Source organism: Achromobacter sp. HZ01 (genome assembly GCF_003267925.1).
Lineage (GTDB): Bacteria > Pseudomonadota > Gammaproteobacteria > Burkholderiales > Burkholderiaceae_B > Achromobacter > Achromobacter pulmonis_A.
Genome location: NZ_LWKV01000002.1, coordinates 976,854 through 1,087,693, shown reverse-complemented (window position 1 = coordinate 1,087,693; position 110,840 = coordinate 976,854). Strand labels below are relative to the sequence as shown.

Here is a 110,840-nt window from a genome sequence, read left to right as displayed (position 1 = left end):
ATAGGTCCAGCCGTCGACGTGGCGCGGATTGCCGCCGGCCGAGAACACGCGGCCGTTGTTGTAGCTTTCCACGCCGGGCCAGATCTCGTTGGAGAAGGTCGGCGCCACGATCAGCAGCTTGTGCTTGTCGGCGGCGGGTACCCAGAAGTCGCGGTATTCGTCGCCGTTGCGCAGCACGCCGTGCTGCACGATGACCACCGGCCGGTCCGGCGTGTAGCCGTAGGGGCGGTAGGTCTGCAGCTTGAACGGACGGTCGGCGTTGCGGTCCTCGTCCACGTACTGGATGGCGTTGCGGCCGGCATGGCCCAGTTCGATGGCGATGCGGTCGACGTTGGACATTTCGGAAGGTTTCATCAGGCGTGCGCCTCATTCAGGTGGCAGGCCGACCAGTGGCCCGCCGAGATTTCTTTCAGTTCCGGCGCCTGTTCGCGGCAGCGCGGCATGGCGTGGGGGCAGCGGGGATTGAAGGTGCAGCCCGGCGGCGGATTCAGGGGCGAGGGGATCTCGCCCTTGATCGGGGTGAACTTGCGGCCGCGGCGGCCCACGTCCGGCACTTCGGCCATCAGGGCCTGGGTGTACGGGTGGTTGGCGCGCGCGAAGATCTCGGCCGAGGTGGAGATTTCCACGATCTTGCCCAGGTACATGATGGCCACGCGGTCGGAGATGTGCTTGACCACGCCCAGGTCATGGCTGATGAACAGGTACGTGAAACCGTGCTGTTCGCGCAGATCCATGAACAGGTTGATGACCTGGGCCTGGATGGACACGTCCAGCGCGGCCACCGGTTCGTCGCAGACCAGGAACTTGGGCGCCACCATCAGCGCGCGGGCGATGCCGATGCGCTGGCGCTGGCCGCCGGAGATCTGGTGCGGGAAGCGGTCGCGGTATTCGGCGTCCAGGCCCACTTCGGCGAGCGCGCGGTCGATGCGCGCCGGAATCTCGGCGGCCGGCGCCAGCTTGTGGACCTTGAGCGCTTCGCCCAGGATCTGGCGCAGGCGCTGGCGCGGATTGAGCGAGGCCTGCGGGTCCTGGAAGATCATCTGCACGCCCAGCGTATAGGCGAGCTTGTCCGCGCCGCGCAAGCGGTTGGCGTCGCGGCCCTGGTACAGCAGTTCGCCTTCGGTCTGGCGGTGCAGGCCGGCCACGACGCGGCCCAGCGTGGACTTGCCGCAACCGGATTCGCCGACCAGGCCCAGCACTTCGCCGCGCCTGATCGACAGGTCCACGCCGTTGACCGCGTAGACGGTGCGGCGGTCGATGGGGCGGCCGGCCACGGCCAGGATGCGCTGGGCCAGGTCGGGACGCTGCTCGAATCGCTTATGGACGTTCTTGAGCTCGATGACGGGAGTATCGGCTTGGCTCATACGGACTGGGCCTCGCGGGCAATTGGCGCATAGCAGCGGTAGCTGCGCGGGCCTTCGGTGGTGACGGTGGGCGCTTGCTCGGTGCAGCGCGTGACGGCGCTGGTGCAGCGCGGACGGAACGGACAGCCCGAGGGGCGGCCGGCCAGGCTGGGGGCCATGCCGTCGATCTGGTGCAGGCGCGCGCCGGGCCGGGTGGCGCCGGGCATGGAGTCGAGCAGGCCCTTGGTATAGGGGTGGCGCGGGGCGTCCAGCACCTGCTCGACCGGGCCGCTTTCGACGATGCGGCCGGCATACATCACGGCCACGCGGTCGGCCAGCTCGGCCACCACGCCCAGGTCGTGGGTGATCCAGATCAGCGCCGTGTCGTGCTCGCGGCAGATCTCCTGCATGCGGTAGAGGATCTGGCCCTGGATGGTGACGTCCAGCGCCGTGGTCGGCTCGTCGCAGATGATCAGGTCGGGCTTGTTCAGCATCGCGATGGCGATCGCCACGCGCTGGCGCATGCCGCCCGAGAATTCGTGCGGATAGCTCTTCAGGCGCTTTTCCGGCGAGGGGATGCCCACCATCGCCAGCGCCTCGCGGCAGCGCTCCTCGGCCTCGGCGCGCGAGACGTTCTCGTGCGTGAGGATGGCCTCCATCATCTGCTCGCCGATGCGCAGCACCGGGTTGAGCGTCATCAGCGGGTCCTGGAAGATCATGGCGATGCGGTTGCCGCGCAACTGGCGCATCTGTTCTTCGGAGAGCTTGCGCAGGTCGGTGCCCTTGAACTTCACTTCGCCGTCCACCACTTCGCCGGGCGGGTCGATCAGGCCCAGCAGCGAAAAGCCGGTGACGGATTTGCCGGAGCCGGACTCGCCGACCAGGCCGACGATCTCGCCGCGGCGCACGGTCAGGTCGACGCCGTCGACCGCCAGCCAGGCGCCGGCCTCGGTATGGAATGCGGTGCGCAGGCCGCGCACCTCCAGTAGGGTTTCGCTCATTTCAGATTTCCATTGCGCGGGCATTGCCCAGCGGGGCCGCGCGGAGCCGGCTTTGCCGGTCCGCAGCGGCGCCCCCTTGAGGGGGAAGCGCGCAGCGCTTCGGGGGTGGGCTGTTCATGCTCGTCGCGGGTCCAGGGCTTCGCGCAGGCGGTCGCCCACGATGTTGATGGAAAGAATCAGCAGCAGCAGGGCGATGCCCGGGAACAGGCTGATCCAGTAGTCGCCCGACAGCAGGTACTGGAAGCCGTTGGAGATCAACAGGCCCAGCGAGGGTTCGGTGATCGGCACGCCCACGCCCAGGAACGACAGCGTCGCTTCCAGCGCGATGGCGGTGGCGATCTGGATGGTGGCGAACACCATCACGGGGCCCAGGCAGTTGGGCAGCAAATGGAACAGCATGATGCGCCAGGCCGGAAAGCCCAGGTTGGCGGCCGCTTCCACGTATTCCTTGCGGCGTTCCTGCAGCGCGCGGCCGCGCATGATGCGCGCGTAGTGGCCCCACTGCACCAGCACCAGGGCGAGGATCACCTTGTCCACCCCGCGCCCCAGCACCACCAGCAGCACCAGCGCCACCAGGATGGTGGGAAAGCCCAGGATGAAGTCCACGATGCGCATCAGCACGGTGTCGACCAGGCCGCCGATGTAGGCGGCCACCAGGCCGACCGCGCCGCCGACCGCGGTGGCCAGCACCACGGCGGACAGGCCCACCATCAGGCTGATGCGCAGGCCATACAGGATGGCGCTGAGCATGTCGCGGCCCTGGTCGTCGGTGCCGAGCCAGGCGATGCTGCCGTCCATCAGCGCCTGGCGCGGCGCCAGGCGGCCGTCCATGAGCGACAGGTTGGCCAGGTCGTAAGGGTTCTGCGGCGCGAAGTAGGGCGCGAAGACCACCAGGACGATCAGGATGGCCAGCGCGATGACGGAGCCGCGCACCGTCGGGCGCGCGTGCAGTTTCTTGAGGATGGCGGCGCGCCGGGGCGTCTCGGCCAGGGGCTGGACGGTGCGGGTGCGGCCGGGATTGGGAATTTGAGCCATGGCGGATTATTGAGCGGGAGTCACGAGCTGCACGCGCGGGTCGAGCGTGGCGTACAGGATGTCCACAACCAGGTTGATGATCACGAAGATCAGGGTGACCAGCATCACGTAGGCCACCACGACCGGGCGGTCGAGCTGGTAGACGCTGTCGATGAGCAGCTTGCCCATGCCCGGCCATGCGAACACGGTCTCGGTGATGGTGGAGTAGGCGATGAGGGTGCCAAACTCCATGCCGATCACGGTGACCACGGGGATCAGGATGTTGCGCAGGATGTGGCGGCGCACGATGCGGCCGGGCTTGACGCCCTTGGCGCGGGCGAACTTCACGTAGTCCTGGCTGCGCGCCTCGACCACGCCGGAGGCCGTCAGGCGCAGCACCAGCGCGATGTTGGCCAGCGCCAGGTTGATGGCCGGCATGATCAGGTGCGACCAGCCGTCGGCGGTCAGGATCGACAGCGGCACGCCCAGCACGCTGACCGTGTCGCCGCGGCCCGTGGCCGGCAGCCAGCCCAGCCACACCGCGAACAGCAGGATCAGCATCATGCCCTGCCAGAAGTTGGGCAGCGAAAAGCCCAGCACCGACGAGGCCATGATGCCGCGGCCCAGCGGCTGGTCGCGGTACAGGCCCGCGACCAGGCCCAGCGGAATGCCGAACACGCAGGTCAGCAGGATGGCCACGACCACCAGTTCGAAGGTGGCAGGGATGCGCTGCACGATCAGCTCGATGGCGGGGATGCCGTGCACGAAGGACGTGCCCAGGTCGCCGTGCAGCGCGCGCCATAGAAAGCCCGTGTATTGCTGCCACACCGGCAGGTCCAGGCCGAGGCGGGCGATCATCGCCTCGCGCGCGGCCTGGCTGGCTTCGGGGCTGACCAGCAGCTCGATCGGATCGCCCACCGCGTAGACCGCGAAGAAGACCACGACCGACACGGCCAGCAGCACGAACAGACTCTGGATCAGTCTGCGTAGGATGAAGAGGGCCACTTGATGATTTCCTTGGTGGGCTCGGGGTTGGGGGTGTAGACCTTATTTGTTGGCGGGCCTGGCCGACATGGCCAGCGTGTATTGGTCGGCCCGGCCTTCGTAGGTCAGGCCCTTGCGGAACGCCCAGATGCTGCTTTCGAAATGCAGGGGGATGCTGGGCAGGTCGGCCAGCGCCAGGGTCAGCGACTGCTGCAGCAGTTTTTCGCGCGCGGCCGGGTCCACGGTGACCAGGGCGCGCTTGAACACGCCGTCGAACTCGGGGTTGTCATAGCCGCCGTAGTTGCTGGTGCCCAGGCCGTGTTCCTTGTCGTACTTGCTGACCCAGTACTGCAGGAAGGACGAGGCTTCGCCGGTTTCGGACGACCAGCCGCCCATGGCGAAGCTGAACTCGCGCTTGGCGCGCTTGGGGAAGTAGACCGAGCGCGTCATGGTGTCCACGGTGGTCTTGATGCCCACGCGCGACAGGTATTGCGCCACCGCCTGCGTGACCTGCGCGTCGTTGATGTAGCGGTCGTTGGTGGACGAGACGGTCAGCTCGAAGCCGTCCGGGTAGCCGGCCTCGGCCAGCAGCTTCCTGGCGGCGGCCGGGTCGTACTTGAGCTCGGGCGGATTGGGCAGCGTGCCGAACATGCCGTCGGGCAGGAACTGGTTGGCCGGCGTGGCGGCGCCGTCCATGATGCGGGCGGCGATGGTCTTGCGGTCGATGGCCAGCGAAATCGCGCGGCGCACGCGCACGTCCTGCAGGGGATTCTTGCCGTTGGCGGCCTTGACCAGCGGACTGGGATCGCGGCCCACGTCGGGCTGGAAGTACACCACGCGCACCGAGGGGGTGATGACGTGGCCGAAGCCCGGGGTCTCGGAGATGCGCTTCACGTCGCGCGCGGCGGGGTTTTCGATCAGGTCGAAGTCGCCCGCCAGCAGGCCGGTCAGGCGCGGGCCGGCGGCCGGCACCGGCACCAGCTTCACGTCCTTCCATGCCGGCTTGTCGCCCCAGTAGGCGTCGTTGCGCGTCAGCTCGATGCCGGTGCCCTTGACGTAGCTTTTCAGGGTGTACGGCCCGGTGCCGATCACCGAGCGGCCGGTATTGAAGTCGGCCACGGTGGGCCAGGCGCCGGTGACGCCGCACTTGTTCTTCAGGTCGAAGGTGATGGGGCCGTGTTCGGCGATGCCGTTCCACAGCATGCCCATGCGGGTCAGGTCGTTGGGCAGCAGCGGATAGGGCTGGCGCGTCCTGATCACCAGGGTATTGCCGTCGCGCACCTGCACGTCGGCGAACTTCTGCACGATGGACGGATACGAGCTGCTGATGGACTGCTCGTTGTTGACCACGCGGCAGAAGGTGAAGAGCACGTCCTGCGCCGTGAACGGCTGGCCGTTGGAGAACTTGACGCCCTCGCGCAGCGTGAATTCCCAGGTCGTGTCGTCCACCGGCTTCCAGGCCGTGGCCAGGCGCGGGATCAGGTTCATCTTGGCGTCCTGCCCCACCAGCGTCTCGAACATGTGCGAGGTCATCGCGTCGTTCGGCGTGGCCTGGTGATAGTGCGGGTCCATCGAGGTCGGCTCGGACGAAAGGCCGATCCTGAGGACGCCGGCGTCCTGGGCCAGCGCCGGCGCACAGGCGGCCAGCGTACAGGCGGCGATGAGGCTGCGGTAGTAGGTCTGGGCGGGCATGGTTTTTTTCCCCTTTGCTGTCTCGGATGTTATGTGGCGGCGCGGCGCGCCGGACGCGTCAGGCGATGGGCTGCGCCAGCCGCACCACGGTCACGCCGGGCCGCAGGTTGGCGGTCGAGGGCATGATCAGCACGCAATCGTCATAGGGCGTGACCACCGGCTCGCCTTCGGACCAGCCGATCAGCGTGCCGGCCTTGGCCAGCGTCTCCAGGCCCTTCCAGGGCTGGGCGAAGCGGAAATCCGCGCTCTTGGCGGCGATGGCGTGGGTGACGCGCAGCGCGCGCTGCGCCGGCGCGTCAGGGGCGAACCAGGAGGCGGGCAGGTCGCCGCGGTCCACGGCGCCGGCCGCCGCCAGGAAGCGCGCCATCTGGTCGACGGCCACGTCGCGCGCCTCGGGCGCGCCGTGAAAGCCGCATTCGATCAGCAGCGAGCGGGTGCCGTTCTCACCGGCCGCACCGAAGCGGCCGTAGTCGCGCATGCGCACGCCGGCGGCGTGGCCGGCGTCGGCGATGATGGTGCCGGGATTGCCCAGTTCCAGCGCCAGGTCGATATTGCGCTGCTGCATGCCGGTCAGCTGCAGCGGCACGTCGGAATTGCTCATCGAGTGGAAGTCCAGCAGCCAGTCGGCCCGCTCCACCCAGGGCCGCAGTTCGGCGGCGCGGCGCCGTTCCTGGCTGCTGGGCGTGTCGAGCTTGTCGCCGCTCCAGACCCGGTTCATGTCTTCGTCGACGAAGCGGGCCGGGGCATAGTTGGCGGGATCGAAGCGGTCGAAGGCCGCCAGGTTGCAGAACGCCAGCGTCAGCGAGCCGCGGCGCGGCCGCAGGCCGGCGGCCAGCGCCTCTTTCAGCGCCCAGGCGCCGCACAGTTCGTTGCCGTGGATCAGCGCGCTGAGCATCACATGCCGGCCCGGCGCGCCCGAATCGAAATGCCAGACGCCCGGCGTGTCCGTGTTGCCCGACCGCTCTGCGGACAGGTCCGGACAGGCAAGTAGAAATGGGCGCGGAACAGACGCGGCGGCGGGCGTAGGCATGGGGACTCCGATGAAGCGACGGGATTGTATAGGCGATGGCGCGGACGTTGACGGCTAGGCGCCGGAAATGGCCGCGCGGCGCACGGTCAGGTGCGCTGGAATGGCTGCAAACACGGGTTTTCCCTTATATATGGGGCGCGTCATGGACGCGCCGCCTTCGAGTATTGGCCGAATTCTAGGAGCTTGGCTGCTTTCTCTACAATTAGAAAATTTATCGTGAGCTTTGCGGAAAAGGCAAAGCTCGCTCAACCATTTCCCATGGGCCTGGAGGGCGGACGTGCACGGCATCGCCTTGAAGTACTTTCTGGAGGTCGCCCAGGCGGGCAGCCTGAGCGGCGCTTCCGAGCGCCTGCACGTGGCGGTGTCGGCCATCAGCCGGCAGATCGCCAAGCTGGAGGAGGAGGCGGGGGCGCCGCTATTCGAGCGCGCGGCCCGCGGCATGGTGCTGAGCGAGGCGGGGCGACTGATGCTGGCGCACGCGCGGCGCACCATGCTGGAAGCCGATTCGGTGCTGCAGGAGATCGCCGCGCTCAAGGGCGTGGCGCGCAACGAGATTCGCGTGGCCTCGGTCGAGGGCGTGGCGCGCATTTTCCTGCCCTCGGTGATGGCGCGGTTTCGCCGCGACTGGCCGGACATCCGCTTCGACCTGCACGTGGGCTCGCCCGCCGAGGTCAGCCGCCGGGTGGTCGAAGGCAGCGCCGAGCTGGGCATGGCCTTCATCGCCGAGCGCATCGGCGGGGTCAGCGCGCGCTACTCGCGGCGCGCGCCGGTGCACGCGGTCATGGCGGCCGACCATCCCCTGGCCGGCCGCGCCAGCGTCAGCCTGCAGGACCTGAGCAAATACCCGCTGGCGCTGACCGGGCCGGGCACCACCACTCGCCAGCTGTTCGAAATGGGCTGCGCGCTGGAGTCGGTGCAGCTGGAGCCGGCGCTGACCTGCAATGATTCTTCGCCGCTGCACGGCTTCGTGTTCGGCTCCGACGCCATCATGCTCAGCGGCTATATCTCGGTGGCCTGGAGCCTGCGGCGCGACGAATTGATCGCCGTGCCGATCTCCAACGCCGAACTGCAGTCGCGCACCCTGCAGATCCAGGTCATGCCGGGCCGGGTGCTGCCGCCGGCGGCCGAGGCCTTCGTGGCGCTGCTGTCGCAGGAACTGGACCGCGCGCTGCAAGGCAGCGCGGCCTAGCCAATAAAAAACGGCTGCCCGCGTGCAGCCGTTTTCAGGTTCGGACGGACCCGATTACTTCTTGTCGGGCGTGACCGAGGTGGCCAGCGTGTACTGGTCGCGGCGGCCTTCGTAGGTGATGCCCTTGCGGAAGGCCCAGATGCTGCTTTCGAAGTGCAGCGGGATCAGCGGCACGTTGTCCAGCGCGATCTGGGTGGACTGCTGCAGCAGCTGCTCGCGCTTGGGCGCGTCCACCGTCACGATGGCCTGCTTGTAGACCTTGTCGAACTCGGCGTTGCTGAAGCCGCCGTAGTTGCTGGTGCCCAGGCTCTTGGGCGAATCCAGCGAGGCCACCCACAGCTGGAACAGCGCCGAGGCCTCACCCGTTTCCGCCGGCCAGCCGCCCATCGAGAAGCTGAACTCGCGCTTGGCGCGCTTGGGGAAATAGATGGAAGCCGTCATGGCGTCCACGTTGGTCTTGATGCCGACGCGGGCCAGGTACTGGGCCACGGCCTGCGCCACCTGGCCGTCGTTGACGTAGCGGTCGTTGGTCGAGGACAGGGTCAGCTCGAAGCCGTTGGGGTAGCCGGCCTCGGCCAGCAGCTTCTTCGCGCCCTCGGGGTCGTACTTGATTTCCGGGGCCTTGGGCAGGGCGCCGAACATGCCGTCGGGCATGTACTGGTAGGCCGGGGTGGCCATGCCGTCCATGATGCGGGCGGTGATGGCCTTGCGGTCGATGGCCATCGAAATCGCCTTGCGTACGCGCAGGTCCTGCAGCGGGTTCTTGCCGTCGGCGCTCTTGACGAAGGGGCTGGGGTTGCGGGCGACGTCCGGCTGGAAGAACACCAGGCGGGTCGACGGCGTGGCCACGAAGCCGAACTTCGGATTGTCCTTCAGGCGCGGCAGGTCGCGCGCGGCCGGGTTTTCGATCATGTCGAAGTCGCCCGACAGCAGGCCGGTCAGGCGCGGGCCGGCCGAGGGCACCGGCACGAACTTCACTTCCTTCCAGTAGGGCTTGGGACCCCAGTAGTTCTCGTTGCGCACCAGCTCGATGCCGGTGCCCTTGACGTAGGACTTCAGGGTATACGGGCCGGTGCCGATGGCGTCCTTGCCGTTGTTGAAGTCGGCCACCGTGGGCCAGGCGCCGGTGACGCCGCAACCCTTCTTGGGATCGAACGTCAGCTTGCCGTGCTCGACGATGCCGTTCCAGATGATGGGCAGCGAGCGGGCCAGTTCGGCCGGCATCAGCGGGAACGGCTCGCCGGTCTTGATGATCACGGTGTGCGCGTCCGGCGTCTGCACGTCGGTGATGCGCTTGGTCATGTCCATGTAGGACTGCGACACGTTGGTTTCGTTGTTCAGCGTGCGGCAGATGGTGAACAGCACGTCCTCGGACGTGAACGGCTTGCCGTTGGAGAACTTGACGTCGTCGCGCAGCTTGAATTCCCAGGTATTGTCGTCCAGGGTCTTCCACGAGGTGGCCAGCGCCGGCACCAGCTTCATGTCGGCGCTGCGGCCCACCAGCGAACTGTAGACGTGCGCCGAGAACGCATCGTTCTGCGTCATCTTGTGATAGTGGGGGTCCGCCGAGGTGGGTTCGGCCGACAGGCCGATCTTCAGCGTCTGGGCCTGGGCGGCGGCCAAGGGAATGGCGGCGGCCGCAAGGGCCAGCGTGGTGCGCAACTTCATGGTGACAACTCCGGATGGGGAACGAACCGGATCGTGCTTGCGCGTAACCGCCTGCGCCGGCCGCGCAGGCGGGCCGCCCGCTGGGGAGCTCAGGGAGTTTTGGCGCCAGGCACGACGGCAAGGGGCCGATTATCGGTAGGCGCTTCGCGCGCTGTCAATCTGCAACGGCGATTGCGGCGCTAGGGAAAACGCCGAGAGGAAGGGGAGAGAGGGCGTCGCGGGGGCCCCGGAATACAGGGCCGGCGCGGCGCGAAGGCGCTGCGGTGAGGGTCGCGGCGCCGAAGGCCGCCTGCCGATGTCCCGGCAGGCGGGGCGCGCCAGACTGATCGCGGGAGATCGATCGCGATTCAGGCCGGCGCGGCAGGGCTTACCACTGCGAGCCGGAGAAACGCGAGCTGGCGGCGCGGGCCTTGTTCATCGAATCGTTCACTTCGTCGATGAAGGACAGCACGGCGGCAACGGCTCCGATCACGGCTTTGCCGGCCTTCTTCAGGCTGGTCAGCGGATGGGCATTCGGTTGGTTTTCGAGAGCGCCGCGGAGCAGGTCACGCTCCAGCGCGTCGGTCAGGCGGGCAGTGTGGTTCAGGGTCAGTTCGCTCATGGCTTTCTCCAGTCCGTTTCGTCATGGGGTAAACCATTATAGGGATAACCCTAGGATAAAAGCAACGAGTCTTTTAGGGTAAACCCCTAGTATGTTGTAAAAATGTTTATGCGGCAGGCACTTACGGGACATTTCCCCTGGGAAAGCGCCTTATCGGCCGCCGTTGCGCAGGCGGCGGGCGGCGTCGGCCAGCTCCCCCGCCGTCAGGCCGATGGGCCCGATGCCCGCGGCCACCAGGGCGTCGGCCGCCGCGCCGTGCAGCCAGACGGCGCCGGCCACGGCCTGCTCCAGCGGCAACTGCTGCGCGAGCAGCGCGCCCAGCATCCCGGCCAGCACGTCGCCGGTGCCGGCGGTGGCCAGCCCCGGATTGCCGCTGGGGTTGGTCCGCAGCGCGCCTTGCGGCGAGCACACCACGGTGCCCGCGCCCTTGAGCACGATCCACGCGCCGTAGCGCCGGGCCAGCTCGCGGGCCGCGCCCGGCCGGTCCGCCTGGACGTCGGCGGTGCCGGCGCCCAGCAGGCGCGCCGCCTCGGCCGGATGGGGGGTGAGCACCACCGGGCCGGCGCCCCAGCCGGGCTGGATCTCGCCGCGCGCCAGCAGGTTCAGGGCGTCGGCGTCCAGCACCAGCGGCGCCTCGCGCCGCAATACGAACAGTTCGGACAGGATATTGGCGGCCTGCAGGCCGGTGCCGATGCCGCAGCCGGCCACCCAGGCGGTGACGCCCAGGTCCGCTTCCAGCAGCGAGCGGGCGTCGCGCAGCATCAGCTCGGGCTGCAGCGGGTCGCAGGCCAGCGGTGCGGCCTCCTGGGCGAAGCCGACCAGCACCTTGCCGGCGCCGGTTTTCAGCGCGGCGCGCGCGGCCAGCAGCGCCGCGCCGGTCATGCCCGGCCCGCCGCCCACCACGCCGACGGTGCCGAAACTGCCTTTGTGCGTGTCCGGGCCGCGTGGGGCGAACAGGGCGGGCAGGGCGGCCGGGTCGATCATGCCGCCGGGCGGCGGGGCGGAAGTGTTCATGGGCTGGGGCTCCGGACGGATTCGGCTTAAGGTAGATGCCGGTATCCACTATAGTGCGCCGCAACGGCCCGGCGCCCGGGAATAACGACATGGAGCAGACAATGACCGACATCACCCTCGAACACTATGCGGCCTACGAGGCCCTGAAGCTGCGCCGCCACCCGGGCGGCGTGCTGGAACTCATCATGGGCTCGCGCGGCGGCGTGCCGGGCAAGCTGTCCACGGCCGACGACCGCATGCACCGCGAACTGGCCGACATCTGGCGCGACATCGACACCGATCCGGACACCCGCGTGGTGGTGATCCGCGGCGAAGGCAAGGGCTTCTCGGGCGGCGGCGACCTGGACCTGGTGCAGCAGATGGCCGATGACTTCGACGTGCGGGCCCGCGTCTGGCGCGAGGCGCGCGACCTGGTCTACAACATCATCAACTGCAACAAGCCCATCGTGTCCGCCATGCACGGCGCAGCGGTGGGCGCGGGCCTGGTGGCGGGGCTGCTGGCCGATATTTCCATCGCCGCGCGCGACGCGCGCATCATCGACGGGCATACCCGCCTGGGCGTGACGGCCGGCGACCACGCCGCCATCGTCTGGCCGCTGCTGTGCGGCATGGCGCGCGCCAAGTACTACCTGATGCTGTGCGAAACCGTCACCGGCGAAGAGGCCGAGCGCATCGGCCTGGTGTCGCTGTGCGTGGACGAGGCCGAACTCATCGGCCGCGCCTTCGAGATCGCCAACCGGCTGGCGGCCGGCTCCCAGACCGCCATCCGCTGGACCAAGTACTCGCTGAACAACTGGCTGCGCATGGCCGGCCCCAGCTTCGATACCTCGCTGGCCCTGGAATTCATGGGCTTCGGCGGCCCGGACGTGCGCGAAGGCATCCAGTCCCTGCGCGAACGCCGGGCGCCGAACTTCCGGCCGGATTCGCCGTTCTGAGGGGGGATGCCGGCTGGCGCCGGCCGATGGGTTTCGCGCGTTCGGCGCTTGGTTGTTTGCGTAGACGGTCTCGCGCTGCACCCATCCTACGTCGCGATCCGCCCGTAGGATGGGTATAGCGCGCCGCCCTCATCACAAGAACACGACTGCCGAGCGCGCGAAACCCATCGGCCACCCCCAACCCCTATTTCTTGAAAAACCGCGCGAACGCGGCCTGCGCTTCTTCGGATTGCAGGCGCACGCGGAACTGCTGGGCTTCGTAATCCAGCGTTTCCTCGATGGCCTGGCGGTCCGGGCGGCGCAGCATGGCCTTGGTCAGGCGCAGGGCGGCCGGGGGCTGGCGCGCCAGGTCGGCGGCGGCGGCCTGGGCGGCCGCCAGCGCCTGTCCGGACGGGGTGACCGCGGTGGCCAGGCCGGCCTGGGCGGCGTCCTGCGCCGAGAACGCCTTGCCCTGCAGTAGCCATTCGGCGGCGCGGCGCGCGCCCGCCAGCCGCGGCAGCAGCAGGCTGGAGGCGCCTTCCGGGCACAGGCCCAGCGCCACGAACGGCATGCGCAGGCTGGCGCCTTCGCCGACGTAGACGAAATCGCAATGCTGCAGCAGCGTCACGCCGATGCCGACGGCATGGCCCTCGACCGCGGCGATGACCGGCACGTCGGTCCCGATCAGGGCCCGCAGGAAGGTCATGCCGGCGCTGTCGCCGGCGCCGCGTTCGACCTGGAAGTCGCGCAGGTCGTTGCCGGCCGTGAAGTTGCCCCCCGCGCCGGTCAGGATCACGGCGGCCAGCGTCTGGTCGCCGCCCGCCAGCGTCAGCTGCTCGCTGAGCGCCGCGTAGGTGGCGACGTCGAGCGCGTTGCGGCGGTCGGGACGGTCTATGGTCAGCGTAAGGACGGCGCCGTCGCGCGCCACGTTGAGTCCCGCGCTCATGCGAAATCCCCGCCCGCCAGGCGCGTCTTGGCCTCGGCGTACTCGCGGCGCAGGGTGTCCACGATCTCGCGCGTGGGCAGCACGCTGGCGATGCCGCCCACGCCCTGGCCCGCGCCCCAGATGTCCTTCCAGGGCTTGACCCGGGTGCTGCCGAAGTTGGAGGCGCCGCTTTCCGGCGCCGGCAGGTTGGCCGGGTCCAGGCCGGCGGCGGCGATGCTGGCCTTCAGGTAGTTGCCCGGGATGCCGGTGAAGAACGGCGTGTAGAGGATGTCCGAGGCGCTGGCCTCGACGATGGCGGATTTGTAGCCGTCGCTGGCGTTGGCCTCTGCGCTGGCGATGAAGCGCGTGCCCATGTAGGCGAAGTCCGCGCCCATGGCCTGCGCGGCCAGCACGTGCGCGCCCGAGGTGATGGCGCCCGACAGGATCAGCGGGCCGTCGTAGAAGCGGCGCACTTCCGACACCAGCGCGAAGGGGCTGAGCGTGCCGGCATGGCCGCCCGCGCCCGCGCACACCAGGATGAGGCCGTCCACGCCGGCCTCCAGCGCTTTTTCGGCATGGCGCAGCGTGGTCACGTCGTGGAACACCTTGCCGCCCCAGTCGTGTATGCCCTTGACCAGGTCGCCGGGGGCGCGCAGGCTGGTGATCACGAGCGGCACCCGGTGGCTGGCGCACACCGCCAGGTCCTGGTCCAGCCGGTCGTTGGACTGGTGGATGATCTGGTTGACCGCGAACGGCGCCACCTTGGCGCCCGGATTGGCTTCGCGGTACGAGGCCAGCCCGGCCTGGACTTCGTCCAGCCAGTCGGTCAGCAGGCTTTGCGGGCGCGCGTTGAGCGCCGGAAACGCGCCCACGATGCCGCTGGTGCACTGCGCCACCACCAGCTTCGGATTGGACACGATGAACATGGGGGCGCAGATCACCGGCAGGGACATCTGGCCATACAAATCAGTCACGAGAGAGTGGGGCATAAGCGTCGTCGCGAAAAGAAGTCCGAGGGCTTGAGCATTGCAGGCGGGTGTGCCTATAATTATCTACCGACCGTCCGGTAATTAATTAATCTTTATTAAACGGCATGCGCCGAAGCGCTGTCAATGGAGCCCGGTCCGGGCTTCCGCCAGCGCCGGCGCGGCCCTGAAAAGGCTGCCATGGCGACCTCCGCCCCTCCCGCCCAGAAACGCGCCCGCGCCGGCCGTCCGCCGTCCCTGGCGGCGCCGCGCGAACGCATCCTGGAAGAAGCCGCCAAGCTCTTCGCCCGCAGCGGCTATGACGGCAGCTCCGTGTCCGACCTGGCCGCCGCGCTGGGCGTGTCCAAGGCGGCGATCTATCACTACTACACCACCAAGCAGGACATCTACGACGCCATCATCCTGGCCGCACTGAGCGGGCTGACGCAGGCCGTCGGCCAGGCGCTGGCCCGCGCCGACGGCGCCGGCGAGCGGCTGCGCGCCTTCATGCTGGCCCATGCGCGCTATTTCGAACAGCACCAGCCCGAATTCGTCACCATGCTGATCGGCTATTCCGGCATGGCGCTGGCCGAGCGCGAGGACGCCGCGCGCCTGCGCGACGGCTACGAGCAGCGCCTGCGCGAGGTCATCGCCCAGGGCGTGGCCGAAGGCGCGTTCCGGCCGCTGGACGTGCCCGCCGCCGGCCGCGCGGTGCTGTCGATGCTGAACTGGATGGTGCGCTGGTACAAGCCCGGCCAGGGCGAAACGGCGGAAGGCATCGCCGCCGGCTATTTCGATTTACTGATCGGCGGCATGCGCGCCTGAGCCCCGCCACACCTTTGAGACTTCCATCATGGCCCTCGACACCGAAACCCTGAACCTGCTGCTCGACGCGGTGCGCCGCTTCGTGCACGAACGCCTGATCCCCGCCGAAGAAGAACTGGCCGCCAGCGGCCAGGTGCCGCCCGACATCGTCGCGGAAATGCGCGACCTGGGCCTGTTCGGCCTGTCCATCTCGCCGGATTACGGCGGCCTGGGCCTGACCATGGAAGAGGAAGTGCGCGTGGTTTTCGAACTGGGCGAGACCTCGCCCGCGTTCCGCTCGCTGGCCGGCACCAATATCGGCATCGGCTCGCAGGCCATTGTGCTGGCCGGCACGGATGAACAGCGCCAGCGCTACCTGCCGCGGCTGGCCAGCGGCGAACTGATCGGCTCGTTCGCGCTGACCGAGCCGGACGCGGGCTCCGACGCGATGGCGCTGCGCCTGTCGGCGGTGCGCGACGGCGACGAGTACGTGCTCAACGGCACCAAGCGCTTCATCACCAACGCGCCCATCGCCGGCCTGTTCTCGGTCATGGCGCGCACCGCGCCCGAGCGCCGCGCCGGCTCGATCTCGTGCTTCCTGGTCGAGGCCGGGGCGCCGGGCCTGTCGATCGGCAAGCCCGACAAGAAAATGGGCCAGGCCGGCGCGCTGACCAGCGACGTGGTGTTCGACAACTGCCGCGTGCCGGCCAGCGCGCTGCTGGGCGGCGAGGAAGGCAACGGCTTTCGCACCTCGATGCGGGTGCTGGACAAGGGCCGCCTGCACATCTCGGCGCTGTGCGTGGGCATCGCCGAGCGGCTGCTGCGCGACGCCGTCAAGTACGCGCTGGAACGCAAGCAGTTCGGCCAGCCCATCGCCGAATTCCAGCTGATCCAGGCCATGATCGCCGACAGCCAGGCCGAGCTGTATGCCGCCCGCTGCATGGTGCTGGACGCCGCGCGCATGCGCGACCGCGGCGAGAACACCACCATGCAGGCCGCCTGCTGCAAGCTGTACGCCACCGAGATGGTGGGGCGCGTGGCCGACCGCGCGGTGCAGATCCACGGCGGCTCCGGCTACATGTCCGAATACGCGGTGGAGCGCTTCTACCGCGACGTGCGGCTGTTCCGCATCTTCGAGGGCACCTCGCAGATCCAGCAGCTGGTCATCGCCCGGGAAACGATCAAGGCGCATTCCTGAGCCTGCGTCCGGGCTAATATCCAGCTTGACCTACGTCGATCCGGCCCGGCTCGCGCGCCGCCGCGAGCCGGGCGTCCTCATTCTCTTCTAGCGAAAAGATTACCGATGTCGCAACGTCCCGCTCCCCTTACCGGCATACGTGTGCTCGACCTGACGCGCGTCCTGGCCGGCCCCTGGTGCACCCAGAATCTCGCCGACCTCGGCGCCGAGGTGATCAAGATCGAACGGCCCGGCTCGGGCGACGATACGCGCGCCTGGGGGCCTCCCTACCTGAAGGACGAGGCCGGCAACGACACCAGCGAGGCGGCCTACTACCTGTCGGCCAACCGCAACAAGCTGTCGGTGGCGCTGGACATCGCCTCGCCGCGCGGCGCCGAACTGGTGCGCGAACTGGCGCAGCAGTGCGACATCCTGGTGGAAAACTTCAAGGTCGGCGGCCTTTCCAAGTACGGCCTGGACTACGCCAGCCTCAAGGAAATCAATCCTCGCCTGATCTACTGCTCCATCACCGGCTTCGGCCAGAACGGCCCGTACGCCAGCCGTCCCGGCTACGACTTCATGATCCAGGGCATGGGCGGCCTGATGAGCATCACCGGCGAGCGCGACGACCTGCCCGGGGGCGGTCCGCAGAAGGCCGGCGTGGCCGTGGCCGACCTGATGACCGGCATGTATTCCACCGTGGGCATCCTGGCCGCGCTGCACGAACGCGCGCGCAGCGGCCTGGGCCAGCACATCGACATGGCGCTGCTGGACTGCCAGGTGGCGATGCTGGCCAACCAGAACCTCAACTACATGACCTCGGGCGTCGCGCCCCGGCGCGCCGGCAACGCGCACCAGAACCTGGTGCCGTACCAGGTGTTCGCGGCCAGCGACGGCCACCTCATCGTGGCGGTGGGCAACGACAGCCAGTTCCGCAACTACTGCGGCGTGATCGGCCTGCCCGAACTGTCGGCCGACCCGCGCTTCTCCACCAATCCGCAGCGCGTGAAGAACCGCGAGGAGCTGGTGCCGCTTCTGGCCGAGCGCATGGCCACCGGCGAACGCGACCACTGGCTCGCGGCCCTGGAAAGCGTGGGCGTGCCGGCCGGCCCGATCAACACGCTGGACCAGGTCTACGAAGACCCCCACGTGCTGGCGCGCGGCATGAAGCGCGAACTGCCCCATCCGGCCGCCGGCAAGGTGCCGATGGCGGCCAGCCCGCTGAAGTTCTCCGGCAGCCCGGTCGAATACCGCCGCCCGCCGCCCATGCTGGGCGAGCACACCGCGCAGGTGCTGTCCGAGCGGCTGGGGCTGTCGGCCGAAGAAATCGAGGCGCTGGCGCAGAGCCGGCCCTGAACCCAATTCCATATAGACCACAGGCAGGAGAGAGTTGATGACGGAGATTCAAACCATCGGCGTCGTGGGCGCCGGGGCCATGGGGCGCGGCATCGCGCAGATCGCGGCGCAGGCCGGCCTGCGCGTGCGCCTGTACGACACCAGCGCCGAGGCCGTGGCCAACGCGCGCGAGTCGCTGCGCCAGACCTGGGAAAAACTGGCCCAGAAGGGCAAGCTGAGCGCCGCCGACGCGCAGGCCGCGCTGGCGCGCGTGGAATCGGCCACCGCCCTGACCGACATGTCCAGCTGCCAGGTGGTGGTGGAAGCCATCGTCGAGCGCCTGGACGTCAAGCGCGACCTGTTCGCCGCGCTCGAAGGCGTGGTTTCCGAAGACTGCATCCTGGCCTCGAACACCTCGTCGCTGTCCATCACCGCCATCGCGGCCGCCTGCAAGCATCCGCGGCGCGTGGCCGGCTACCACTTCTTCAACCCGGTGGCGCTGATGAAGGTGGTCGAAGTCATCGACGGCCTGCGCAGCGCGCCCGAAGTCGGCGACACGCTGGCCGAGCTGGCGCGCCGCATGGGCCACACGCCGGTGCGCGCCAAGGACATGCCCGGCTTCATCGTCAACCACGCCGGGCGCGGCATGAACACCGAAGGCCTGCGCGTGGCGCAGGAGGCGGTGGCGTCCTTCGCCCAGGTCGACGCCGTGATGCGCGAACAGGCCGGTTTCCGCATGGGCCCGTTCGAGCTGCTGGACCTGACGGCGCTGGACGTGTCGCATCCCGTCATGGAGTCGATCTACCGCCAGTTCTTCGACGAGCCGCGCTTCCGCCCGTCGCCCATCACCACCGTGCGCCTGGCCGGCGGCCTGATCGGCCGCAAGGCCGGCGAGGGCTTCTACGTCTACGCCGACGGCCAGAAGCAGGTGCCGGCCGAGCCGCCGGTGCCGGCGCTGCCCGCCGACCTCAAGGTCTGGGTCAGCCCCAAGCATCCCGAAGGCTACGCGCGCGCCATCGCGCTGCTGGAAAAACTGGACGCCCGCCTGCTGAGCGGCTCCACGCCCGACGCCGACGCGCTGATCGTCGTCACGCCGTTCGGCGAGGACGTCTCCACCACGGTCTCGGCCCAGGGCCTGGACCCCGCGCGCACCGTCGGCCTGGACACGCTATATGCCTTCGACAGCGCCAAGCGCCGCACCATCATGGTCTCGCCGGCCACCGAAGAAAAATGGCGCGACGCCGCGCACGCGCTGCTGGCCGCCGACGGCGTGCCGGTCACGGTGATCGAGGATTCGCCCGGCTTCATCGCGCAGCGCATCGTGGCCATGATCGTCAACATCGCCAGCGACATCGCGCAGCAGAAAATCGCCACGCCGCAGGACATCGACCTGGCGGTGACGCTGGGCCTGGGCTATCCGACGGGCCCGCTGGCGCTGGGCGACAAGCTGGGCGCCGACCGCATCCTGGAAATCCTCAAGAGCATGCAACGCGTCACCGGCGACCCGCGCTACCGCCCCAGCCTGTGGCTGCAGCGCCGCGTGCAGCTGAACATGCCGCTGACGCAGGCGTAGGATGGGTGCAGCGCGAGAAACCTTAAGAAAGAACTCAAGTATCAAGCGCGCGTAACCCATCAGGCGGCGCAAGCCGCCGGGTTTCGCGGCCAGAGGCCAAACAGCGGCATGCGACGAAAGGCGGCGGCTGGCGCCGCCTGATGGGTTTCGCGCGCTCGATATCGGGGTGCTTGGTCAAGAAATCTCGCGCTGCACCCATCCTACCCCGTCGCGGCACACACAAAAAAGCCCCTCGCGAGAGGGGCTTTTTCGTATCGGCCGCCGCTTACTTGGCGGCGTCGACCATGTACTGCACGGCCGCGCGGATGTCCTCTTCGGAGGCATCGGCCGCGCCGCCCTTGGGCGGCATGGGCGGCTTGCCCTGCATGGCGACCTTCACCATGGCGTCCATGCCGGTCTTGATGTAGGGCTCCCAGGCGGCCTTGTCGCCGAACTTGGGGGCATTGGCCACGCCGGTGGCGTGGCAGGCGAAGCAGACGCTCTTGTACAGTTTTTCGCCGGCCGGGTTGACGGTGGCGGCGGCCTGCGGGGCGGCCGGGGCCGGCGCCTGCGCGGCCGGAGCCGGCGCCGCGGCGGGCGCGGGGGCCGCAGGCGCGGCGGCGGGGGCGGGAGCAGCGGCCGGTGCGGCGGCGGCTTCCTTCTTGTCGCCGCCCTCGGCCGGCGCTTCGGGTTCGGGCAGGGAGCCGCCCGACTTGTTGGCCATGTAGACCACGGCGCGCGCGACTTCGTAGTCGGACAGGGCCGGGTTGCCGCCCTTGGCGGGCATGCCGCCCTTGCCGTGCAGGGCCACGTTCAGCATGGCGTCGTAGCCGGCCTTGATGAACGGCGCCCAGGCGCCGTTGTCGCCGACCTTGGGCGCGCCGGCGACGCCGGCGGTATGGCAGGCCGTACAGACGGCGGCGAAGACCTGTTCGCCGGTCTTGAAGACCTTGGGCGCGTTGGCGTCGACCAGTTCGAAGCCCGCGACCGGGGCGATGCGCCTGGCGACGGCTTCGTTGGACAGCGTGTCCGAGCCGGCGCCGACTTTATTGCCTGTGGCCACCATGTTCACCAGGAGGATGATGATGGCGATGGGAACCACGAAAGCCAGTACGACCGTGACGATCAGTTGCTTCGGGGTCTTGATGGGGGAGGAGTGCTCTTCTATGTGTTCCTGCTCGTTGCTCATGACCAAATCCTGCTAACGGGTACCGGGGGCGCCTGGCGGCGGCAACAGAAAATCAGTACTGCACAAAAGTCGGCGGCAATGACGGCCCGCCGTGCAAGCAAACGCTGGATTATATAACGGTGTCATAGACGCGGGGCCAGCGCAACCGCCGGGTTTTCGCTGAGTTTGCCGGCCGCTTTGATCCATTTCATGCAGGCTGGCGAAAACTGGGTACAATACCGCCTCCCTTGCGCTGCGCCCGTAGTTCAATGGATAGAATGAGAGTTTCCGAAGCTCTTGATACAGGTTCGATTCCTGTCGGGCGCGCCACAGCATCTGCGGCCAGCTTATTTCAGGCCCGCGCCGGGGCCTCATCCAGGGCCCGTTCTCAGGCGCGCACATCCCCACCTTTGGCAAGAACTGCCGTCATGTCCTGCTCGTACCGATAACCGTCGCGCAGGCTCATATCCTCGATCGTATTGAGCGTGTGCTTGGCGAGCCTGGTCGCCGCCGGGCGCTTGGACGCGATGGTGGCGGCCATGGCCAGGGCCGCCGGCAGCAGTTCGCCGGGCGCCGTGCAGGCCTCGACGATGCCCAGCCGGTACAGCTCGGGCCCCGGGACGCGTTCGCCGGTCAGCATCATGCGGCGCGTGCGCGAATGGCCGAACAGCCGCATGGCATGGCGTCCGCCGCCCATCGCGCCGACGTCGATCTCTGGCAGGCCCAGCACGGTGTTGTCGCAGGCCAGCAGGATGTCGCACGAAGCCGCGATGGCCAGGCCGGCGCCCAGCGCCGGTCCGTTGATCGCCGCGATGACGGGTTTGGCGCATTCGCGGATCGCATGAAAGCACTCGCGGGTGCGTCGGGAGTGGGCGATCAGGCCGCCCAGGCCGGCCGTGTTCTCGGCGCGGCGCTTCAGGTCGGCGCCGGCGCAGAATACCTTGCCCGCGCCGGTGAGCACCACGACGCGCACGTCGTCGACATCCGAAAGCATGTCCAGCGCCCGGGTCAGCTCATCGTTGAGGTCGCGGCTCAGCGCATTGACCGGCGGATTGTCCAGGGTCAGGGTGGCGATGTGATCCTGCACGTGCAACTGCAGTTGGGAAAAGCCGTCCATCGAAAGGCCTCATCGGTTGCGCATTATGATATGTGGCGCCCTGCTTCCAAACGGGCCGCCTTTGGGAATTTCGACATGCCTACACTGATTCCAGCCGCTGCTCGCACGCTGGCCGCCTTTGAGATCTTCGCGCGTGAGAAACGCGAACTGTCCAACTCGGAGATGGCGCGCATGCTGTCGCTGGCCGAAAGCAGTTGCTCGGACCTGATGAACACGCTGCACACGCTGGGCTATCTGATGCGCGCGCCCCGCAGCCGCCGCTTCTACCCGACCGCGCGCCTGTACGAAATTGCCCGCCAGATCGCCGAGAACGACCCGCTGACGCGTTCGGCCAAGGAAGCCGTCCAGCAACTGGTCGAGACCACCAACGAGAGCGCGTTCTTCGGCGTGATGGACCGCTCCGCCGTCAAGGTGGTGGCGGCGCAGCCCAGCCGCCGGCCGCTGCGCTATATCGTCAACGTGGGCGACCGGATCGCGCTGCATGCATCGGCCATCGGCAAGGCCTTGCTGGCCGAATTGCCGGACGACGAGATGCAGGCGCAGATCCAGCAGATCAAATTCAAGCCCTTCACGCCCGACACGATCACCAGCGCCAAGAAACTGCAGGCCGACCTGGCCCAGGGGCGCAAGCAGGGCTGGTATGAGTCCCGCGGGGAAGGCGCCGAAGGCGTGACCGCGCTGGCCGTGACCGGCACGCTGGGCGACCAGCCGGTGGCCTTGTCGCTGGCCGGCCCTGCCGAACGCGTCGAGAAGCATCGCAAGGCCTATCTGCAGGCCTTGTTCGAGGTGCGCGACTCGCTGCAGGCCTGACGCGGCTTTCATGGTCGCTGCGCCGGCCACTGGAACGGCGGGCCCTTCTTGTCGAAGAAGCGCTGCAGCGCCATGGTGTGGTAGTCGGTGCTCATCGCCACGCCCTGGCCGTCGCTTTCCAGCATCAGCATGGTTTGCAGGTCGCTGCGCAGCGAGACGTTGAGCGCGCGCTTGGTGATGCTCAGCGCCACCGGCGAGGCCTCGGCCAGGCAGCGCGCGATGGCCCGGGCCCGCTCCTGCACCTGCGAGGCCGGATGCGTTTCCAGCACCAGCCCCATGGCGCGCGCCTCGGCCGCGCCGAACTCGCGCGCCGAGAACAGCAGTTCCTTGGCCCGCTGCACGCCCACCAGGCGCGGCAGCGTGTAGAACGTCCCGAAGTCCGCCACCGCGCCCAGGCGTCCGAAGGCCATGCAGAAGCGGGCGTCGTCGGCGGCCAGCACCAGGTCGGCGGTCATGGCCAGGCCGAGGCCGGCGCCATAGGCCACGCCCTCCACCGCCGCGATCACCGGCCGGTCGAACTCCACCAGGCTGGCCACCACGTCGTGCAGGTCGACCAGCCGCTGGCGGCGGCCGGGCGCAGTCGCCTCGCCGGCCGCCGCGCTGTTGCGCAAGGCGTTCAGGTCGCCGCCGGAACAGAAGTTGCCGCCGGCGCCCGTCAGGACCAGCACCTTCAGTTCGCGTTCCTGGCGCAGCGCGCGCAGCAGCTCGCGCAGGGAACTGCGCATGGGGATATCGATGGCGTTCTTGTATTGCGGCCGATCCAGGGTGATGGTGCCCACACCATCCGACATCTCGTACTGCAGGCCTTCGTACATGGCGTTCGTCCTCGTGGTTAACGACGTTCAACGTCGGGGGAAGTCAGTATCAGGGCGTCGAGCACCCAGGCGCCTTCGCCGGGCGGGCCGACCCAGACGGGGTTGAACTCGGCTTCGCGCAGCTCGGGACGCCCCGACACGAATTCCGAGATGCGCAGCACCAGCTGCACGAAGGCTTCGGCGTCGATGGGCGGCAGATTGCGGAACGCGCCCAGATAGGCGCGGTGCTTCAGCCCGGCCAGCATGTCGCGCACGTCGGCGGCCTGGATCGGCAGCACCCGGTGCGCCACGTCCTTGAGCAGTTCGACGAATATGCCGCCCAGGCCGACGGTGACGACATGCCCGTACATGGGATCGGCGCGGACGGTGACCAGCATTTCGCGCCCGCCGTCATGGAACATTTTTTCCACCAGCACCCCGTCTATCGTGGCGTCCGGGCGGCGCGCGCCGACCTGCCGCACCAGCGCCTCGTAGGCTTCGGCAGCGTCGCCGGCCGAACCGACGCCCAAGCGCACGCCGCCCACTTCCGTCTTGTGCGGGATCTGCGCGCTGGCGATCTTGAGGACGACGGGAAAGCCGATGGCCTGCGCCGCCTCGGCCGCTTCGGCGGCCGAGCGGCTCAGCCTGCCCTGAGGCACTGGGATGCCGGCCTCGCGCAGCATCGCCTTGGCGGCGCTCTCGGTGCAGGCCACGGCTTGCGCCGCCGCGGGTTCCGCGCAAGCCGGCCCGCCCGGGGCGGCGTCCAGGCCGGACAGCAGGCCGCGCGGCATGACCTTGCGCAAGGCCGCCAGGGCCGTGGTCAAGGACAGGAAGGGAGCCAGCCCCTGGCTTTCCAGGCGCTCGAAGCCGGTGCCCAGGCGCCGGCTCATCCAGACCGGCAAGATGGGCTTGGCGGCGTCGGCGGCCGCATCGACGATGGCCCGCGCGATTCCATCGGTCAGCTCGGCATAGTCCGCCGGGATCGGGACGACCACGGCGCCCACCGCCGGGTCGTCGGCCACCGCGCGCAGGCAGGAAGCCAGGCCGTCGATGCTCTTGAGGGCTTCGGCGGTGACGTCCACCGGGTTGGAGATGGCCGCATAGTCGGGCAGGCTGGTCCGCAGATGCTCGGTGGTGGCCGGCGAGAACTGCGCCAGGCGCAGGCCCTGCAGCCCGATCTGGTCCGCGGCCATCGCGGCCGCGCCGCCCGAGAAGGTCACCACCGCCAGGTCTGCCGAGGCCGGGAGGCGGCCGCCGTCGGCCAGGCGCGCCAGGGCCACCAGCTCGTCCATGTCATGGGCTTCGATCGCGCCGAACTGCGCGAACATGGCGCTGTTGACGTCGGCCGCGCCGGTGATCGAGCCCGTATGCGACTGGGCCGCGCGCATGCCGTACTCCGACCGGCCGATCTTCAGGATCACCACCGGCTTGCCGCGCGAGCGCGCCAGTTCCAGCGCGGCGACCAGGCGGCGGCCGTCCTTTATTCCTTCGAGCAGAACGGCGATCACGCGCACGCCGGGGTCGTTGGCCATGTGGGCGATGAAGTCCGGCGCGCCCAGGTCGACCTCGTTGCCCGCCGACAGCCACATTGCCGCGCCGGCTCCGTACGACAGCCCCTGGACCACGTTGCGGCCCGCGCCGCCGCCCTGGGTGACGATGCCTATCGTGCCGACGTTCCTGTCGGACTTGAAGGCCGGCGAGATCGTCATGCCCATCCGATCGCGGAAGTTCGACAGGCCGGGACAGTTCGGGCCGTAGACCCGCAGCCCCGTCTGCCTGCACAGGTCCGCGATCTCCTGTTGCAGCGCCTGGCCCTCGGGCCCGGCTTCGGCGAAACCCGACGACATGACCACGGCGAATGGGATCCCGCGCGCGGCGCAGTCGCGCAAGGCGTCCATCACGTGGGCCGCTCTCAGAATGATCAAGGCCACGTCGATGTCCGCGTCCGGCAGGGCGGCGATCGACGGCCAGCAGCGGAAGGGGCCGTCGCCGCGCATGGGCGGATTGACCACGAAAAGTTCGCCCTCCAGGCGCGAATGCGCGGACAGGTTCTCCAGCAGGCGGGCGCCTTCGCTGTTCGGGCGCTGGGAGCCCAGTACCACAACCACATTGCGAGGCCGCACCAGTCTCGCCAGATCGGGAAATTCGCAGGTCGTTGAAGTCATTTGATTTCCGTGGTGTCGTAGGTATTTACGAAATTCTGAAAATCATTCTACACTAGGTCGTAGTGATGTACGAAATATCGTACGAATATCGTGCGCATAACCAAAGGAGACGCATCATGAGGCTATTGATGGCCGCCGTACTGGCATGGTCCTGCGCGGGCGGCATTGCCCCTGCGCAAGCGCAGCAGTCTCAAACCTATCCCGCCAAGCCGGTCACCCTGCTGGTCGGCTTCGCCGCCGGAGGAGGGACCGACCTGCTGGCGCGGCACTACGCCAAGCGCCTTGCGGAGAAGCTGGGCCAGTCTTTCGTGGTGGAGAACAAGACCGGCGCGGGCGGCGCCATCGCGGTACAGGCCACGGCCAACGCCCGGCCCGACGGCTACACGCTGATGTTAGGCACCACCGGCATAGCCGTCGACACCGCGCTGGGCAAGACGACTTATCAATGGGAACGCGATCTCGCGCCGATCGCCATGCTGGGATACGCCAGCAACGTGCTGGTGGTGGCGCAGCGCTCGCCGGTCCGTTCGGTGGCGGACCTGATCGCCGAGGCCAAGCGCAGGCACGTCACTTTCGGTTCGCCCGGCGTGACCTCGTCCATGCACATGACCGGCGAACTGTTCAAGCAGATGGCCGGCGTGCGGATGACGCACGTTCCCTACCGGGGCGCGCCGCCGGCCGAGCAGGCCTTGCTGGCGGGAGACGTCGACGTGCTGTTCGACAACATGGCGGGCGCAATGGCGTTCATCGAGGCGGGCAAGTTCCGGCCCATCGCGGTCAGCAGCGCCACGCGCAACGCCGACCTGCCCGAGGTGCCCACCATAAGCGAAGCCGGCCTCAAGGGTTTCGAAACCACGGGCACGTTCTTCCTGATGGCGCCGGCCGGCACGCCGCCCGAGGTCATCGCCAGGCTGGCGGCGGAGGTCGACGACATCACCAAGGAAGAAGCGACACAGGCCTTTCTGAAGCGTCTGCATATCGTGCCGCTGACCGGCGGCGCGCAAGCGGTTTCTGCATTCATGCAGGCCGAGGTGGCCAAGTGGAAGAAGGTGGTCACGGCCCCGGAATTCGAACAAGCCAAATAGGAGACCCACGTCATGGATTTCGCTCTGGACCCGACCCAAACGGCGCTGCAGGATTCGCTCAGGCGCTATCTCGAATCCGAGGTCGCGCCGCTGGTGGATGAGTACGAGGCGGCCAAGACGCCGGTGCCGCGCGCCGTCGTGGCCGCCATGCGCGACTATGGCCTGATCGGCGGCCTGCTGCCCGAGGAGGAGGGCGGCTTCGGCCTGTCGATGCTCACGTATGGCACGCTGGTCGCCGAGGTCGCCCGGGTGTGGCCGTCGCTGCGCGGCATGCTCAGCGTGAGCAACCTGGCGGCGTCGGTGCTGGCCGGCGCCGGCAGTCCGGCGCTGCGCGCCAAGTACCTGCCGCGCATCCTGGAAGGCCAGGCGATCTGCTGCTTCGCCTTGAGCGAACCCGGCATCGGGTCCGACGCGGCCAATGTGCAGACGCGCGCCGAACGCACCGCGTCCGGCGGCTGGCGCATCAACGGACGCAAGATCTACATCACCAACGGACCCATCTGCGACCTGGGCATCGTGTTCGTGCGCACGGTCTCGGACGACGGCGTGGCCGGCGTGTCGTGCCTGGCGTTCGAAAGTGCCATGCCGGGTTTCTCGTGCACGCCGCTGGGAAAGATGGGCATGCACTGCTGCCCGCTGGGCGAGCTGCTGTTCGAGGACGTCGAGGTCCCGGCCGAAAACCTGATCGGCGAACCCGGGCAGGCGTTCTCGATCGCGAAGAAGTACCTGAACATCGGCCGCTCGGTGGTGGCGTTCTCGGCGCTGGGCATCGCCGAATCCTCGCTCGAAGCGGCGGTGCGCTTCGCCCGCGACCGCGTGCAGTTCGGGCGGCCCATCGGTTCGTTCCAGCTGGTGCAGCAGATGGTGGCCGACATGATGACCATGGTCGAGACCTCGCGGCTGCTGGCGCACCGCTCGGCCGACGCGCTGGACCGCAACGCGCCCGACAACACCACCCTGTGCGCCATGGCCAAGCGCCATGCCAGCGACGCGGCGCTGCGCGTGGCCGAGACGGCGCTGCAGGTGCATGGCGGCGCCGGCTACACCTCGCTGTTTCCGGTCGAGCGCCACTACCGCGATGCGCGCCACCTGAGCATCGGGGAAGGCACCAACCAGATCATCGGCATGCTGATCGCGCAGAGCGCGCTCGGCCTTTCCGCACTTCGCTAGGCATTCCTGTCCGTCCGAGAAGATCATGCTCAAGAAACCCAGCCGACGCCATACTCTTCGCGCCGCGATGCGCGCCCTGCTTGCCGCGGGGCTGATCGCGGCCGCCCCAGCCCTGGCCGCGCAGGGCGCGTCCGACTATCCGGCCAGGACGGTGCGCCTGATCGTGCCGTTCGCGGCGGGCGGATTCTCGGATTCCTTGTCCCGCCTGATCGGCAATGCGCTGTCCGAGCAATGGGGCCAACCCGTCGTGGTGGAAAACCGCGCCGGCGCCAACGGCGTGATCGGCACCACGGCGGCGGCGCGCGCCCCGGCCGACGGCTATACCCTGCTGGTCACGCTGGACTCGCACGTCAGCAACAACTTCCTGGTGAAGTCGCTGCCCTACGACACGGTGCGGGACTTCGCGCCCGTCGTCTTCCTGGGCGCCGCGCCCATGGTGCTGCTGGCCAATCCCGGCTTCGAGGCCGACAGCGTGGCCGACGTGGTGCGCATCGCCAAAGCGCGGCCCAACTCGATCAACTACGGTTCGCTCGGCTCGGGCAGCCAGATCCACATGGCCGCGCGCATGCTGGAGACCGCCGCCGACATCCATATGACGCCGGTGCCGTACAAGGGCGGCGGCCCCGCCGTCACCGACCTGATGGCAGGGCATATCCAGCTGCTGTTCGCGTCCATCACCTCGTCGCTGCCCATCGTGCAGCAAAAGCGCGCCAAGGCGCTGGCGGTGGTCTTTCCCAAGCGGCTGGCGGCGCTGCCCGACGTGCCCACCATGGCCGAGCAGGGCTATCCCTCGGTGGAGAAGGTGGGCTTCTGGTTCGGCATCATGGCCCCGGCCGGGACGCCCGCGCCCATCATCGAAAAGCTGCGGACCAGCGTGCTGGACGCGGCGGCGCGTCCCGACGTGGCCGCGCGGCTGGCCGAAATGGGACTGCAAATCCAGCCGATGGGGCCTGCCGAATTCGGCGATTTCGTCAAATCCGAGCTGGCCCGCTGGGCCGAACTGGTGCGGCGCGAAAACATACAGCCGCAGTAGCCCGGCGGCGCGCAAGCAAAGGCCGCGGCGTCCGCAGGGGCGCCGCGGCCTTTGGCGTGGACGTCAATCGCGCGGTCCTGCGGCGTCGCGCCAGACGGCGCCCGACCCATGCTCGTCCAGGACCGCAAGGATTTCGCGCGTGTGCTGGCCGGCGCGCGGCACCGGCCCCGGTTCGGCGCGCGCCCCGTCGAAGCGCGGCGCGGGCGCGGCCTGCAGGAAGCCGTCGCGCTCGAAGTAGATGTCGCGCGCGCGGTTGTGCGGGTCGAGCGCGGCCTCGCCGGGTTCCAGCACCGGCACGACGCAGGCGTCGCTGCCCTCGAACACGGCCCACCATTCGGCGCGGCTGCGGCGCTCGAAAAGCGCCTGCAGGCGTTCCTTGCGGCGGGGCCATCGAGACCTGTCCCATTGATCGGCGAACTCCGGGTCGCCGGCCAGTTCCAGGCGTTCGAGCAGTAGCGCATAGAACTGGGGCTCGATGGCGCCGACCGTGATGAAGCCGCCGTCCGCGCAGCGATAGCTGGCGTAGAACGGCGCCGCGTTCGGCAGGCTCCGGCTGCGTTCGGCGGCGATGATGCCCTTGGCCCGGGCGGCCAGCAGCAATTGCTGGGAGTGGGCCGATCCGTCGACGATGGCCGCGTCCACCTCGCAGCCCTGGCCGCTGCGGCGGGCCTTGAGCACGCCGGCAAGTATGCCTATGGACAGGTACAGCGCGCCGCCGGCGATATCGCCCACCACCGAGAACGGCGTGACCGGCACGGCGTCGGCCGGCCCGGCGTTCCAGAGCGCGCCGGACAAGGCGATGTAGTTGGCGTCATGTCCGGCCATCTGCGCCATCGGCCCGCTCTGGCCCCAGCCCGTCATGCGGCCGTACACCAGGCGCGGGTTGCGCGCGCGGCACGCTTGCGGTCCCAGCCCGAGGCGTTCGGCCACGCCGGGGCGCATGGCCTCGATCAGCACGTCGGCGTGTTCGACCAGGCGCAGCAGCGTGTCGCGGCCCTCGTCGGTCTTGAGATCCAGCGCGATGGCGCGCTTGCCGCGCTGGATGCTGGTTTCGTATCCCAGGCTGCCGGCGCGGCCGTCGGGCCGCTGCACGGTGATCACGTCCGCGCCCAGGTCGGCCAGGTGCATGGCGCAGAACGGGCCGGGCCCGATTCCCGCGATCTCGATCACCCGCACGCCCTCCAGCACATTGCCGCGGACGGGTTCCTGCTTGTCTCGGTTCATATGCATACGGCCTCGTCAGTCCAGTGCGATGACGGCTTCGCCGACGATTTTCTCGGCGCCGTGCTGGTCTGCGCAACGCAGCGCCAGGCGCACGCGCCGTTCTCCGCCTTCCTCCATCTTCTCGACGACTTCGCCGGTGCAGGTCGGCTCGGCATATAGCTGCATGATGCCGGTAAAGCGCAAGGCCAGGCTGCGGATGCGCTGCTGCGGCACCCAGTCGGTCAGCATGCGGCCCACATAGGCCGCCGACAGCATGCCGTGCGCGAAGACATCGTCCACGCCGGCGCTGCGCGCATAGTCCAGGTCGATATGCATGGGGTGATGGTCGGCCGACGCGCCGGCGTACAGGGCCAGCGTCTTGCGCGAGATCGGCGGCAGTTTCAGGGTAGGCAGCCGGTCGCCGGCCGCCAGCTTGTCGAAGCTGGGAAGAGTCATGGTCGTTCCTTCAGGCGTTGCGTTGCACGACGATGGAGCGCAGGTCGGCGATGTGCCGGCCGTGCTGGTTGGTCACGCGCGTGTCCTTGACCAGGAAATCGAGCGCGCCGCCTTTCTTCTGGTAGACGTCGGCAATCGTCAGGTCGAACGTCAGGGTGTCGCCCGCGTAAGCCATGGCGTGGTAGGTGAAACGCTGCTCGCCGTGCAGGATGCGGCTTTCCTCCAACCGCGTCAGGCGGGCGGTGCCGATGGAGTCGAACGCGTCGATCTCCAGGCAGAACAGAAAGGTGGGCGGCACCGGCAGGGCGGGGTGTCCCGCCGCCCGCGCGGCGGCTTCGTCCAGATAGACGGGATCGGTCTCGCCGATCACTTTGGCGAAAAAGCGCAGGCGGCCGGGCTCGACGGCGATGCTGCGCGTGCCGAGGGATTGGCCGATCAGGTTCTTATCAAGCAAGGGAGTCTCCTTGGGTGGCGGACATGCCGGATGCTGCGGGAATCAACTGGCCCGGGCGCCAGTGCGTTCGATGATGGATTTCCACTTGACGCGTTCGGTCCGGATCATTTCCTCGAACTTTTCGCCGCCGACCGGCAGCGGCGCGCCGCCCATCTGGGTCAGCGCGTCGATCACCGCCGGGTCCTGGAGCGCGCGCGCCACTTCGGCCTGCCAGCGCTCGACGATGGGCTTGGGGGTGTTGGCGGGGAAAAACAGGCCTATCCATGACATCGACTGGGCCTTGGGGTAGCCGGCTTCGGCGATGGTCGGAACGTCGGGCAGCAGCGCCAGCCGGGCGGCGCCGGTGGTGGCCAGGGCGCGCAGCTTGCCGCTGCGGATATGCCCCAGCGTGGTCGCGGGATAGTCGAACGAGGCGTCGACCTGGCCGCCCAGCAGATCGTTGATCGCCGGCGGGCTGCCGCGATAGGGCACGTGCGTGAACTGCACGCCCGCCACCGTCTGGAACAGTTCCGCCGCCAGATGGGAGCCCGTGCCGTTGCCCGCATTGGCCACGGTAATGCGTCCCGGGTTGCGCGCCGCGTACTCCGCCATTTCCTTGACCGTGCGGTACGGACGATCGGCGTTGACCACCAGCACGTTGGGCAGCGCGATCACGGCGTGCACGGCCGTGAAGTCCTTCGCCGGATCGAAGCTGAGGGACTTGTAGAGGTACTGGTTGGTGGCCTGGGTTCCCTGCGTTCCCATCAGCAGGGTGTAGCCGTCGGGCTTGGCCTTGGCGACGTGCTCGGCGGCCGGATTGCCGCCCGCGCCCGGCCGGTTCTCGATCACCACAGGCTGGCCCAGGCGCTGCGCGACCTTGCTGCCGATCAGGCGGCTGACCTGGTCGGTGATGCCTCCCGCGGGGCCGGCCGAAACAATGGTCATCGCGCGAGCCGGATAGGTGTCGGCATGCGCGGGCGCGACGGCCGCCGTACACCCCAGCGCCAGCAGCAGCGCAACCCGTCCCAGACCCGTAGCCGACCGGCGGCCGCCATTCTGAATGTTCATGGGTGTCTCCTCCCAGGTCAAAAAATCTGTTGGAATTAACTACGGCATTTCGTATAGTACTACGACACAGCGTAATTTCCAGGATTTTTCCATGCCCAATCTGATACCTGCCACGGGCCGCACGCTTGCGGTTTTCGAGGTGTTCGCCAGGGAAAAGCGCGAACTGTCGAATTCGGACATGGCGCGGCTGCTGTCGCTCGCCGACAGCAGTTGCTCCGACCTGCTGTACACGCTGCATTCGCTGGGATACCTGATGCGCACGCCCAAGACGCGGCAGTTCTATCCCACCGGGCGCCTGTTCGAGATGGCGTGCCAGTTCAGGCAGAACGATCCGATGTCCGCGGTGGCGCAGGAAGCGGTGGAGCAGCTGGTGGAGCGCACCAACGAAACCGCGTTCTTCGGCGTCCATGAACGCCTGGCGGTGAAGGTCGCGGCGGCGCTGCCCAGCCGGCGTCCGCTGCGCTACATCCTGGATGTCGGCGACCGCGTCGCGGTGCATGCCTCGGCATTCGGCAAGGCCCTGCTGGGGCTGCTGCCGCCGCAGGAATTGCGCGCCGAGGTCGCGAGGCTGAACCTGAAGGCGGTGACGCCGCACACGATCACAGACCCAGGGAAGCTCATCGCCAATATCGAGGCCGGCCGCAGGCGCGGCTGGTACGACACGCGCAGCGAGGGCGCCGAAGGCGTGACCGCGCTGGCCGTCTCGGGCTGGCTGGGCGGACATGCCGTCTCGCTGTCGCTGGCCGGGCCGACCGAGCGTGTCGACAAACACCATGCCGAATATCTGCAGGCGCTGCGCGACGTACGCGGCGCAATACTGGACGGCCAGCCGGCTGCTCCGTTTTTCCCATCCAAGTAGGAGCAAACATGGACTTGAAACTGCAAGACCGCGTGGCGATCGTCACCGGATCGGCGCGCGGAATCGGCGCCGAAACCGCCCGCTTCCTGGCCCGCGAGGGCATGGCCGTGGTGATCAGCGACCTGGACGAAGGCGCCGCGGCGGCGATGGCGCGCTCCATCGAGGCCGAGGGCGGGCGCGCCATCGGCCTGCGCTGCGATGTGCGCGACCAGGCCCAGGTGCAGGCGATGGTGGCGGCCGGACGCGAAGCCTTCGGCCGCATCGACGTGCTGGTCAACAACGCCGGCCTGGTGAAAGACCGCACGCTGCTGAAGATGGACGAGGCCGACTGGGACCTGGTGATCGACGTCACGCTCAAGGGCGCCTTTCACTGCTGCCGGGCGGCGCTGCCGCATATGCACGAGAACGGCTGGGGCCGCATCATCAACATCGCCTCGCGCGCCTTGTTCGGCAACCCCGGGCAGACGAACTACTCCAGCGCCAAGGCCGGCATCGTCGGCTTCACGCGCGCCCTGTCGTTCGAGCAGGCCCGCAAGGGCGTCACGGTGAACGCCATCGCGCCCGGCTTCATCGAAACCGATTACATCAAGAGCCTGCCCAATTACGACACGATCCTCGAAAACGCCCAGGCCAAGAACCAGGTGCCGTTTCCGGGGCAGCCCGGCGACATCGCCGGCGCCGTCGCGTTCATGGCCTCGGAGCACGCGCGCTACATCACCGGCACCACGCTCTTCGTCACGGGAGGCCGCTATGGCTGACCTGGACGCCGACGGCCTGGGCGCCGAGCATGCCTTGTTGCGCGACAACATCCGCCGTTTCCTGAAAGACCGCGTCAATCCGCTCATCCTCCAGCACGAGACCGACAAGACCTTTCCCTTCGAGGTGCTGGGCGAGCTGCGCGACTTCGGCTATCTGGGCGGCTATCTGCCCGAGTCGTCCGGCGGGCTGGGGATCGACTACCTGACCTGGGCCGTGATGATGGAGGAGGCCGGCTACTGCTGGCTGTCGCTGCGCGCGCTGATCAACGGCCTGAACATCGTCGGCGGCATCATCGACGCCTACGGCACCGACGAGCAGAAAGACCGCTTCCTGCATCCCCTGATGCGCAACGAACGCCGCACGTTCGTCTCGATTTCCGAGCCGGACGTGGGATCGAACGTGGCGGAAGTCAAGACGCGCGCCGACAAGCGGGGCGACCGCTACGTGCTCAATGGCGGCAAGCTGTGGGTGACCAACGGCATGTTCGCCGATTTCGGCATCGTGGTGGCGCGCTGCTTCAGCGACACCTGCCAGGGCGGGCTGTCGCTATTCCTGGTGGAAAAGGCGCATACGCAGTTCGACGTGCGGCCGGTCGACACGATGTTCGTGCGCAGCACCGGAACCGCCGCCTTCACGTTCGAGGACGCCGAAGTGCCCGCGGCCAACCTTCTCGGCCAGGAAGGCCAGGGCCTGCGGCAGATCCTCATCGGCCTGAACTTCGGCCGACTGAACGTGGCCATGGGCGCGGTCGGGGCGGCGCAGTGCGCGCTCGACCTGTCCATCGACTATGCGCGCACCCGCAAGCAGTTCGGGCAGCCCATCGGCGCCTACCAGCTGGTGCAACGCCACATCGTCGAGATGACGATGAAGACCCAGGCGGCGCGCGCCCTGGGTTATCGCGCCGCGCGCGCCATGCAGGCCGGAAAGTCGGCGCGCATCGAAGGCTCGGTGGCCAAGCTCTACGCCACCGAGGCCGCCCATCAGGTGGCCAACCATGCTCTCCAGGTGCACGGCGGCATCGGTTATGCGACGGACTACCCGATCGAACGCATCTTTCGCGACACGCGCGGCGGCATGATCCCGGAAGGAACCACCGAAATCCAGACCCTCATCATCGGCCGCGAGATCCTGGGGATCTCGGCGCTTACCAATGGAGAACGCGCATGAATGAATCCGACGTCATCGAGAGGATCGCGCAGTCGGCGATCTACTGGGAGGACCTGCCCGTGGGAACCCGCTACCGCACCTCGTCGCGCACCGTCACCGAGGGCGACGTGGCGGCGTTCGCCGCGCTCACGGGCGATTTCAACCGCGTGCACGTCGACGCCGAATACGCCAAGAGCACCTTGTTCGGGCAGCGTATCGCGCACGGCATGCTGGTGGCCTCCTTCATGGCGGGGCTGACCTCGCGCTCGATTCCCAACCAGCTCATGGAGGGGGCGCTGTTCGGCGTGCTGGAGAACCGCATCAAGTTTCCCAAGCCCACGCTGATCGGCGACACGCTGCACGTCGAGATCGAAGTGGTCGAACAGAAAACCACCAGCCGCCCCGACCGCGGACTGATCGGCTTCCTGCGCAAGGGCATCAACCAGCGCGGCGAAGTGGTCTGCGAACTGGGCGCCACCTGTCTGCTCAAGCGCCGTACGCCGGCCCAGAACCCATGAACGCACCGAACATCCAATTCGCCGACCTCACGCGCCTGGTGCTGCCCGAATCCATCGTGCTGGTCGGCGCATCCGAGAAACCGGGCAGCATCGGCCAGCGCACGCTGGAGAACCTCACCGTGCATTCCGGCTGGCAGGGCCGGCTGGCCCTGGTGAATCCGGCCCGCCAGACCATTGCCGGCCGTGCCTGCGTGCCTTCGGTGGCCGATCTCGATTACGCGCCCGACGTGGCCATCCTGGCCGTGCGCGCCGATCTCGTCGTGGACACCCTGCGCCTATGCGGCGAGCGCGGCATCCGCTATGCCATCGTGTTCAGCTCGGGCTTCGGCGAGACGGGCGAGGCCGGGCGCGCGCTGGAAGTCCGGATGCGCGAGGTCGTGGCCGAGACCGGCTTGCGCATCTACGGACCCAACAGTCCCGGACTGACCAACGTCAACGGGCGGCTGGGCATGAGTTTTTCGCCGGCGTTCAAGACCGACCAGCGGCCCGGGCCCATCGGCGTGGCGTCGCAGGGCGGCGGGCTGGGACGCTCGTTCATCCAGGCCATGGACCGAGGGGTGGGCACGGGCCTGTGGTTCTCCGGCGGCAACGAGGTCGACCTGGAGGTCAGCGACTACATCCACTACATGGCCGACGCGCCCGACATCGAAGTCATCGTCAGCGTGCTCGAAGGCGTGCGCGACGGCCCGCGCTTCATGGCGGCGGCGCTGCACGCCGCGCGCCGCGGCAAGCCGGTGGTGGCGCTCAAGGTCGGCAAGTCCGACTACGGCATCAAGGCGACCCAGTCGCATACCGCGGCCATCTCCGGCTCCGCCGAAATCAACAGCGCCGTATTCAAGGAGGTCGGTGTGATCGAGGTCGACGACGTAGATCAGTTGATCGACACGGCGTCGATGCTGGCGCGCGGCAAGCCGACCGGGCGCGAGCGCATCGCGGTGTATTGCTTCTCCGGCGGAACCGCGGCGCTGGCTTCCGACCAGATCGGCCTGGGCGGGCTGGTGATGTCCGAGTTCGCGCCGCAGACGCGCCACGCCTTGAGCCAGCTGCTGCCGGACTACGCCGCGATCGACAACCCCGTGGACGTGACGGCCGAGGTCCTGGTCGATCCCTCGCTGACCTACACGGCGCTGAAGACCACGGCCGAAGATCCCAACACCGATATCGTGATGGTGCCGATTCCGGTGGAATACGGCCAGACCACCACGCTGCTGGGCGAGAGCATGGTGCGCGTGCAGCGCGACGTGAAGACGCCCATCGTGCCGATCTGGATGAGCGACCGCACCGGCGAGGGCCACCGGCACATGATCGAGGGCGGGCTGATGCCGATGCGTTCGGTGCGCAATGCGGTGCGGGCCATGCGCCGCTACATCGAGTACGGCCGCTGGAAGGCGCAGCGCGACCCGGACTGGGCCCCGCTGGGACGCAACCGGCAGCCCGCCAGCACCGCCACGCTGAGCGAGGTCGACGCCAAATTCCTGCTGCAGCGCGCCGGCGTGGCCGTTCCGGCGAGCCGCATGGCCGCCACGCCGGAAGACGCGGCCCGCGCGTTTCGGGAACTGGGCGGCGAGGCCGTGGCGATGAAGGTCGTCAGCGCGACCATCACGCACAAGTCGGACGTGGGCGGCGTGCAACTGGGCATACGCTCGGCCGAACAGGCGCGCGCCGCCCATGCGCAGATATGCGAGCAGGTCGGCCGGGCCTGCGGCCCCGGCCAGGTCGAAGGCGTGCTGGTCGAGGCCATGCTGACCGGGCCGTTTGTGGAGGTGGTGGTGGGGATACACCGAGATCCCGTATTCGGCCACGTCTGCATGTTCGGCCTGGGCGGCGTCAGCATCGAGCTGTTCAAGGACGTCAGCCGGCGGCTTTTGCCGCTCACGCCGCAGTCGGCCCGCGCCATGATCGCCGAGACGCGCTGCAGCGAACTGCTGGGCGGCTATCGCGGGCGTCCCGCCTGCGACGTCGACGCGCTGGTCGACACCCTGGTGAAGCTGAGCGACTTCGTGGTCGAGCACGCCCACCGGATCGAGGAACTGGAAATCAACCCGCTGGCCGTGCGTCCCCAAGGACAGGGCGTGATGGCGCTGGATGCGGTACTCAGCTTTCAAACAACGGAGAAGAGCACATGGTAAAGACGGACATCGGCTACACCACGATCGACTCGATCGTGGTGCGCGGACTGGATCTTTCGAAGGAAATCATCGGCAAGTTCGATTTCGTCGACATGATCTATCACACCACATTCGAGCGCCTACCCACGGCGCGCGAGAAAATCATGGTCAACGCCATCCTGGTGACCACGGCCGACCATGGCATCACGCCCAGTTCGCTGGCGGCGCGCCTGACCTACGCCGGCGCGCCCGAAGCCATGCAGGCGGCCGTGGCGGCCGGGCTGCTGGGCGCGGGCAGCGTGTTCCTGGGCACCATGCAGAACGCCGCCGAAATGCTTACCGAGGCGGCGCGCGAACTTGGTCCGGACGCCAGCGACGAGGCGGTGCGCGACGCGGCGCGCGAGCTGATACGCCGCTACAAGCAGGAACGACGCGCCCTCTACGGAGTGGGCCACCCCATTCACGTCAACGGCGACCCGCGCGTGGCGACGCTGCGCGAGCTGTCGCGCGCGCATGACTATTACGGCGTGCATTGGCGGCTGATGGACGCCGTCAGCCAGGTGCTGAGCGCGGAATCGAAGAAAAACCTGCCGGTCAATGCCGTAGGCGCGATCGCCTCCATCATCGCCGACATGGAACTGGACCCGATGGTCGCGCGCGGCCTGGCGCTGGTGGGCCGGTCGGCGGGCCTGCTGGCCCACCTGATGGAAGAGCGCAAGCAGCCGATCGGGCGCGCCGCCTGGGAACTGGTGCTGCAGGACGACCCGCGCAACCAGGTTCCCTGAGCGCGGGCCGGCGGGAACGGTAGATGCTGCACAGTGCGCACCGGCCGGCGCAGCGCGCCGGCGGCCATACCGGAGAACGCCATGCAAACAGACAACTCGCGCGCCAGCGAACATTTGATGGATTGGCTGAGAGACGCCCACGCAATGGAAGAGCAGGCCGAAACCATGCTGAACAGCATGGTTTCTCGAATCGAGAACTATCCGGATCTGCGCGAGCGGATACGCCAGCATATCGACGAGACCCGCGAACAGCAGCGCCTGGTGCGCGAGTGCATCGAGCGCCGCGGCGGCGACACCTCGACGGTCAAGGACCTCACCGGCAAGGCGATGGCCACGTTCCAGGGATTTTCAGGTGTTTTCGCCTCGGACGAAGTGGTCAAGGGCGCCCTGTTCGGTTTCGCCTTCGAAAACCTGGAAATCGCCGCCTATTCGCAACTGATCGAGGCGGCGAAATTCGTCGGCGATACCGAAACGGCGCATACCTGCACGCGCATACTGCAGGAAGAGCGGGCGATGGCCGAATGGCTGGAACAGAACAGCGCGCAGCTGGTGCGGCAGTTCCTGGCGCGTACCGACGCTCCTGATATGCAGGCCAAGCGCTGACGGGCTCGGCCGGGAGAATCTGCGATGAAATTCACCAAATCCACCGAAGCCAAGGCGCAAGGCGACGCCGTGGTCTTCGTCATGGAGCTGTCCGGCGTGCGTCGGCAGTTCGAAATATCGGGGGACGTGCTGCGCCGCCGTTTCGGCGCCCGGGACGACACCGCCACCGAGCTTCTGCGCGCCTTCGAACAGGGCGCGCAAGCGATACGCGAGGCAGCGCAGGAAGCGCGGTCGGTGCCGGCTGACGGGCCCATCATGCTGGGTGCCGGGGATTTTCAATAGCTGCGGCTCGAACCGGTAGCCCGCCGGACCCGCGCATGCAGGTCACGCCGGCACACGGGCGCCTGCTCCAGGGGCTACCTCAGTCGTCCAGCGCCGGCACGGTGCCGATCTGCGCCAGGATGCGCGGCGATTCCATGTCGCCGGTTTCCTTGTCCACCAGGACTTCATAGGCGGCCACGCCGGCGAATTTGGAGGCCATGGAGTTGGCGATCCGGATGGCGCCGAATTCGCTGCTGGCGGGGCGGATTTCTCCCGGCGCCACGCCGCCGGCGGCGGCGCGATAGGGAACGACGATGTATTGGACGAGATGAGCGGCTTCTGACACAGGACTCTCCTGGACGGCAGTTTTCGGGCGAGCGAAATGTATCACGAGATACTGGTTTTTTGTACAGTAATTTTTAGGCCGATACGTCCTGTTTTCAAGCGTGCCGTGGGAAAACCCTTAGCTGCAGGCGTTGTACTGTTCCATCGAACTGCCTAATATTTTCGAAAATCCTGTTCTTTTATAAAAGAGGCTAGGGATGGAAGCGAAACGCTACGACGCCTACCGCGAAAACGTGGCCGGGCGCGCCAATGTCGCCGACTCGCCCGAGCGGCTGGCCTATTACGCCGAACTGGCGCGTCTGGAGACGGGCGCGCTGTGGACGGTGGCCAACAAGATCGAACCCTGGGCGCCGCGCTCGGCCTCGGTGCCGGTGGTGTGGCGTTATCGCGATCTGCGCGGCCACGTGCTGCGTTCGGCCGAGCTAGTGTCGCCCGAAGAGGCGGGCCGGCGCGTGATCTACCTCAACAATCCGGGCCGCCGCGACGTGGCGGCGGCGGTGGGCTGGCTGTATTCCGGCCTGCAGGTGATGCAGCCGGGCGAACTGGCCTCGGCGCACGCGCATTCGCATTCGGCGCTGCGCTTCATCATGGAAGGCCGCGGCGCGTACACGGTGGTCGACGGCCACAAGATGACGCTGGGCGCCAACGATTTCGTGCTCACGCCCAACGGCACCTGGCACGAGCACGGCGTGGCCGAGGACGGCACCACCTGCATCTGGCAGGACGGCCTGGACATTCCGCTGGTCAACGCGCTGGAGGCGGGCTTCTACGCGGTGCATCCCGACCTGAACCAGGCCGTCACGCATCCGGTGGACGACACCAGCGGCGCCTGGGGCGGCGTGGCCCTGCGTCCGCAGGTGTCGGGCTGGACCAAGCCGTATTCGCCGCTGTTCAAGTACGAATGGGAGCCCACCTACGAGGCCTTGCGCCGCTACGCGCGCACGGCCGCCGGCAGCCCCTACGACGGCATCCTGCTGGAATACGTGAACCCGGCCACCGGCGGCCCGGTCATGCCCACCATCGGCGCCAGCATGCAGATGCTGCGGCCCGGCGAGCACACCAGGGCGCACCGCCATACCGGCAGCTTCATCTACCAGGTGGCCAAGGGCAGCGGCTTTTCGGTCATCGACGGCAAGCGCTACGACTGGACCGAGCGCGACATCTTCTGCGTGCCGTCCTGGGCCGTCCACGAGCACGCCAATCTTTCGTCCAACGACGACGCCTGCCTGTTCTGTTTCAACGACCTGCCCGTGATGAAGTCGCTGGCGCTGTACCGCGAGGAAGCGCTGAGCGACAACGACGGCAGGCAGAAGCTGGTCTAGGCACTTTCGATTTTCCCTTCCCGACTCTTGGAGCATTTATGCGCTTGGTAACGTTTCGCGCCCATCCCACCGCGGCCGCCCGGCTCGGCGCGCTGGCCGACGGCTATGTGGTGGACCTGGCCCTGCTGGGGCGGCATGCGGGCGTGGAGCTGCCCGCCGACATGCTGGAATTCATCGACCTGGGGCCGGCCGCCGTGGCGCAGGCTTCGAAGCTGCTGGAAGCGCATCGCCGCGCATGGCCGGTGGGCGCCGCGCTGCCGCAGGAAAACGTCAAGCTGCTGGCGCCGATTCCACGCCCGCGCAAGAACATCTTCGGCATCGGCCTGAACTACGTGGAGCACGTGGCCGAGTCCAGCCGCACGCTGGACACCTCGGCCGACCTGCCCAAGCAGCCGGTCATCTTTTCCAAGCCGCCCACCGCCGTCATCGGCCCGGGCGACGCGATCGAGCACAACGCCAGGATCACGCAGCAGCTGGACTGGGAAGTCGAGCTGGCCGTCATCATGGGCCGGCGCGCCTCGCGCGTGGCCGAGGCCGACGCCTTGTCCTACGTGTTCGGCTACAGCGTGATGCTGGACATGAGCGCGCGCGACTGCCGCCGCGCCGGCCAGTGGATCTACTCCAAGGGCCAGGACACCTACGCGCCGTTCGGCCCCTGCATCGTCACCGCCGACGAAATCCCGGACCCGCAGGTGCTGGACCTATGGCTGACGGTCAACGGCGAAAAGAAGCAGGGCTCCAATACCCGCCACATGCTGTTCAAGGTGCCGTTCCTGATTTCCGACATCAGCGCCGGCATCACGCTGGAACCGGGCGACATCATCGCCACCGGCACGCCGGAAGGCGTGGGCGCGGGCCGCAAGCCGCAGGAATGGCTGTGGCCGGGCGACGTGGTCGAGGCCTGCGTGGAAGGCATCGGCACGCTGCGCCATCCGGTGGTGGCGGTGTAGCGCCGCGCCGCCGCCGGGAGCCGATCTTGAAGCCGAGAATCAAAACCTTCCTCGAGGATGAGCCCGGGCCCGACGGAACCTTCGGCGTCGAGGAAATCACGCTGTCCGAGCAGGTCTATCGCCAATTGCGGCGCGACATCATGGCCGGGGCCTACGCGCCCGGCCAGTCGCTGCGGCTGGCCTTGCTCAGGCAGCGCTACGGCAGCAGCTTTTCGCCGATCCGCGAAGCGCTGAACCGGCTGCGCAGCGAGCGCATGGTGGTGGCGACCACCTCGCGCGGCTTTCGCGTCGCGCCGCTGTCGGTCGAGGAACTGTGGGACGCCTGCGAGACCCGCATCCTGATCGACTGCGACGCCTTGCGGCGCTCGCTGGCCCATGCCGGCGACGCCTGGGAGGCGCGCCTGGTGGGGGCATACCATGCGCTGACGCTGGCCGCGCGGCGCGCGGCCGAGCCGGCCATGCCCGATCCGGAGCGCGAGGACGCGCTCGAAGCCCGGCACCAGGAATTCCACCACGCGCTCATCGGCGCCTGCCGCTCGCCCTGGCTGCTGGACCTGTCGGCGCAGCTGTACGCGCAGACCGAGCGCTACCGTCGGCCGGCGCGCGCCGGCGTCACGGCCTACGGCCCGCAGCGCGACGTGGACCAGGAGCACCAGATGCTGCTGCAGGCCGCGCTCTCGCGCGACGCCGACCGGGCGGTCGCGGCGCTGGCCGGGCATTACCGCGAGACCGCGCGCTTCATCGAACAGGTGCTGACGCGGGCCGACAGGCAGGCGGCCAGCGCCTGATGGCGTAAGCTTGCCGTCCATGGCCGATCTCAAACTCCTGGAAGACCTGATCGCGCTGGCGCGCACCGGCAGCTTCGTGCGCGCCGCCGAACTGCGCCACGTGACCCATCCCGCCTTCGGCAGACGCATCCGCGCGCTGGAGGCCTGGGCCGGCGCGCCGCTGGTCGAGCGCCAGCGCCTGCCCGTGGTCCTGACCGCCGAAGGCGAGGCGCTGCTGAAAACGGCGGTCCAGGTGGTCGAGCAGATGGGGCAGGTGCGCCACCGCATCCGCAGCTCGGGCGCGGGCGGCGAGGCGGTGCTGCGCATCGCCACCGGCCGCAGCCTGGCCCGCACCCTGGTGGCCGACTGGATCGCGCGGCTGCGGCTGCGCGCGCCCAAGGTGCTGGCCGAAGGCGTCCAGGTGGAGCTGTCCACCGGCATGATGCAGGACATGGCGGCCCGGCTGGAGCAGGGCAGGGTCGACCTGCTGTGCTGCTACGAGCATCCGGCGCTGTCGGTGCAGCTCAGCCCCGGGCGCTACCGCTACATGACCCTGGGCACCGACAAGCTGGTGCCGGTGAGCCAGGCCGATACGCGCGGCCGCGCCCGCTACGCGCTGCAGGAAGGCGGGCAGGCCGCGCCGCTGATCACTTATGCCGGCGGCCTGGCGATGGAGCGCATCGTCGGCGACCGGCTGGAGACCACGCCTTATTCGCTGACGCCGTTCCTGCGCAGCGACTCGCTGGACGCCGCGCACGGCGCGGTCGCCAAGGGGCTGGGCGTGGCCTGGCTGCCCTGGTCCATGGTGGCGGCCGACTGCCGCCGCGGCGCGCTGGCGGCCCTGGGCGGGCGCAGCGACGAGATCGCTTTCGAGGTGCGGCTGTACCGGCCGCGCGCGCGGCTGACCGAGCTGGCCGAAGCGGTCTGGCAGGCCACCGCGAACCGCAAGGCCTGAGCCGACGCCGGGCGAGGCCATAGGCTGAATCGGCACGCCAATGTGCCGCCTTGGCACGGGCGCCACGCGCCGGGAGCCCGAGAATACCCTTTCATACCTAACGAGACGGCGCCGCCGTCCACGCCAGCACCCAGGGAGAAAACCATGAAATCCGTCCAGCATCCGCTGCGCGGCGCGCTTGCCGCGCTCTGTGCCGCCGCCGCCCTAGCCGTTGCCCCGTCTGCCCACGCCGAATACCCCGACCGCGCCATTTCGCTGGTGGTCGGTTATCCGGCCGGCGGCAGCGTGGACCTGACCGCGCGCCTGTTCGGCGAAGAACTGGCCAAGCGCCTGGGCCAGAGCGTGGTGATCGAGAACGTGGGCGGCGCCGGCGGCACCATCGGCGCGCAGCGCGTGGCGCGCGCCGCGCCCGACGGCTACACGCTGCTGCTGGGCTCGACCAATGAAATGGTGATCGCGCGCATGATCAACAGCGCGGTGAAGTACGACAGCGTGAAGGATTTTTCGGCGCTGGGCGTGATCGCCTCGCAGCCCATGCTGCTGGCCGCCAGCAAGAACGCCGGCGTCAAGACCGCGGCCGAGTACCTGCAAAAGCTGCGCGGCGCCGCGCCCGGCAGCTACAACTACGGCTCGTCGGGCGTGGGCACGACGCTGCACCTGGCCGGCGAGATGATCAACCAGTCCACCGGCACGCGCGCCGAGCACGTGCCTTACCGCGGCGTGGCGCCGCTGGTGACCGACCTGATGAGCGGCCAGCTGGACTACGGCATGCTGGTGCTGTCCTCGGGCCTGCCGCAGGTGCGCGGCGACAAGATCGTGGCGCTGGGCGTGACCGAGAAAAAGCGCTCGCCGGTGGCGCCGGACCTGCCGGCGCTGGCCGAGACGCCGGGCTTCGAATCGGTCGACATCAGCGTCTGGTTCGCGCTCTACGGCCCCGCTGGCCTGCCCGAGCCGGTGGCCGCCAAGCTGCGCGGCGCGCTGGCCGAGACGCTGAAGTCGGAACAGTTCCGCGCCAAGATGCAGGAAGCCGGCGGCCAGCTGGCGCAGCCCGGCCTGGACCCGGTGGCCTACCAGGCCGATGAAACCAGGAAGTACGGCGCGCTGGTCAAGGCCGCCAAGATCGAAGCCCAGTAACCAACCGGGCGCAGCACCGCAGGACATCTCATGGAATTCAAGTTATCCGTTCCCGATCTGGGCGCCGAGCGCGCCGGCAACACCGACACCCCGGGCGTCTGGCATTTCGACTCGGGCGTGCCCGGCAGGTCGCTGATGGTGTCGGCCCTGGTGCACGGCAACGAACTGTGCGGCGCCTGGGCGCTGAAGGACCTGCTGGCCGCGGGCTTTCGGCCGCGCCGCGGCAGCCTGACGCTGGCCTTCTGCAACCTGGACGCGTTCGACCGTTTCGATCCGGCCAGCCACGACGCCTCGCGCTTCGTGCAGGAGGACATGAACCGGGTCTGGAGCGCGCAGCGCCTGGACGATCCGTCCACCGCCGACCGCCGGCGCGCCGCGGCGCTGCGGCCCTGGGTCGAGCGCGCCGACTGGCTGCTGGACCTGCACTCGATGCATGAGCCGGGCGAGCCGCTGCTGCTGACCGGCGTGCTGCCGCGCAATATCGCGCTGGCGAAGCGCCTGCAGGCCCCGCGCCACGTGATCGTGGACGCCGGCCACAAGGACGGCGTGCGGATGCGCGATTTCGCGCAGTTCGGCGACCCCGCGCGCGAGGACGCCTGCGCCTTGCTGATCGAATGCGGATTTCACGGCGATCCGGCCTCGCGCGAGGTGGCGCGCGACATGGTGGCGCGCATGCTGCTCGAATCGGGCGTGGCCGACGCGGCCGACGTGCCGGCGGGCTGGCTGCTGCCGGCTGCGGCGGCGCAACGCGTGCTGGAAGTGACCGACGCGGTGGTCGCGCCGTCCATGGACCTGCGCTTTTCGCAGCCGTGGAGCGGCCTGGAGACGCTGGAGGCGGCCGGTTCGGTGCTGGGCTGGGCCGACGGCCAGCCCATCGTCACCCCTTACGACCGCTGCACGCTGGTCATGCCCTCGCTGCGCCAGCTCAAGCCGGGCGTGACGGTGCTGCGGCTGGCGCGCGACTACGCCGGCTGAACCTTCAGCGCTGGGGCGTGTAGCGCAGTTCGTCGAGCTGGTAGCCCTGGCTCTTGGCCGCCGCCAGCGCCTTGTCCAGCTCTTCCTGGGGCAGCTGGGGCGAGCGCGACAGGATCCACAGGTACTTGCGGTCGGGCGTGCCGATCACGGCCCAGCGGTAGTCCGGGTCCAGCCCGATCACCCAGTAATCGCCCTTGAACGGCTTGAAGAACGAGACTTCGAACTTGGCGTTGCCGCTGCCGTCGACCACCGTGGCGGTGCCCGAGGCGGAGTCGATGTCGCCGTCCTTGGTGCGGCAGCGGTTGTTCACGCCCATGGTGCCGTCGGCGTGCAAGGTGTACTCGGCCGTCGTATCCCCCACGCAATTGCGCTGGTAGAACATGGGGAAATTGGCGATCTCGTACCACATGCCGGCGTAGCGTTTCAGGTCTACCGATTCGACGGTCTGCATGGGCGGCGCGGCATGGACGATCCCCGCCACGCTGGTGGCCAGGGCCAACAGGAATGCTGCGGTGCGGCGCATGAGGGAACCTCCTGAAAATCCTAACGATACGCCTTATTTGCGCGGCGCCTTCAGCGCCTCGTGGTAACGGGCCACATAGGTATCGAAATCTTCTGTGTCCGATTGCTCCAGCCGCAACTGTTCCGTAACGGATTGCGCGGCGGCCTGCTCATAGGCGCGCGCCAGGTCCGCGGGCAGGGCCTGCGCGCGCAGCGCGTCGGCATGCTTGCGGCTGAGTTCCAGCGAGTAGTCGTGGAACGACAGCCCGCTTGCCCGCAGGGACGCCAGCAGGCGGGCCGAGGGCGTGGCGTCGGGCTGGTCCAGCTTGGCGCGCTGCGCGTCGAGCGCTTCGGCGTAGGCGCTGCCGCCCAGGGCGGAATCGTACAGCGCGGCGTAGGGCGCGATCTGGTCCAGCAGCTGGTGGCCCCACTGGGCCAGGCCGATGGCCTGGCCGTCGCGGTCCAGCGTCAGGCCGGGCTTGCGGCCTTCCTTGACCACGGTGGAGAAATTGTCGGCGCTGCGCTGGCAGTAGCCGTTGGCCGGGAAGTAGGGGCTGTCGGAGGCGGCGCAGAACAGCAGGAACGCATCGACGAAGCGGCCGGTGGCGGCTTCGATGCCGACCGGCGACTCGGGATCGATGTCCAGGCAGCGCACCTCCACGTACTGCACGCCGCGCTCGGCCAGCGCCGTGATCGGACGCTCGCAGCGGCCGGTGGCGCGCTTGGGCCGGATGCTGGAGTAGTACTCGTTTTCGATCTGCAGCACGTTGGTGTTGAGCTGGATCCATTCGCCGTCGCGGTGGGTGCCGATCTTCTGGTAATCGGGCCAGGGCTTGGTCACCGCGTCGTACAGGCGGCCCAGGAACGTGTCCAGGTCGTTGTAGCAGAGCTTGAGCTGCGACTGCGCCTTGTTCTGGTAGCCCAGGTCGCTCATGCGCAGGCTGGTGGCGTAGGGCAGGTACAGCGTGTCCGCGTCCAGCTTGTGCAGCGGATGTTCGCGGCCGCGCAGGAAGTCGCTGGCCAGCGCGGGCGCCGCGCCGAACAGGTACATCAGCAGCCAGGAATAGCGCGTGAAATTGCGGATCAGGCCGATGTAGCCGCGCGAGCGGCGGTCCTGGGCGGTGCCGGGCTGCGTGTCCAGCACCGACCAGAGGTCATCGGCCAGCGAATAGTTGTAGTGCACGCCCGCGATGCACTGCATGGTCTTGCCGTAGCGCACGGCCAGGCCGCGGCGGTAGACGTGCTTGAGCATGCCGGTGTTCGAGGTGCCGTACCAGGCGATGGGAATGTCGGCTTCGGGTGGCAGCGTGGCGGGCATGGACTGGTTCCAGATCAGTTCATGGTCCAGCACGCTGTAGACGTGGCGATGGGTATAGTCCAGTTCCGCCAGCAACGCGTCCACGTCCGTATGCGTGCCCGTGATGAGTTCGAGCAGCGATTCGGAATAGTCGGTGGTGACGTGTTCGTTGGTCAGGGCCGAGCCCAGGCCGGCGGGGTGCGGCGTGCGGGCCAGCAGGCCTTGCTCGTCCACGCGCAGGCCTTCTTTCTCGATGCCCCGCAGGGTCTGGGTCAGCAGCGAGCGGTTGGCCTCCAGGCGGGAGAGGCGGTTGGCGGCAGTATCGGTCACGGGTTTTTCTCGTTTGGGTCTGACGTCGGATTTTACGGGGTGCCAGCCTCCTGTGCCGAGGGTGTCAATACTGGGGACAGGGACAATGCCTGCGCCGTGCGCGCCAGCCACTCGTCCAGGTCGGCATAGACCGGGTCGGCGATGGGCGCGGTTTCGTTGAAAATCTCGTGCCAGGCGCTGTCGTACCAGCGCAGCGTGAGCAGTTCGGCCGGCGCGCGCTGGGCGAACTGGCGGCTGCCCTCGGCGGCGACGATGGAGTCGTCCCCGGCCACCATCAGCAGGGTGCGGCAGGGCAACAGCGGGGCCTCGCGCAACGATTCGCGGCCGCCTTCGTCGACGAAACGCGCCAGCCGGCCCGTCATGCGGCGGCGCACCAGAGGATCGGACCGATAGGCGCGCACCACGGCCCGGTCGTGCGAAATCCGGGCCGGGGCCAGCCCGTGGGGCACGCGCAGGTCGGGCGCGTGCAGCGACATCCAGGTCAGCGTGCGCCGTACCCACAGCGGCACGTTGACCACGAAGGGCGGCGAACTGAGCACCAGCGCGTCGATATCGGCCAGGCCGTGCAGCGCGATGCGCACCGCGACCAGGGCGCCCAGGCTGTGGCCCAGCACGATGGGCGCGCGCCCCTGGGCCAGGGTCCAGGCCTGGAGCCGGTCCACGGCGTCGGCCACCAGGTCGTCCTGGCGCCTGAGGGTGGCCGGCGGCCCGCCCGAATGGCCGTGGCCGCGATGGTCGTGCGCGCCCACCTCCCAGCCGCGGGCCGCCAGCCAGCGCGCCAGCCGGTCATAGCGCCCGGCATGCTCGCTCAGCCCGTGCAACAGGTAGATACTGGGGGTGCCCGGCCCGGCGATGGGCGGGGGCAGGTTGGGGGCGGCCGGCCAGACATAGTTGGCCAGCGGCGTGCCATCGGGCGCGGGGGTCAGCGAAATCGGCGACAATTTCCGGCTTCCTCGAAATGAATAGACCGTCGGGGTCTCGGTAATGACGATTTCATCGCTGTTTCGTTTCATGTTCAAGAAAGCCGGCATGGCGCTGGCGCTGGCCCTGCTCGTGGCGGCGTGCTCGCCCAGCTACAACTGGCGCGAAGTCGACGTGGCCGACGGCCACGTGCGGGCGGCGTTCCCGGACCGCGTCACGTCGGACACGCGCGACCTCAAGCTCGACACCCATACCCTGAAATTCACGCTGGCCAGCGCCAACGTGGGCGAGGCGGTCTTCGCCGTGGGCTCGGCCCCGCTGCCGCCGGACATCGCCGCGGACCCGGCGGCGCGGCGCGCGCTGGGGCTGGCGCTGATGCGTTCGCTCTACGTCAACATGCAGGCCGTGCCGCCGCTGGAATGGCCGCCCTACGGCGACGTGATCGAAATCCACGGCAAGGCCATGGGCAAGCCGGGCTGGCTGCAGGCCCGGGTCTGGGTGACCGATACCATGCTGATCGAGGCGGTGGCCGCGGGCACGCAGGAAAGCCTGCCGGCCGAACGCGCGCGCGAATTCCTGCGCTCGGTCGTGGTCAAGCCGTGATGTCGCCGAGCAGGCCGCGGCGCAGGGCCTCGACCGCCGCGCTGCGCCGGCCGCGCACGCCGAGCTTGGCGCAGGCGTTGCGCAAATGGAAATTCACCGTGCTTTCGCTCACGCCCAGGATGCGGGCGGTCTCCCAGCTGGTCTTGCCCAGCGCGGCCCATCGCAGGCAGGCGACCTGGCGCGCCGACAGGGAAGCGTTGCGGGGCATGGCGGACATGGCGGCGGCAGGCGAGGGGCGTTTCGGTTGACGGGTCGCCTCATGCTGCGCCGCGCGCGGGCGCCGGGCAAGCAACGATGCCTTGGCGCATCGATTTCTTTATCTTTGACGGAATAGTCGTATGCCTGCCATCGTGCAGTTCTATTTTTCGGCCATCGTGCTGATGCTGCCCCTGCTTTCCTGCGTCGGCATCGGGGTGTACTGGGCGCGGCGCGAGCTGCCGTTCGGCGGCGCCTTCATCACCACGCTGGTCACCTCGGTGACCACGCCCGCGCTGGTGTTCCACACCTTCGTCACCACCCATCTGGACGACCGCGCGCTGGCCGACGTCGCCGTGGCGACGCTGCTGGCGCTGCTGCTGTGCGCGCTGGTCAGCGCGCTGTTGCTGAAGCTGTGGAAGCTGCCGGTGCGCACCCTGCTGCCGACCGCCTTCCTGCCCAACGCCGGCAACCTGGGCCTGCCGATTTCGCAGATGGCGTTCGGCGACGCCGGCCTGTCGGTGGCGGTGGCGTTTTTCGCGGTCAATTCCTTCGTCATGCACACCGTCGCCGTGCGGCTGCTGCCGGGCGTGAACACCAAGGGCAGCTGGAAAAGCCCCATCCTGCTGGCCTCCGTGGTGGCGGTGGCGATGCGCCTGCTGGACGTGCCGGTGCCCGCCTGGATCGTCGAGACCTCGCGCATGCTGGGCGCGGTGACCGTGCCGCTGATGCTGCTGAGCCTGGGCCACGCGCTGGCGCTGATTCCTTCAGGCGGCCTGCGCGACGGCGCCAAGGTCGCCGTCATCCGCCTGGCCGTGGGCCTGGGCGCGGGCCTGGCGGTGGTGTGGGCGCTGGACCTGGAGCCGCTCCTGGCCGGCGCGCTGAGCCTGCAGATGGCCATGCCCTGCGCCGTCGTCAGCTACATGTACGTCAAGCGCTACACGCCGCTGGGCGACACCGCCGCCGGCGCCGTGCTGGTCTCCACCGTGGCGTTCCTGGCGCTGGCGCCGGTGATGCTGTGGCTGTCGCGGGGCGGGGCGTATTGATTTGGGTACAGGGGCGTATCTATCCATTCCCCATACGCCATTGGTCCATTTCCCTCACACACATCAAACCGCCCCGGCCATTTCCCGCAGCTGCGCCATCAACGCGTCGGGCACGTCCACGCCGTGCTTGAGCGCCGCGTCGCGCAGTTTGTGGCGACGGTCGCCGGGCAGGCGCACGCCTTCGTCTTCCAGCATGGCGTCGACCAGGGTTTCGACGCGTTCCAGATAGGCCTCGTTGCCGGCCAGCGCGCCCGGGTCGATGGCCAGGAAGGCCTGGCCCAGGCGGGCCGGGCCGCCGTCGTCGACGAAGAACGATTCCGTCTCGAAACCGAAATGGGCGCCGGTCAGCGCGCAGGCCAGCAGTTCGACGATGAGCGCCAGCATCGCGCCCTTGACGCCGCCGGCCGGCAGCATACTGCCGGCCAGGCCGGCCCTGGGATCGGTGGTGGGCTGCCCCTGGGCGTCCAGCGCCCAGCCCAGCGGGATGGGCTGGTTGTCGCGCGCGGCGATCATGAGCTTGCCGCGCGCCACCTGCGACAGCGACAGGTCGATCAGCAGGCGGGCGCCGCCGCGCCGCGGGAACACCGCGGCGATGGGGTTGGTGCCGAACAGCGGGCGCTTGCCGCCCCAGGCGGGCATGGCGGCCGGCGAATTGCTCAGCGCCAGCGCCACCAGGCCGGCGTCGGCCAGGGCTTCGAGGTGATAGGCGGCCGCGCCGAAGTGATGGCTGTTGGTCACGCCCACGAAGGCCACGCCGTGCTCGCGGGCGCGCGCGGCGGCCTGCTCGACCGCCAGCGCGCAGGCTGGGAACGCCAGGCCCGAGCCGGCGTCGACCAGCGCCGCGCCGCCGCGTTCGTGCACGAGGCGCGGCACGGCCGAGCCGATGGCGCGGCCGGCGCGCAGGTGGCCGGCGTAGAACGGCACGCGCGACAGGCCGTGCGAGCCCAGCCCCTGGCTTTCGGCGTAGACCAGCGCGCGCGCGGTGCTGTCGGCCATCGCCGGGTTGGCGCCGGCGGCCGCCAGGGCGGCCGCGGCGAGCAGTTGGAGTTCGTCCAGATAGATGTGAGCCATATCCTTTCCGTCAGGAGGCGGCGCGGGCGTGCTGCGCGGCGCCGCCGGTAAGGGCTATTGTCACACCGGCGGCCACCATGTCGGAAACGCGGGTGTTGGCCTCCTGCGTCAGGCCGGCGATATGCGGCGTGAGGATGAGGTTGGGAACGCCGGCCAGCGCGCTGCCGGCGGGCAGCGGCTCTTCGGCGTACACGTCGAGCGCCGCGCCGCGCAGGCGGCCGGCCCGCAGCGCCTCGGCCAGGGCGGCTTCGTCCACGATGCCGCCGCGCGAGGTATTGACCAGCACGGCGCCCGGGCGCATGCGGGCGATGCGTCCGGCGTCCAGCAGCCGGCGCGTGCCGGCGGTGAGCGGCAGGTGCAGCGTGACGGCGTCGGCCCGCGCCAGCAGCGCGTCCAGCGGCACGGCGGCGACGTCCGCTTCTTCCCAGGCGGGATGGTCCGGCGGCAGCGCCGCGTCGCAGCCGATGACCTGCATGTCCAGCCCGCGCGCCAGGCGCGCGGCCAGCCGGCCGATGCCGCCGAAGCCCACCACGCCCAGCGTGCGGCCGTGGACTTCCAGGCCTTGCGAGAGCGCGTTGCGGGGCCACTGTCCGGCCGCGACCGCCGGCGTGGAGAAGTAGGCGCCGCGCAGCAGCGCCAGCACGGCGCCGATCACGTATTCGGCCACGGCGCGCGCGTTGGCGCCGGTGGCCGGCACCACCGCGATGCCGCGCGCGGCGCAGCCGTCCAGGTCGATGTTGTCCAGTCCCACGCCGAGCCGCCCCACGGCCCGCAGCCGGGGGGCGGCGGCCAGCAGTCCGGCGTCGACGCGGCTGCGGTTGCGCACGATCAGGCCGTCGGCCGCCGCCGCGGCCTGCAGCAGGGCCTCGCGGCGTTCGACCAGGTCGGGCTCATAGCGCACGTCGAAGCGCCGGCGCAGCGCCTCGACCGCGGGCGCGTCCATGAACTCGGAGATGAGAATGTGCATGGGGAGTCCCTGGCTCAGGCGACCTGGATATTGGCCTCGTGGATGATCTTGGCCCAGCGCGCCACCTCGGACTTGAGATAGGCGCCGAACTCCGCCGGGCCGCGCGGCTGGGGCACGAAGCCCAGCTGCCGCAGCGCCTGCTGCATGGCGGGTTGCGACACCTGGCGCACGATGGCGTCGCCGATGCGCTGGACCCGCGCCGCCGGCGTGCCCGCGGGCGCGAGCACCCCGGTGAAGTTCTCCACGATCAGGTCGGGCAGCCCGGCCTGCTGCACGGTGGGCACGTCCGGCAGGTCGGGGCTGCGCTCGCGCGTGGTGATGGCCAGCGCCCGCAGCGCGCCGTTCTTCACGTGCGGCAGCGATTCGGGATAGTTGGAGAACACCACGTCCAGGTGGCCGCCGATCAGGTCGGTGAGCGAGGGCGCGCCGCCTTTGTAGGGAATGTGCATCAGCGGCAGGCCGGTGAGCTTCTGGTAGAGCGCCAGCGTCAGGTGCGGCGGCGTGCCGTTGCCGCTGGAGCCGGCCGACAGCGACTTGGCGCGCGCCGCGCGGGCCAGGTCGGCCATGTTCTTGATGTCGCTCTTGGCGTTGACCACCACCATGATGGGCGAGGAAGCCAGCCCCGCCAGCGGCGTCAGGTCGCGCGTCAGGTCGTAGCCGGCCTTGCCGGCGAAGAGCGTGGCGTTGGCCGCGTGCGACAGCGTGATGGCCAGCCAGGTATAGCCGTCGGGCGCGGCGTTGGCCACGTGCGTCGCGCCGATGTTGGCGTTGCCGCCGGGGCGGTTTTCCACCACCACGTTCCAGTGCTCGGCGTCGCCCAGCGCCTTGCCGACCTGGCGCGCGGCCACGTCGGTCAGCCCGCCGGGCGGGAAGGGCACCACGTAGTTGATGGGCCGTTCGGGCCACTTGCCGGCTTGCGCCAGCGCGCCCTGCCACGGCGCCAGGGCGCCCAGGCCGGCGGCGCCGAGCGCGCCGAGCAGGCGCCGGCGCAGCGCGGCGTCCGGGTTGAGATCGTGTTCGCTGCTCATCTGTCTTCCTCCTTGGGGGATGCCCCGGTAGGAATGCAAGGGCGCGCGCTCAGGCGCTTTCGAAGATGCGGGTCAGGACGAATTCGCGATGGCCCAGCGCCTCGGCGGCGGTCCAGCGGCCGTTGGCGGTGGCCAGCATGCATTCGAGCAGCCTGTCGCCGGCCTGGCTCAGGTCGATCTCGCGTTGCAGCAGGCCGCTGGTGTCCACGTCGATGTGTTCCGACATGGTGCGCACCGTGCGCGGGTTGGCGCAGATCTTGATGACCGGCAGGATGGGATTGCCGATCACGTTGCCCTGGCCGGTGGGGAAGAAGTGCACGGCGTAGCCCGAGGCCGCGCACAGGGTCACCATCTCGGCCGCGGCCGAGGACGAGTCCATGAACCAGAGGCCGGGGCCGTCGGGGATTTCGGCCTTGTCCAGCACGCCGTCGACGCGGCACTGCTTGCCGATCTTCTGGATGTTGCCCAGCGCCTTTTCCTCGATGGTGGTGAGGCCGCCGGCGATGTTGCCCTTGGTGGGCTGGGACTCGGACAGGTCGCTGGTCTTCCAGCGGTCGATCATGTCCTGGTAGCGGTTGAACATGAACATGAAGCGTTCGCGCACCGCGTCGTTGGCGCAGCGCTCGGCCACGATGTGCTCGCCGCCGGTCAGTTCCGAGGTTTCGCCGAACACCAGCGTGGACCCCAGCGCGTAGAGCTTGTCGAAGGCGTTGCCGACGGTGGGATTGGCGCCGCAGCCCGAGGTGGTGTCGGACTCGCCGCACTTGGTCGAGACCCACAGGTCGGCGATGGGGCATTCGCTGCGCGCCAGCGCGGTGGCGTAGTGCACGAACTCCTTGGCGCAGCGCGAGGCGCGCATGATGGTGTCGTGGTCGCCGTGCAGTTCGATGCTGAAGCCCATGACCGGCTTGCCGGTGGCGGCGATGCCGTCGACCACGCGCTTGGTCCAGCCTTCTTCGATGCCTATCACCACCACGGCGGCGACGTTGGGATTGCAGCCGGTGCCGATCAGGGTGCGGAAGTGCAGTTCCAGGTCCTCGCCGAACTGCAGGCGGCCGTAGGGGTGGGGCAGGGCCAGCGTGCCCTTGATGTTGTTGGCCACGGCCTCGGCCGCGGCGTTGGAGATGTCGTCCACGGGCAGCACGATGACGTGGTTGCGCACGCCGACGCGGCCGTTGTCGCGGCGGTAGCCCTGGAAGGTGGTCGAAGCGGAGATGACGGACATGGCGGATTCCTTTTCGAGTGGGGGGCTTACCAGCGCTTGGTCTTGATGTTGTGCACGTGGGCGTGCTGCCCGGCCTGTATGGGCTGCACCACCCGGCCGATGTCGACGCCGTACTTGTAGACGGTGTCGCCGACGGCCATGTCCTTCATCGCCACCTTGTGGCCGATGGGTATGTCCTGCGAGGCGCGTACGTGGATGATCTTGTCCTCATCCATGATCCAGGCGTTCAGTTCCGTTCCGGCGGTAACGCCTTCCACCACGGCGACCGCCACCGTGTCCTTCGCATCGTGCAATACGGCGTGAATCATTGTCTTCCTCCTGGCTGGGACGCCGGCCGGACGCGGCAGGCGCTACGGTCAGGAGATCTTATGGCCGCAATTTCTCTAAGTCAACTAAATCATATATATGAATTGTATGACTTGAGCCGGCTTCGTCCGCGCCGCTACACTGTGGCCTCCCGGTTATTGCGATGCACCCATGAATATCAGCCTGTCATCGACCGTGCCCCTCGGCAGTCCCCTGTATGCGCAGGTCAAGCAGGCCGTGCTGGCCGCGCTGGCCCAGGGCGAGTGGAAGCAGGGCGAGGCCATCCCGCCCGAGAAGCAGCTGGCCGAGCGCTTCGGCGTGTCCATCGGCACCTTGCGCAAAGCCATCGACGACCTGGCCGCCGAGAACATCCTGGTGCGCCACCAGGGCCGCGGCACCTATGTGGCCGTGCATACCCGCAACCATCATTTCTTCAAGTTCTTCCGCATCGTGCGCCAGGACGGGAACAAGTCCTATCCCAGCACCGAGCTGCTGCGTTTCCGCCGCCAGCGGGCCTCGGCCATCGCGCGCGAGAAGCTGAACCTGCCGGCGGGCGCGATGGTGTTCGAGTTCACCAACCTGCTGTCGCTCAACGGCGAAGTCGTGATGATGGACGAGCTGTGCCTGCCGGAGTCCTGCTTTCCCGGCATGACCGAAGCGCACCTGCGCGAGCGCTCAAGCACCCTGTACGCGCTGTACCAGGACGTGTTCGGCGTGAACGTGATCGCCACCGACGAGCGCCTGCGCACCTGCCTGGCCGAACGCGCGCAGGCGCGGGCGCTGGGCGTGGCCGAGGGCAGCCCCTTGCTGGAGATCCGCCGCGTCGCGTTTTCGTACAAGCGCCAGCCCGTCGAGTGGCGGATCTCGCGCGTCAATACCGAACGCTACGAGTACCTGGGACAGGAGCCCTGGGGGGAAGGGGTCTGAGGCCTGTTGCTGCCGCGCGCGCCAGCAGTGCTAGAATTCCTGCCGCAGTATTCAATTTTCGGCGCCGATTTGCCTGATCCGCTTGCGGGCGCCTTCCAATAAATCCAGCTAAAGAGGTCCGTATGACCACTCCTGCCCAGAATTTGGCCGGTGATTCGGCCAGCGGGTTCGTCCCCGCCGCCATCACGACCGCCGCCGCCGCTGATCCCGGCTCCGTCGGTCTCGTCGCTCCCACTTTCATACGCTTCGATGAGCCGCTGCCGCTGTCCAGCGGCCAGTCGCTGGCCGCCTACGAGCTGGCGGTGGAGACCTACGGCACGCTCAACGCGCAGCGCAGCAACGCCGTGCTCATCTGCCATGCGCTGAACGCCTCGCATCACGTGGCCGGCCAGGCGGCCGACAATCCCTCCGACGTGGGCTGGTGGGACAACATGGTCGGACCGGGCAAGCCGGTGGACACCGACGTGTTTTTCGTGATCGGCGTCAACAACCTGGGCTCGTGCTTCGGCTCGACCGGCCCGGCCAGCATCAACCCGGAGACCGGCAAGCCCTGGGGCGCGGCCTTTCCCATGCTGACCGTGGAAGACTGGGTGCGGGCGCAGGCGCGGGTGGCGGACCACTTTGGCATCGAACGCTTCGCCGCCGTGATGGGCGGATCGCTGGGCGGCATGCAGGCGCTGAGCTGGGCCATCACGCTACCCGAGCGGGTCGCCAACTGCGTGGTCATCGCCAGCACGCCGCGGCTGTCGGCGCAGAACATCGGCTTCAACGAAGTGGCGCGCCGCGCCATCATCACCGATCCCGACTTCCACGGCGGCGACTATTACGCGCAGCAGACGGTGCCGCGCCGCGGCCTGTCGGTGGCGCGCATGATCGGCCACATCACCTATCTGTCCGACGACGACATGGCCGAGAAGTTCGGCCGCGCCCAGCGCGCCCCGGCCGAGAACGGCGCCTACCGCTACGGCTACGACGTCGAGTTCGAGGTGGAGTCGTACCTGCGCTACCAGGGCGAGAAATTCACCCGCTACTTCGACGCCAACACCTATCTGCTGATCACCCGCGCGCTGGATTATTTCGATCCGGCCCGCAACGCCGGCGGCGACCTGGCGCGCGCGCTGGCGCCGGCGCAGGCCGATTTCCTGCTGGTGTCGTTCTCCACCGACTGGCGCTTTCCGCCGGAGCGCTCGCGCGAAATCGTGCGCGCGCTGCTGAAGAACGGCAGCCCCGTGACCTACGCCGAGATCGACGCGCCGCACGGCCACGACGCCTTCCTGCTGGAAGACGCCCGCTACCATGCCGTGGTCCGCGGCTATTACGAACGCATCGCGCGCGAGCTGGACCTGGGCGCCGCGCGCCCGAACCAAGGACGTTCCGAATGAGCCCCGTGACTCCCCGCCCCGCGCCCGGCGCCCTGCGGCCCGACCTGGCGCGCATCGCGAGCTGGATCGAGCCCGGCAGCCGCGTGCTGGACCTGGGCTGCGGCGACGGCGCGCTGCTGGCGCACCTGCGCGACCACCGCCAGGTGCGCGGCGCGGGCGTGGAGCTGGACGACAACTGCGTCATCGCCTGCGTGCGGCGCGGCGTGGAAGTGATCCAGCAGAACCTGGAAGACGGCCTGGCCCTGTTCGACGACAAGCAGTTCGACACGGTGGTGCTGTCGCAGACCCTGCAGTCCATGCACCGCACCCAGCACATCCTGCGCGAGATGGCGCGGGTGGCGCGCTACGGCGTGGTGTCGTTTCCCAACTTCGGCTACTGGCCGCACGGCTGGTCCATCCTGCGCGGCCGCATGCCGGTCACCGGCCAGATGCCGTACCAGTGGTACAACACGCCCAACATCCACCTGTGCACGCTGCGCGACTTCGAGCAGCTGGCCGGCGAACTGCGCCTGGACATCCTGGAGCGCGCCACCTTCAATGAAGGCCGCGAGATCAAGTTGCTGCCGGGCTGGCGCAGCACGCTGGCGGTGTACCGTTTCGCCTCGCCCTGACGCTGCGGCCCGCAGGCCCTAAAATGCCGCAAGCCGCCGGCCTCCAGCGCCGGGCCGGCGCGTTACCGGAGACCGTCATTACCGCTGCATCCAACGTCTACACCAGTCCCCGCGTGGCCCCTTTGCTGGTCCTGGGCTTCGCCAGCGGATTGCCGCTGGCCCTGACCAGCGGCACCTTGCAGGCCTGGGCCACGGTGGAAGGCGTGCCGCTGCAGCAGATCGGTTTCCTGACCCTGGTGGGCACGGCCTACACCCTCAAGTTCCTGTGGGCCCCGTTCGTGGACCGCTACGTCCCGCCTCTGCTGGGCCGGCGCCGCGGCTGGATGCTGGTGACCCAGCTGCTGCTGGCCGCCGCCATCATGGCGATGGGCGCGCTGTCGCCGTCCTCGGCGCTGCAGCCGCTGGCGCTGCTGGCGGTGCTGGTGGCGTTCCTGTCGGCCACCCAGGACATCGCTTTCGACGCCTATTGCACCGACGTGCTGCGCAAGGAAGAGCGCGGCGCGGGCGCGGCCATCAAGGTCATGGGCTACCGGCTGGCCATGATCGTGTCGGGCGGGCTGGCGCTGATCCTGGCCGACCAGTGGATAGGCTGGGGCTACACCTACATGCTGATGGGCGGGCTGATGCTGCTGTGCGCGCTGGCCACGCTGTGGGCGCCCGAGCCCGAACACGTCGCCACCGCGCCGCGCAGCCTGCGCGAGGCGGTGGGCGAGCCGCTGCGCGAATTCTTCACGCGCCGCGGGGCGCTGGCGGTGCTGCTGCTGATCGTGCTGTACAAGCTGGGCGATGCGTTCGCCGGCGCGCTGTCCACCACCTTCCTGATCCGCGGCGCGGGCTTCAGCCCGACCGAGGTGGGCACCGTGAACAAGGTGCTGGGGCTGGCCGCCACCATCGTCGGCGCGCTGGCCGGCGGTTCGCTCATGTCGCGCTGGGGCCTGTACCGCTCGCTGATGGCCTTCGGGCTGCTGCAGGCGGTGTCGAACCTGGCGTACTGGATGATCGCCGTCAGCCCCAAAAGCATCTGGCTCATGGCCACGGCGGTGGGCATAGAGAACCTGTGCGGCGGCCTGGGCACGGCGTCCTTCGTCGGCCTGCTGATGGCGCTGTGCCGCCAGCGCTTTTCGGCGACCCAGTTCGCCCTGCTGTCGGCGCTGTCGGCGGTGGGCCGCACCTACCTGGCCGGCCCCCTCACGCCGCCCCTGGTCGACAGCCTGGGCTGGCCCGGCTTCTTCCTGCTGACGGTGCTGATCGCCTTGCCCGGCCTGGTGCTGCTGCACATGCTGCGCGGGACGATAGAGACGATGGAGAAGAACGGGGCGTGACCGGGCGATGCGCACGGCGCGGGATTGCCGCGCCGTGCCCGTTTTCCGCTTATTCCGCGCCCGTCAGCCTGACGATCAGCACGTCGCTGGGCAGCGATTCGAGCAGCCGTTCGGCCACGCTGCCGATCGCGGTGCGCAGGATGCCGGTGCGGCCGTGGGTGCCCGTGACCACCAGATCGGAGCGGTGGTTGAACGAGTATTCCGACAGCACGGTCTCCGGCTGGCCGCATTCCAGCACCACCTTGGGCGCGGCGACGCCGGCCAGTTCGGGCGTGGCGGCGGTGAATTCGCGCGCGCTCTGCTCGGCGGCCTTGTAGAAGTTGCGCGTGACGGCCTCGTCAGGCACGTTCTTGCCCTGGAACGGCACGTCGTAGGCATGGAACAGCGTCAGGTCGGCGTTGGGCACCAGCTGCAGCGCGGCGCGCAGGGCCTGGCGCGAGCCGTCGGAGAAGTCGGTGGCCACCAGCACGTCGCGGTAGGGGCGGCGCGGGCGGGTCTTGACCACCAGCACCGGGTGGCGCGCCTGGCGGGCCAGCTTTTCGACGGTGGTTCCCAGCAGCAGCCGGCCCAGGGTTTCGTCGCGCGCGATGCCGGTGACGATCAGCGAACAGCCGTAGCTGTCGGCGGTTTCCATGATGCGCGCCAGCGGATCGCCGTTGGTCACCACCACTTCGGTCGGCACTTCGGCGGCCGCCAGGTCTTCGGCCAGCTCGCGCTCGGCCAGGGCCTTGTGGTCCGACGTGTGGCGGCGCCACACGGGCGTGGTCAGGCGCGCGGACGTCGCATGCGACTCCATGACGTGCAGGACGATGAGCTTGGTGCCGAGTTCCTTGGCCAGCTGCAACGCGCGGTCCAGGGCGCGGTCGCCACGGGCGCTCAGGTCGGTTGCCAGCAGGATGGGGCCGATTTGCTGTGTCATTATCTTCTCTCCCGGGTGTGGCCGGGCCGACGGTACCCGCGTCCGTGCGTCCCTGCCGTTACTGCCCTTGCGGGCACATCCCCATTGTCCCGTTGCTAGGCGGGGCGGGGTTTGACCGATATCAACGCATCTTCCAGCGTAAGGGATGGCGCACATCCAGGCAATGGCGGCCCGCCGCGCGGCGGCTCAATACAATGTGGGCTGTCCTCCTTTCGTCCTCCCCATGTTTTCCGAACTCTCGCCCGTCCTGCTGCATACGCTGTATCTCGTCGCCATCGTGGCCGAAGCCATGACCGCGGCCCTGTCCGCCGGCCGGCGCGACATGGACTGGATGGGCGTGTGCATCATCGCCTGCGTGACCGCGCTGGGCGGCGGCTCGCTGCGCGACGTGCTGCTGGGCCATTACCCCCTGACCTGGGTGATCCACCCCGAATACCTGTGGATGACGGGCGGGGCGGCCATCGTCACGGCATTGATCGCGCCGGTCATGCGGCGCCTGCGCAGCCTGTTCCTGCTGGCCGACGCCCTCGGCCTGGTGGCGTTCACCGTCATCGGCTGCCAGGTGGCGCAGCTCATGCAGCTGCCGATCACGGTGGTGCTCATCAGCGGCATGATCACCGGCTGCGCCGGCGGGGTGCTGCGCGACGTGCTGTGCAACGAGGTGCCGCTGCTGTTTCGCAAGGAGCTCTACGCCAGCGTGTCGGTGGTGACGGGCGGGCTGTACCTGGGCGGGCAGGCGCTGGGCCTGTCGGCCAACGCCGCCGTGCCCATCGCGCTGGCCGCCGGCCTGGCGGTGCGCCTGCTGGCGCTGCGGTTCAACTGGCAGATGCCGAAGTTCGTCTATCGCGACGATTGGGATTGAACGCCGGCCGCGAACGCAACCAAGTTCTTATTTGTGTTTCAAGAAACTTCTAGTATCGTCCCCCCCGTCGCATACCAGGCATCAAGCCGCAAAGGGGAGCCGATTGGACGTCAAAGCGCCCGCCACGATTCCGTATTTCCTGCAGGAACAGATCCGTGAACTGATCGTGGACGGAACCATCCGTCCCGGCCAGCCGCTGCGGGAACAGGAACTCGAGCAACGCTTCGGCACCAGCCGCAGCCCGATCCGCGAGGCGCTGCGCCTGCTGGAGGTCAGCGGCCTGGTCACCCACGTCCAGCGCAAGGGCTTCAGGGTCACGCTGTACACCGAAACCCAGATCCGCCACCTGTACCTGCTGCGCGCCGAGCTGGAGGCCTACAGCCTGCGCCAGGCGGCCGGGGCCGAGGACCTGTCGCCGCTGGTGGCCGAGCTGCGCCGCCACCACGGCGCGATCGCCGAGGCCCAGGCCGGCGGCCAGGTGCGCGCCTGCATCGCCGCGGCCTGCGAGTTCTACCTGGCCGCGGCTCGCAGCACCGGCAACACGCCGCTGGCGGGCATGCTGAGCAAGCTGTATGAACAGGTCGAGCCGCTGCGCTACCTGCTGGCCCGGCGGGAAATGGCCTCCAGCGCCATTGCGTCCTGCACCCGCGCCATCATCGACGCGATGGCCGGGCGCGACGTCGAACGCATGACCGGGCTGGCGCGCGGCTACCTGGCCGACGTGCTGTCGCCCGTGATCGAGGCCTACCGCGAAGTCGCGCGCGCCTGAGGGCGCGGCGGCGGGGTGCGCACCTCGATGCCGGCCGCCTCCAGGGCCTGGCGGATGCCGCTGGCGAACACCAGGGCGTTGGGCTGGTCGCCGTGGATACAGAGGGTGTCGGCCTGCACGGGCACGTCCTTGCCGCCGACCGAGCGCACCTTGCCTTCGCGCACCATGCGCACCACCTGCGCCACCGCCTGGTCCACGTCCTCGATCATGGCGCCGGCGCGCGTGCGCGGCGTGAGCGAGCCGTCGTCCTGGTAGCTGCGGTCGGCGAAGACCTCGCTGGCCGCCGCCAGGCCGATGTCGCGGGCCGCCTCGATCAGCCTGCTGCCGGCCAGCCCGTACAGGATCAGCGTGGCGTCCACGTCCTTGACCGCCTGGCAGATGGCGCGCGCCAGGTGTTCGTCCTTGGCCGCCATGTTGTAGAGGGCGCCGTGCGCCTTGACGTGATGCAGCCGCGCGCCTTGCGAGGCGGCCACGCCGGCCAGCGCGCCGATCTGGTAGACCACGATGTCGTAGGCCTCGTCGGGGCTGATCTGCATGGCGCGGCGCCCGAAGCCCGCCAGGTCCTGCAGGCTGGGATGCGCGCCCAGCGCCACGCCCTGCTTGAGGGCGGCGGCCACGGTTTTGCGCATGGTGGCCGGGTCGCCGCCATGGAAGCCGCAGGCGATATTGGCGGAGCTGACGTATTGCAGCACCGCCGCGTCGTTGCCCATGGTCCAGGCGCCATAGCTTTCGCCCATGTCGCAGTTCATGTCGATGCGGGTGGTCATAGCGGTTTCCTTTCTAGGCGAGGAGTGCGCGCAGCGGCGCCAGCGTGTCCTGCAATTGCGCGAAGGCGCGCTCGCGCTCGCCGTCCAGGCGCTGCGCGGCCTCCAGTTCGATGGGCTGGAAGCGCAGCGTCTGCCCGGGCGCGGCCTGCGCCAGGATGGGCAGGTCCACCGTGGCGATCTGCGCGATCTTGGGATAGCCGCCGGTGGTCTGGCGGTCGGCCATGAGGATGATGGCCTCGCCGCCCGAGGGCACCTGCACGGTGCCGAAGCAGGCGGCCTCCGACAGCATCTGGCGCGGCTCGCTCATGGACAGCGCGGGGCCCAGCAGCCGGTAGCCCATGCGGTCGGATTGCGGGCTGATGCGGAATTCGGCCTCGGCGAAGGCCCGGCGGGACGCTTGCGAGAACTCGTGCCAGTGCATGCCCGGCAAAAAGCGCACGGCGCTGCGGCGCGGCGCGCCCAGCGCGGACGGCAGGTACACGCGCAGCTGCCACAGCGCATCCTGCAACGCGTCCATGTCGCGTCCGCCGTCCAGCGGCTTGCGCAGCGGCAGCTGGTCGCCCCTGGCCAGCGCGCGGCCGTGAAAGCCGCCGAAGCCGCTGCGCAGATAAGTGCTTTCGCTGCCCATGACCGGCTCCAGCGCGAAGCCGCCATGCACCGCCAGATAGCCGCGCACGCCCACGGCCGGGCGGGCGCCGAAGGCCAGCGTGTCGCCGGCCTGCGCGACCAGCGGGCGGTGCACCGGCAGTTCGCGGCCATTGAGCGTGGCGCCCAGGTCGGCGCCAGCCAGCGCGAAGCAGGCCGGCGCGTCGAACCGCAGGGTCGGGCCGGTCAGCGTCATTTCCAGGGTGGCCGGGTCGCCGGCGTTGCCGGCCAGCGCGTTGGCCAGCCGGTGGGCGCGCTCGTCCATGGCGCCGGCGGCCGGAATGCCCTGGTGCTGGTAGCCCTCGCGGCCGCGGTCCTGGAAGCTCGACAGCATGCCGGGCTTGATGACGGTCAGGCTCATCGTCCGGCCTCCCGGATGCGGTCGAACTCGTCGGGGCCGATGGGCACGAAGCGCACGGAATCGCCGGGCTGCAGCAGGGCGGCCGGCTCGCGGGCCGGGTCGAACATGGTCAGCGGCGTGGCGCCGATGATGTTCCAGCCGCCGGGCAGGCGGTTCGGGTAGATCACGGTCTGGCGGTTGGCCACCGCCACCGCGCCCATCGGCACGGCGGTGCGCGGCGAGGGACGGCGGGGAATGTTCAGTTTTTCGTCGTGCACGCCCAGGTAGGCGTGGCCGGGCGCGAACCCCAGCATGAACACCATGCTGCGCGGCTGGCTGTGCAGCGCGATCACGTCTTCGGGCGTGAGGCCGGCGGCGCGCGCCACGTCGTCCAGGTCGGGACCGTGCTCGCCACCGTAGCAGACGGGAATGTCGACTTCGCGCCCGCCCGAGGCGTCGACGCTTATGCCGGCCTCCAGCAACTGGCCGATGCGCTCGGCCAGCTGGGCGTACGAGGGGTTGCCCCGGGCGTCGGGCCGGTAATGCACCGCCACCGCGACGAAGGAGGGCACCACGTCGGTCACGCCGGGCAGCCGCGCCTCGCGCAGCCGGGCGGCCGCGGCCAGACAGGTGCGGCCGATCGACGCATCGATGCGGTCGCCGAAGGAAACGATCAGGCAGCGGTCGCCCTGGGGCAGGATGCGCCAGGCGGTTTCGGCCGAAGAAGGGGGTTCTGATAGTACGTTCAACGACACGAAACCTGTAGGAACGGATTACTTGGCGAACAACGAATCCATGTTCTTGAACGCCTTGAACTCCAGCGCGTTGCCCGACGGGTCCAGGAAGAACATGGTGGCCTGCTCGCCGACCTCGCCCTTGAAGCGGATGTAGGGCTCGATGACGAATTCGGTGCCCGCGTCGGTCAGGCGCTTGGCCATGGCTTCCCATTGTTCCATGGAAAGCACGGCGCCGAAATGGCGCACCGGCACATTATGCGAGTCTACGGCGCTGGTGGCATGGTGGCCGCATTCGCCGGGCGCGAGGTGGGCCACGATCTGGTGGCCGTAGAAGTTGAAATCGACCCATTCGGGCGAGCTGCGGCCTTCGGGACAGCCCAGTTTTTCGCCATAGAAGGCGCGGGCTTCGGCCAGGTCGCGGACCGGGAAGGCCAGATGGAACGGCGGCAGTTGGGTTTGAGCGGTCATGTGGGGCTCCGGAAGCGGTGAGGAAGAATTGCCAGGGCCTATTTTATTGATTGTTTTTTTGATCCAAAAACGATATTTTTTGTGCCTGAGCATCGAAAAAATTGATTGTGATCAAAGAGTTCAAGACCTTTATCGCGGTGGCCCGGGACGGCACTTTCACCGGCGCGGGGGCGCAGCTGGGCCTGACCCAGTCGGCGGTCAGCGCCCAGATCAAGCGCCTCGAGGAATACCTGGGCGTGACGCTGTTCGAGCGCAGCGCGCGGGCGGCGGCGCTCAACGCCCACGGCCGCGAGATGCTGCCGCAGGCCGAGGAGCTCGTGGCCATGGCCGAGCGCATGGTGACCACGGCCGGCGCCGGCCACGTCAGCGGATCGCTGCGCATCGGCGCCATCGCCTCGGTGCAGCAGGACCTGCTGGTGCGCGCGCTGGGACGGTTTCGGGCCGTCTATCCCGACGTGCGCGTGCGGGTGGTGCCGGGCGTGTCGCTGGCGCTGCTGGGCCAGGTGGACGCGGGCGAGGTGGACATGGCCATGCTGATCCGCCCGCCCTTCGCCCTGCCGCCGGAGCTGGGCTGGCAGCCGCTGATGCGCGAGCCGGTCATGCTGGCCGTGCCCGCGGCCCTGCCGGACGCGCCGTGGCGCGAGCTGCTGGCGAGCCAGCCCTTCATCCGCTACGACCGGGCTTCGTTCGGCGGCCGGGCCGTGGACGTGTTCCTGAAGAAGCACCGCATCACGGTGCATGACGCCGTGGAGCTGGACGAAGTCGACGCCATCGCCAACATGGTGCGCCACGGCCTGGGCGTGGCGCTTCTGCCGCGCCTGCGGCGGCTGGACATGACCGGCCTGCGGCTGCTGCCGCTGGGCGAGACGCCGCTATGGCGCGAGATCGGCCTGATCGGCCGCCTGCCGTTCGAAGCCGGCGGGGTGCGCGAGAAGATGGCGGAGTGCCTGGCGAGCGCCGCCAACGAGGCGCCGCCGGCCGACGGATTACGCGCGTTTCACAACCTGTCGCAACGCACCGTGATGGGATGATCGCGCAGCGTCGTCATCACGATGTCGTCGACCTGGCCGTCGACGTCGGTGATGACGTAGCCGATCTGGCCCTTGGTCTGCAGGGTCTGGCTGACGATGTTCAGGCCGTGCTGCGCCATCAGGTTGTCGAGCGTGCCGAGCGCGCCCGGGGCGTTGCGGTGCACGTGCAGGATGCGCGTGCCGCCGGCCGGCTCCAGGTAGGGCAGTTCGGGGAAGTTGACCGCGCCCTTGGTGGTGCCCGCCTGCAGGAAGCGCACCAGTTTTTCGGCGACTTCGCGGCCGATGTTTTCCTGGGATTCCTGCGTGCTGCCGCCGATGTGCGGGGTCAGGATGACGTTGGGCATGCCGATCAGCGGGCTGGCCAGCGGTTCGTCCGGACCCTTGGGCTCGGTGGGGAACACGTCCAGCGCCGCGCCGGCCAGGTGGCCGGACTTGAGGGCCTCGTGCAGGGCCTGGATGTCGACCACCGTGCCGCGCGAGGCGTTGATCAGGATTGCGCCGCGCCGCATGCGCGCGATGGTCTGCGCGTTCATGATTTTTTCGGTCGACTTGCCGCCCGGCACATGCAGCGTGACGACGTCGGACTGCTCCAGCAGCTCGTCGAGCGAGCCGGCGGGGCGGGCGTTGCCCAGCGGCAGCTTGGCCTCGACGTCGTGGTAGACGACGCGCATGCCCAGGCTTTCGGCCAGCGTGCTGATCTGCGAGCCGATGTTGCCGTAGCCCACGATGCCCAGGGTCTTGCCGCGGGTCTCGAAGGCGCCGGCGGCGCTCTTGTCCCAGTGGCCCAGGTGCACGCGCGCGTTTTTCTCGGGGATGCGGCGCAGCAGCAGGATGGCTTCGCCCAGCACCAGCTCGGCGACCGAGCGGGTGTTGGAGAAGGGCGCGTTGAACACCGGCACGCCGCGCTGCATGGCGGCGTCCAGGTCGACCTGGTTGGTGCCGATGCAGAAGCAGCCCACGACGCGCAGGTCGGGGTTGTCGGACAGCAGGCCGGCGTCCAGGTGCGTGCGAGAACGGATCCCCGCCACCTGCGCGCCGCGCAGGGCGTCGCGCAGCTGCGCCGGCGGCAGTGCCGCGGCATGCGTGACGATGTCGGTGTAGCCGGCGGCCTCGAAGACGGCGCGGGCGCTGGGATGGATGTTCTCGAACAGGACGATTTGTGCCATGACTGCCTGGGGGGGTAGGGGTGGAACGAATGCGTTTCACCTATTGTGGCGCATTTTTGCTGCAGTGCAAGGAGTAGCCACAGGCACGTTGTGGCTGCTCCCGTCCCCCCCGGCCAGGACGCTAGCGGTAGGCCTGGAACACCTGGGCGCCGCCGCGCTTGTCGACCAGCAGCACGTCGTGCGGCGTCTTGCGTCCGCCGTACTCGGGGCCGTCCATGCCGGGCGAGCCCAGCGGCATGCCCGGGGCGGCCAGGCCGGCCGCCTCGGGCTTTTCCAGCAGCAGCCGGCGCACGTCGCTGGCGGGCACGTGGCCTTCGATGGCGTAGCCGCCCACGGCGGCCGTGTGGCAGGAGCCGTAGTCGGCCATGCCGGCGTTGCGGCGGATGGGGCCGGTGTCCTGCACGTCGTGCGCGATCACCTCGAAGCCGTTGTCGCGCATGTGCTTGACCCAGTCTTCGCAACAGCCGCAGGTGGGGGTCTTCCACACTTCGACCTTGGTGGGGGCCTCGGCGTAGGCGTAGGCGGGCACGCTCAGGACGGCGGCAAGCGCCAGGCGGCGCGCAAGTCGGGAAACGTTCATGATGCTCCGTACGGAAATGTGAACATGGGGCTCAGAACCAGAACCGCACGCCCGCGATGACGGCGGTCTGCGACCGGCTGGCGCCGGCCTCGGACGCGTAGCTGGCGGTCTGGCCGAACTTACGTTCGAAGGATACGCCAATATAGGGCGCGAACTCGCGCGTGATCTCGTAGCGCAGCCGCAGCGACAGCGCGCCTTCGGCCAGGCCCGAGCCGATGCCGCGGTCCGGGTCGTCCTTGCCGTAGAAGCTGGCTTCCAGCTCCGGCGTGAAGATCAGGCGCTGCGTCAGCAGCAGGTCGTATTCGGCCTTGAGCGCCAAAGCGGTGCGGCCGGACGAGCCCACGTAGCCGGTGGCGTCCAGTTCGATGTTGTAGGGCAGCAGGCCTTCGATGCCGATGGCGGCCCAGTTGCGCTTGGGGCCCGTGCCGATGTCGCGGCGCGCGCCCAGCTGCAGGTCCCAGAAGGGCGAGACGGCATGGCTCCAGAAGGCCTCGACCTTGCCGCTCGATCCGCCGCCGTTCTCGGCCTCGCCCTCGCTCTTGATGAGCAGGCGGTCGGTGGCCGAGCCGAACCAGAAGCGTCCGTCCCATTCCCGGGCGTACTCGCCGTCGCGGTTGCGGGACACGCCGAACTTGTCGAACAGGACCTGCCATGTCGCGGTGCTGTCCATCATGTGCGCATGGATGCCGTAGCTGTCGTAGCCGCGCTCGCCGGCGCCGTCGCTGGAAGGCAGGCTGCCGACCGGCGGCGCGGCCGGGGCGTCGCCCATCGAACCGTGGTCCATGCCGGGCATGGAACCGTGGTCCATCGGCGCGGGCGCGGGCGCGCTGCCGTGGTTCATCGAACCGTGATCCATGCCGGGCATGGAGCCGTGATCCATCGCGGCGGGCTGGGCCCATGCCGCGGGGGCGGAAAGCGCTGCGGCCAGCGCGCAGGCGCGCAGGCCGCGGGTGTGGCGATTCATCGGTTTCATCGTCGTTTACTCCACCACGACCGCTCTGAACATGCCGGCCTCCATGTGATACAGCAGGTGGCAGTGGTAGGCCCAGTTGCCGCGCGCATCGGCGCTGACGCGGTAGCTCAGCCGCTGCGCCGGGTTGAGGGAAATGGTGTGCTTGCGCACCTGGAAAGCGCCGTCGGGCGATTCCAGGTCGCTCCACAGCCCGTGCAGGTGGATGGGGTGCGTCATCATCGTGTCGTTGACCAGCACGAAGCGCACGCGCTCGCCGTAGCGCAGCACGATGGGCTTGGCGTCCGTGTACTTCACGCCGTTGAACGACCACATGTAGCGTTCCATGGTGCCGGTCAGGTGCAGCTCGATCTCGCGCGACGGCGGCCGGTTGTCCGGCGGCTCGCGCATGGAGCGCAGGTCGGCGTAGGTCAGCACGCGCCGGCCGTTGTCGCGCAGGCCCACGCCGGGATCGTCCAGCCGGGTCGAGACCACGTCGGGCAGCATCGAATTGCTCACGCCGCGCTCGGTGGGATAGGGGTGCTTGACCTCGACCATGCCGCCCTGGCCGGCGCCGGAACCGTGGCCGCCATGGTCCATGCCCGGCATCGCGCCGTGGCCGCCCGCGCCGCTGCCGCCGCCCATGTCGTGGCCGCCGCCGCCCATGTCGTGCGCCATGCCCATGTCCATCATGCCCAGCAGCTGCACCCGGTCCAGCTCCGGAATCTCGGCCTGCATGCCGGCGCGCGGCGCCAGCGTGGCGCGCGCGTAGCCCGAACGGTCCATGGCCTGCGAGAAGATGGTGTAGGCGCGTTCGTCCCGCGGCTCGACGATGACGTCGTAGGTTTCGGCCACGCCGATGCGGAACTCGTCCACGTCCACCGGCCGCACATCCTGGCCGTCGGCCGCGACCACCGTCATCTTCAGCCCCGGGATGCGGACGTCGAAGTACGTCATCGCCGAACCGTTGATGAAGCGCAGGCGGATGCGCTCGCCCGGCTTGAACAGGCCGGTCCAGTTGCCGGCCGGCGTCACGCCGTTGGTCAGGAAGGTGTAGGTGGCGCCGGACACGTCGGCCAGGTCCGACGGATTCATGCGCATCTGCTCCCACATCAGCCGCTCCGACAGCGCCGGGCCCCAGCCCTTGTCGCGGGCCTCGGCGCGCAGGCTTTCGACGCTGGGCTGGATGCGGTTGTAGTAGTCCGGCATGATCTTCAGCTTGTTGAACAGCCGCATCGGATCTTCGTCCGTCCAGTCCGACAGCAGCACCGTGTAGTCGCGGTCGGAGGCGATCGGATCGGGCCGGCGCGGATCGATCACGATGGCGCCGTACAGGCCGGTCTGCTCCTGGAAGCCGGAGTGGCTGTGATACCAGTACGTGCCGCTCTGGCGCACCTGGAAGCGGTAGGTGAAGGTCTGGCCGGGGTCGATGCCGGGAAAGCTCAGGCCGGGCACGCCGTCCATTTCGGTGGGCAGCAATATGCCGTGCCAGTGGATCGAGGTCTGTTCGCGCAGGCGGTTGGTGACGTGCAGGGTCACCGTGTCGCCTTCGCGCCAGCGCAGCAGCGGCGCCGGCACCTGGCCGTTGACGGTGGTGCCGACGCGCGCCGCGCCGGTGAAGTTGACCGGGGTTTCGCCGATCTCCAGGTGGAACTCGGTGCCGCGCAGCTCCGCGGCCGCCGCCGGGGCGGGGGTGGCCAGCGCCGCGCGCCAGTTGCCCAGCGCGGCCAGCGCGCCGCCGCCGGCCAGGCCCTGGACGAAACGGCGGCGGGAAAGAGGATGCGAATTCGTCATGGCTTACAGCACCGACACCGCGCCCTTCATGCCGGCGCTGTAGTGGCCGGGCTCCAGGCAGCCGAAAGACACCGTGCCGGCCTTGTCGAAGCGCCACACGATCTGGCCGCTCTTGCCGCCTTCCAGCGACACGGCGTTGGCCTCTTCGTGGCGCATGCCGGGGTCTTTCATCATCATGTCGTAGTGAGCCTTCAGGTCGGCGTCGGAGCCCAGCACCAGCTCATGGCGGATGCGGCCGGAGTTGCGCACGTTCAGGCGCACGGTCTCGCCGGCCTTGACCTCGATGCGGGCCGGCGTGAAGCGCATGGCGTCGGACATGTCCACGTCGATGCTGCGGGTGACCTTGGCCGGATCGCCCGGCTTGCCGATGGGGGCGGAGGCGGCTTGCATGGCATGGCCACCGTGGCCGCCGTGGCCGCCGGCGGCATATGCGGCGCCCGCGCTGAGGGTCAGGGTCAGGGCCAGGACGGCGGCCCGGTGAGTACGGAGCAGAGTGCCTTTCACGCGTATCCTTGGTAGTGGGGACGGTGATGGCACTGTAGGAAAACGGCGGTGACCCGACTCTGTCGCCTTGATTACATTTTTGTAATGTTGGCCGCGGCATGCCCCACGGGGCCGCGCAGCGTGATGCCGATGACGGTGCCGCGCTCGTCCGAGGCGGCGTCCACTTCGCCGCCGTGCATGCGGGCGATGGCGCGCACGATCGCCAGGCCCAGCCCGTGGCCTTCGCTGCGCGGCGCGCGCGACTGCCCGGAGCGGAAGAAGCGGTCGAAGATGCGCGGCAGGTCGGCGGCGGGGATGGCCGGGCCGGGGTTGCGCACCTCGACCCGCGCGCCGGCCGCCGACACCGAGCACGCCAGCACGATTTCGCCGCCGGCCGGGCAGGCCTTGATGGCGTTGGAGATCAGATTGGCCAGAGCCCGCCGCACCAGCCCCGGGTTGGCGGCGACGATGGCGTCGCCGGCGCAGCGCAGGTGCACGCCGTGCGCTTCCAGCATCGCTTCGTAGTATTCCGCCACGCGCCGCGCTTCGGCGGCCAGCGACACCGGCGCCAGGTCGGCCGCGCGCTCGCCGCGGTCGGCGCGCGCCAGGAACAGCATGTCGTTGACCAGGGTCTTCAGGTCTTCCAGTTCTTCCAGGTTGGATTCCAGCGCGTCGCGCAGCTCGCCCGCCTCGCGCGGCGAGGACAGCATGACCTGCGTGCCGTTGATGAGCGTGGCCAGCGGCGTGCGCAGCTCGTGCGCCACGTCGGCGTTGAAACCTTCCATCTGCTGGTAGGCCTCCTGCAGCCGTTCCAGGGTGCGGTTGAAGGAGCGCACCAGCTCGTGCAGTTCGCGGTCGGTGTCTTTCAGCGGCAGGCGGCGCGACAGGTTGTCGGGCTGGATGCGGGCCGCCTGTTCGGACAGCCGGCGCGCCGGCGCCATGCTGCGGCGCACGGCCCAGGCCGCCAGCACCACGGTGGCGCCCACCCACAGCGCGCAGATCAGCACCAGCGCGGTGCCGTAGGCGTACAGGAACTGCGCGCTGGTGCGCGTGCTGACGGCCACGGTCAGCTGCGCGCCGGGCAGGATGCGGTCGTTGATGTCCACGCGCAGGCCGCGCATGCGTCCGCCATCCGGGGCCTGCAGCACCACCTGCCCGTCGGGCCGCGTCTCCAGCGTCTGCGGCGCGGCGCCGCCATAGACCACCTTGCCGCCGGCCTCCATGATCCAGATGCCCAGCTGGCCCTGGCCCGCGCGCATTTCGTCGAAGGCGGCGGCCAGGTCGGACAGGCCGCTGGCGCTGTTCTGCATGTCGATCAGATGGTTGATCAGCTCCAGCTTGCCGCTGACTTCGGTGATCTCCTGGCGTTCGACTTCGCGCTTGAGCGCCCAGAACAGCGTGGCGCCGGCCAGGCTGGAGACCAGCAGCGCGATGGCGCCCAGTAGCAGCGTCAGGCGCGCCTGCATCGAGCGCATGCGCAGCGGCCTCATGCGTGGCGCGATTCCAGCACGTAGCCCATGCCGCGCACCGTGTGCAGCAGTTTGGTGTCGTAGGGATCGTCCAGTTTGCCGCGCAGCCGCCGCACCGCCACGTCGATGACGTTGGTGTCGCTGTCGAAGTTCATGTCCCAGACCTGTTCGGCCAGCGTGGTGCGCGACAGCACCTGGCCCTGGCGGCGCATCAGCAGCGCCAGCAGGCTGAATTCCTTGGCCGTCAGGTCCAGCCGCCGTCCGGCCCGCTGGGCGCGGCGCCGGGCCAGATCCAGTTCCAGGTCGGCCAGGCGCAGCACGGTGGGTTCCTGCGAGCGGCCGCGGCGCAGCAGCGCCTGCACGCGCGCCAGCAGTTCGGAGAAGGCGAAGGGCTTGATCAGGTAGTCGTCGGCGCCGCCTTCGAGGCCGCGGACCCGGTCCTCGACCGCGTCGCGCGCCGTCAGCATCAGGATGGGGGTGTCCTTCTGCGCGCGCACGGCGGCCAGGATGCCGAAGCCGTCCACGCCGGGCAGCATCACGTCCAGCACGATCAGGTCGTAGGCGCCTTCCAGCGCCAGGTGCAGGCCGTTGACGCCGTCGCGGGCCAGGTCCACGACGTGGCTTTGCTCCGACAGCCCCTTCTTGAGGTAGTCGGCCAGTTTGGTTTCGTCTTCGATGACCAGGATGCGCATGGCCCGAAATGTACCACCGGCGAGGCCGGCCAGGCGCAGTCGGCGTAGCGGTCAGGCTTCGACGGCCACGCGGTCCGGCGGGAAGCGCAGCGCGAACACGCTGCCCTTGCCCTGTTCGCTGCTGATCAGCAGTTCGGCGTCGTGGCGCATGGCGATGTGCTTGGTGATCGCCAGGCCCAGGCCGGTGCCGCCGACGGCGCGCGAACGGCCGCGGTCCACGCGGTAGAAGCGCTCGGTCAGGCGCGGCAGATGGCGCGCCGGAATGCCGATGCCGGTGTCCTGCACGCTGTAGCGCGCGCCGCCGTCTTCTTCGCGTTCCCAGCGCACGGTGATGGCGCCGCCGTCCGGCGTGTAGCGCACGGCGTTGGTCAGCAGGTTGGACAGGGCCGAGGCCAGCTCGGTTTCCGCGCCCAGCACGTCCAGCGTTTCGTCCACGTGCCATTGCAGCACGTGGCGTCCGCCGGACAGGGCCTCGATCTGCTGGCGCGCCTTCTGCAGCAGGGTGCCGATGTTGACCGCGCGCGGCTCGGTGCCGGGCGAGGATTCCAGCGTGGACAGGGTCAGCAGGTCTTCGACGATGGCCTGCATGCGCTGGGCCTGCTCGTGCATCATGTCGACGTACTGCTCGCGCTGTTCGGCCGGCAGGGCCTCGGCGGGCAGGTCGCGCAGCGTTTCCAGAAAGCCCGCCAGCACCGTCAGCGGCGTGCGCAGTTCGTGCGAGACGTTGGCCACGAAATCGCGGCGCGTGGTTTCCAGGCGCTCGATCTGGGTGACGTCGCGGGTGATCAGCAGGCGCTGGTTGCTGGCGTAGGCCGTGAGCTGCATCATCATCAGCCGCTCCTGGCCGTTCTGGCCCAGGCGCACCAGGATGGGATCGGGCCACGAGGCGCGGTGCGCGTATTCGACGAATTCGGGCGCGCGCAGCAGGTTCAGCAGATTGTGGCCGCGGTCGGCCGGCAGGCGCAGGCCCAGGTGCTGGCGCGCCATGCGGTTGCACCAGTCGATCTGGAAATCTTCATTGAGCGTGACTGCGCCGTCGGGCAGCGCCTGGGCCGCGGCCAGCATGCCGTGCATGGTGTTGCGGGTTTCGGCCAGCTCGCGGGCGCGGGCCCGGGTGTAGCGGTACAGCGGCGCGAGGATGTCGTCCCACGGGCCGACCGAGGCGGGCGGGGCGGAGTCGGGGTTGTTGGCCCAGCGCGAAACCAGGTGCAGGCGCCAGCTGCGCCAGACCAGCATGGCGCACAGCGCCGCGCTGAACAGAATCCAGCCCGCCGGGTTGCCGATAAGCCATTGGGCGATAAACGCCGCGATCGCCCACAGGGCGATCAGGAAAAGGGTGCGCAGCCAGATCATCGTGCGGGAGTTTTACCGCGTCGGAAGCTGGGCAGTAAACCGGTAGCCGCTGCCGCGCACGGTTTCCACGTGCGCGTCGTGCCCGCTGGGTTCGAGCGCCTTGCGCAGGCGGCGGATGTGCACGTCGACCGTGCGTTCTTCCACGAACACGTGGTCGCCCCAGACCTGGTCCAGCAGTTGCGAGCGCGAGAACACGCGCTCGGGATGGGTCATGAAGAAATGCAGCAGGCGGAATTCGGTGGGGCCGATCTGCAGCGACTGGCTGTTGCCCGAGAGGCGGTGGGTGACCGGGTCGAGCTTGAGGCCGCCCACGTCGATCACGTCGTCGGTGAGCTGGGGCGCGCGGCGGCGCAGCACCGCCTTGATGCGGGCCATCAGCTCCTTGGGCGAGAAGGGCTTGGTGATGTAGTCGTCGGCGCCGGCTTCCAGGCCGTCGACCTTGTCCTGCTCGGAGCCCTTGGCCGTCAGCATGATGACCGGCACCGCGCGGGTGCGCTCGTCGTTGCGCAGCTTGCGCGCCATGGCCAGGCCCGAGGTGCCGGGCAGCATCCAGTCGAGCAGGATCAGGTCGGGGAGTTCGGCGCGGATCAGCGTCTGGGCCTGGTCGGCGTCGAAGGCACGCAGCACTTTGTGACCGGCGAAGGACAGGTTGACGGCGATCAGTTCCTGGATGGCGGGTTCGTCTTCGACGACGAGGATAGTGCTGGACATGGCGGATTGGGCACACTTCTGAGCGCCGGCGCGGCGCGAACATTGCGATAGTATGGCCGCAATATTTCAGGTATGTGACGAGCGCCGGCTGTCGGACCATTCCGAAGCCATTCCGCCTGCCGATCCGGCCGGCCCGGAAGGCGGAATCGGGGGCCAATAGGCTACCATTGGACGATATATCGGGAATTCACCATGCAAAACCCCTCCGAATCGCAACATTCCGCGGATTCCGCCTCGCCCTCCACCCATTTCGGCTTCCAATCGGTGCCGGAAAGCGAAAAAGCCCGCAAGGTGGCCGAAGTCTTCCATTCGGTCGCCCAGCGCTACGACGTCATGAACGATTTCATGTCGGCGGGCCTGCACCGGGTCTGGAAGGCCTTCACCATCGGCCGCGCCGCCATCCGGCCCGGCATGAAGGTGCTGGACATCGCCGGCGGCACCGGCGACCTGGCCAAGGCCTTCGCCAAGCGCGCCGGCCCCACGGGCGAGGTCTGGCTCACCGACATCAACGATTCCATGCTGCGGGTGGGCCGCGACCGCCTGACCGACGCCGGCCTGCTGGTGCCCGCGGCCGTGTGCGACGCCGAGCGCCTGCCGTTTCCCTCGGGCTATTTCGACCGCGTCAGCGTGGCCTTCGGCCTGCGCAACATGACCCACAAGGACCGCGCCCTGGCCGAAATGACCCGGGTGCTCAAGCCGGGCGGCAAGCTGCTGGTGCTGGAATTCTCCCGCATCGCCAAGCCGCTGGCGCCGGCCTACGACTGGTATTCCTTCAATGTGCTGCCCTGGCTGGGCAAGACCATCGCCAAGGACGAGGCCAGCTACCGCTACCTGGCCGAATCGATCCGCATGCATCCCGACCAGGAAACCCTGGCCGACATGCTGCGCACGGCCGGCCTGGAACGGGTGCAGTACTTCAACCTGACGGCCGGCATCGCCGCCTTGCACGAAGGCGTGCGGCTGGGCTGATCTCCCCCTGCCGCCCAGCGATTTCCGCCCGGTTTGCGGAACTTGTAGGGCGGCGTCTTGTCCGTTATTCTTACGGTATTCAGATTGTTGTAAGAAAAGTCGTGACCCAAGCTCCGCAACCTGCGGAGATTCCTGCTGCTCGGGGCGGCGGGGGGCGCGAGTACGAGGAGCAATGTCCATGTCCAAATTCTGTCTTTCGCGGTTTGTCGCGGCGGCGCTCATCGCCGTTTCAGGCGCGGCGCTGGTGACGGCGTCGTTCGACGCCGAAGCCCGCCGTGCCGGCGGCGGCGGGAGCTTCGGCCGTCAGTCCACCAACGTGACCCAGCAGCGCCAGGCCACCACGCCGCCGACGGCCACCAACAACACGGCCGGCGCCACCTCCGCGCCCAGCGCGGCCACCGCCGGCGCGGCCACGGCCGGCGCCGCGGGCGCGGCCGCCAAGAGCGGCGCGTCGCGCTGGCTCGGCCCCATCGCCGGCATCGCCGCCGGCCTGGGCATCGCCGCGCTGCTCTCCAGCATGGGCCTGTCCGGCGCCTTCGCCGAGTTCCTGTCGTCGGCGCTGCTGATCGCCCTGGTGGTCTTCGCCATCATGTTCATCGTCCGCCGCCTGCGCGGCGCCGCGCCCCGCGCCGCCACGCAGGGCGCGTTCGGCGGCTCCCATAACAACAATGCGGCCAACGGCCAGCAGCAACCGATGTGGCGCGAATCGCTGCAGCCGGCCCCCGCTCCGGCGGCGGCTCCTGCCGCGGCCGCCGCGCCGGCCGTCCTGCCCAAGGCGGGCGACGACAACAACTGGTTCGTGCCGGGCGACTTCGACACGCCCAACTTCCTCAAGCAGGCCAAGGAACAGTTCGTGCGCATCCAGGCCGTCTGGGATAGCGGCAGCACCGACCGCCTGCGCGAGTTCCTGACCGACGACCTGATCACCGAGCTCAAGCCGCAGCTGGCCGAGCGCGGCGCGGCGCCCAACAAGACCGAAGTCGTGCTGCTCAACGCCGAGCTGCTGGGCATCGAGACCGTGTCCGACGGCCACCTGGCCAGCGTGCGCTTCTCCGGCATGCTGCGCGAGACCCCGGGCGCCGAGGCCTTCCGCTTCGAGGAAGTCTGGAACCTCTTCAAGCCGCAGACTGGCGGCTGGCTGCTGGCCGGCATCCAGCAGATCCCGGTGGACTACGCCAGCTGAGGCGGCGCGCCCGCCCTCCGTTGGGGATGCCGCAAGGCATCCGCTTGAACCGGCCCCTTCAGGGGCCGGTTTTCCATGTGCCTGCGCAAAACACGCTCCCATCTAACCCGTTACACTCCCGATTTACCCATCAAATCCAGCAACCCGCCCGTCGGGCCGTTGCACACCGTCATGCTGCCTTTTTCGTTTCTGCCCACTCCTACGCGGTTGGCCGTCAGCGCGCTCAATACCTTGTTGCGGCGTGAGGACTGGGCGCGCGACCGCCTGGCGCGGCATGCCGGCAAGACGGTGCGCTTCGCGCTGGGCGGCTTCAGCCTGGGCCTGACGATCGCCAGCGACGGGCTGGCCTCGCAGGCCGATCCGGCGGTGGTGCCCGACGTGACGCTGACGGTGGCGCCCGAGAAACTGCCGCTGCCGCGCCTGGGCGCCGGGCGCGACGCGCCGGATTTCGCCGAGGCCACCCATATCTCGGGCGACGCCGCCCTGGCCCAGGTGGTGGCCGACCTGTCCAAGCAGCTGCGCTGGGACCCCGAGGACGCGCTGGCCCGGGTGGTGGGCGACATCGCGGCGCTGCGCATCGTGGGCGGCGCCCGCGCCGTGGCCGAGGGCGCGCGCACGGCCGGCCAGCGCCTGGCCGGCAACGTGTCCGAATACCTGTCCGAGGAAAGCGGCGTGCTGGCGGGCCGGCCGGCGCTGGAGCAATGGCGCCTGGACCTGGCCGAACTCAACGACCGCGCCGAGTCGCTGGCCCGCTCGGCGGCGGCGCTGCAAACCCGCCTGGCCGCGGCCGGCGCAAAGCGGGGCGCCTGATCCATGTTTCCGCTGCTGCGCCTCATCCGCATCATCCTGGTTTCGCTGCGCTACGGCCTGGACGAACTGGTCCTGTCCAGCCTGAACCATCCGCTGGCCACCTGCCTGCTGCGCGTCATCCGCCTGGGCACCCGCCCGCGCAAGCCGCGCGGCCTGCGGCTGCGGCTGGCGCTGGAATCGCTGGGCCCCATTTTCGTGAAGTTCGGGCAGGTGCTGTCCACCCGCCGCGACCTGATCCCCGCCGACATCGCCAACGAACTGGCCCTGCTGCAGGACCGCGTGCCGCCGTTCCCGTCGGCGCAGGCGGCCGCCTGCATCGAGGCGGCCCTGGGCGCGCCGCCCGACAAGCTGTTCGCGCAGTTCGACGTGGACCCGGTGGCCTCGGCCTCGATCGCCCAGGTGCACTTCGCCGTGCTGCACGACGGCCGCGAGGTCGCCGTGAAGGTGCTGCGCCCGGGCATGCTGGACATCATCGAGAAAGACCTGTCGCTGTTGAAGGTGGTGGCCCGCATCATCGAGCGCCTGGGCGCCGACGGCCGCCGTCTGAAGCCGCGCGAAGTCGTGGCCGAATTCGACAAATACCTGCACGACGAACTGGACCTGGTGCGCGAGGCGTCCAACTGCAGCCAGCTGCGGCGCAATTTCGGCCCGGAGTCCGGGCGCGGCGACATGCTGATCGTGCCCGAGGTGATCTGGGAATACACCGCCTCCACGGTGTTCACCATGCAGCGCATGTACGGCATGCCGGTGGGGCAGGTCGACCGCATGCGCGAGGCCGGCATCGACATCCCGACCCTGGCGCGCACCGGCGTCGAGATCTTCTTCACGCAGGTGTTCACCGACGGCTTCTTCCACGCCGACATGCACCCGGGCAACATCTACGTGTCCGACCGTCCCGAGACGCTGGGCAGCTACATCGCGCTGGACTTCGGCATCGTCGGTTCGCTGTCGGAGTTCGACAAGAACTACCTGGCGCAGAACTTCCTGGCCTTCTTCCACCGCGATTACCGCCGCGTGGCGCAGCTGCACATCGAGTCGGGCTGGGTGCCGCCCGATACGCGCGAGGAAGAACTCGAAGGCGCCGTGCGCGCCGTTTGCGAGCCGTATTTCGACCGTCCTCTGTCCGAGATTTCACTGGGACAGGTGCTGTTGAGGCTCTTTCAAACCTCGCGTCGGTTTAACGTAGAGATCCAGCCGCAGCTGGTCCTGTTGCAAAAGACCCTGCTGAACGTCGAAGGCCTGGGGCGGCAGCTGGACCCCAACCTGGATCTCTGGAAAACCGCCAAACCCTACCTCGAACGCTGGATGCGTCAGCGCGTCGGGATCAAGGGCTTGAGGCAAAGCCTGGAAAAAGAGGCGGCGCAGTGGTCGCAAATGCTGCCCGCCTTGCCCAGGCTGCTCCATGACCAGTTGAGCCGCCCCAATGTTTCGCCGGCGTTGCTGGCCGAAATGGCTCAGTTGCGGCGGGCGCAGGAGCAGAACAACCGGTTGGTTGCAGCGCTGGTTGGCGTCGTCGCGCTGGCAGTCGGAGTCGCGATATGGGCATTGACCCGGTAGGCGCAGCAATGTTTTAGACGCCTACTGTCATGTTTCATTCATGAAGCGGTCATCATAGCTTCGCGGGAAACGGCGAAAAATAGCACTGCGGCGCAAGACCGCAGTGCGTGCCGCGCGGTGCGTGCCATTCATCAATTTTCATAGCCCCATCAGCGGGATCAATACAAGGGCAGAACATGCTTTATCCTGAACTCTTCAAGACCATGGAAGCCGTGCGCTGGAACATGGCGCATGACATCCCCTGGGGCGACTTCGATCGCAGCAAGCTGTCGGACGAGCAGGCGCACACCATCAAGATGAACGCCATCACGGAATGGGCCGCGCTGCCGGCCACCGAGATGTTCCTGCGCGACAACCGCGGCGACAGCGACTTCTGCGCCTTCATGTCGGTCTGGTTCTTCGAAGAGCAGAAGCACTCCCTGGTGCTGATCGAATACCTGCGCCGCTTCCGTCCCGACCTGGTGCCCACCGAGGAAGAATTGCACAACGTGCGCTTCGAATTCGACCGGGCCCCGGAACTCGAAACCCTGATGCTGCATTTCTGCGGCGAGGTCCGCCTGAACCACTGGTATCGCCGCGCCGCCGAATGGCACACCGAGCCGGTCATCAAGGCCATCTACAAGACCGTGGCCCAGGACGAGGCCCGCCACGCGGGCGCCTACCTGCAATACATGCGCCGCGCGCTGCACGACCGCGGCCAGAGCACCAGCGAACAGGCGCGCCTGGCGTTCTCCAAGATCGGCGTGCTGATGGCCTCGGCCGGCCGCACGCAGCAGGCGCTGCACCCGACCAACCTGCACGTGAACAAGGACCTGTTCCCCAACGACACGGTGCAGTCGCGCCTGCCCGAGCCGGGCTGGCTCGAACACTGGCTGGACTCGCAGATCCGCTTCGACGGCGTGTGGGAACAGAAGGTCGCCACCCGCATCCTGCATATCCTCTCCAAGCTGATGGACCGCAGCTTCGAGACGGTCAAGGACCTGAACCGCTACCGCAAGGAAATGGCGGCCCTGGTCGTGCCCAAGGAAAAGCAGATCATCCAGCCCGTCTGAGGCCGGGGGGCGGCTGTACAATCGCCGCATGCCAGCCGCCCGTTTCGAATCCAAGGTCCTGTCCCGCGACGCCTGCGTCGCCGCCATCGCCGCCGGCCGCTATCCGCGGCCGCTGGTGTTCACCAACGGCGTGTTCGACATTCTGCACCGGGGCCATGCAACCTACCTCGACCAGGCCGCCCAGCTGGGCGCGACGCTGGTGGTGGCGGTCAACACCGACGAGTCGGTGCGCCGCCTGGGCAAGGGCGCCGAGCGCCCGCTCAACCGCATGGAAGACCGCGCCGCGCTGCTGGCCGCGCTGGGCTGCGTGACGCTGGTCACCTCCTTCCACGAAGACACGCCCGAAGCCCTGATCGCGCAGCTCAAGCCTGACCTGATCGTCAAGGGCGGCGACTACGACATGGAAACGCTGCCCGAGACCGCCCTGGTCAAGACCTGGGGCGGCCGCGCCGTGGCGATCCCGTTCGAATTCGAGCGCTCGACGACCGCGCTGGTGCGCAAGATCGCGGCCGAGGTTCAGCGGTAAGCGGCGGGCAGCGGCCCCATTCCTTTCATTGAGCGTCGCGCAGTCGTAGGATGGGTGCAGCGCGAGAACCCCGACGCAAAATCCCAGGTATCAAGCGCGCGAAACCCATCAGGCGGCGCCAGCCGCCGCTTTTCGTGGCAAGAGGCCAGTTCTTTTCACCAAAAAAAATGCCGGCTGCCGCCGGCTGATGGGTTCCGCGCGCTCCGCGCTTGGGTTCTTGCGTCAAGCTTCTCGCGCTGCACCCATCCTACGAACCACCATCGAACCACCATCGACAGCCCCGCGGACCCATCACCGCGCATCCCTCAGCAACCGGTTGATCGCTTCCAGGTCGGCCTCGCCCAGGATGCCGCTGACGGCTTTCAGGCGCAGGCTGGACAGCACCGTGCTGTAGCGGGCCAGCGCCAGGTCGCGCTGGGTGGCGTAGAGCTGCTGCTGGGCGTTGAGCACGTCCAGGTTGATGCGCACGCCGACCTCGTAGCCGGTGCGGTTGGCCTCGACGGCGGCGCGGCTGGATTTCTCGCCGGCCTCCAGGGCCTCGATGCGCGCCAGGCCGCTGGTGACGCCGGTGTAGTACTGGCGCGCGGCCTGCACGGCCTGGCGGCGCGCCGCCTCGTAGTCGTGGCGCGCCTTCTGTTCCAGCTGCACTTTCTCGGTCACCTGCGAGGAAACCCCGCCGCCCGAGTAAAGCGGAATCGACAGCACCACGCCGACGGTGTTGTCGATGGGCTTGCCGGGCGCGGCGTTGCGCATGACGGCGTCGCTGGCGCTGCCGCTGGTGGCGCGCAGATTCAGGGTGGGATAGTGGCCGCTCTTGGCGATCTGGATCTCGCGTCCGGCGATGCGGGTCAGCAGCTGGGCGCGCAGGACTTCCAGGCTGGAGGCCTCGGCCTGGTTGCTCCACTCGTTCATGCGGGCCGGCTGCGGGGCCGGCAGCTGCACGCCGTAGGGCAGTTCGGCCAGCGCGCCCGGGGCGGTGCCGATGATCTTGGCCAGTTCCTCGCGCCGCACTTCCAGGTCGTTCTGCAGGCGCAGTTCCTGGGCCACGACCAGATCGTAGCGGGCCTGGGCCTCGTAGGTGTCGGTGATGGTGGCGTTGCCCAGCTCGAAATTGCGCTTGGCCGATTCCAGCTGCCCGGCGACGGCGGCTTTTTCGGCCTCGGTGGCCGTCAGCGTGTCCTGGGCGTAGAGCACGTTGAAGTAGGCGTCGGCCACGCGCAGCAGCAGGTCCTGGTAGGCCTGCTGCAACTGCACCTCGACGTCGGCCACGATGAGCTTGGATTGTTCGTAGTTCTGCCAGCGGCCCCAGTCGAACAGGGGCTGGGTCAGGGACAGGTCCCATACGCCGCGCCCGCCGCTGTAGGCCACGCCCAGGCCGCGGGTGCTGCGGGTTTCCTGGTAGGCGCCGCCGGCCTCGGCGGAAATCAGGGGCAGCAGCAGGGAGCGCGCCTGCGGCTCTTTCTCCAGGCCGGCGCGGTAGTTGGCGCGCGCCGCGGCGTAGATCGGGTCATTGCCCAGCGCCGCCTGCCAGACCTGCATCAGGTTCTGGGCGCGCGCCAGCGACGGGCCGACGCTTGCGGCGCAGGTAAATACCAGTAAAGCCGTAAGCAATCGGACGCGCATGATCTTTCAGTGATGAGCAGGGCCGCGCGGAAAGCCGCCCGTCCCGCCGTCGTGGGGACGCCGGGCGGCGGGGTCGGGATTCAGAACTTGAACTGGGAGACCGTGACGCCGCGCAGCGGCTTGATGACCGTTTCGAACAGGTTCACCGTTTCGAAGCTGGCCGCGGTGGTGCGGGTGATGCGACAGGCGGTCATGATGGGCGCCTGGCCCACCACGACGACCAGGCGGCCGCCGACGCGCAGCTGGTACTTCAGGGCGTCCGGCACGGTCGGCACGGAGCCGGTGACGAGGATGGCGTCGTATTCGGTGGAGCCCCAGCCGTTGCGGGCGTCGCCGGTTTCGACCTTGACGTTGGTGACGTTGTTCATCTGCAGGTTCTGCTGCGCGAAGGTCACCAGGCGGCTGTCGATCTCGACCGAGGTGACCTGCTGCGCCAGGTAGCCCAGCAGGGCGGCCTGGTAGCCGGAGCCGGTGCCGATTTCCAGCACGCAGTCGGACTTGGTCAGCTGCAGCTCCTGGGCCAGGCGCGCTTCCACCTTGGGCGCGAGCATGGTCTGGCGCGTGTTGACCGCGTTGATCTCTAGCGGCAGTTCCAGGTCGGAAAACGCCATCGCGCGCAGGGCCGGCGGAACGAATTGTTCGCGGCGCACGTCGAACAGCGCTTGCAGCACGTTGGCGTCCAGAACGTCCCACGGGCGGATCTGCTGTTCCACCATGTTGAAGCGGGCTTGTTCTACGTCGGGCAGGGTCGAAGCGTTCATGACGGTCAGAAAAAACAGAGGAATCAACAGACCATTGTACCGATTCGTAGCGTACTGTGACGCCCCGGCCCCCCGGGGACGGTTTCAGCCCGCGCCCGCGCCTACCACCAGGCGTGGAAGTGGTGCACCGGCCCGTGGCCGGAACCCACCGACAGGCGCTCCGCGTGGCGGATGGCCTCGGTCAGGTAGGCCTTGGCGCGCCGGGCGGCCTCTGGTACGTCCCCGGTTTGCGGCAGCAGCGCCGCCAGCGCCGCCGACAGCGTGCAGCCGGTGCCGTGGGTGTTGGCCGTGGCGATGCGGTGGCCGGGCAGCTCGATCATGCGGTCGCCGTCATGCAGCAGGTCGATGGTGTCGTCGCCCGGCAGGTGGCCGCCCTTGACCAGCACCCAGCGCTCGCCGGCGTACGCCAGCTTGTTGCGCAGCCTTTCGGCCACGCGGCGCATTTCCTTGACCGTCTCGACCGGGCGCTCTTCGAGCAGCACGCCGGCCTCGGGCAGGTTGGGCGTGAGCAGGGTGGCCTGCGGCAGCAGTGCTTCGCGCATGGCGCCCACGGCGTCGCGCTCGAGCAGCAGGTCGCCGCTCTTGGCCACCATGACCGGGTCCAGCACCACGTGCGCCGGCGTCCATTTGGCGAGCTTCTCGGCCACGACCTGGATCACCGGCTGCTGGCCCAGCATGCCGATCTTGACCGCGTCGATGCGCACGTCCTCGAACAGCGTGTCGATCTGCTGGCCCACGAAGGCCGGCGGCACCGCCGAAATGCCGCTGACGCCGCGGGTGTTCTGGGCGGTCAGGGCCGCGATGACCGAGCAGCCATAGGCGCCCAGCGCGCTCATGGCCTTGACGTCGGCCAGGATGCCGGCGCCGCCGGAGGGATCGACCCCGGCGATGGTCAGCGCGTTGGGGATGGGGCGGGTGCTCATTTGGCGCCGCCGGTGATCAGGCCTTCGGTGGGCGAGCTGGGCGCGCCGCTGTACAGCTTCTTGGGCATGCGGCCGGCCAGGAAGGCTTCGCGGCCGGCTTCCACGCCCTTTTTCATGGCGCTGGCCATCAGGATCGGGTCGCGCGCGCCGGCGATGGCGGTGTTCATGAGCACGGCGTCGCAGCCCAGTTCCATGGCGATGGCGGCGTCCGAGGCGGTGCCCACGCCGGCGTCCACCACGATGGGCACGCGGGCCTGTTCGATGATGAGGCGCAGGTTCCAGGGGTTCAGGATGCCCATGCCCGAGCCGATCAGCGAGGCCAGCGGCATCACCGCCACGGCGCCCAGGTCTTCCAGCATGCGGCACTGGATCGGGTCGTCGGTGCAATACACCATGACCTTGAAGCCTTCGTCGACCAGCGTCTTGGTGGCCTTGAGGGTTTCCGGCATGTTTGGGAACAGGGTGTGCGGGTCGCCCAGCACTTCCAGCTTGACCAGGTCGTGGCCGTCGAGCAGCTCGCGCGCCAGGCGCAGCGTGCGCACGGCGTCGTCGGCGCTATAGCAGCCGGCGGTGTTGGGCAGCAGCGTGAATTTCGAGGGCGGGACGTAGTCCAGCAGGTTCGGTTCGCCGGCGTTCTGGCCGATGTTGGTGCGGCGGATCGCGACCGTGACGATCTCGGTGCCGCTGGCGTCCAGAGCCGCGCGGGTCTGTTCGAAGTCTTTGTATTTGCCGGTGCCGACGAGCAGGCGCGACGAATAGGCGCGGCCGGCGATGGTGAGGGTGTCTTGAGTGGTCATGGCGGAGCTTCAAAGAGCGGGCGCGCACGATGCGGGGCCCGCGGGGACTGGCATATCGTTGCCGAATGATAAAGCACGAAGCGCCCGCCGGCGGCGCGCCGCCGTTCCACTATTTGGCGATCGCGGCGCGGCCCGCTCAGCGGCGCAGCCGGTCCAGGTCGGCGCACAGGGTTTCGGCGGCGTCCAGCAGGCGCGGGCCGGGGCGGTACAGCGCGTCGGCGTCGATGCCGTAGACGTGGCCCTGGCGGGCGGCGGGCAGGCCCAGCGCCTGCCAGGCGGCGAGATTGCGCGCGGTGTCCTGCGGCCCGGCGACGCCGGCCAGCACGGCCTCGGGCCGGGCCGCCAGCACGCTTTCCAGCGTGACCTGCGGGGCCACCACGGGCGCCTGGCCGAAGACGTTGACGCCGCCGCAGGCGCGCAGCGCGTCGCTGACGATGCTGGCGTCGTTCAGGGTGTAGATCGGTTCCAGGCCGGCCTGCACGAACACGCGCACCGGCCGGCGCCCGGCGTAGCGCGCCTTCAGGGCCTCGAGCCGCGCGCGCAGTGCCTCGGCGGCCGGCCGCGCGCGGGCTTCGGTGCCGAACAGCACGCCCATGCGCTCGACCGCGCCGGGGATGGCGTCCAGGCGCTGCGGATCGCTGTAGAAGACCGGCACGCCCAGCTTGTCCATGACCCGCGCCAGCGGCTCGGCGGCGGCCGTCTGCCAGGCGATCAGCAGGTCGGGGCGGGCGGCCACCACCCGTTCGGGATCGGGTTGGGTGCCGTCGCCGATCACCGGCAGCGCGCGGGCGGCTGGCGGATAGTCGCTGCCGCGGATGGTGGCGGCGATGTAGTCGCCCGCGCCCGCCGCGTAGACCAGCTCGGTGGCGTGCGGGGCCAGCGTGACGGCGCGCCGCGCCGGCGCGGACAACGCCACTTCGCGGCCGCGGTCGTCGGTGACCCGGATCGGCGCGCCGCCCCGCGCCAGGACGGGCGCGGCGCCCAGCGCCAGGATCAGCGCCAGGCCTGCGGCGATGCGGACGCGCTTTGCTGTCATGCCAGGGCCTCGGTGGTTGCCGGGAGCCGGCCTCAGTAGCGCAGCGTGAGCGACGCGTAGAAGTTGCGGCCCGGGGCGGGGTACAGGCTGTAGTTGGCGACCGGGCCCAGCATCTCGAACGAGGCGTTGCCGCCGCGGATGCCGTAGGTGGCGTATTCGCGGTCGAAGATGTTGTTCACGCCGATGGCGCCTTCGATGTTGCGGGTGAATTTATACGCCAGCTTGGTATTGAACAGCACGTAGGCGTCGAGCTGCTTGCCGAACTGGTTGGCCTGGTCGTTGTCCATGCGCGACTTGCCCACGTATTGCGCGGTCACGTTCCACAGGAAGGCGTCGGTCGGGCGCCAGGTGACGCCGGCGTTGGCCAGCCACTTCGGGGCCAGCGGCACGGTCTTGCCGGACAGGTCCACGCCGGCGTAGGTGCCGGAGCGGAATTGCGCTTCCATCCAGGTCACGTTGGCGTCCAGCGCCAGGCTGCTGGTCAGCGCCGTATGGCCTTCCAGTTCGACGCCCTGGCGCCGGGTCGGGTCCAGGTTGGTGTTGGCGCCGGTGCCGGGGCCCCAGATGCCGTCGGCCAGCGGGTTGTACTGGATTTCGTTGGTCAGGTCGGAACGGAAGTACGACAGGCGGGCGCTGCTGCGGGCGTCCTGCCAGGTGATGCCGATTTCCTTGTCCGTCGAGGTCTGCGCCGCCAGCGGGCTTTGCACCGACAGCAGTTCGTCGGCGTTGGGCAGGCGGAAGCTGCGGCCGATCTTGCCGTAGACGCCGAAGCCGGCGGCCAGGTCCTGGCGCACGCCCAGCTGCCAGGCGGTGAGGTGGTTGCTGCGGTCGGAGGCCGTGCCGGTGCCGCTGATCACGTCCAGGTCGTCGGACGCGTACTGGCGGCGCACGCCGGCGGTCACGTAGGTGCTGTCGGTGGCGCGGATCTGGCCTTCGGCGAACAGGCCGTACTGGTGCTGGCGGGATCGCCACTTCGACGGTTCGAAGTCGTAGTAGGCGTTCTGGTTGGCCGTGGTCTTGGCTTCCTGCGCGTCGGCGCCGAAGACCAGGCTGTGGCCGCCCGAGATCGGCAGCTGGTAGCGCACGCTGGCGATGTTCTCTTCCAGCTTCTGGTCGCGCAGGATGTCGCCGAAGCCGTCGTAGGTCAGGCCGTCGAGCTTCTTTTCGCGGGTCGACAGGTCGGCGTACAGCGTGCCGGCGCCGATCCGCTGCTCGGCCTGCAGGCCGAAGGTGGTGGTCGTGGTGTCGACGTAGTCGACGTCGTTCTTGGCGCCGCGGCGGTCGTCCTGGTATTCGTTGACGCCGGTGGTCGGGTTGATGGTGCGCGGGCCGGGCAGCTCCAGCTTCTGGCTGGTGGTGCGTCCGTACAGGCGCAGCGAACCGCCGTCGTGGCGCAGCGTGATGCCGCCGCCGCCGCCTTCGCGGCGCTCGCCGCTATGGTCGCGGTAGCCGTCGGTGTGCAGCGACTGCATATAGGCGTCGACGCCGACCTTCTCGTTGTTCAGGGCCACGGCGGCGTCGTACTGGCGCAGGCCGTAGCTGCCGAGGGTGGCGGTGGCGCGGGCCGTCACCGGCTCCGCGGCGAAGTCCTTGCGGGTGATGATGTTGATCACGCCGCCGGTGGTGCCGCCGCCGTACTGGACCGAGCCGCTGCCGCGCACGATCTCGATGCGCTCGACCTGGTCCAGCGGCACCACGCCCAGGCTGGGCGCGGACAGGTCGTTGGTGTTCTGCTTGACCCCGTCGATCAGGATCAGGGTGTTGCTGGCGCCGGTGATGCCGAAGCCGCGCAGGTCCACGATGGCGTTGTCGCTCGATCCCGTGGTGTTGAGCAGATGGATGCCCGCCTGCGTCGACAGCAGGTCCTGCATGGTGCGGGCGCTGCTGGCCTCGATGTCGCGGGCGCTGATGACCGAGATCGACACCGGCAGCGTGCGGCCGTCGGTCGGCACGCGCTGGGCGGTGACGGTGACCGGGTCGAGTTCGGGGGCGGAGGCGTCGGTTTGCTGGGCGGCGGCGATGGCCGGAGCGGAACAGAGCAGGGCGCCGGCGTAACGCCGGATGGAGCGGGCTTTCATCTACGTAACCTCGATACGGCCCGCGACCCCGCAGGCCATGCACGATGGGAGGACGGAAACGTCCTGACTGGCGAACAGGCCGGTATCGGGCTGCCATGGCGCGGCGCGCGCATGGGGACCGTTGCGGGGGCAGCACAGGCTGGAGCCGGGGGCGGGCCTGGGCCTGCCGTCCTGCGGACATCTTCCTGTTTCCCGTTTACCTTTCGCACGCGGCCTGCAAGTGTTGCGTTCCTGCAGGCGCATTGCGCCGAAAGCACCGGTTCGGGGCGGAAACTGTATCACCGGCGGGCGCGGGCCAGCCCATTTTGTTACGATCAAGACTTGTTTTTTCGGCGTTTTTCGCTTTTTAGCCACACCGCGCCGTCGTCGCCACCCACTCCATCCGGACCTGCCCGTGTCGTATCCCCGCCTGCCATACCCGCCCGAAGCCTATACCCAGGGCGGCGATTTCGCCCGCCTGCTGGGCCAGCGCATCCTGATCCTGGATGGCGCCATGGGCACCATGATCCAGCGCTACAAGCTGGGCGAAGCGGATTTCCGCGGCGAGCGCTTCAAGGACCACGGCAAGGACCTCAAGGGCGACAACGAACTGCTGTCGCTGGTGCGCCCCGACGTGATCGCCGAGATCCACCGCCAGTACCTGGAGGCCGGGGCCGACGTCATCGAGACCAACACCTTCGGCGCCACCTCCATCGCCCAGGGCGACTACGACCTGCCGGGCCTGGCCTATGAGCTGAACCTGGAATCGGCAAAACTGGCGCGCGCGGCCTGTGACGCCTACAGCACGCCGGACAAGCCGCGTTTCGTGGCCGGCGCGCTGGGTCCGCAGCCTAAGACCGCCTCGATCTCGCCCGACGTGAACGATCCGGGCGCGCGCAACGTCACCTTCGACGAGCTGCGCACCGCCTATGTCGAACAGCTCAACGGGCTGCTCGACGGCGGCATCGACATTGTCCTGATCGAAACCATTTTCGACACCCTCAACGCCAAGGCGGCCATCTACGCCACCGAGCAGGTGTTCGAGGAGCGCGGCATCCGCCTGCCCGTGATGATCTCCGGCACGGTGACCGACGCCTCCGGGCGCATTCTGTCGGGCCAGACCGTGGAGGCCTTCTGGAACTCGGTGCGCCACGCGCGGCCCATCACCATCGGCCTGAACTGTGCGCTGGGCGCGGCGCTGATGCGGCCCTACGTGGCCGAGCTGTCCAAGATCTGCGACACCTATGTCTGCGTCTATCCCAACGCCGGCCTGCCCAACCCCATGGCCGAGACCGGCTTCGACGAAACCCCGGCCGACACCTCGGCGCTGCTGGAGGAGTTCGCGCGCGCCGGGCTGGTGAACATGTCCGGCGGCTGTTGCGGCACCACGCCTGACCACATCCGCGCCATCGCCGGGAAGGTCGCCGCGCTGACGCCGCGCGCCGTGCCCGACATTCCGGTCAAGACGCGCCTGTCGGGCCTGGAACCCTTGAACATCGACGAAGAGACGCTGTTCGTCAACGTCGGCGAGCGCACCAACGTCACCGGCAGCAAGATGTTCGCCCGCCTGATCCGCGAAGAGAAATACGACGAGGCGCTGGCGGTGGCCCGCCAGCAGGTCGAGAACGGCGCGCAGATCATCGACATCAACATGGATGAGGCCATGCTGGATTCGGTGGCCTGCATGCACCGCTTCCTGAACCTGATCGCCTCCGAGCCGGACATCGCGCGCGTGCCGATCATGATCGACAGCTCCAAGTGGGAAGTCATCGAGGCCGGCCTGAAGTGCGTGCAGGGCAAGCCGGTGGTGAACTCGATTTCCATGAAGGAAGGCCTGGACAGCTTCCGCGAGCACGCGCGCCTGTGCCGGCGCTACGGCGCCGCGGTGGTGGTGATGGCCTTCGACGAGCAGGGCCAGGCCGACACGCTGGAACGGCGCAAGGAAATCTGCGGCCGCGCCTACAAGATCCTGGTCGAGGAAGAGGGCTTCCCGCCCGAGGACATCATTTTCGATCCGAACGTGTTCGCCGTCGCCACCGGCATCGACGAGCACAACCATTACGCGATGGACTTCATCGAAGGCACGCGCTGGATCCGCGAGAACCTGCCGCACGCCCGCATTTCGGGCGGCGTGTCCAACGTGAGCTTCTCGTTCCGCGGCAACGAGCCCATGCGCGAGGCCATCCACACCGTGTTCCTGTACTACGCGGTGCGCGAAGGCATGACCATGGGCATCGTCAACGCCGGCCAGCTCGGCGTGTACGCGGACCTGGAGCCCAAGCTGCGCGACCTGGTCGAGGACGTGATCCTGGACCGGCCCGAGCCCGTGGGCAAGACCGAGGCCGACGACGAGCGCACGCCCACCGAGCGCCTGGTGCAGTTCGCCGACAGCGTCAAGGGCGCCGGGGCCAAGAAGGAAGAGGACCTGAGCTGGCGCAATGCGGAGGTCGAGCAGCGCCTGTCGCACGCGCTGGTGCACGGCATCACGGCCTTCATCGTGGAAGACACGGAAGAGGTGCGCCAGAAGATCGCCGCGCGCGGCGGCCGTCCGATCGAAGTGATCGAAGGCCCGCTAATGGACGGCATGAACGTCGTGGGCGACCTGTTCGGCGCGGGCAAGATGTTCCTGCCGCAGGTGGTCAAGTCGGCCCGCGTCATGAAGCAGGCCGTGGCGCACCTGATTCCCTTCATCGAGGAAGAAAAGCGCCAGATCGCGGCGGCCGGCGGCGACGTGCGCGCCAAGGGCAAGATCGTCATCGCCACCGTCAAGGGCGACGTGCACGACATCGGCAAGAACATCGTGTCGGTGGTCCTGCAATGCAATAACTTCGAGGTCGTGAACATGGGCGTGATGGTGCCCTGCGCGCAGATCCTGGAGAAGGCCAAGGAAGAAAACGCCGACATCGTCGGCCTGTCCGGCCTGATCACGCCCAGCCTCGAGGAAATGGCCTACGTCGCCTCGGAAATGCAGCGCGACGAATACTTCCGCAGCCGCAAGATCCCGCTGATGATAGGCGGGGCCACCACCAGCCGCGTGCATACCGCCGTGAAGATCGCGCCCAACTACGAAGGCCCGGTCATCTACGTGCCGGACGCCAGCCGCTCGGTCGGCGTGGCCACCAGCCTGATGTCCGACCAGTCGGAAGCCTACCTGGCCGAGCTGGCCCAGGAATACGAAGACGTGCGCCGCCGCCACGCCAACCGCAAGGCCACGCCCATCCTGCCGCTGGCCGAGGCGCGCGCCTCGCGCCCGCAGATCGACTGGGACGCCTACACGCCGCCGCGTCCGAAATTCATCGGCCGGCGCAGCTTCAAGAGCTACGACCTGGCCGAGATCGCGAAGTACGTGGACTGGGGCCCGTTCTTCCAGACCTGGAGCCTGTTCGGCCCGTTCCCGGCGATCCTGGACGACAAGGTCGTGGGCGAGCAGGCGCGCAAGGTCTACGCCGACGGCCAGGCCATGATGAAGCGCATCGTCGAAGGCCGCTGGCTGACCGCCAACGGCGTGGTCGGCTTCTACCCGGCCAACAGCGTCAACGACGAGGACATCGAGGTCTACAAGGACGAAACCCGCAGCGAAGTGCTGTTCACCTACCGCAACCTGCGCCAGCAGGGCGCCAAGCGCGAGGGCGTGAGCAACAAGTCGCTGTCGGACTTCATCGCGCCCAGGTCCAGCGGCAAGCTCGACTACATCGGCATGTTCGCCGTGACCGCCGGCCTGGGCATCGAGAAGAAGGAAGCCGAATTCGAGAAGGCGCTGGACGACTACTCCAGCATCATGCTGAAGTCCCTGGCCGACCGCCTGGCCGAAGCCTTCGCCGAATGCCTGCACGCCCGCGTGCGCCAGGACCTGTGGGGCTACGCGCCCGACGAGGCCCTGACCAACGAGGACATGATCGCCGAGAAATACGTGGGCATCCGACCCGCGCCCGGCTACCCCGCCTGCCCGGAGCACGTGGTCAAGACCGACCTGTTCCGCGTGCTCGACGGCGCCGACATCGGCATGACGCTGACCGACAGCTACGCCATGTATCCGGCCTCCAGCGTGTCTGGCTTCTACTTCAGCCACCCGCAGTCGCAGTACTTCAACGTGGGCGTGATCGGCGAGGACCAGTTGCAGGATTACGCGGCGCGCAGCGGGCGCAGCATCGAAGACCTGAAACGGACGCTGGCGCCGAACCTGGGGTGAGGGTTTGGGGGCGGCGCGGTCAGCGCGCAGGCCCCGCCAGCCTCCCCAACACCGCCTCCAGCGTCATCCCGATCGCCAATATCTTGCGATCCTCGCCCGGCAGCCCGTCGATCTCCAGCCCCACCGGCAGGCCCTGCGCCGACAGGCCCGCCGGCACGCTCAACCCGGGCAGGCCGGCGTTGCTGCCGGGGTCCACGTTGCGCGCCAGCCGGCTGAAGTTCTCCAGGCTGCTGGCCTCGGGCGTGGCGGCCATGGGCAGCACGGGCGAAGTCGGAAACAGCAGCGCGTCCAGCGCGTGCTGCCGGAACGCGCGGCGGTAGACCTCGATGAGTTCGCCGCGGTGCACGGCCATGGCGCGTTCGTACAGCGGCTGCAGCGGCAGCATCTCGCCGGCGGGCGTGGGTAGCACGCCGGGCATGACCAGGTCGTCGAAGATGGCCTTGACGTCGGGGCTGGCGATCTGCGCCACCACCTGCTCCATGCTCAGGCCCGTGCCATAGCGCCGCAGGTAGTCCGCCAGGTCCGTTTTCTGTTCGTACAGGCACACCGGCATGCCGACCGCGGCGTTGCTTTCCTGCAGGCCCGGCATGTCCAGCTCCACCAGCTGCGCGCCGGCGGCGCGCAGCCGGGCCAGGGCGGCGTCCATGACCGCCTGCACCGGCGGCTCCAGGTCTTTCCAGAAATACGCGCACAGGCCCAGCCGCAGCCCGGCGGCGGGCGGCGCGGCCAGCGGCCGGTCGTCGCCGGCCAGCACCGCGTCCAGCAGCGCCACGTCTTCCATGCTGTTGGCGATAGGGCCCGGCGTGTCGCGGGTGTGCGAGATCGGCGTGATGCCGGCGCCGTCGTAGCGTCCCACCGTGGGCCGGAACCCGACGGCGCCGTTGAGCGCGGCCGGCAGCCGCACCGAGGCCCCGGTGTCGGTGCCCAGGGCCGCCGGCGCCAGGCGCGCGCCGACCGCCGCGCCGCTGCCCGAGGACGAACCGCCGGCGATGCGGCCGGCGTCGTAGGCGTTGCGCGTGCCTGCGCCGTGCGCGCCGGGAAACGCGGGGTTGTAGCCCGAGACCCCGAACGCCAGCTCGTGCATGTGCGTCTTGCCGACGATCACCGCGCCGGCCTCGCGCAGCCGGCGCACCACCGGCGCGTCCTCGGCCGGGCGGAAATCCTTGAGCGCGGGCGTGCCCGCCGTATTGGGCAGGCCGGCGACGTGGATGTTGTCCTTGATGGCGATGGGCACCCCGTCCAGCGGGCCGGCGCTCCGGCCAGCCCGGGCGCGCGCCGCGTCGCGGGCCGCGGCCTGGGCCAGCGCGCCTTCGCGGTCCACGGTGATGAAAGCGTTCAGGTCCTGGCGGGCGGCGATGCGGTCCAGGCAGGACTGGGTCAGCGCCACGCTGGTCAGGGCGCCCTGGCGGATCAGCGCCGCGGCCTGCGCAACGGTCAGGTCGGGCGAGGGCTGTCTGGAGGAGTCGGTCATGGGGCTTCCTTGCGGCACGGATTGAAAGGTCATCCGTATCTATACAAGGTCGGCGCGGCGGCTGTCGAGTCCGCCGCGCGGCCGGCCCCGCTTCAGCCCGGTTTCTTCACCACGATGGTGGCGGTGTCGCTGGTGAAAGACCCGTCTTCCTGCACCTCGTAGTGCGTGCGCACCACGTCCGGCGCGATGCCGAACATGTGGCGCAGCGCCGCCACCAGCGTGTCCGGCGTGCGCATGCGCGCCACCCAGGACTGGAATTCCAGCGGCAGGCGGCGCGGCGTCAGGCCCTGCAGCGTGAAGCCGGCTTCGGTCAGCATGCGGGTCCACTCGGCCACCGAGTAATCGCGCACGTGCGAGGTGTCGCGCAGCACCTCGATGGTCTGCAGCCAGGTGTCGAGCAGCGGCTCGCCCGGCGAGACCACGTCGGCGAACACGGCGGTGCCGCCGGGCTTGAGCACGCGCAGCGCCTCGCGCAGGCCGCGTCCGGCGTCCTGCCAGTGGTGGGTGGAATAGCGCGACATCACCAGATCGAACTCGCCGTCGCCGAAGGGCAGATGCTCGGCCTTGCCCTGACAGGTGGCGAGATTGGCCAGCCCGCGTTTGGCGGCTTCGCCGGCGACCACGTCCAGCATCTGCTGCGACAGGTCGTAGGCGGTGACGTGGGCGACCCGCGGCGCGACGTGAAAGCTCACGTGGCCGCCGCCGCAGCCCAGGTCCAGCAGCCGGGCGCCGGGGTGGCGGGCGGCGATCTCGGCCATCTGCAGCAGGTCCTCGCCCTGGGCGTGAACGGCGCTGGTGAGGTAGGCGGCGGCGCGGGGGCTGAACTGGCGGTCGACGGCGGCGTCGTGCGTGCTGGCGGTCATGGGCGTCCTTGGTGGGAAATGGGGTGCAGGCGCTAAGATAGGCGCGCTCCCATACACGTACAAGTCCATTGCTGATCCTGGTATGACTACTTCCCCCCAGGCCGGAACCGCCGGCCATGAAGGTTCCCGCGTGCGCCGCCAGGCGCTGGGCGAGTTCGTGCGCAGCGCCCGCTCGCGCATTACGCCGCAGATGGCCGGCCTGCCCGAAGGCATGCGCCGCCGCACGCCCGGCCTGCGGCGCGAAGAGGTCGCCCAGCTGTGCGGCATCAGCGTGACCTGGTACACCTGGATCGAGCAGGGCCGGGAGGTCTCGGTATCGCCCTCGGTCTGGTCGCGCATCGCCGGCGTGCTGCAGCTGGCGCGCGCCGAGCGCGCCTACCTGTTCGACCTGGCCGACTGCGCCGACCCCCAGCACGCGCGCGACGACGGCGGCGTGCCTGGGCCTTTGCAGGAATGCGTCAACGCCATCAACGCGCCGGCCTATGTGCTGGACCGCGCCTGGAACGTGCTGGCCTACAACGAGCCGCTGCGCGACCTGTTCGACGACTGGCCGCGGCGCGACGCCGAACCCAACCTGCTGCGCTACATCTTCCTGGACCCGGCCGCGCGCGAACTGGTGGTGGACTGGGACCAGCGCGCCCGGCGCGTGGTGGCCGAATTCCGCGCCGACGCGGGCGCGCACCTGGACGAGCCGGTGGTGCTGGGGCTGCTGGACGAACTGGGCCGGCAAAGCCCGGTGTTCGCGCACTGGTGGACGCGCCACGCGGTGGTCGAGCGCGAAGGGGGGCTGCGCGAATTCCAGCACCCGCGGCGCGGCAAGCTGGCCTACCAGCAGATCACGTTCCGCCTGGCCACGCACCCGGACCTGAAGCTGGTGATGTTACTGGGGGGAGGGGCGGCTGATGTTGCCTGATGGGTTTCGCGCGCTTGATATTCGGGTTCTTGTCTCGGGAGTCTCGCGCTGCACCCATCCTACTTGCCAGGGTCCCCATGCGTAGGATGGGTGCAGCGCGAGATTTTTTGCACAAGAACCCAGACATCAAGCGCGCGTAACCCATCTGGACCGCGCTACCCATCCCTGAACAACCCCTCCTGCATCCCCGCCTCCACCAGCCCCAGCAACAGCTTCTTCACCGGCGCCGGCAAGGCCACCGTGGCCAGCTGATCCGCGGGCACCCAGCGTTGCGGGGCGGCGTCTTCGCGGATGCCGGCCGCGCGCACCGGTACCAGCCACGGCTTGATATGCAGGCGGTAGTGCGTGAACGTATGGGCGAACGCCGCCAGCTCGAAGCGTTCTTCCGGCTCCAGGCCCAGCGCGCGCGAGGCGCTGTCGGGGTCTTGCGCGGCGTCGAATTCGGGCAGGCTCCACAGCCCGCCCCAGATGCCCGGCTCGGGCCGTTGCTGCAGCAGGAATGCGCCCTGGTGGCGCAGCACCAGCATACAGGTCTCGCGTTCGGGAATGGCCTTGCGCGCCTTGGGCGTGGGCAGCTCGGCCTGGCGGCCTTCGCGCCGGGCCACGCAGCTGTCGGCCACCGGACACTTGTCGCAGGCCGGCTTGCCGCGGGTGCAGAGCGTGGCGCCCAGGTCCATCAGTCCTTGCGTGTAGGCGGCCATGTCCAGGTCGGGCGCGGCCTCGACCTGGGCCTCGGCCAGCGCCCACAGGCGCTGCTCGATTTCGCGCCGCGCCGGATCGCCGGCGATGCCGAAGTGGCGGGTGAATACGCGCTTGACGTTGCCGTCCAGGATGGGCGAGCGCTCGCCGTAGGCGAACGCCGCGATCGCCGCGGCGGTGGAGCGGCCGATGCCCGGCAGCGTGGCGATGCCTTCGGCGGTGGGTGGAAAGCGGCCGTTCCAGTCGCGCACGATTTCCTGCGCGCAGCGATGCAGATTGCGGGCGCGGGCGTAATAGCCCAGCCCGGCCCAGTAAGGCATCACGTCTTCCTGGGCGGCCGCGGCCAGCGCCGCCACGTCCGGAAAGCGCTGCAGGAAGCGCTCGTAATACGGGATCACGGTGGCGACCTGGGTCTGCTGCAGCATGATCTCTGACAGCCAGATGCGATAAGGGTCGCGCGTGTTCTGCCAGGGCAGATCGTGGCGGCCATGCCGGCGTTGCCAGGCGACGATACGTGAGGCGAAGTCCATGGCGGCAATTATCGCATCGCCCTATTGCCCGGGGTGGGGGGAGCGGTTACAACCGGGAAGGGAATGCCGGACTTCACTGCTCACGGAGTGGACATGAATGCCCCTGTTTCGCCTGATCTGCGCGCGGCGCTTGAATCGGTCCAGTTGGACGACAAGTACATCCTGGAGTCCGGGCGTGCCTGGATGAGCGGTATCCATGCCCTGGTGCGCCTGCCCATGATGCAGCGCATGCGCGACCAGCAGGCGGGGCTGAACACGGCGGGCTTCGTGTCCGGCTACCGCGGCTCGCCGCTGGGCGGGGTGGACCAGAACATGTGGAAGGCGGCCGCGCACCTGAAGGCCCGCCACATCGAATTCCAGCCCGGCGTCAACGAAGACCTGGCGGCCACCGCCGTATGGGGCTCGCAGCAGGTCAACCTGTTTCCCGGCGCCAAATACGACGGCGTCTTCGGCATGTGGTACGGCAAGGGCCCCGGCGTGGATCGCTGCGGCGACGTGTTCAAGCACGCCAACGCGGCCGGCACCGCGCGCCACGGCGGCGTGCTGGTGGTGGCGGGCGACGACCACCCGGCCAAGTCCTCGACGTTGCCGCACCAGAGCGACCACATCCTCAAGGCCTGCATGATTCCGGTGCTGTTTCCGGCCAGCGTCCAGGAGGTGCTGGACTACGGCCTGCACGGCTGGGCGATGAGCCGCTACGCCGGCGTGTGGGTGGGCATGAAATGCATCACCGACATCGTCGAGGTCTCGGCCTCGGTGGACGTCGATCCGCAGCGCGTGCGGATCAGGCTGCCCGAGGATTTCCGGCTGCCGGCCGACGGCCTGAACATCCGGCTGGGCGACACGCCGCTGCAGCAGGAGGCGCGCCTGCTGGACTACAAGCTCTATGCCGCGCTGGCCTATGCGCGCGCCAACGGCCTGAACCGCGAACTCTGGGAGGTGCCGCAGCGCGACGCGCGCTTCGGCATCATGACCTCGGGCAAGGCCTACCTGGACACGCGCCAGGCGCTGTCCGACCTGGGCCTGACCGAAGACGCGTGCCGGCGTATCGGCCTGCGGCTCTTCAAGGTGGGCATGGTGTGGCCGCTGGAATCCACCGGCACGCAGCGTTTCGCCGAAGGCCTGGACGAGATCCTGGTGATCGAGGAAAAGCGCCAGGTGCTGGAATACCAGCTGAAGGAAGAGCTGTTCAGCTGGCTCGGCAGCGGCAAGAAGATTCCGCGCGTGGTGGGCAAGTTCGACGACAAGGATGGCGGCGAATGGTCGGTGCCGCAGGGCAACTGGCTGCTGCCGGCGCATTACGAGTTCTCGCCCGCCATGGTCGCGCGCGCCATCGCCTCGCGCCTGCTGCGCTTCGACCTGCCGGCGGACGTGCGCGCCGGCATCGAGGCGCGCCTGGCCTTCATCGCCGAGCGCGAGCAGGCGCTGGCGCGCCCGCGCGTGGTCGAGGAGCGCAAGCCCTGGTTCTGTTCGGGCTGTCCGCACAACACCTCGACCCGCCTGCCGGAAGGCTCGCGCGGGATGGCGGGCATAGGCTGCCACTACATGGTCAGATGGATGGGCCGCAGCACCGATGTGTTCACGCAGATGGGCGGCGAGGGCGTGCCCTGGGTGGGGCAGGCGCCGTTCACCGAAGAAAAGCACGTGTTCGCCAACCTGGGCGACGGCACGTATTTCCATTCCGGCCTGCTGGCGATACGCGCGGCGGTGGCGGCCAAGGCGCCCATCACCTACAAGATCCTGTTCAACGACGCCGTGGCCATGACCGGCGGGCAGCCTGTCGACGGCCCGCTCAGCGTGCCCATGATCAGCCGCCAGGTGGCGGCCGAGGGCATCGAGAAAATCGTGATCGTCACGGACGACACGGACAAGTACCGCGGCATGCAGGGCCTGGCGCCGGGCGCGCCGGTGCGCCACCGCGACGAGCTGGACGCCGTGATGCGCGAGCTGCGCGAGTATCCCGGCGTGTCGGTGCTGATCTACGACCAGACCTGCGCCACCGAGAAGCGCCGCCGCCGCAAGCGCAACGCCTATCCCGACCCGGCGCGCCGCGTCGTCATCAACGAGCGCGTGTGCGAAGGCTGCGGCGACTGTTCGCAGCAGTCGCACTGCCTGTCGGTGGAGCCGCTGGAAACCGAGTTCGGCCGCAAGCGCCGGATCAACCAGTCCAGCTGCAACAAGGATTTTTCCTGTCTGAAGGGCTTTTGCCCCAGCTTCGTGACGGTGGAGGGCGGCCGGCTGAAGCGGCCGCAGGCGCTGGCGCAGGACGGCGATATCGACGCCGGCATCGCGCCGCCCGCCGCGCATGCGCTCGATCGGCCATACGGCGTGTTCATCGCCGGCGTGGGCGGCACCGGCGTGGTCACCATCGGCCAGCTGCTGGGCATGGCGGCCCATATCGAGGGCAAGGGCTGTTCGGTGCTGGACATGGCCGGCCTGGCACAAAAGGGCGGCGCGGTGTATTCGCACGTGGTGCTGGCGCGCACGCCGGACGATCTGCTCAACACGCGGGTCGCGATGGGCGAGGCCGACCTGCTGCTGGCCGGCGACCTGGTGGTGGCCACCAGCATGGAATCCATGGCGCGGCTGGCGCCGGGGCGCACGCGGGTGCTGCTCAACGGCGACACCGCGCCCACCGCGGCCTTCGTCGCCAATCCCGACTGGACGCTGCCGGGCGCCAACCTCACCGCCGACCTGCAGGCCGCCTGCGGCAAGGACAACCTCGACCGCGTGGACGCCGCCGCGCTGGCCGTGGGCCTGCTGGGCGACGCCATCTACGCCAATCCGCTGATGATGGGCTACGCCTACCAGAAGGGCTGGATACCGCTGTCGCGGGAAGCGCTGCTGCGGGCCATCGAACTCAACGGCCAGCAGGTGCCGAACAATATCGCGGCCTTCGCCTGGGGCCGGCGCGCGGCGCGCGATCCGGCGGGCGTGAACCGCCTGCTGGCCGAAGGCGGCGCGCGCCCGGCGCTGCCCGAAGGCATCATCGAACTGAAGCGCCCGCGCAAGGCCAGCCCCGTGGTGGAACTGAAAAAACCCGCCGACGAACTGGAGCGGCTGGTGGCGGTGCGCAAGGCCTTCCTGACCGACTACCAGCACGCGGCCTACGCCCGGCAGTACACGGACCTGGTGGACAAGGTGGCGCACGCCGAGCGCGAGGCCACCGGCACCAACCGGCTGGCGCTGGCGGTGGCGCGCGGCTATTTCAAGCTCATGGCCTACAAGGACGAGTACGAAGTGGCGCGGCTGTACACGGACGGCGAATTCCTCAAGCGCGTGGGCGAGCAGTTCGAAGGCGACTGGAAGCTGCGCTTTCACCTGGCGCCGCCGCTGTTCGCGCGGCGCGACGCGGCCGGGCATCTGATCAAGCGCAGCTACGGCCCCGGCATGTTGCGGGTGTTCCGCCTGCTGGCCGCGATGCGCCGGCTGCGCGGGACCCGGTTCGATCCGTTCGGCTACACCGCCGAGCGCCGCGCCGAACGCGAGCTGATCCGCGAATACCGCGAGACGCTGACCGCCATCCTGGGCAAGCTCAATCGCGGCAACCTGGATCGCGCCGTGGCGCTGGCCAGCCTGCCGCTGGAGATCCGCGGCTACGGCCACGTGAAAGAGGCCGCGGCCGAGAAAGCCGCGGCCCGCAGGGAGGCCTTGCTGAAGGAGTTCAGCGCCACCGTGGTGCCCATCGGCGGCACGCGGGTGGCCTGAGCCCGTGCGCCTTAACCCGAGTTGCGCAGCCCGGCGGCGATGCCGTTGATGGTCAGGTGGATGGCGCGCTGCACCCGGATGTCGACCTCGGCGTCCGGGTGCTTCTGCGCGGCGCGGTGGCGGCGGATCACCTCGATCTGCAGGTAGTTCAGCGGGTCGATGTAGGCGAAGCGCTCGCGCAGCGAAGCCTGCAGCGTGGGGTTGTCGGCCAGCAGCTCGCGCCGGGTCAGCAGCTTGAGCATGGCCAGCGTGCGGCCATGCTCGGCGCTGATGGCGCCGAAGATGCGTTCGCGCCGGCCGCGCTGCGGCACCAGCTGCGCGTAGCGGGCCGCGATCGCCAGGTCGGACTTGGCCAGCACCATTTCCATGTTCGACAGCATGGTGCGAAACGCCGGCCAGTCCTGCGCCATTTCGCGCAGCTGCGCCAGGCGGCTGCGGCGCGAGCGCGGCGCGCCGGGGGCGCCGGTTTCCAGATAGGCCTCGATGGCCGAGCCCATGCCGTACCAGCCGGTGAGCATCAGGCGGCATTGCGCCCACGAGAAGCCCCAGGGGATGGCGCGCAGGTCGTCGATACGCTGGCCCTTCTTGCGCGAGGCCGGGCGCGAGCCGATGTTCAGGCCCGCGATCTCGCTGACCGGCGTGGCGGCGAAGAAGTAATCGGCGAAACCCGGCGTTTCGTAGACCAGGCCGCGGTAGGTGCGCTGCGCGGTGTCCGACATGAACGACATGGCCGGGCCGTAGTGCGCCATGTGCGCGTCCTCCGCGCTGGTGGCCTCGGCGCGCGGCGCCAGGCTGGATTCCAGCGTGGCGGCGACCAGCAGTTCCAGGTGCCAGCGGCCGACCTCGGCGTCCTTGTACTTGCTCTGGATGACCTCGCCCTGTTCGGTCAGGCGGATCTGGCCGGCGACGGTGCCCGGCGGCTGCGCCAGGATGGCGTCGAAGCTGGAGCCGCCGCCGCGTCCCACCGAGCCGCCGCGGCCGTGGAACAGGCGCAGGCGCACGTTGCGCGCCGAGAACACCTCGACCAGCTCGCGCTCGGCCTGGTAGAGCGACCAGTTCGACGTCAGGAAGCCGCCGTCCTTGTTGCTGTCCGAGTAGCCCAGCATGACTTCCTGCGCGCCGTTCTGCGCCAGTTTCACGCGCTGGCGGATCTCGGGCAGGTCGAGCCAGGCCGCCATGATGGCCGCGCCGCGCTGCAGGTCGGGTATGGTCTCGAAGAGCGGCACCACCATCAGGCCGTCCTCGGGTTCGATGTCCTGGCCGGCCGGCGCGATCAGGCCGGCTTCCTTCTGCAGCACCATCACTTCGAGCAGGTCGCTCAGCGTTTCGGTGTGCGAAACAATGGTCTGGCGCACGGCCTGCTTGCCGTAGCGCGCCCGGCCCGCGGCGGCGGCGCGCAGCACGGCCAGCTCGCGCGTGGAGTCTTCGCTGTAGGCGATCCAGGGCGAGGCCAGCGGGCGCGCCTGCGCCAGTTCGGCGCGCAGCAGCGCCACGCGTTCGTCCTCGTCCAGCTTCAGGTAGTCCAGCGGCTTGCCGTCGCGCTGCGTGCCGGCGCGCGCGAACAGCTCGGCCAGCACGCGTTCGTGCACGTCGGAGCTCTGGCGCAGGTCCACCGTGGCCAGGTGGAAGCCGAAGACTTCCACGGCCTGCTGCAGGCCGGCCAGGCGCAGCTTGCCGATGGGCGCGCCGTGGTGGGCGGCCAGCGAGGCGGCGATCACGGCGAGGTCGGCGGACAGTTCCTGCGGCGTTTCATAGGCGGGCGCGGCCACGGTGCTGCGCCGCGCCAGGTCCTGGCCCGTCAGGCGCTGCGCGGTGGCGGCCAGGCGCGCGTACACGCCGATCAGCGCGCGGCGGTAGGGTTCGTCGCGGCGGTGCGGCGAGTCGTCGCCGCTGGCCTCGGCCAGCGCCAGCAGCTCGGCGTCGGCCGCGATCAGCAGCGTGGTGGCCGACAGTTCCGCGCCCAGCGCGTGCACTTCCTGCAGGTAATGCTCGAACAGCACGGTGGCCTGGCGCAGCAGCGCGCGCTCCAGCGTGCCGGCGTCCACGTTCGGATTGCCGTCGCGGTCGCCGCCGATCCAGCTGCCCATGCGCAGGAACGGCTCCAGCGGCGCGGGCGGGGCGGCGAAGGGCTTGGCCGGTTCGCGGTTCAGCAGCTTGGACAGGTCCGCGTACAGGCGCGGAATGACCTGCAGGAAGGTGCTGCGGTAGTACGACAGCGCGTTCTCGATTTCGTCGGCGACCGTCAGCCGCGTATAGCGCAGCATGCGGGTCTGCCACAGCGTGGCCACGCGGCCCAGCAGCGCCGCGTCCAGGTCGGCGCGCTCTTCGGGGGTGAGCGTGCCGTCGCGCTGCGCCAGCGCGGCGGCGATTTCGCGATGCACGTCCAGCGTGCTCTTGCGCTGCACCTCGGTGGGGTGCGCCGTCAGCACCGGCATCACGCAGGCTTCGGCCAGCAGGCGGCGGATGCGCGCCGGGCTCACGCCCTGGCCGGCCAGCACCTGCACCGCTTCGCGCAGGCTGCCGCGCGCCGGCGCGTCGTCGGCGATGGCGCGGGCGCGCTGGCGGCGGTTCTGGTCGCGGTCTTCGGCGATGTTGTACAGGTGCAGGAAATAACTGAAGGCGCGCGCGACCGAGTTCGGGTCGCTGCCTTGCAGGCGCTTGACGCGCTGCTCCAGCAGCTTGCCGTCGGCGTCGTTGCCTTCGCGGCGGAACTTCACGGCCGTGCGGCGCAGGGTTTCGATCGTGTCGAAGACGCGCTTGCCTTCGCACTCCTCGATGACGGCTCCCAGTAATCGGCCTAACAGCCGGATGTCGTGACGCAAGGGTTCTGCTGAATCGGACTGCTGGCGGATGGCATTCATCGGGTAGGGATCCGTCGGGCTGCTGGAGGGAAAGGAGGTGGGAAATCGGCGTTGCGGGTGAAACCAGAAAATGAAACCTCATCGATTTTACGCAGGCTTTGCTTACGGCAAGCGCCCGCGGCTGCGTTAAAGTTCGCTAAGCGGAATCGATTTGCGGCAAAAGCCGCTGCGGTTCGTTAGTCATTCCCAAAGCCCCATTTCGTTTATGCAAAACCACCAACGTCGCGCGCTCGTCCTGTTTTCGGGCGGCCAGGATTCCACCACCTGCCTGGCCTGGGCGCTGGACCGCTATGCCCATGTGGAAACCGTGGCGTTCGATTACGGACAGCGCCATCACATCGAGCTGTCGGCGCGCCTGAACGTGCTGCGCGAGATCCGCGAGAACTTTCCCGACTGGGCGCCGCGGCTGGGCGAGGACCATCTGCTGGACCTGAAGGTGCTGGGCCAGGTGGGCGACACGGCCATGACCAGCGACCGCGCCATCGAGATGCAGGCCAACGGCCTGCCCAACACCTTCGTGCCGGGGCGCAACCTGCTGTTCCTGACCCTGGCCGCCGCGCTGGGCTACCGGCGCCAGCTCGACGTGCTGGTCGGCGGCATGTGCGAAACGGATTTCTCCGGCTATCCCGATTGCCGCGACGACACCATCAAGGCGCAGCAGGTGGCGCTGGGCCTGGGCCTGGGTTCGCGGGTCACGATCGAGACGCCGCTGATGTGGATCGACAAGTCCGAGACCTGGGCGCTGGCGCACCAGCTGGGCGGCGACGCGCTGGTGGAGATCGTCGTCGAGCAAAGCCACACCTGCTACCTGGGCGAGCGCGGCGCGCGCCACGACTGGGGCTACGGCTGCGGCGACTGCCCGGCCTGCAAGCTGCGCAAGATCGGCTGGGAGAAATGGGTGGTGGCGTCCGCCGCCGAAGGCTGAACCCGGCGGCGCCCGGTCACGCGGCGGCCGCGCGCACCCGCCCGATGAACTTGCAGCGCAAGGCCAGCGCGGCCGCGCAGATGGCCGCGGCCAGGCCGACCGACATCGCCATCGCGCCGCGCGCGCCGTAGCCGGCGATCAGATAGGCGTAGGCCACCGGCGCGGTGGCCGTCAGCAGGAAGCTGGGAATGAGCAGCGCGCCCACCAAGCTGCCGTAGCTGCGGAAGTCGAACAGCGCCAGCGGCAGCGTGCCGCGCGTGATGGTCATCAGGCCGTTGCAGGCGCCATACAGCAGGGCGTAGGCCGCGCTGGCGTAGAGATTGCCGCCGGACAGCAGCGCCAGCAGAAAACACAGGGGCAGCATCGCGCCCACCGCCAGGGTCAGGGTCAGCGGATGCAGGCGCGAGCCCAGCGCCACGTCGGCCAGGCGCGCGGCGAACTGGCCCACGCCCCACAAGGCGGCCACGCTGACGGCCGCGGCCGCGGCCAGGCCCAGGCCGGACAGCAGCGCGATCAGATGCGCGGCGTTGCCGGCCGCCAGGAAGTTGGTCAGCATGGCGATGGTGGCGTACAGCACGCCCGCCATGCGGCGCTCGGCCGGGCTGCGCGTCAGGCCGGCGGCGGCGCGGTCTTTGGCGCCCGCGGGCGCGGCATAGCGCGTGCGCGGCAGCGCCAGGTACAGCGGCAGCGTGGCCAGGGCCAGCGCGCCGTAGGCCAGCACCGCGCCGCGCCAGCCCAGCCAGCCCGACAGCGCATGGCCCGCCGGCCACATCACGGTGGAGGCCAGGCCGCCGAACAGCGTGATCTGCGACATGGGCCGGCGCGCCGTGGGGCCGGCCGCCCGCGCCAGCGACGCGAACGCCGCGTCGTACAGGCACAGCCGCATGCCGACGCCCAGCACGATCCAGGCCAGGTAGTACAGCGCCAGGCCGTGCGCGGCCGCCAGCGCCGCGCAGCCCAGCGCGGCGATCACGGCGCCGGCAGGCATGACTCGGTGCCCGCCCCAGCGGTCGACGGCCATGCCGGCCAGCGGCGACAGCATCGCCATGGTCACGATGGCGGCCGAGAAGCCGCCGTAGACGGCGGCGGCGCTCCAGCCCAGGTCGGCCTGCATGGCCGGGCCCAGGGCGCCTATCAGGTAATACGTCACGCCCCAGCCGACCAGTTGCGTCAGGCCCAGGCAGACGATGGCGCGCGGCGCGATCACGGCCGCTGCGGCGGCGTCGCGTCGCCCTCGCCCAGCGCGCGCTGCATCAGCACGGTGTCGCGCCATTGCCCGTGCTTGTGGCCCACGGCGCGCAGCGTGCCGACCGGGTGGAAGCCCTGGCTGGCGTGCAGCGCGAGCGAGGCGGCGTTGCGGCTGTCGCCCACCACGGCCAGCATCTGGCGCCAGCCGCCGGCGGTGCAGCGGGCGATCAGTTCGGCCAGCAGCTTGCCGCCGATGCCCAGGCCGGCGCGGCCTGCTTTCACGTAGACGGAATCCTCCACCGTGTGGCGGTAGGCCGGGCGCGGGCGGTAGGGCGTGGCGTAGGCATAGCCCACGATCTCGCCGGCGATCTCGGCCACCAGGTGGGGCATGCCCTGTTCCAGCACCGCGGCGCGGCGCTGGCGCATTTCCTCGATGGACGGCGGCTCCAGCTCGAACGAGGCCGTGCCGTGCTGCACGTGATGGGCGTAGATGGCCTTGATGGCCGGCAGGTCGGCGGGCGCGCTGTCGCGGATGAGGACGGTGGCGGAGGTGGGCGGCATGGAAAGGGAAGGCTGGGGGTTCGAGCCGCCAGTGTCGCGCAAGCCTGAGCATTAATAAAGCTTTGGTCTATTATGATTTTTATAAGTAAAACTTTGGATGGCGGCGTATGCGAGGCCTCAACCTGGACCAGTTGCGCACCTTCGCGCTGGTGATCGAAACCGGCAGTTTTTCCGCCGCCGCCGAACGCAGCGGCGTGACCCAGCCCGCCGTCAGCCTGCAGATCCGCCAGCTGGAACGGCGCTTCGGCCTGAAGCTGGTCGAGCGCGTCGGCCGGCGCGCCGGGCCGACCGCGGCCGGCATGGAGCTGCTGGCGCATGTGCGCACCATCGACGCGGCGCTGGCCCAGGCCGAACTCGCCATGACGGCGCACGCCTCCCAGGTCGCCGGCCGCATCCGGCTGGGCACCGGGGCCACGGCCTGCACCTATCTGCTGCCGCCGCTGCTGGCCGATCTGCGGCGGCGCTTTCCGGCGCTGGACATCGTGGTCAGCACCGGCAACACGGCCGACATGCTGCGCGGCCTGGAGACCAACACGCTGGACATCGGGCTGGTGACGCTGCCGGCGCCGGGGCGCATGTTCCAGGTGACGCCGGTGCTGGAGGACGAGTTCGTGGCGATTTTTCCCGCCGGCGATCCGGCCATGATCCCGGCCGCCGCCACGCCGCAGGCGCTGGCGCGGCTGCCGCTGGTGCTGTTCGAGCCGGGCGCGCGCACCCGGCGGCTGGTGGACGACTGGTTCGAGGCCGCCGGCGTGGCCGCCAAGCCCGTGATGGAGCTGGGCAGCACCGAGGCCATGAAGGAGATCGTCGGCGCCGGCCTGGGCTGCGCCATCCTGCCCGGGCTGGCGGTGTCCGGCGCGGGCAGGCGCGCGGCGCTCGAAGTCCGGCCGCTGGCGCCGCGCCTGGCGCGCGGCCTGGCTATCGTGCTGCGCCGGGACAAGCCGCTGGGCCGGGGCCTGCGGCATCTGCAGGAGTCGCTGCTGGCGTTGCGTGAGTGAACGCGTAGGGGTGGAAGACGTCCACCGGCAGCTGGTTGCAGGCCTCGACGCAGGCGCGCACCCCGGCCATGTCGGAGAAGTCCAGCCCGCTGCGCACGCCATGCAGGTCCAGGTTCATGGCCAGCGTCACCAGGTCCACGTTGCCGGTGCGTTCGCCGTTGCCGAACAGGCAGCCCTCGACCCGTTGCGCGCCGGCCAGCACCGCCAGTTCGGCCGAGGCCACGGCGGTGCCGCGGTCGTTGTGCGGGTGCACGCTGAGCACGATACTGTCGCGGCGCGCCAGGTGGCGGTGCATCCATTCGATCTGGTCGGCGTAGACGTTGGCCGTGGTGCATTCCACCGTGGACGGCAGGTTGACGATCATCTTGTGTTCGGGCGTGGGGCCCCACTCGGCGCTGACCGCATCGCAGATCTCCAGCGCGAAATCCAGCTCGGCCAGGCTGAAGGTCTCGGGCGAGTATTCGTAGATCCAATGGGTTTCGGGCCGGGCGTCGGCCAGCGCGCGGATCTGGCGAGTGCCGGCCAGTGCGATCTCCTTGATCTCGGCGCGGCTCATGCCGAACACGATGCGGCGCCATTGCGGCGCGATGGGCGCGTACAGGTGCACGATGGCGCGCCTGGCGCCGCGCAGCGAATCGAAGGTGCGCTCGATCAGGTCGGGGCGCGACTGGGTCAGCACCTCGATGGTGACGTCGTCGGGGATGCGGCGTTCCTCGATCAGCTGGCGCACGAAGTTGAAGTCGGTGTCCGAGGCCGACGGAAACGCCACTTCGATTTCCTTCAGGCCCACGGCCACCAGTTGTTCGAAGCAGCGCAGCTTGCGCGCCGCGTCCATCGGTTCGATCAGGGCCTGGTTGCCGTCGCGCATGTCGGTGCTCATCCAGACCGGCGGCGCCGTCAGGCGGCGCGACGGCCAGCGGCGTTCGGCGTAGTCGCGGGTGAAGGGCTGGACGGGGCGGTACTTGTGTTGGGGCTGTTCGAGCATGGAATCCTCCGGCCGCGGGCGCGGCGCATGTCGCGTGTAGGGATGCGAGGATGGTAGGTACACTGGGAAAGACCGTCTAACGCCACCCTGGCCATAACCATCGCAAAATGGACATGCCCCCGACCGCCCGCAAGCCCGCAGACCTGGACCTGTTTCCCTACGAGGCCTCGTCCCGCCCCGTGGCCGGCCTGGCCGTGGACTACGAGGACGGCCACCGCATCCGCCGCCACCGCCACCGCCGCGCGCAGCTGGTGTACGCGATTTCGGGCGTGATGGTGGTGGATACGCCGGCCGGGATCTGGGTGGTGCCGCCCACGCGCGGGGTCTGGGTGCCGGCCTGGATGCCGCACGGCATCCGCATGAGCGGCGAGCCGCGCATGCGCACCGTGTTCGTCGAGCCGGGCGCGGCCGCGCACCTGCCGCAGGCGTGCTGCGTGCTGTCGATCTCGCCGTTGCTGCGCGAACTGATGGCGGCCGCGGCCGAGGTGCCGCTGGACTGGAAGCCGGACACGCGCGACGGCCGCCTGATGATGCTGCTGCTCGACGAGCTGCGCCAGGAGCCGGTGCTGCCCCTGCACCTGCCGCAGCCGTCCGAGCCGCGGCTGGCGCGCATCTGCCGCGCCATCGTGCGCCACCCGGAGCGCCAGGACGGCGCGGCCGACTGGGCGCGCGAGCTGGGGGTGGACCCCAAGACCGTGCACCGCCTGTTCCTGCGGCACACGGGCATGACCTTCGGGCGCTGGCGCCAGCAGGCGCGCCTGCTGGCGGCGATGGAGCGGCTGGCCCGCGGCGAGCGCGTGCTGGAAGTGGCGCTGGACCTGGGCTACGAAAGCCCCAGCGCGTTCGCGGCCATGTTCCGCAAGGCCGTGGGCGAGCCGCCCAGCGCTTTCGCGGCGCGCAGAAAGCCGTCCGCCTGACGGCCGCGCGGGCCGCGCGGCGGCCCCGGCCGAGCGGGCGGGCCGGGAACCAGCGTATTATTTAACGTTTTGCCGCCTACGCTAACAGAACCCGCCAGAGACAAATCATGCCGCACTACCGTTCCCGCACCTCGACCCACGGCCGCAACATGGCCGGCGCCCGCGCCCTGTGGCGCGCCACCGGCATGAAGGACGGCGACTTCGGCAAGCCCATCATCGCCGTGGTGAACTCGTTCACCCAGTTCGTGCCGGGCCACGTGCACCTGCGCGACCTGGGCGCGCTGGTCGCCAAGGAAATCGAGGCCGCGGGCGGCGTCGCCAAGGAATTCAACACCATCGCCGTGGACGACGGCATCGCCATGGGCCACGGCGGCATGCTGTATTCGCTGCCCTCGCGCGAACTGATCGCCGACTCGGTCGAATACATGGTCAACGCGCATTGCGCCGACGCCATGGTCTGCATCTCCAACTGCGACAAGATCACCCCGGGAATGCTGATGGCCGCGATGCGCCTGAACATCCCGGTCGTGTTCGTGTCCGGCGGCCCGATGGAAGCGGGCAAGGTCAAGTCGCCCACCGACGGCAAGGTCGTCGCCAAGATCGACCTGATCGACGCCATGATCAAGGCGGCCGACCCCAACGTGTCGGACGCCGACGTGGCCGAAGTGGAACGCAGCGCCTGCCCGACCTGCGGCTCCTGTTCCGGCATGTTCACGGCCAACTCCATGAACTGCCTGACCGAGGCCATCGGCCTGGCGCTGCCGGGCAACGGCACCATCGTGGCCACGCACGCCTGGCGCCGCGGCCTGTTCGAGCAGGCCGGCCGCCTGATCGTGGACCTGTGCCGCCGCTATTACCAGGAAGAGGACGCCTCGGTCCTGCCGCGCAGCATCGCCACCAAGAGCGCGTTCCAGAACGCGATGGCGCTGGACGTGGCGATGGGCGGCTCCACCAATACGGTGCTGCACCTGCTGGCCGCGGCGCAGGAAGCCGGCGTGGACTTCACCATGGCCGACATCGACCGCATTTCGCGCAAGGTGCCGTGCCTGTGCAAGGCCGCGCCCGCGACCGACAAGTACCACATCGAGGACGTGCACCGCGCCGGCGGCATCCTGGGCATCCTGGGCGAACTGGCGCGCGCCGACCTGCTGGACCTGTCCTGCGGCAACGTGCACAGCGGCACGCTGGGCGCAGCCATCGCCAAGTGGGACGTGAACGGCGGCGCGGGCGAAGAGGCGCAGAAGTTCTACCGCGCGGCGCCCGGCGGCATCCCGACCACGGTGGCGTTCAGCCAGGACGCGACCTTCCTGACGCTGGACCTCGACCGCAAGACGGGCTGCATCCGCAGCAAGGAAGACGCGTATTCCAAGGACGGCGGCCTGGCGGTGCTGTACGGCAATCTGGCCGAGAAGGGCTGCATCGTGAAGACGGCCGGCGTGGACGAGTCGCAATGGGTCTTCACCGGCCGGGCGCGCGTGTTCGAAAGCCAGGACGCGGCGGTCGAGGGCATCCTGGGCGACCAGGTGGTTCCGGGCGACGTGGTGGTGATCCGCTACGAAGGTCCGAAGGGCGGGCCGGGGATGCAGGAGATGCTGTATCCGACCTCGTATCTGAAGTCCAAGGGGCTGGGCAAGAGTTGCGCGCTGTTCACGGACGGGCGTTTCTCGGGCGGCTCTTCGGGGCTGGTGATCGGGCATGCTTCGCCGGAGGCGGCGGAAGGCGGCACGATCGGGCTGGTGGAAGAAGGCGACGTGATCGAGATCGATATTCCGAATCGCCGGATTCATCTGGCGGTGTCCGATGAAGTGCTGGCGCGCCGGCGGGCGGAGATGGACGCGCGGGTCGACGGGTGGGAGCCTGTGGGGCGGGAGCGCGTGGTTTCGCAGGCTTTGCAGGCTTATGCGGCGTTGGCGACTTCGGCGGATCGCGGGGCGGTTCGTGATCTGTCCCAGTTGAAGCAGAAAAAGTGATCTTCTGATCGTTGCTCTGGTTTCTTGATCTCGGCGCCATTTTTTGGCGCCGTTTTTTTGGTTTGGCGGAGCGTGGTTTGTAGGTCGCCCGGCGGCGTGGGTGG

103 protein-coding genes, 1 tRNA gene and 1 riboswitch (1 of these 105 only partly in view) are annotated in these 110,840 nt (G+C 69.1%); of the genes, 47 read left to right on the top strand and 57 right to left on the bottom strand.

Annotated elements, in window-relative coordinates:
• The 7 genes from A6B37_RS14020 to A6B37_RS13990 form a co-directional block, all read right to left on the bottom strand.
• A protein-coding gene (locus tag A6B37_RS14020) for a prolyl oligopeptidase family serine peptidase (protein WP_111826091.1) crosses the window boundary here: on the bottom strand, nt 1-354 show its beginning. Its footprint begins 552 nt before the window's first position; 354 of the gene's 906 nt are visible here — the first part of the coding sequence; the start codon lies at nt 352-354; its stop codon lies beyond the left edge, outside the window.
• Nucleotides 354-1,364, bottom strand: coding sequence for an oligopeptide/dipeptide ABC transporter ATP-binding protein (locus A6B37_RS14015; RefSeq protein WP_102773212.1), 1,011 nt, complete (start codon nt 1,362-1,364; stop codon nt 354-356). The genes A6B37_RS14020 and A6B37_RS14015 overlap by 1 nt, the downstream gene beginning before the upstream one ends.
• Nucleotides 1,361-2,344, bottom strand: coding sequence for an ABC transporter ATP-binding protein (locus A6B37_RS14010; protein WP_102773213.1), 984 nt, complete (start codon nt 2,342-2,344; stop codon nt 1,361-1,363). Before A6B37_RS14010 ends, A6B37_RS14015 begins: the two co-directional genes overlap by 4 nt.
• A gap of 114 nt (nt 2,345-2,458) precedes the next feature.
• Nucleotides 2,459-3,379 (bottom strand): ABC transporter permease, encoded by a 921-nt coding sequence (locus tag A6B37_RS14005; RefSeq protein WP_102773214.1) that lies wholly within the window; start codon nt 3,377-3,379, stop codon nt 2,459-2,461.
• A 6-nt stretch (nt 3,380-3,385) separates the two neighbouring features.
• Nucleotides 3,386-4,363, bottom strand: coding sequence for an ABC transporter permease (locus A6B37_RS14000; RefSeq protein ID WP_102773215.1), 978 nt, complete (start codon nt 4,361-4,363; stop codon nt 3,386-3,388).
• Between the two features lie 42 nt (nt 4,364-4,405).
• Complete coding sequence (locus A6B37_RS13995) at nt 4,406-6,034, bottom strand: ABC transporter substrate-binding protein (protein ID WP_111826090.1); 1,629 nt, start codon at nt 6,032-6,034, stop codon at nt 4,406-4,408.
• Between the two features lie 58 nt (nt 6,035-6,092).
• A complete protein-coding gene (locus tag A6B37_RS13990; protein ID WP_111826089.1) occupies nt 6,093-7,064 on the bottom strand; it encodes a succinylglutamate desuccinylase/aspartoacylase family protein in 972 nt (323 codons plus the stop codon).
• A gap of 277 nt (nt 7,065-7,341) precedes the next feature.
• Between A6B37_RS13990 and A6B37_RS13985 the strand changes: the two genes are divergently transcribed.
• On the top strand, nt 7,342-8,253 hold the full coding sequence (locus A6B37_RS13985) for a LysR family transcriptional regulator (protein WP_111826088.1): 912 nt from the start codon (nt 7,342-7,344) through the stop codon (nt 8,251-8,253).
• A gap of 54 nt (nt 8,254-8,307) precedes the next feature.
• On the opposite strand, the gene A6B37_RS13980 is transcribed toward A6B37_RS13985, so the two are convergent.
• The 3 genes from A6B37_RS13980 to A6B37_RS13970 all read right to left on the bottom strand — a co-directional run bounded on the left by A6B37_RS13980 (nt 8,308) and on the right by A6B37_RS13970 (nt 11,536).
• Nucleotides 8,308-9,921, bottom strand: a complete 1,614-nt coding sequence (locus A6B37_RS13980; protein WP_111826087.1) for an ABC transporter substrate-binding protein — start codon at nt 9,919-9,921, stop codon at nt 8,308-8,310.
• A 367-nt stretch (nt 9,922-10,288) separates the two neighbouring features.
• Nucleotides 10,289-10,522, bottom strand: coding sequence for a hypothetical protein (locus A6B37_RS13975; RefSeq protein ID WP_102773220.1), 234 nt, complete (start codon nt 10,520-10,522; stop codon nt 10,289-10,291).
• 150 nt (nt 10,523-10,672) lie between these two features.
• On the bottom strand, nt 10,673-11,536 hold the full coding sequence (locus tag A6B37_RS13970; RefSeq protein WP_168202194.1) for an NAD(P)H-hydrate dehydratase: 864 nt from the start codon (nt 11,534-11,536) through the stop codon (nt 10,673-10,675).
• A gap of 101 nt (nt 11,537-11,637) precedes the next feature.
• On the opposite strand from A6B37_RS13970, the gene A6B37_RS13965 reads away from it, so the two are divergent.
• Nucleotides 11,638-12,471: an enoyl-CoA hydratase/isomerase family protein gene (locus A6B37_RS13965; protein WP_111826086.1), complete on the top strand. Its 834-nt coding sequence runs from the start codon at nt 11,638-11,640 to the stop codon at nt 12,469-12,471.
• A 184-nt stretch (nt 12,472-12,655) separates the two neighbouring features.
• Here A6B37_RS13965 and A6B37_RS13960 read toward each other — a convergent pair whose 3' ends face one another.
• A complete protein-coding gene (locus tag A6B37_RS13960) occupies nt 12,656-13,396 on the bottom strand; it encodes an enoyl-CoA hydratase-related protein (protein ID WP_102773223.1) in 741 nt (246 codons plus the stop codon).
• A complete protein-coding gene (locus tag A6B37_RS13955) occupies nt 13,393-14,364 on the bottom strand; it encodes a nitronate monooxygenase family protein (RefSeq protein ID WP_111826085.1) in 972 nt (323 codons plus the stop codon). Before A6B37_RS13955 ends, A6B37_RS13960 begins: the two co-directional genes overlap by 4 nt.
• A 177-nt stretch (nt 14,365-14,541) precedes the next feature.
• Here A6B37_RS13955 and A6B37_RS13950 point away from each other — a divergent pair, with 177 nt between their 5' ends.
• The 4 genes from A6B37_RS13950 to A6B37_RS13935 all read left to right on the top strand — a co-directional run bounded on the left by A6B37_RS13950 (nt 14,542) and on the right by A6B37_RS13935 (nt 19,229).
• Complete coding sequence (locus tag A6B37_RS13950; protein ID WP_102773225.1) at nt 14,542-15,165, top strand: TetR/AcrR family transcriptional regulator; 624 nt, start codon at nt 14,542-14,544, stop codon at nt 15,163-15,165.
• A gap of 28 nt (nt 15,166-15,193) precedes the next feature.
• Entirely contained in the window at nt 15,194-16,342 is a 1,149-nt protein-coding gene (locus A6B37_RS13945; protein WP_102773226.1) for an acyl-CoA dehydrogenase family protein, read from the top strand.
• Between the two features lie 105 nt (nt 16,343-16,447).
• Nucleotides 16,448-17,677, top strand: a complete 1,230-nt coding sequence (locus A6B37_RS13940) for a CaiB/BaiF CoA-transferase family protein (RefSeq protein ID WP_102773227.1) — start codon at nt 16,448-16,450, stop codon at nt 17,675-17,677.
• Between the two features lie 37 nt (nt 17,678-17,714).
• Nucleotides 17,715-19,229 (top strand): 3-hydroxyacyl-CoA dehydrogenase, encoded by a 1,515-nt coding sequence (locus A6B37_RS13935; RefSeq protein WP_111826084.1) that lies wholly within the window; start codon nt 17,715-17,717, stop codon nt 19,227-19,229.
• Nucleotides 19,230-19,494: 265 nt separating this feature from the next.
• Here the strand turns inward: A6B37_RS13935 and A6B37_RS13930 are convergent, their stop codons facing one another.
• Nucleotides 19,495-20,397 carry a c-type cytochrome gene (locus A6B37_RS13930; protein WP_111826083.1) on the bottom strand — a complete coding sequence of 301 codons (903 nt, stop codon included), beginning with the start codon at nt 20,395-20,397 and terminating at the stop codon, nt 19,495-19,497.
• Between the two features lie 234 nt (nt 20,398-20,631).
• On the opposite strand from A6B37_RS13930, the gene A6B37_RS13925 reads away from it, so the two are divergent.
• A tRNA-Arg gene (locus A6B37_RS13925) sits at nt 20,632-20,706 on the top strand.
• Between the two features lie 58 nt (nt 20,707-20,764).
• Here the strand turns inward: A6B37_RS13925 and A6B37_RS13920 are convergent.
• Nucleotides 20,765-21,493 carry an enoyl-CoA hydratase/isomerase family protein gene (locus tag A6B37_RS13920; RefSeq protein WP_102773229.1) on the bottom strand — a complete coding sequence of 243 codons (729 nt, stop codon included), beginning with the start codon at nt 21,491-21,493 and terminating at the stop codon, nt 20,765-20,767.
• Nucleotides 21,494-21,568: 75 nt separating this feature from the next.
• Between A6B37_RS13920 and A6B37_RS13915 the strand changes: the two genes are divergently transcribed.
• The gene (locus tag A6B37_RS13915) at nt 21,569-22,303 is read left to right on the top strand and encodes an IclR family transcriptional regulator (RefSeq protein WP_102773230.1); all 735 of its coding nucleotides are present in this window, start codon (nt 21,569-21,571) and stop codon (nt 22,301-22,303) included.
• 8 nt (nt 22,304-22,311) lie between these two features.
• On the opposite strand, the gene A6B37_RS13910 is transcribed toward A6B37_RS13915, so the two are convergent.
• Nucleotides 22,312-23,118 (bottom strand): enoyl-CoA hydratase/isomerase family protein, encoded by an 807-nt coding sequence (locus tag A6B37_RS13910; RefSeq protein ID WP_102773231.1) that lies wholly within the window; start codon nt 23,116-23,118, stop codon nt 22,312-22,314.
• Nucleotides 23,119-23,135: 17 nt separating this feature from the next.
• The gene (locus A6B37_RS13905; RefSeq protein WP_111826082.1) at nt 23,136-25,262 is read right to left on the bottom strand and encodes an acetate--CoA ligase family protein; all 2,127 of its coding nucleotides are present in this window, start codon (nt 25,260-25,262) and stop codon (nt 23,136-23,138) included.
• Nucleotides 25,263-25,378: 116 nt separating this feature from the next.
• Here A6B37_RS13905 and A6B37_RS13900 point away from each other — a divergent pair, with 116 nt between their 5' ends.
• From A6B37_RS13900 to A6B37_RS13890, 3 genes are read left to right on the top strand one after another with little or no spacing between them, the layout of a single operon-like run.
• Complete coding sequence (locus tag A6B37_RS13900) at nt 25,379-26,347, top strand: tripartite tricarboxylate transporter substrate binding protein (protein WP_246842471.1); 969 nt, start codon at nt 25,379-25,381, stop codon at nt 26,345-26,347.
• Nucleotides 26,348-26,359: 12 nt separating this feature from the next.
• Entirely contained in the window at nt 26,360-27,517 is a 1,158-nt protein-coding gene (locus tag A6B37_RS13895) for an acyl-CoA dehydrogenase family protein (protein ID WP_111826080.1), read from the top strand.
• A gap of 25 nt (nt 27,518-27,542) precedes the next feature.
• Nucleotides 27,543-28,550 (top strand): tripartite tricarboxylate transporter substrate binding protein, encoded by a 1,008-nt coding sequence (locus A6B37_RS13890; RefSeq protein WP_111826079.1) that lies wholly within the window; start codon nt 27,543-27,545, stop codon nt 28,548-28,550.
• A gap of 63 nt (nt 28,551-28,613) precedes the next feature.
• Here the strand turns inward: A6B37_RS13890 and A6B37_RS13885 are convergent, their stop codons facing one another.
• The 4 genes from A6B37_RS13885 to A6B37_RS13870 are packed head-to-tail and all read right to left on the bottom strand — an operon-like array spanning nt 28,614 to nt 31,710.
• Complete coding sequence (locus tag A6B37_RS13885) at nt 28,614-29,780, bottom strand: CaiB/BaiF CoA-transferase family protein (RefSeq protein WP_246842470.1); 1,167 nt, start codon at nt 29,778-29,780, stop codon at nt 28,614-28,616.
• 9 nt (nt 29,781-29,789) lie between these two features.
• On the bottom strand, nt 29,790-30,209 hold the full coding sequence (locus A6B37_RS13880; RefSeq protein WP_102773236.1) for a MaoC family dehydratase: 420 nt from the start codon (nt 30,207-30,209) through the stop codon (nt 29,790-29,792).
• A gap of 10 nt (nt 30,210-30,219) precedes the next feature.
• Nucleotides 30,220-30,663, bottom strand: coding sequence for a MaoC family dehydratase N-terminal domain-containing protein (locus A6B37_RS13875; protein WP_102773237.1), 444 nt, complete (start codon nt 30,661-30,663; stop codon nt 30,220-30,222).
• 42 nt (nt 30,664-30,705) lie between these two features.
• On the bottom strand, nt 30,706-31,710 hold the full coding sequence (locus A6B37_RS13870; protein WP_111826078.1) for a tripartite tricarboxylate transporter substrate binding protein: 1,005 nt from the start codon (nt 31,708-31,710) through the stop codon (nt 30,706-30,708).
• Between the two features lie 91 nt (nt 31,711-31,801).
• Here A6B37_RS13870 and A6B37_RS13865 point away from each other — a divergent pair, with 91 nt between their 5' ends.
• From A6B37_RS13865 to A6B37_RS13830, 8 genes are all read left to right on the top strand, one after another.
• Nucleotides 31,802-32,569 (top strand): IclR family transcriptional regulator, encoded by a 768-nt coding sequence (locus tag A6B37_RS13865; RefSeq protein ID WP_111826077.1) that lies wholly within the window; start codon nt 31,802-31,804, stop codon nt 32,567-32,569.
• 8 nt (nt 32,570-32,577) lie between these two features.
• Entirely contained in the window at nt 32,578-33,327 is a 750-nt protein-coding gene (locus A6B37_RS13860; protein WP_111826076.1) for an SDR family NAD(P)-dependent oxidoreductase, read from the top strand.
• Nucleotides 33,320-34,495, top strand: a complete 1,176-nt coding sequence (locus A6B37_RS13855; protein ID WP_102773240.1) for an acyl-CoA dehydrogenase family protein — start codon at nt 33,320-33,322, stop codon at nt 34,493-34,495. The genes A6B37_RS13860 and A6B37_RS13855 overlap by 8 nt, the downstream gene beginning before the upstream one ends.
• Nucleotides 34,492-34,992 (top strand): MaoC/PaaZ C-terminal domain-containing protein, encoded by a 501-nt coding sequence (locus tag A6B37_RS13850; RefSeq protein ID WP_102773241.1) that lies wholly within the window; start codon nt 34,492-34,494, stop codon nt 34,990-34,992. Before A6B37_RS13855 ends, A6B37_RS13850 begins: the two co-directional genes overlap by 4 nt.
• The gene (locus tag A6B37_RS13845) at nt 34,989-37,121 is read left to right on the top strand and encodes an acetate--CoA ligase family protein (protein ID WP_102773242.1); all 2,133 of its coding nucleotides are present in this window, start codon (nt 34,989-34,991) and stop codon (nt 37,119-37,121) included. The genes A6B37_RS13850 and A6B37_RS13845 overlap by 4 nt, the downstream gene beginning before the upstream one ends.
• Nucleotides 37,115-37,885, top strand: coding sequence for a citryl-CoA lyase (locus tag A6B37_RS13840; RefSeq protein ID WP_111826075.1), 771 nt, complete (start codon nt 37,115-37,117; stop codon nt 37,883-37,885). Before A6B37_RS13845 ends, A6B37_RS13840 begins: the two co-directional genes overlap by 7 nt.
• A gap of 81 nt (nt 37,886-37,966) precedes the next feature.
• Nucleotides 37,967-38,488 carry a ferritin-like domain-containing protein gene (locus A6B37_RS13835; protein WP_111826074.1) on the top strand — a complete coding sequence of 174 codons (522 nt, stop codon included), beginning with the start codon at nt 37,967-37,969 and terminating at the stop codon, nt 38,486-38,488.
• A 24-nt stretch (nt 38,489-38,512) separates the two neighbouring features.
• Nucleotides 38,513-38,770 (top strand): DUF1488 family protein, encoded by a 258-nt coding sequence (locus A6B37_RS13830; protein ID WP_111826073.1) that lies wholly within the window; start codon nt 38,513-38,515, stop codon nt 38,768-38,770.
• Between the two features lie 79 nt (nt 38,771-38,849).
• Here the strand turns inward: A6B37_RS13830 and A6B37_RS13825 are convergent, their stop codons facing one another.
• Nucleotides 38,850-39,095 carry a hypothetical protein gene (locus A6B37_RS13825; RefSeq protein WP_111826072.1) on the bottom strand — a complete coding sequence of 82 codons (246 nt, stop codon included), beginning with the start codon at nt 39,093-39,095 and terminating at the stop codon, nt 38,850-38,852.
• Between the two features lie 196 nt (nt 39,096-39,291).
• On the opposite strand from A6B37_RS13825, the gene A6B37_RS13820 reads away from it, so the two are divergent.
• The 6 genes from A6B37_RS13820 (at nt 39,292) to A6B37_RS13795 (ending at nt 45,197) form a co-directional block, all read left to right on the top strand.
• Nucleotides 39,292-40,416, top strand: coding sequence for a cupin domain-containing protein (locus tag A6B37_RS13820; RefSeq protein WP_111826071.1), 1,125 nt, complete (start codon nt 39,292-39,294; stop codon nt 40,414-40,416).
• 38 nt (nt 40,417-40,454) lie between these two features.
• Nucleotides 40,455-41,366 carry a fumarylacetoacetate hydrolase family protein gene (locus A6B37_RS13815; protein WP_102773256.1) on the top strand — a complete coding sequence of 304 codons (912 nt, stop codon included), beginning with the start codon at nt 40,455-40,457 and terminating at the stop codon, nt 41,364-41,366.
• Nucleotides 41,367-41,392: 26 nt separating this feature from the next.
• A complete protein-coding gene (locus A6B37_RS13810) occupies nt 41,393-42,154 on the top strand; it encodes an FCD domain-containing protein (RefSeq protein WP_111826070.1) in 762 nt (253 codons plus the stop codon).
• Nucleotides 42,155-42,173: 19 nt separating this feature from the next.
• Entirely contained in the window at nt 42,174-43,088 is a 915-nt protein-coding gene (locus A6B37_RS13805; protein ID WP_102773258.1) for a LysR family transcriptional regulator, read from the top strand.
• A gap of 144 nt (nt 43,089-43,232) precedes the next feature.
• The gene (locus tag A6B37_RS13800; RefSeq protein WP_102773259.1) at nt 43,233-44,222 is read left to right on the top strand and encodes a tripartite tricarboxylate transporter substrate binding protein; all 990 of its coding nucleotides are present in this window, start codon (nt 43,233-43,235) and stop codon (nt 44,220-44,222) included.
• A gap of 30 nt (nt 44,223-44,252) precedes the next feature.
• Nucleotides 44,253-45,197, top strand: a complete 945-nt coding sequence (locus A6B37_RS13795) for a succinylglutamate desuccinylase/aspartoacylase family protein (protein WP_111826069.1) — start codon at nt 44,253-44,255, stop codon at nt 45,195-45,197.
• Nucleotides 45,198-45,201: 4 nt separating this feature from the next.
• On the opposite strand, the gene A6B37_RS13790 is transcribed toward A6B37_RS13795, so the two are convergent.
• The 3 genes from A6B37_RS13790 to A6B37_RS13780 are packed head-to-tail and all read right to left on the bottom strand — an operon-like array spanning nt 45,202 to nt 48,266.
• Nucleotides 45,202-45,720, bottom strand: a complete 519-nt coding sequence (locus A6B37_RS13790) for a lipocalin family protein (protein WP_111826068.1) — start codon at nt 45,718-45,720, stop codon at nt 45,202-45,204.
• Nucleotides 45,721-45,753: 33 nt separating this feature from the next.
• Nucleotides 45,754-47,325, bottom strand: coding sequence for a glutamate--cysteine ligase (gene gshA / locus A6B37_RS13785; protein ID WP_102773262.1), 1,572 nt, complete (start codon nt 47,323-47,325; stop codon nt 45,754-45,756).
• A 32-nt stretch (nt 47,326-47,357) separates the two neighbouring features.
• Complete coding sequence (locus tag A6B37_RS13780; RefSeq protein WP_111826067.1) at nt 47,358-48,266, bottom strand: alpha/beta hydrolase; 909 nt, start codon at nt 48,264-48,266, stop codon at nt 47,358-47,360.
• A gap of 43 nt (nt 48,267-48,309) precedes the next feature.
• On the opposite strand from A6B37_RS13780, the gene A6B37_RS13775 reads away from it, so the two are divergent.
• On the top strand, nt 48,310-48,849 hold the full coding sequence (locus A6B37_RS13775; RefSeq protein WP_111826066.1) for a hypothetical protein: 540 nt from the start codon (nt 48,310-48,312) through the stop codon (nt 48,847-48,849).
• Here A6B37_RS13775 and A6B37_RS13770 read toward each other — a convergent pair.
• Nucleotides 48,839-49,057, bottom strand: coding sequence for a helix-turn-helix domain-containing protein (locus A6B37_RS13770; RefSeq protein WP_111826341.1), 219 nt, complete (start codon nt 49,055-49,057; stop codon nt 48,839-48,841). The two genes, A6B37_RS13775 and A6B37_RS13770, sit on opposite strands and share 11 nt — an antisense overlap.
• Before the next feature lie 130 nt (nt 49,058-49,187).
• Between A6B37_RS13770 and A6B37_RS13765 the strand changes: the two genes are divergently transcribed.
• Nucleotides 49,188-50,090, top strand: a complete 903-nt coding sequence (locus A6B37_RS13765; protein WP_102773265.1) for an AEC family transporter — start codon at nt 49,188-49,190, stop codon at nt 50,088-50,090.
• Between the two features lie 63 nt (nt 50,091-50,153).
• On the opposite strand, the gene A6B37_RS13760 is transcribed toward A6B37_RS13765, so the two are convergent.
• From A6B37_RS13760 to A6B37_RS13740, 5 genes are read right to left on the bottom strand one after another with little or no spacing between them, the layout of a single operon-like run.
• The gene (locus A6B37_RS13760) at nt 50,154-51,161 is read right to left on the bottom strand and encodes an Ldh family oxidoreductase (protein WP_111826065.1); all 1,008 of its coding nucleotides are present in this window, start codon (nt 51,159-51,161) and stop codon (nt 50,154-50,156) included.
• Between the two features lie 10 nt (nt 51,162-51,171).
• On the bottom strand, nt 51,172-52,128 hold the full coding sequence (locus A6B37_RS13755) for a hydroxyacid dehydrogenase (protein ID WP_111826064.1): 957 nt from the start codon (nt 52,126-52,128) through the stop codon (nt 51,172-51,174).
• 14 nt (nt 52,129-52,142) lie between these two features.
• On the bottom strand, nt 52,143-53,156 hold the full coding sequence (locus A6B37_RS13750) for a tripartite tricarboxylate transporter substrate binding protein (RefSeq protein ID WP_111826063.1): 1,014 nt from the start codon (nt 53,154-53,156) through the stop codon (nt 52,143-52,145).
• A 49-nt stretch (nt 53,157-53,205) separates the two neighbouring features.
• On the bottom strand, nt 53,206-54,381 hold the full coding sequence (locus tag A6B37_RS13745; protein WP_111826062.1) for a UxaA family hydrolase: 1,176 nt from the start codon (nt 54,379-54,381) through the stop codon (nt 53,206-53,208).
• A 26-nt stretch (nt 54,382-54,407) separates the two neighbouring features.
• Complete coding sequence (locus A6B37_RS13740) at nt 54,408-54,689, bottom strand: UxaA family hydrolase (protein ID WP_102773270.1); 282 nt, start codon at nt 54,687-54,689, stop codon at nt 54,408-54,410.
• Between the two features lie 169 nt (nt 54,690-54,858).
• Here A6B37_RS13740 and A6B37_RS13735 point away from each other — a divergent pair, with 169 nt between their 5' ends.
• The 4 genes from A6B37_RS13735 (at nt 54,859) to A6B37_RS13720 (ending at nt 58,929) form a co-directional block, all read left to right on the top strand.
• Nucleotides 54,859-55,614, top strand: coding sequence for a GntR family transcriptional regulator (locus tag A6B37_RS13735; RefSeq protein WP_102773271.1), 756 nt, complete (start codon nt 54,859-54,861; stop codon nt 55,612-55,614).
• A 51-nt stretch (nt 55,615-55,665) separates the two neighbouring features.
• Nucleotides 55,666-55,747, top strand: a riboswitch (SAM riboswitch).
• The gene (locus A6B37_RS13730) at nt 55,737-56,996 is read left to right on the top strand and encodes a homoserine O-acetyltransferase (RefSeq protein WP_181390943.1); all 1,260 of its coding nucleotides are present in this window, start codon (nt 55,737-55,739) and stop codon (nt 56,994-56,996) included. (Overlaps the previous riboswitch by 11 nt.)
• Nucleotides 56,993-57,607, top strand: coding sequence for a methionine biosynthesis protein MetW (gene metW / locus A6B37_RS13725; RefSeq protein WP_111826061.1), 615 nt, complete (start codon nt 56,993-56,995; stop codon nt 57,605-57,607). The genes A6B37_RS13730 and metW overlap by 4 nt, the downstream gene beginning before the upstream one ends.
• 23 nt (nt 57,608-57,630) lie before the next feature.
• Nucleotides 57,631-58,929 (top strand): muropeptide transporter, encoded by a 1,299-nt coding sequence (locus A6B37_RS13720; protein WP_247747564.1) that lies wholly within the window; start codon nt 57,631-57,633, stop codon nt 58,927-58,929.
• A gap of 49 nt (nt 58,930-58,978) precedes the next feature.
• Here the strand turns inward: A6B37_RS13720 and A6B37_RS13715 are convergent, their stop codons facing one another.
• The gene (locus tag A6B37_RS13715; protein WP_102773273.1) at nt 58,979-59,848 is read right to left on the bottom strand and encodes a universal stress protein; all 870 of its coding nucleotides are present in this window, start codon (nt 59,846-59,848) and stop codon (nt 58,979-58,981) included.
• Between the two features lie 223 nt (nt 59,849-60,071).
• Here A6B37_RS13715 and A6B37_RS13710 point away from each other — a divergent pair, with 223 nt between their 5' ends.
• Entirely contained in the window at nt 60,072-60,710 is a 639-nt protein-coding gene (locus A6B37_RS13710; RefSeq protein ID WP_102773274.1) for a trimeric intracellular cation channel family protein, read from the top strand.
• Between the two features lie 103 nt (nt 60,711-60,813).
• Nucleotides 60,814-61,479 carry a GntR family transcriptional regulator gene (locus A6B37_RS13705; RefSeq protein WP_102773275.1) on the top strand — a complete coding sequence of 222 codons (666 nt, stop codon included), beginning with the start codon at nt 60,814-60,816 and terminating at the stop codon, nt 61,477-61,479.
• Here the strand turns inward: A6B37_RS13705 and A6B37_RS13700 are convergent.
• From A6B37_RS13700 to A6B37_RS13685, 4 genes are read right to left on the bottom strand one after another with little or no spacing between them, the layout of a single operon-like run.
• Nucleotides 61,455-62,246, bottom strand: coding sequence for a 5-oxoprolinase subunit PxpA (locus tag A6B37_RS13700; protein ID WP_111826060.1), 792 nt, complete (start codon nt 62,244-62,246; stop codon nt 61,455-61,457). The two genes, A6B37_RS13705 and A6B37_RS13700, sit on opposite strands and share 25 nt — an antisense overlap.
• A gap of 13 nt (nt 62,247-62,259) precedes the next feature.
• Entirely contained in the window at nt 62,260-63,252 is a 993-nt protein-coding gene (locus A6B37_RS13695; protein ID WP_111826059.1) for a biotin-dependent carboxyltransferase family protein, read from the bottom strand.
• A complete protein-coding gene (pxpB, locus tag A6B37_RS13690; protein ID WP_111826058.1) occupies nt 63,249-63,980 on the bottom strand; it encodes a 5-oxoprolinase subunit PxpB in 732 nt (243 codons plus the stop codon). Before pxpB ends, A6B37_RS13695 begins: the two co-directional genes overlap by 4 nt.
• Nucleotides 63,981-64,004: 24 nt before the next feature.
• Complete coding sequence (locus A6B37_RS13685; RefSeq protein WP_102773279.1) at nt 64,005-64,436, bottom strand: VOC family protein; 432 nt, start codon at nt 64,434-64,436, stop codon at nt 64,005-64,007.
• Between the two features lie 107 nt (nt 64,437-64,543).
• Between A6B37_RS13685 and A6B37_RS13680 the strand changes: the two genes are divergently transcribed.
• Nucleotides 64,544-65,467 carry a LysR family transcriptional regulator gene (locus A6B37_RS13680; protein ID WP_111826339.1) on the top strand — a complete coding sequence of 308 codons (924 nt, stop codon included), beginning with the start codon at nt 64,544-64,546 and terminating at the stop codon, nt 65,465-65,467.
• Here the strand turns inward: A6B37_RS13680 and serA are convergent.
• The 9 genes from serA to phoB form a co-directional block, all read right to left on the bottom strand.
• Complete coding sequence (serA, locus tag A6B37_RS13675) at nt 65,434-66,633, bottom strand: phosphoglycerate dehydrogenase (RefSeq protein ID WP_102773281.1); 1,200 nt, start codon at nt 66,631-66,633, stop codon at nt 65,434-65,436. The genes A6B37_RS13680 and serA overlap by 34 nt on opposite strands.
• Before the next feature lie 121 nt (nt 66,634-66,754).
• Entirely contained in the window at nt 66,755-67,213 is a 459-nt protein-coding gene (locus tag A6B37_RS13670; RefSeq protein WP_102773282.1) for a DUF411 domain-containing protein, read from the bottom strand.
• A gap of 31 nt (nt 67,214-67,244) precedes the next feature.
• Nucleotides 67,245-68,186: a copper resistance protein B gene (locus A6B37_RS13665; RefSeq protein WP_246842468.1), complete on the bottom strand. Its 942-nt coding sequence runs from the start codon at nt 68,184-68,186 to the stop codon at nt 67,245-67,247.
• A gap of 6 nt (nt 68,187-68,192) precedes the next feature.
• Nucleotides 68,193-69,956 carry a copper resistance system multicopper oxidase gene (locus tag A6B37_RS13660; protein WP_111826056.1) on the bottom strand — a complete coding sequence of 588 codons (1,764 nt, stop codon included), beginning with the start codon at nt 69,954-69,956 and terminating at the stop codon, nt 68,193-68,195.
• A gap of 3 nt (nt 69,957-69,959) precedes the next feature.
• Nucleotides 69,960-70,460: a cupredoxin family protein gene (locus A6B37_RS13655; RefSeq protein ID WP_111826055.1), complete on the bottom strand. Its 501-nt coding sequence runs from the start codon at nt 70,458-70,460 to the stop codon at nt 69,960-69,962.
• 71 nt (nt 70,461-70,531) lie between these two features.
• Nucleotides 70,532-71,929: a heavy metal sensor histidine kinase gene (locus tag A6B37_RS13650; protein ID WP_102773286.1), complete on the bottom strand. Its 1,398-nt coding sequence runs from the start codon at nt 71,927-71,929 to the stop codon at nt 70,532-70,534.
• Nucleotides 71,926-72,600 carry a heavy metal response regulator transcription factor gene (locus tag A6B37_RS13645; protein WP_102773287.1) on the bottom strand — a complete coding sequence of 225 codons (675 nt, stop codon included), beginning with the start codon at nt 72,598-72,600 and terminating at the stop codon, nt 71,926-71,928. Before A6B37_RS13645 ends, A6B37_RS13650 begins: the two co-directional genes overlap by 4 nt.
• A 51-nt stretch (nt 72,601-72,651) precedes the next feature.
• A complete protein-coding gene (phoR, locus tag A6B37_RS13640; RefSeq protein WP_102773288.1) occupies nt 72,652-73,953 on the bottom strand; it encodes a phosphate regulon sensor histidine kinase PhoR in 1,302 nt (433 codons plus the stop codon).
• A gap of 12 nt (nt 73,954-73,965) precedes the next feature.
• Nucleotides 73,966-74,664 (bottom strand): phosphate regulon transcriptional regulator PhoB, encoded by a 699-nt coding sequence (gene phoB / locus A6B37_RS13635; RefSeq protein ID WP_006227196.1) that lies wholly within the window; start codon nt 74,662-74,664, stop codon nt 73,966-73,968.
• 192 nt (nt 74,665-74,856) lie between these two features.
• On the opposite strand from phoB, the gene ubiE reads away from it, so the two are divergent.
• The 6 genes from ubiE to rfaE2 all read left to right on the top strand — a co-directional run bounded on the left by ubiE (nt 74,857) and on the right by rfaE2 (nt 80,761).
• Nucleotides 74,857-75,633, top strand: a complete 777-nt coding sequence (gene ubiE, locus A6B37_RS13630) for a bifunctional demethylmenaquinone methyltransferase/2-methoxy-6-polyprenyl-1,4-benzoquinol methylase UbiE (RefSeq protein ID WP_102773289.1) — start codon at nt 74,857-74,859, stop codon at nt 75,631-75,633.
• Between the two features lie 172 nt (nt 75,634-75,805).
• A complete protein-coding gene (locus A6B37_RS13625; protein WP_102773290.1) occupies nt 75,806-76,816 on the top strand; it encodes a Tim44-like domain-containing protein in 1,011 nt (336 codons plus the stop codon).
• Between the two features lie 171 nt (nt 76,817-76,987).
• Nucleotides 76,988-77,626 (top strand): SCP2 sterol-binding domain-containing protein, encoded by a 639-nt coding sequence (locus A6B37_RS13620; protein ID WP_102773533.1) that lies wholly within the window; start codon nt 76,988-76,990, stop codon nt 77,624-77,626.
• Between the two features lie 3 nt (nt 77,627-77,629).
• On the top strand, nt 77,630-79,183 hold the full coding sequence (gene ubiB / locus A6B37_RS13615) for a ubiquinone biosynthesis regulatory protein kinase UbiB (protein ID WP_111826054.1): 1,554 nt from the start codon (nt 77,630-77,632) through the stop codon (nt 79,181-79,183).
• Nucleotides 79,184-79,359: 176 nt separating this feature from the next.
• Nucleotides 79,360-80,235: a ferritin gene (locus A6B37_RS13610; protein ID WP_102773292.1), complete on the top strand. Its 876-nt coding sequence runs from the start codon at nt 79,360-79,362 to the stop codon at nt 80,233-80,235.
• A 28-nt stretch (nt 80,236-80,263) separates the two neighbouring features.
• The gene (gene rfaE2 / locus A6B37_RS13605) at nt 80,264-80,761 is read left to right on the top strand and encodes a D-glycero-beta-D-manno-heptose 1-phosphate adenylyltransferase (protein ID WP_102773293.1); all 498 of its coding nucleotides are present in this window, start codon (nt 80,264-80,266) and stop codon (nt 80,759-80,761) included.
• Between the two features lie 291 nt (nt 80,762-81,052).
• Here the strand turns inward: rfaE2 and A6B37_RS13600 are convergent, their stop codons facing one another.
• The 6 genes from A6B37_RS13600 to A6B37_RS13575 all read right to left on the bottom strand — a co-directional run bounded on the left by A6B37_RS13600 (nt 81,053) and on the right by A6B37_RS13575 (nt 87,979).
• Nucleotides 81,053-82,384: a TolC family outer membrane protein gene (locus A6B37_RS13600; RefSeq protein WP_111826053.1), complete on the bottom strand. Its 1,332-nt coding sequence runs from the start codon at nt 82,382-82,384 to the stop codon at nt 81,053-81,055.
• A gap of 80 nt (nt 82,385-82,464) precedes the next feature.
• Entirely contained in the window at nt 82,465-83,145 is a 681-nt protein-coding gene (locus A6B37_RS13595; RefSeq protein ID WP_102773534.1) for a protein-L-isoaspartate O-methyltransferase, read from the bottom strand.
• Between the two features lie 101 nt (nt 83,146-83,246).
• Complete coding sequence (thiD, locus tag A6B37_RS13590) at nt 83,247-84,068, bottom strand: bifunctional hydroxymethylpyrimidine kinase/phosphomethylpyrimidine kinase (RefSeq protein WP_102773295.1); 822 nt, start codon at nt 84,066-84,068, stop codon at nt 83,247-83,249.
• Complete coding sequence (locus A6B37_RS13585) at nt 84,065-84,865, bottom strand: thiazole synthase (RefSeq protein ID WP_102773296.1); 801 nt, start codon at nt 84,863-84,865, stop codon at nt 84,065-84,067. The genes thiD and A6B37_RS13585 overlap by 4 nt, the downstream gene beginning before the upstream one ends.
• Before the next feature lie 136 nt (nt 84,866-85,001).
• Complete coding sequence (locus tag A6B37_RS13580) at nt 85,002-85,901, bottom strand: cobalamin-binding protein (protein WP_111826052.1); 900 nt, start codon at nt 85,899-85,901, stop codon at nt 85,002-85,004.
• A 32-nt stretch (nt 85,902-85,933) separates the two neighbouring features.
• Nucleotides 85,934-87,979 (bottom strand): TonB-dependent receptor, encoded by a 2,046-nt coding sequence (locus tag A6B37_RS13575; RefSeq protein WP_102773298.1) that lies wholly within the window; start codon nt 87,977-87,979, stop codon nt 85,934-85,936.
• A 394-nt stretch (nt 87,980-88,373) separates the two neighbouring features.
• Here A6B37_RS13575 and metH point away from each other — a divergent pair, with 394 nt between their 5' ends.
• Nucleotides 88,374-92,147, top strand: a complete 3,774-nt coding sequence (metH, locus tag A6B37_RS13570) for a methionine synthase (RefSeq protein ID WP_102773299.1) — start codon at nt 88,374-88,376, stop codon at nt 92,145-92,147.
• Between the two features lie 19 nt (nt 92,148-92,166).
• Here metH and iaaH read toward each other — a convergent pair whose 3' ends face one another.
• The gene (gene iaaH, locus A6B37_RS13565; protein ID WP_111826051.1) at nt 92,167-93,618 is read right to left on the bottom strand and encodes an indoleacetamide hydrolase; all 1,452 of its coding nucleotides are present in this window, start codon (nt 93,616-93,618) and stop codon (nt 92,167-92,169) included.
• Between the two features lie 92 nt (nt 93,619-93,710).
• Nucleotides 93,711-94,481, bottom strand: a complete 771-nt coding sequence (locus tag A6B37_RS13560) for a class I SAM-dependent methyltransferase (RefSeq protein WP_111826050.1) — start codon at nt 94,479-94,481, stop codon at nt 93,711-93,713.
• An 82-nt stretch (nt 94,482-94,563) separates the two neighbouring features.
• Between A6B37_RS13560 and A6B37_RS13555 the strand changes: the two genes are divergently transcribed.
• On the top strand, nt 94,564-95,394 hold the full coding sequence (locus A6B37_RS13555; RefSeq protein WP_102773302.1) for a helix-turn-helix transcriptional regulator: 831 nt from the start codon (nt 94,564-94,566) through the stop codon (nt 95,392-95,394).
• Nucleotides 95,395-95,549: 155 nt separating this feature from the next.
• On the opposite strand, the gene mutY is transcribed toward A6B37_RS13555, so the two are convergent.
• Complete coding sequence (gene mutY / locus A6B37_RS13550; protein ID WP_168202192.1) at nt 95,550-96,623, bottom strand: A/G-specific adenine glycosylase; 1,074 nt, start codon at nt 96,621-96,623, stop codon at nt 95,550-95,552.
• Between the two features lie 93 nt (nt 96,624-96,716).
• Here mutY and A6B37_RS13545 point away from each other — a divergent pair, with 93 nt between their 5' ends.
• A complete protein-coding gene (locus A6B37_RS13545; protein ID WP_111826048.1) occupies nt 96,717-100,331 on the top strand; it encodes an indolepyruvate ferredoxin oxidoreductase family protein in 3,615 nt (1,204 codons plus the stop codon).
• Between the two features lie 11 nt (nt 100,332-100,342).
• Here A6B37_RS13545 and ppc read toward each other — a convergent pair whose 3' ends face one another.
• Nucleotides 100,343-103,192, bottom strand: coding sequence for a phosphoenolpyruvate carboxylase (gene ppc / locus A6B37_RS13540; protein WP_102773305.1), 2,850 nt, complete (start codon nt 103,190-103,192; stop codon nt 100,343-100,345).
• 205 nt (nt 103,193-103,397) lie between these two features.
• Here ppc and queC point away from each other — a divergent pair, with 205 nt between their 5' ends.
• Complete coding sequence (queC, locus tag A6B37_RS13535) at nt 103,398-104,117, top strand: 7-cyano-7-deazaguanine synthase QueC (RefSeq protein WP_102773306.1); 720 nt, start codon at nt 103,398-103,400, stop codon at nt 104,115-104,117.
• 16 nt (nt 104,118-104,133) lie between these two features.
• Here the strand turns inward: queC and A6B37_RS13530 are convergent, their stop codons facing one another.
• Together A6B37_RS13530 and A6B37_RS13525 are read right to left on the bottom strand one after the other, a co-directional pair.
• On the bottom strand, nt 104,134-105,324 hold the full coding sequence (locus A6B37_RS13530; RefSeq protein ID WP_111826047.1) for an MFS transporter: 1,191 nt from the start codon (nt 105,322-105,324) through the stop codon (nt 104,134-104,136).
• On the bottom strand, nt 105,321-105,866 hold the full coding sequence (locus tag A6B37_RS13525) for a GNAT family N-acetyltransferase (RefSeq protein ID WP_111826046.1): 546 nt from the start codon (nt 105,864-105,866) through the stop codon (nt 105,321-105,323). Before A6B37_RS13525 ends, A6B37_RS13530 begins: the two co-directional genes overlap by 4 nt.
• A gap of 107 nt (nt 105,867-105,973) precedes the next feature.
• Between A6B37_RS13525 and A6B37_RS13520 the strand changes: the two genes are divergently transcribed.
• The gene (locus A6B37_RS13520; RefSeq protein ID WP_111826045.1) at nt 105,974-106,864 is read left to right on the top strand and encodes a LysR family transcriptional regulator; all 891 of its coding nucleotides are present in this window, start codon (nt 105,974-105,976) and stop codon (nt 106,862-106,864) included.
• On the opposite strand, the gene A6B37_RS13515 is transcribed toward A6B37_RS13520, so the two are convergent.
• Entirely contained in the window at nt 106,785-107,849 is a 1,065-nt protein-coding gene (locus tag A6B37_RS13515; protein WP_111826044.1) for a 2-isopropylmalate synthase, read from the bottom strand. The two genes, A6B37_RS13520 and A6B37_RS13515, sit on opposite strands and share 80 nt — an antisense overlap.
• A gap of 107 nt (nt 107,850-107,956) precedes the next feature.
• On the opposite strand from A6B37_RS13515, the gene A6B37_RS13510 reads away from it, so the two are divergent.
• Nucleotides 107,957-108,766 (top strand): helix-turn-helix transcriptional regulator, encoded by an 810-nt coding sequence (locus A6B37_RS13510; RefSeq protein ID WP_102773311.1) that lies wholly within the window; start codon nt 107,957-107,959, stop codon nt 108,764-108,766.
• A gap of 107 nt (nt 108,767-108,873) precedes the next feature.
• Nucleotides 108,874-110,736, top strand: a complete 1,863-nt coding sequence (gene ilvD / locus A6B37_RS13505; RefSeq protein ID WP_111826043.1) for a dihydroxy-acid dehydratase — start codon at nt 108,874-108,876, stop codon at nt 110,734-110,736.
• Nucleotides 110,737-110,840: the final 104 nt, after the last annotated feature.

What these genes read in the sequence shown, in the direction of transcription:
- A6B37_RS14015 (WP_102773212.1), bottom strand. Translation starts at nt 1,364, where the DNA reads ATGAGCCAAGCCGATACTCCCGTCATCGAGCTCAAGAACGTCCATAAG.
- A6B37_RS14010 (WP_102773213.1), bottom strand. Translation starts at nt 2,344, where the DNA reads ATGAGCGAAACCCTACTGGAGGTGCGCGGCCTGCGCACCGCATTCCAT.
- A6B37_RS14005 (WP_102773214.1), bottom strand. Translation starts at nt 3,379, where the DNA reads ATGGCTCAAATTCCCAATCCCGGCCGCACCCGCACCGTCCAGCCCCTG.
- A6B37_RS13995 (WP_111826090.1), bottom strand. Translation starts at nt 6,034, where the DNA reads ATGCCCGCCCAGACCTACTACCGCAGCCTCATCGCCGCCTGTACGCTG.
- A6B37_RS13990 (WP_111826089.1), bottom strand. Translation starts at nt 7,064, where the DNA reads ATGCCTACGCCCGCCGCCGCGTCTGTTCCGCGCCCATTTCTACTTGCC.
- A6B37_RS13980 (WP_111826087.1), bottom strand. Translation starts at nt 9,921, where the DNA reads ATGAAGTTGCGCACCACGCTGGCCCTTGCGGCCGCCGCCATTCCCTTG.
- A6B37_RS13975 (WP_102773220.1), bottom strand. Translation starts at nt 10,522, where the DNA reads ATGAGCGAACTGACCCTGAACCACACTGCCCGCCTGACCGACGCGCTG.
- A6B37_RS13970 (WP_168202194.1), bottom strand. Translation starts at nt 11,536, where the DNA reads ATGAACACTTCCGCCCCGCCGCCCGGCGGCATGATCGACCCGGCCGCC.
- A6B37_RS13965 (WP_111826086.1), top strand. Translation starts at nt 11,638, where the DNA reads ATGACCGACATCACCCTCGAACACTATGCGGCCTACGAGGCCCTGAAG.
- A6B37_RS13960 (WP_102773223.1), bottom strand. Translation starts at nt 13,396, where the DNA reads ATGAGCGCGGGACTCAACGTGGCGCGCGACGGCGCCGTCCTTACGCTG.
- A6B37_RS13955 (WP_111826085.1), bottom strand. Translation starts at nt 14,364, where the DNA reads ATGCCCCACTCTCTCGTGACTGATTTGTATGGCCAGATGTCCCTGCCG.
- A6B37_RS13950 (WP_102773225.1), top strand. Translation starts at nt 14,542, where the DNA reads ATGGCGACCTCCGCCCCTCCCGCCCAGAAACGCGCCCGCGCCGGCCGT.
- A6B37_RS13945 (WP_102773226.1), top strand. Translation starts at nt 15,194, where the DNA reads ATGGCCCTCGACACCGAAACCCTGAACCTGCTGCTCGACGCGGTGCGC.
- A6B37_RS13940 (WP_102773227.1), top strand. Translation starts at nt 16,448, where the DNA reads ATGTCGCAACGTCCCGCTCCCCTTACCGGCATACGTGTGCTCGACCTG.
- A6B37_RS13935 (WP_111826084.1), top strand. Translation starts at nt 17,715, where the DNA reads ATGACGGAGATTCAAACCATCGGCGTCGTGGGCGCCGGGGCCATGGGG.
- A6B37_RS13930 (WP_111826083.1), bottom strand. Translation starts at nt 20,397, where the DNA reads ATGAGCAACGAGCAGGAACACATAGAAGAGCACTCCTCCCCCATCAAG.
- A6B37_RS13920 (WP_102773229.1), bottom strand. Translation starts at nt 21,493, where the DNA reads ATGGACGGCTTTTCCCAACTGCAGTTGCACGTGCAGGATCACATCGCC.
- A6B37_RS13915 (WP_102773230.1), top strand. Translation starts at nt 21,569, where the DNA reads ATGCCTACACTGATTCCAGCCGCTGCTCGCACGCTGGCCGCCTTTGAG.
- A6B37_RS13910 (WP_102773231.1), bottom strand. Translation starts at nt 23,118, where the DNA reads ATGTACGAAGGCCTGCAGTACGAGATGTCGGATGGTGTGGGCACCATC.
- A6B37_RS13905 (WP_111826082.1), bottom strand. Translation starts at nt 25,262, where the DNA reads ATGACTTCAACGACCTGCGAATTTCCCGATCTGGCGAGACTGGTGCGG.
- A6B37_RS13900 (WP_246842471.1), top strand. Translation starts at nt 25,379, where the DNA reads ATGAGGCTATTGATGGCCGCCGTACTGGCATGGTCCTGCGCGGGCGGC.
- A6B37_RS13895 (WP_111826080.1), top strand. Translation starts at nt 26,360, where the DNA reads ATGGATTTCGCTCTGGACCCGACCCAAACGGCGCTGCAGGATTCGCTC.
- A6B37_RS13890 (WP_111826079.1), top strand. Translation starts at nt 27,543, where the DNA reads ATGCTCAAGAAACCCAGCCGACGCCATACTCTTCGCGCCGCGATGCGC.
- A6B37_RS13885 (WP_246842470.1), bottom strand. Translation starts at nt 29,780, where the DNA reads ATGCATATGAACCGAGACAAGCAGGAACCCGTCCGCGGCAATGTGCTG.
- A6B37_RS13880 (WP_102773236.1), bottom strand. Translation starts at nt 30,209, where the DNA reads ATGACTCTTCCCAGCTTCGACAAGCTGGCGGCCGGCGACCGGCTGCCT.
- A6B37_RS13870 (WP_111826078.1), bottom strand. Translation starts at nt 31,710, where the DNA reads ATGAACATTCAGAATGGCGGCCGCCGGTCGGCTACGGGTCTGGGACGG.
- A6B37_RS13865 (WP_111826077.1), top strand. Translation starts at nt 31,802, where the DNA reads ATGCCCAATCTGATACCTGCCACGGGCCGCACGCTTGCGGTTTTCGAG.
- A6B37_RS13860 (WP_111826076.1), top strand. Translation starts at nt 32,578, where the DNA reads ATGGACTTGAAACTGCAAGACCGCGTGGCGATCGTCACCGGATCGGCG.
- A6B37_RS13855 (WP_102773240.1), top strand. Translation starts at nt 33,320, where the DNA reads ATGGCTGACCTGGACGCCGACGGCCTGGGCGCCGAGCATGCCTTGTTG.
- A6B37_RS13850 (WP_102773241.1), top strand. Translation starts at nt 34,492, where the DNA reads ATGAATGAATCCGACGTCATCGAGAGGATCGCGCAGTCGGCGATCTAC.
- A6B37_RS13845 (WP_102773242.1), top strand. Translation starts at nt 34,989, where the DNA reads ATGAACGCACCGAACATCCAATTCGCCGACCTCACGCGCCTGGTGCTG.
- A6B37_RS13840 (WP_111826075.1), top strand. Translation starts at nt 37,115, where the DNA reads ATGGTAAAGACGGACATCGGCTACACCACGATCGACTCGATCGTGGTG.
- A6B37_RS13835 (WP_111826074.1), top strand. Translation starts at nt 37,967, where the DNA reads ATGCAAACAGACAACTCGCGCGCCAGCGAACATTTGATGGATTGGCTG.
- A6B37_RS13830 (WP_111826073.1), top strand. Translation starts at nt 38,513, where the DNA reads ATGAAATTCACCAAATCCACCGAAGCCAAGGCGCAAGGCGACGCCGTG.
- A6B37_RS13820 (WP_111826071.1), top strand. Translation starts at nt 39,292, where the DNA reads ATGGAAGCGAAACGCTACGACGCCTACCGCGAAAACGTGGCCGGGCGC.
- A6B37_RS13815 (WP_102773256.1), top strand. Translation starts at nt 40,455, where the DNA reads ATGCGCTTGGTAACGTTTCGCGCCCATCCCACCGCGGCCGCCCGGCTC.
- A6B37_RS13805 (WP_102773258.1), top strand. Translation starts at nt 42,174, where the DNA reads ATGGCCGATCTCAAACTCCTGGAAGACCTGATCGCGCTGGCGCGCACC.
- A6B37_RS13800 (WP_102773259.1), top strand. Translation starts at nt 43,233, where the DNA reads ATGAAATCCGTCCAGCATCCGCTGCGCGGCGCGCTTGCCGCGCTCTGT.
- A6B37_RS13795 (WP_111826069.1), top strand. Translation starts at nt 44,253, where the DNA reads ATGGAATTCAAGTTATCCGTTCCCGATCTGGGCGCCGAGCGCGCCGGC.
- A6B37_RS13790 (WP_111826068.1), bottom strand. Translation starts at nt 45,720, where the DNA reads ATGCGCCGCACCGCAGCATTCCTGTTGGCCCTGGCCACCAGCGTGGCG.
- A6B37_RS13775 (WP_111826066.1), top strand. Translation starts at nt 48,310, where the DNA reads ATGACGATTTCATCGCTGTTTCGTTTCATGTTCAAGAAAGCCGGCATG.
- A6B37_RS13770 (WP_111826341.1), bottom strand. Translation starts at nt 49,057, where the DNA reads ATGCCCCGCAACGCTTCCCTGTCGGCGCGCCAGGTCGCCTGCCTGCGA.
- A6B37_RS13765 (WP_102773265.1), top strand. Translation starts at nt 49,188, where the DNA reads ATGCCTGCCATCGTGCAGTTCTATTTTTCGGCCATCGTGCTGATGCTG.
- A6B37_RS13760 (WP_111826065.1), bottom strand. Translation starts at nt 51,161, where the DNA reads ATGGCTCACATCTATCTGGACGAACTCCAACTGCTCGCCGCGGCCGCC.
- A6B37_RS13755 (WP_111826064.1), bottom strand. Translation starts at nt 52,128, where the DNA reads ATGCACATTCTCATCTCCGAGTTCATGGACGCGCCCGCGGTCGAGGCG.
- A6B37_RS13750 (WP_111826063.1), bottom strand. Translation starts at nt 53,156, where the DNA reads ATGAGCAGCGAACACGATCTCAACCCGGACGCCGCGCTGCGCCGGCGC.
- A6B37_RS13745 (WP_111826062.1), bottom strand. Translation starts at nt 54,381, where the DNA reads ATGTCCGTCATCTCCGCTTCGACCACCTTCCAGGGCTACCGCCGCGAC.
- A6B37_RS13740 (WP_102773270.1), bottom strand. Translation starts at nt 54,689, where the DNA reads ATGATTCACGCCGTATTGCACGATGCGAAGGACACGGTGGCGGTCGCC.
- A6B37_RS13735 (WP_102773271.1), top strand. Translation starts at nt 54,859, where the DNA reads ATGAATATCAGCCTGTCATCGACCGTGCCCCTCGGCAGTCCCCTGTAT.
- A6B37_RS13730 (WP_181390943.1), top strand. Translation starts at nt 55,737, where the DNA reads ATGACCACTCCTGCCCAGAATTTGGCCGGTGATTCGGCCAGCGGGTTC.
- metW (WP_111826061.1), top strand. Translation starts at nt 56,993, where the DNA reads ATGAGCCCCGTGACTCCCCGCCCCGCGCCCGGCGCCCTGCGGCCCGAC.
- A6B37_RS13720 (WP_247747564.1), top strand. Translation starts at nt 57,631, where the DNA reads ATGCCGCAAGCCGCCGGCCTCCAGCGCCGGGCCGGCGCGTTACCGGAG.
- A6B37_RS13715 (WP_102773273.1), bottom strand. Translation starts at nt 59,848, where the DNA reads ATGACACAGCAAATCGGCCCCATCCTGCTGGCAACCGACCTGAGCGCC.
- A6B37_RS13710 (WP_102773274.1), top strand. Translation starts at nt 60,072, where the DNA reads ATGTTTTCCGAACTCTCGCCCGTCCTGCTGCATACGCTGTATCTCGTC.
- A6B37_RS13700 (WP_111826060.1), bottom strand. Translation starts at nt 62,246, where the DNA reads ATGACCACCCGCATCGACATGAACTGCGACATGGGCGAAAGCTATGGC.
- A6B37_RS13695 (WP_111826059.1), bottom strand. Translation starts at nt 63,252, where the DNA reads ATGAGCCTGACCGTCATCAAGCCCGGCATGCTGTCGAGCTTCCAGGAC.
- A6B37_RS13685 (WP_102773279.1), bottom strand. Translation starts at nt 64,436, where the DNA reads ATGACCGCTCAAACCCAACTGCCGCCGTTCCATCTGGCCTTCCCGGTC.
- serA (WP_102773281.1), bottom strand. Translation starts at nt 66,633, where the DNA reads ATGGCACAAATCGTCCTGTTCGAGAACATCCATCCCAGCGCCCGCGCC.
- A6B37_RS13670 (WP_102773282.1), bottom strand. Translation starts at nt 67,213, where the DNA reads ATGAACGTTTCCCGACTTGCGCGCCGCCTGGCGCTTGCCGCCGTCCTG.
- A6B37_RS13665 (WP_246842468.1), bottom strand. Translation starts at nt 68,186, where the DNA reads ATGAAACCGATGAATCGCCACACCCGCGGCCTGCGCGCCTGCGCGCTG.
- A6B37_RS13660 (WP_111826056.1), bottom strand. Translation starts at nt 69,956, where the DNA reads ATGACGAATTCGCATCCTCTTTCCCGCCGCCGTTTCGTCCAGGGCCTG.
- A6B37_RS13650 (WP_102773286.1), bottom strand. Translation starts at nt 71,929, where the DNA reads ATGAGGCCGCTGCGCATGCGCTCGATGCAGGCGCGCCTGACGCTGCTA.
- A6B37_RS13645 (WP_102773287.1), bottom strand. Translation starts at nt 72,600, where the DNA reads ATGCGCATCCTGGTCATCGAAGACGAAACCAAACTGGCCGACTACCTC.
- phoR (WP_102773288.1), bottom strand. Translation starts at nt 73,953, where the DNA reads ATGATCTGGCTGCGCACCCTTTTCCTGATCGCCCTGTGGGCGATCGCG.
- phoB (WP_006227196.1), bottom strand. Translation starts at nt 74,664, where the DNA reads ATGTCCAGCACTATCCTCGTCGTCGAAGACGAACCCGCCATCCAGGAA.
- ubiE (WP_102773289.1), top strand. Translation starts at nt 74,857, where the DNA reads ATGCAAAACCCCTCCGAATCGCAACATTCCGCGGATTCCGCCTCGCCC.
- A6B37_RS13625 (WP_102773290.1), top strand. Translation starts at nt 75,806, where the DNA reads ATGTCCATGTCCAAATTCTGTCTTTCGCGGTTTGTCGCGGCGGCGCTC.
- A6B37_RS13620 (WP_102773533.1), top strand. Translation starts at nt 76,988, where the DNA reads ATGCTGCCTTTTTCGTTTCTGCCCACTCCTACGCGGTTGGCCGTCAGC.
- ubiB (WP_111826054.1), top strand. Translation starts at nt 77,630, where the DNA reads ATGTTTCCGCTGCTGCGCCTCATCCGCATCATCCTGGTTTCGCTGCGC.
- A6B37_RS13610 (WP_102773292.1), top strand. Translation starts at nt 79,360, where the DNA reads ATGCTTTATCCTGAACTCTTCAAGACCATGGAAGCCGTGCGCTGGAAC.
- rfaE2 (WP_102773293.1), top strand. Translation starts at nt 80,264, where the DNA reads ATGCCAGCCGCCCGTTTCGAATCCAAGGTCCTGTCCCGCGACGCCTGC.
- A6B37_RS13600 (WP_111826053.1), bottom strand. Translation starts at nt 82,384, where the DNA reads ATGCGCGTCCGATTGCTTACGGCTTTACTGGTATTTACCTGCGCCGCA.
- A6B37_RS13595 (WP_102773534.1), bottom strand. Translation starts at nt 83,145, where the DNA reads ATGAACGCTTCGACCCTGCCCGACGTAGAACAAGCCCGCTTCAACATG.
- thiD (WP_102773295.1), bottom strand. Translation starts at nt 84,068, where the DNA reads ATGAGCACCCGCCCCATCCCCAACGCGCTGACCATCGCCGGGGTCGAT.
- A6B37_RS13585 (WP_102773296.1), bottom strand. Translation starts at nt 84,865, where the DNA reads ATGACCACTCAAGACACCCTCACCATCGCCGGCCGCGCCTATTCGTCG.
- A6B37_RS13580 (WP_111826052.1), bottom strand. Translation starts at nt 85,901, where the DNA reads ATGACAGCAAAGCGCGTCCGCATCGCCGCAGGCCTGGCGCTGATCCTG.
- A6B37_RS13575 (WP_102773298.1), bottom strand. Translation starts at nt 87,979, where the DNA reads ATGAAAGCCCGCTCCATCCGGCGTTACGCCGGCGCCCTGCTCTGTTCC.
- iaaH (WP_111826051.1), bottom strand. Translation starts at nt 93,618, where the DNA reads ATGACCGACTCCTCCAGACAGCCCTCGCCCGACCTGACCGTTGCGCAG.
- A6B37_RS13560 (WP_111826050.1), bottom strand. Translation starts at nt 94,481, where the DNA reads ATGACCGCCAGCACGCACGACGCCGCCGTCGACCGCCAGTTCAGCCCC.
- A6B37_RS13555 (WP_102773302.1), top strand. Translation starts at nt 94,564, where the DNA reads ATGACTACTTCCCCCCAGGCCGGAACCGCCGGCCATGAAGGTTCCCGC.
- mutY (WP_168202192.1), bottom strand. Translation starts at nt 96,623, where the DNA reads ATGGACTTCGCCTCACGTATCGTCGCCTGGCAACGCCGGCATGGCCGC.
- A6B37_RS13545 (WP_111826048.1), top strand. Translation starts at nt 96,717, where the DNA reads ATGAATGCCCCTGTTTCGCCTGATCTGCGCGCGGCGCTTGAATCGGTC.
- ppc (WP_102773305.1), bottom strand. Translation starts at nt 103,192, where the DNA reads ATGAATGCCATCCGCCAGCAGTCCGATTCAGCAGAACCCTTGCGTCAC.
- queC (WP_102773306.1), top strand. Translation starts at nt 103,398, where the DNA reads ATGCAAAACCACCAACGTCGCGCGCTCGTCCTGTTTTCGGGCGGCCAG.
- A6B37_RS13525 (WP_111826046.1), bottom strand. Translation starts at nt 105,866, where the DNA reads ATGCCGCCCACCTCCGCCACCGTCCTCATCCGCGACAGCGCGCCCGCC.
- A6B37_RS13520 (WP_111826045.1), top strand. Translation starts at nt 105,974, where the DNA reads ATGCGAGGCCTCAACCTGGACCAGTTGCGCACCTTCGCGCTGGTGATC.
- A6B37_RS13515 (WP_111826044.1), bottom strand. Translation starts at nt 107,849, where the DNA reads ATGCTCGAACAGCCCCAACACAAGTACCGCCCCGTCCAGCCCTTCACC.
- A6B37_RS13510 (WP_102773311.1), top strand. Translation starts at nt 107,957, where the DNA reads ATGGACATGCCCCCGACCGCCCGCAAGCCCGCAGACCTGGACCTGTTT.
- ilvD (WP_111826043.1), top strand. Translation starts at nt 108,874, where the DNA reads ATGCCGCACTACCGTTCCCGCACCTCGACCCACGGCCGCAACATGGCC.